At 71.8% G+C, this 112,488-nt stretch carries 113 protein-coding genes and 2 tRNA genes (1 of these 115 only partly in view); 68 read left to right on the forward strand and 47 right to left on the reverse strand.

Annotated features, from left to right (window positions below; genetic code table 11):
- The 3 genes from ACGFIE_RS10460 to ACGFIE_RS10470 form a co-directional block, all read right to left on the reverse strand.
- Positions 1–113, reverse strand: a 113-nt coding sequence (locus ACGFIE_RS10460; protein ID WP_393294597.1) for a helix-turn-helix domain-containing protein, incomplete at its 3' end; no start/stop codon positions are given.
- Between the two features lie 337 nt (positions 114–450).
- Positions 451–726: a hypothetical protein gene (locus ACGFIE_RS10465; RefSeq protein ID WP_393293225.1), complete on the reverse strand. Its 276-nt coding sequence runs from the start codon at positions 724–726 to the stop codon at positions 451–453.
- A gap of 10 nt (positions 727–736) precedes the next feature.
- Entirely contained in the window at positions 737–1,561 is an 825-nt protein-coding gene (locus tag ACGFIE_RS10470; protein WP_393294599.1) for an SDR family NAD(P)-dependent oxidoreductase, read from the reverse strand.
- Positions 1,562–1,686: 125 nt separating this feature from the next.
- Between ACGFIE_RS10470 and ACGFIE_RS10475 the strand changes: the two genes are divergently transcribed.
- A complete protein-coding gene (locus tag ACGFIE_RS10475) occupies positions 1,687–2,643 on the forward strand; it encodes an HpcH/HpaI aldolase/citrate lyase family protein (protein ID WP_393293228.1) in 957 nt (318 codons plus the stop codon).
- 76 nt (positions 2,644–2,719) lie between these two features.
- On the opposite strand, the gene ACGFIE_RS10480 is transcribed toward ACGFIE_RS10475, so the two are convergent.
- Entirely contained in the window at positions 2,720–3,211 is a 492-nt protein-coding gene (locus ACGFIE_RS10480; protein WP_393293230.1) for a DUF4190 domain-containing protein, read from the reverse strand.
- 186 nt (positions 3,212–3,397) lie between these two features.
- On the opposite strand from ACGFIE_RS10480, the gene ACGFIE_RS10485 reads away from it, so the two are divergent.
- The gene (locus ACGFIE_RS10485) at positions 3,398–4,237 is read left to right on the forward strand and encodes an SDR family NAD(P)-dependent oxidoreductase (RefSeq protein WP_393294601.1); all 840 of its coding nucleotides are present in this window, start codon (positions 3,398–3,400) and stop codon (positions 4,235–4,237) included.
- A 13-nt stretch (positions 4,238–4,250) separates the two neighbouring features.
- Here the strand turns inward: ACGFIE_RS10485 and ACGFIE_RS10490 are convergent, their stop codons facing one another.
- Complete coding sequence (locus tag ACGFIE_RS10490) at positions 4,251–4,787, reverse strand: DUF4190 domain-containing protein (protein ID WP_393293232.1); 537 nt, start codon at positions 4,785–4,787, stop codon at positions 4,251–4,253.
- 176 nt (positions 4,788–4,963) lie between these two features.
- On the opposite strand from ACGFIE_RS10490, the gene ACGFIE_RS10495 reads away from it, so the two are divergent.
- On the forward strand, positions 4,964–6,160 hold the full coding sequence (locus ACGFIE_RS10495) for an acyl-CoA dehydrogenase family protein (RefSeq protein WP_393293235.1): 1,197 nt from the start codon (positions 4,964–4,966) through the stop codon (positions 6,158–6,160).
- 24 nt (positions 6,161–6,184) lie between these two features.
- Here the strand turns inward: ACGFIE_RS10495 and ACGFIE_RS10500 are convergent, their stop codons facing one another.
- Positions 6,185–6,592, reverse strand: coding sequence for a CoA-binding protein (locus ACGFIE_RS10500; protein WP_393293237.1), 408 nt, complete (start codon positions 6,590–6,592; stop codon positions 6,185–6,187).
- 26 nt (positions 6,593–6,618) lie between these two features.
- Positions 6,619–8,685, reverse strand: a complete 2,067-nt coding sequence (locus ACGFIE_RS10505; protein ID WP_393293239.1) for an intein-containing Rv2578c family radical SAM protein — start codon at positions 8,683–8,685, stop codon at positions 6,619–6,621.
- A 92-nt stretch (positions 8,686–8,777) separates the two neighbouring features.
- Between ACGFIE_RS10505 and ACGFIE_RS10510 the strand changes: the two genes are divergently transcribed.
- Positions 8,778–9,197, forward strand: a complete 420-nt coding sequence (locus ACGFIE_RS10510; protein ID WP_393293241.1) for a thiol-disulfide oxidoreductase DCC family protein — start codon at positions 8,778–8,780, stop codon at positions 9,195–9,197.
- Here the strand turns inward: ACGFIE_RS10510 and ACGFIE_RS10515 are convergent.
- The 3 genes from ACGFIE_RS10515 to trxA form a co-directional block, all read right to left on the reverse strand.
- Positions 9,161–10,117: an HTTM domain-containing protein gene (locus ACGFIE_RS10515; protein WP_393293244.1), complete on the reverse strand. Its 957-nt coding sequence runs from the start codon at positions 10,115–10,117 to the stop codon at positions 9,161–9,163. The genes ACGFIE_RS10510 and ACGFIE_RS10515 overlap by 37 nt on opposite strands.
- The gene (locus tag ACGFIE_RS10520; RefSeq protein WP_393293246.1) at positions 10,114–10,554 is read right to left on the reverse strand and encodes a hypothetical protein; all 441 of its coding nucleotides are present in this window, start codon (positions 10,552–10,554) and stop codon (positions 10,114–10,116) included. The genes ACGFIE_RS10515 and ACGFIE_RS10520 overlap by 4 nt, the downstream gene beginning before the upstream one ends.
- Before the next feature lie 155 nt (positions 10,555–10,709).
- Positions 10,710–11,072 carry a thioredoxin gene (trxA, locus tag ACGFIE_RS10525; RefSeq protein WP_030329190.1) on the reverse strand — a complete coding sequence of 121 codons (363 nt, stop codon included), beginning with the start codon at positions 11,070–11,072 and terminating at the stop codon, positions 10,710–10,712.
- Between the two features lie 547 nt (positions 11,073–11,619).
- Here trxA and ACGFIE_RS10530 point away from each other — a divergent pair.
- The 11 genes from ACGFIE_RS10530 to ACGFIE_RS10580 all read left to right on the forward strand — a co-directional run bounded on the left by ACGFIE_RS10530 (position 11,620) and on the right by ACGFIE_RS10580 (position 20,195).
- Positions 11,620–12,135, forward strand: a complete 516-nt coding sequence (locus ACGFIE_RS10530) for a MaoC family dehydratase (protein WP_393293249.1) — start codon at positions 11,620–11,622, stop codon at positions 12,133–12,135.
- A gap of 162 nt (positions 12,136–12,297) precedes the next feature.
- Complete coding sequence (locus ACGFIE_RS10535) at positions 12,298–12,822, forward strand: hypothetical protein (RefSeq protein WP_393293251.1); 525 nt, start codon at positions 12,298–12,300, stop codon at positions 12,820–12,822.
- Between the two features lie 53 nt (positions 12,823–12,875).
- The gene (locus ACGFIE_RS10540; RefSeq protein WP_393294603.1) at positions 12,876–13,499 is read left to right on the forward strand and encodes a TrmH family RNA methyltransferase; all 624 of its coding nucleotides are present in this window, start codon (positions 12,876–12,878) and stop codon (positions 13,497–13,499) included.
- A gap of 81 nt (positions 13,500–13,580) precedes the next feature.
- Entirely contained in the window at positions 13,581–14,258 is a 678-nt protein-coding gene (locus ACGFIE_RS10545) for a DUF6758 family protein (protein WP_393293253.1), read from the forward strand.
- 115 nt (positions 14,259–14,373) lie between these two features.
- Positions 14,374–14,532: a hypothetical protein gene (locus ACGFIE_RS10550; RefSeq protein WP_007455302.1), complete on the forward strand. Its 159-nt coding sequence runs from the start codon at positions 14,374–14,376 to the stop codon at positions 14,530–14,532.
- Positions 14,533–14,538: 6 nt separating this feature from the next.
- Complete coding sequence (locus tag ACGFIE_RS10555; RefSeq protein ID WP_363685179.1) at positions 14,539–15,414, forward strand: PH domain-containing protein; 876 nt, start codon at positions 14,539–14,541, stop codon at positions 15,412–15,414.
- 103 nt (positions 15,415–15,517) lie between these two features.
- Positions 15,518–16,357 carry a SigE family RNA polymerase sigma factor gene (locus ACGFIE_RS10560; RefSeq protein ID WP_393293255.1) on the forward strand — a complete coding sequence of 280 codons (840 nt, stop codon included), beginning with the start codon at positions 15,518–15,520 and terminating at the stop codon, positions 16,355–16,357.
- On the forward strand, positions 16,354–17,616 hold the full coding sequence (locus ACGFIE_RS10565; RefSeq protein WP_393293257.1) for a hypothetical protein: 1,263 nt from the start codon (positions 16,354–16,356) through the stop codon (positions 17,614–17,616). Before ACGFIE_RS10560 ends, ACGFIE_RS10565 begins: the two co-directional genes overlap by 4 nt.
- 85 nt (positions 17,617–17,701) lie before the next feature.
- Positions 17,702–18,574, forward strand: a complete 873-nt coding sequence (locus ACGFIE_RS10570; RefSeq protein ID WP_393293259.1) for a PHP domain-containing protein — start codon at positions 17,702–17,704, stop codon at positions 18,572–18,574.
- 41 nt (positions 18,575–18,615) lie between these two features.
- A complete protein-coding gene (locus ACGFIE_RS10575) occupies positions 18,616–19,230 on the forward strand; it encodes a MarC family protein (protein WP_266248663.1) in 615 nt (204 codons plus the stop codon).
- A gap of 14 nt (positions 19,231–19,244) precedes the next feature.
- Positions 19,245–20,195 (forward strand): RecB family exonuclease, encoded by a 951-nt coding sequence (locus tag ACGFIE_RS10580; RefSeq protein WP_393293262.1) that lies wholly within the window; start codon positions 19,245–19,247, stop codon positions 20,193–20,195.
- A 117-nt stretch (positions 20,196–20,312) separates the two neighbouring features.
- Here ACGFIE_RS10580 and ACGFIE_RS10585 read toward each other — a convergent pair whose 3' ends face one another.
- Together ACGFIE_RS10585 and ACGFIE_RS10590 are read right to left on the reverse strand one after the other, a co-directional pair.
- Positions 20,313–21,176, reverse strand: coding sequence for an oxygenase MpaB family protein (locus ACGFIE_RS10585; protein ID WP_393293264.1), 864 nt, complete (start codon positions 21,174–21,176; stop codon positions 20,313–20,315).
- Between the two features lie 47 nt (positions 21,177–21,223).
- Positions 21,224–21,652: a Fur family transcriptional regulator gene (locus tag ACGFIE_RS10590; protein WP_393293267.1), complete on the reverse strand. Its 429-nt coding sequence runs from the start codon at positions 21,650–21,652 to the stop codon at positions 21,224–21,226.
- A 204-nt stretch (positions 21,653–21,856) separates the two neighbouring features.
- Here ACGFIE_RS10590 and ACGFIE_RS10595 point away from each other — a divergent pair, with 204 nt between their 5' ends.
- Complete coding sequence (locus ACGFIE_RS10595) at positions 21,857–22,339, forward strand: DUF2231 domain-containing protein (protein ID WP_393294605.1); 483 nt, start codon at positions 21,857–21,859, stop codon at positions 22,337–22,339.
- A 110-nt stretch (positions 22,340–22,449) separates the two neighbouring features.
- Here the strand turns inward: ACGFIE_RS10595 and ACGFIE_RS10600 are convergent, their stop codons facing one another.
- Positions 22,450–22,779, reverse strand: coding sequence for a hypothetical protein (locus ACGFIE_RS10600; protein WP_393293269.1), 330 nt, complete (start codon positions 22,777–22,779; stop codon positions 22,450–22,452).
- A 105-nt stretch (positions 22,780–22,884) separates the two neighbouring features.
- Between ACGFIE_RS10600 and ACGFIE_RS10605 the strand changes: the two genes are divergently transcribed.
- Positions 22,885–23,067 (forward strand): hypothetical protein, encoded by a 183-nt coding sequence (locus ACGFIE_RS10605; RefSeq protein ID WP_363685195.1) that lies wholly within the window; start codon positions 22,885–22,887, stop codon positions 23,065–23,067.
- A 1,063-nt stretch (positions 23,068–24,130) separates the two neighbouring features.
- Here ACGFIE_RS10605 and ACGFIE_RS10610 read toward each other — a convergent pair.
- Together ACGFIE_RS10610 and ACGFIE_RS10615 are read right to left on the reverse strand one after the other, a co-directional pair.
- Entirely contained in the window at positions 24,131–24,535 is a 405-nt protein-coding gene (locus tag ACGFIE_RS10610) for an FmdB family zinc ribbon protein (protein ID WP_393293271.1), read from the reverse strand.
- 63 nt (positions 24,536–24,598) lie between these two features.
- A complete protein-coding gene (locus ACGFIE_RS10615) occupies positions 24,599–25,276 on the reverse strand; it encodes a 5-formyltetrahydrofolate cyclo-ligase (RefSeq protein ID WP_393293273.1) in 678 nt (225 codons plus the stop codon).
- 85 nt (positions 25,277–25,361) lie between these two features.
- Between ACGFIE_RS10615 and ACGFIE_RS10620 the strand changes: the two genes are divergently transcribed.
- From ACGFIE_RS10620 to ACGFIE_RS10645, 6 genes are all read left to right on the forward strand, one after another.
- Positions 25,362–27,728, forward strand: a complete 2,367-nt coding sequence (locus tag ACGFIE_RS10620; RefSeq protein ID WP_393293275.1) for a diguanylate cyclase — start codon at positions 25,362–25,364, stop codon at positions 27,726–27,728.
- A gap of 9 nt (positions 27,729–27,737) precedes the next feature.
- A complete protein-coding gene (locus ACGFIE_RS10625; protein WP_393293277.1) occupies positions 27,738–28,700 on the forward strand; it encodes a UTP--glucose-1-phosphate uridylyltransferase in 963 nt (320 codons plus the stop codon).
- Positions 28,697–30,010 (forward strand): gephyrin-like molybdotransferase Glp, encoded by a 1,314-nt coding sequence (gene glp / locus ACGFIE_RS10630; RefSeq protein WP_266248677.1) that lies wholly within the window; start codon positions 28,697–28,699, stop codon positions 30,008–30,010. Before ACGFIE_RS10625 ends, glp begins: the two co-directional genes overlap by 4 nt.
- Before the next feature lie 79 nt (positions 30,011–30,089).
- The gene (locus ACGFIE_RS10635; protein WP_363685205.1) at positions 30,090–30,740 is read left to right on the forward strand and encodes a GNAT family protein; all 651 of its coding nucleotides are present in this window, start codon (positions 30,090–30,092) and stop codon (positions 30,738–30,740) included.
- A 178-nt stretch (positions 30,741–30,918) separates the two neighbouring features.
- Entirely contained in the window at positions 30,919–31,698 is a 780-nt protein-coding gene (locus tag ACGFIE_RS10640) for a hypothetical protein (RefSeq protein WP_393293280.1), read from the forward strand.
- Positions 31,699–31,993: 295 nt separating this feature from the next.
- Positions 31,994–32,067 (forward strand) — tRNA-Ala (locus ACGFIE_RS10645).
- Positions 32,068–32,152: 85 nt separating this feature from the next.
- Here ACGFIE_RS10645 and ACGFIE_RS10650 read toward each other — a convergent pair.
- From ACGFIE_RS10650 to ACGFIE_RS10660, 3 genes are all read right to left on the reverse strand, one after another.
- Positions 32,153–32,851, reverse strand: a complete 699-nt coding sequence (locus ACGFIE_RS10650; RefSeq protein WP_393293283.1) for a hypothetical protein — start codon at positions 32,849–32,851, stop codon at positions 32,153–32,155.
- A gap of 135 nt (positions 32,852–32,986) precedes the next feature.
- The gene (locus ACGFIE_RS10655; protein ID WP_393293285.1) at positions 32,987–33,898 is read right to left on the reverse strand and encodes a hypothetical protein; all 912 of its coding nucleotides are present in this window, start codon (positions 33,896–33,898) and stop codon (positions 32,987–32,989) included.
- Between the two features lie 140 nt (positions 33,899–34,038).
- Positions 34,039–34,695, reverse strand: coding sequence for a 4'-phosphopantetheinyl transferase (locus ACGFIE_RS10660; protein WP_393293288.1), 657 nt, complete (start codon positions 34,693–34,695; stop codon positions 34,039–34,041).
- Positions 34,696–34,880: 185 nt separating this feature from the next.
- Between ACGFIE_RS10660 and ACGFIE_RS10665 the strand changes: the two genes are divergently transcribed.
- On the forward strand, positions 34,881–35,150 hold the full coding sequence (locus ACGFIE_RS10665; protein WP_007455349.1) for a hypothetical protein: 270 nt from the start codon (positions 34,881–34,883) through the stop codon (positions 35,148–35,150).
- Positions 35,151–35,202: 52 nt separating this feature from the next.
- Here ACGFIE_RS10665 and ACGFIE_RS10670 read toward each other — a convergent pair whose 3' ends face one another.
- The 4 genes from ACGFIE_RS10670 to ACGFIE_RS10685 all read right to left on the reverse strand — a co-directional run bounded on the left by ACGFIE_RS10670 (position 35,203) and on the right by ACGFIE_RS10685 (position 39,667).
- Positions 35,203–35,985 (reverse strand): peptidase, encoded by a 783-nt coding sequence (locus tag ACGFIE_RS10670; protein WP_393293291.1) that lies wholly within the window; start codon positions 35,983–35,985, stop codon positions 35,203–35,205.
- Positions 35,985–37,280 carry a VWA domain-containing protein gene (locus tag ACGFIE_RS10675; protein ID WP_393293293.1) on the reverse strand — a complete coding sequence of 432 codons (1,296 nt, stop codon included), beginning with the start codon at positions 37,278–37,280 and terminating at the stop codon, positions 35,985–35,987. Before ACGFIE_RS10675 ends, ACGFIE_RS10670 begins: the two co-directional genes overlap by 1 nt.
- Before the next feature lie 88 nt (positions 37,281–37,368).
- Positions 37,369–37,734: an MmcQ/YjbR family DNA-binding protein gene (locus ACGFIE_RS10680; RefSeq protein WP_393293295.1), complete on the reverse strand. Its 366-nt coding sequence runs from the start codon at positions 37,732–37,734 to the stop codon at positions 37,369–37,371.
- A 379-nt stretch (positions 37,735–38,113) separates the two neighbouring features.
- Complete coding sequence (locus ACGFIE_RS10685) at positions 38,114–39,667, reverse strand: dolichyl-phosphate-mannose--protein mannosyltransferase (protein ID WP_393294607.1); 1,554 nt, start codon at positions 39,665–39,667, stop codon at positions 38,114–38,116.
- 255 nt (positions 39,668–39,922) lie between these two features.
- On the opposite strand from ACGFIE_RS10685, the gene rsmI reads away from it, so the two are divergent.
- Positions 39,923–40,762 carry a 16S rRNA (cytidine(1402)-2'-O)-methyltransferase gene (rsmI, locus tag ACGFIE_RS10690; RefSeq protein WP_393293297.1) on the forward strand — a complete coding sequence of 280 codons (840 nt, stop codon included), beginning with the start codon at positions 39,923–39,925 and terminating at the stop codon, positions 40,760–40,762.
- 12 nt (positions 40,763–40,774) lie between these two features.
- Here rsmI and ACGFIE_RS10695 read toward each other — a convergent pair whose 3' ends face one another.
- Entirely contained in the window at positions 40,775–41,776 is a 1,002-nt protein-coding gene (locus ACGFIE_RS10695) for a hypothetical protein (protein WP_393293299.1), read from the reverse strand.
- A gap of 149 nt (positions 41,777–41,925) precedes the next feature.
- Here ACGFIE_RS10695 and metG point away from each other — a divergent pair, with 149 nt between their 5' ends.
- Positions 41,926–43,728 (forward strand): methionine--tRNA ligase, encoded by a 1,803-nt coding sequence (gene metG, locus ACGFIE_RS10700; protein ID WP_363685257.1) that lies wholly within the window; start codon positions 41,926–41,928, stop codon positions 43,726–43,728.
- Between the two features lie 45 nt (positions 43,729–43,773).
- Here the strand turns inward: metG and ACGFIE_RS10705 are convergent, their stop codons facing one another.
- The gene (locus ACGFIE_RS10705; RefSeq protein WP_393293300.1) at positions 43,774–45,012 is read right to left on the reverse strand and encodes a hypothetical protein; all 1,239 of its coding nucleotides are present in this window, start codon (positions 45,010–45,012) and stop codon (positions 43,774–43,776) included.
- A gap of 75 nt (positions 45,013–45,087) precedes the next feature.
- Here ACGFIE_RS10705 and ACGFIE_RS10710 point away from each other — a divergent pair, with 75 nt between their 5' ends.
- The 7 genes from ACGFIE_RS10710 to ACGFIE_RS10740 all read left to right on the forward strand — a co-directional run bounded on the left by ACGFIE_RS10710 (position 45,088) and on the right by ACGFIE_RS10740 (position 51,630).
- On the forward strand, positions 45,088–45,987 hold the full coding sequence (locus ACGFIE_RS10710) for a TatD family hydrolase (protein WP_393293302.1): 900 nt from the start codon (positions 45,088–45,090) through the stop codon (positions 45,985–45,987).
- 46 nt (positions 45,988–46,033) lie between these two features.
- Complete coding sequence (gene rsmA, locus ACGFIE_RS10715) at positions 46,034–46,903, forward strand: 16S rRNA (adenine(1518)-N(6)/adenine(1519)-N(6))-dimethyltransferase RsmA (RefSeq protein WP_393293304.1); 870 nt, start codon at positions 46,034–46,036, stop codon at positions 46,901–46,903.
- A gap of 32 nt (positions 46,904–46,935) precedes the next feature.
- Entirely contained in the window at positions 46,936–47,520 is a 585-nt protein-coding gene (locus tag ACGFIE_RS10720; protein WP_393293306.1) for a Uma2 family endonuclease, read from the forward strand.
- Positions 47,517–48,467: a 4-(cytidine 5'-diphospho)-2-C-methyl-D-erythritol kinase gene (locus tag ACGFIE_RS10725; protein ID WP_393293308.1), complete on the forward strand. Its 951-nt coding sequence runs from the start codon at positions 47,517–47,519 to the stop codon at positions 48,465–48,467. The genes ACGFIE_RS10720 and ACGFIE_RS10725 overlap by 4 nt, the downstream gene beginning before the upstream one ends.
- A 122-nt stretch (positions 48,468–48,589) precedes the next feature.
- Positions 48,590–50,395 (forward strand): ABC-F family ATP-binding cassette domain-containing protein, encoded by a 1,806-nt coding sequence (locus ACGFIE_RS10730; protein ID WP_393293310.1) that lies wholly within the window; start codon positions 48,590–48,592, stop codon positions 50,393–50,395.
- A 95-nt stretch (positions 50,396–50,490) separates the two neighbouring features.
- A complete protein-coding gene (locus ACGFIE_RS10735) occupies positions 50,491–50,946 on the forward strand; it encodes a DUF4383 domain-containing protein (protein WP_393293312.1) in 456 nt (151 codons plus the stop codon).
- Positions 50,947–51,153: 207 nt separating this feature from the next.
- Complete coding sequence (locus ACGFIE_RS10740; RefSeq protein WP_393293314.1) at positions 51,154–51,630, forward strand: DUF4383 domain-containing protein; 477 nt, start codon at positions 51,154–51,156, stop codon at positions 51,628–51,630.
- 6 nt (positions 51,631–51,636) lie between these two features.
- Here ACGFIE_RS10740 and ACGFIE_RS10745 read toward each other — a convergent pair whose 3' ends face one another.
- Positions 51,637–52,320, reverse strand: a complete 684-nt coding sequence (locus ACGFIE_RS10745; RefSeq protein ID WP_393294609.1) for a TetR family transcriptional regulator — start codon at positions 52,318–52,320, stop codon at positions 51,637–51,639.
- Positions 52,321–52,543: 223 nt separating this feature from the next.
- Positions 52,544–53,509, reverse strand: coding sequence for an acyl-CoA desaturase (locus ACGFIE_RS10750; protein ID WP_393293316.1), 966 nt, complete (start codon positions 53,507–53,509; stop codon positions 52,544–52,546).
- A 361-nt stretch (positions 53,510–53,870) separates the two neighbouring features.
- On the opposite strand from ACGFIE_RS10750, the gene ACGFIE_RS10755 reads away from it, so the two are divergent.
- From ACGFIE_RS10755 to ACGFIE_RS10800, 10 genes are all read left to right on the forward strand, one after another.
- Positions 53,871–53,942 (forward strand) — tRNA-Gln (locus tag ACGFIE_RS10755).
- Between the two features lie 110 nt (positions 53,943–54,052).
- Positions 54,053–55,585 (forward strand): bifunctional UDP-N-acetylglucosamine diphosphorylase/glucosamine-1-phosphate N-acetyltransferase GlmU, encoded by a 1,533-nt coding sequence (gene glmU / locus ACGFIE_RS10760; protein ID WP_393293318.1) that lies wholly within the window; start codon positions 54,053–54,055, stop codon positions 55,583–55,585.
- A gap of 57 nt (positions 55,586–55,642) precedes the next feature.
- Positions 55,643–56,623, forward strand: coding sequence for a ribose-phosphate diphosphokinase (locus ACGFIE_RS10765; RefSeq protein WP_007455396.1), 981 nt, complete (start codon positions 55,643–55,645; stop codon positions 56,621–56,623).
- Between the two features lie 332 nt (positions 56,624–56,955).
- Positions 56,956–57,645: a 50S ribosomal protein L25/general stress protein Ctc gene (locus ACGFIE_RS10770; RefSeq protein WP_393293320.1), complete on the forward strand. Its 690-nt coding sequence runs from the start codon at positions 56,956–56,958 to the stop codon at positions 57,643–57,645.
- A 95-nt stretch (positions 57,646–57,740) separates the two neighbouring features.
- Positions 57,741–58,331 carry an aminoacyl-tRNA hydrolase gene (gene pth, locus ACGFIE_RS10775; RefSeq protein WP_393293322.1) on the forward strand — a complete coding sequence of 197 codons (591 nt, stop codon included), beginning with the start codon at positions 57,741–57,743 and terminating at the stop codon, positions 58,329–58,331.
- 136 nt (positions 58,332–58,467) lie between these two features.
- Positions 58,468–59,298, forward strand: coding sequence for an inositol monophosphatase family protein (locus ACGFIE_RS10780; RefSeq protein WP_363678302.1), 831 nt, complete (start codon positions 58,468–58,470; stop codon positions 59,296–59,298).
- A 65-nt stretch (positions 59,299–59,363) separates the two neighbouring features.
- Positions 59,364–60,275 carry a sulfate adenylyltransferase subunit CysD gene (gene cysD, locus ACGFIE_RS10785; protein WP_363678304.1) on the forward strand — a complete coding sequence of 304 codons (912 nt, stop codon included), beginning with the start codon at positions 59,364–59,366 and terminating at the stop codon, positions 60,273–60,275.
- On the forward strand, positions 60,275–61,591 hold the full coding sequence (locus ACGFIE_RS10790) for a sulfate adenylyltransferase subunit 1 (protein WP_393293326.1): 1,317 nt from the start codon (positions 60,275–60,277) through the stop codon (positions 61,589–61,591). The genes cysD and ACGFIE_RS10790 overlap by 1 nt, the downstream gene beginning before the upstream one ends.
- Positions 61,592–61,698: 107 nt before the next feature.
- Positions 61,699–62,205: a MarR family winged helix-turn-helix transcriptional regulator gene (locus ACGFIE_RS10795; RefSeq protein ID WP_393293328.1), complete on the forward strand. Its 507-nt coding sequence runs from the start codon at positions 61,699–61,701 to the stop codon at positions 62,203–62,205.
- Positions 62,206–62,403: 198 nt separating this feature from the next.
- Positions 62,404–63,345, forward strand: coding sequence for an NADP-dependent oxidoreductase (locus tag ACGFIE_RS10800; protein ID WP_393293330.1), 942 nt, complete (start codon positions 62,404–62,406; stop codon positions 63,343–63,345).
- A gap of 205 nt (positions 63,346–63,550) precedes the next feature.
- On the opposite strand, the gene galK is transcribed toward ACGFIE_RS10800, so the two are convergent.
- Together galK and galE are read right to left on the reverse strand one after the other, a co-directional pair.
- Complete coding sequence (galK, locus tag ACGFIE_RS10805) at positions 63,551–64,720, reverse strand: galactokinase (protein WP_393293332.1); 1,170 nt, start codon at positions 64,718–64,720, stop codon at positions 63,551–63,553.
- Between the two features lie 55 nt (positions 64,721–64,775).
- Positions 64,776–65,705 (reverse strand): UDP-glucose 4-epimerase GalE, encoded by a 930-nt coding sequence (gene galE, locus ACGFIE_RS10810; protein WP_393294610.1) that lies wholly within the window; start codon positions 65,703–65,705, stop codon positions 64,776–64,778.
- 244 nt (positions 65,706–65,949) lie between these two features.
- Between galE and ACGFIE_RS10815 the strand changes: the two genes are divergently transcribed.
- From ACGFIE_RS10815 to ACGFIE_RS10840, 6 genes are all read left to right on the forward strand, one after another.
- Positions 65,950–66,990: a hemolysin family protein gene (locus tag ACGFIE_RS10815; RefSeq protein WP_393293334.1), complete on the forward strand. Its 1,041-nt coding sequence runs from the start codon at positions 65,950–65,952 to the stop codon at positions 66,988–66,990.
- A 33-nt stretch (positions 66,991–67,023) separates the two neighbouring features.
- Positions 67,024–68,049, forward strand: a complete 1,026-nt coding sequence (gene trpS, locus ACGFIE_RS10820) for a tryptophan--tRNA ligase (RefSeq protein WP_393293336.1) — start codon at positions 67,024–67,026, stop codon at positions 68,047–68,049.
- A gap of 25 nt (positions 68,050–68,074) precedes the next feature.
- Positions 68,075–68,644 carry a 2'-5' RNA ligase family protein gene (locus tag ACGFIE_RS10825; RefSeq protein WP_363678316.1) on the forward strand — a complete coding sequence of 190 codons (570 nt, stop codon included), beginning with the start codon at positions 68,075–68,077 and terminating at the stop codon, positions 68,642–68,644.
- Positions 68,645–68,723: 79 nt separating this feature from the next.
- Complete coding sequence (locus ACGFIE_RS10830; protein ID WP_393293339.1) at positions 68,724–69,647, forward strand: YhjD/YihY/BrkB family envelope integrity protein; 924 nt, start codon at positions 68,724–68,726, stop codon at positions 69,645–69,647.
- Positions 69,647–70,033 (forward strand): GntR family transcriptional regulator, encoded by a 387-nt coding sequence (locus ACGFIE_RS10835; protein WP_363678320.1) that lies wholly within the window; start codon positions 69,647–69,649, stop codon positions 70,031–70,033. The genes ACGFIE_RS10830 and ACGFIE_RS10835 overlap by 1 nt, the downstream gene beginning before the upstream one ends.
- A gap of 81 nt (positions 70,034–70,114) precedes the next feature.
- Entirely contained in the window at positions 70,115–70,552 is a 438-nt protein-coding gene (locus ACGFIE_RS10840; RefSeq protein ID WP_393293342.1) for a hypothetical protein, read from the forward strand.
- Positions 70,553–70,694: 142 nt separating this feature from the next.
- Here ACGFIE_RS10840 and ACGFIE_RS10845 read toward each other — a convergent pair whose 3' ends face one another.
- Together ACGFIE_RS10845 and ACGFIE_RS10850 are read right to left on the reverse strand one after the other, a co-directional pair.
- Complete coding sequence (locus tag ACGFIE_RS10845; RefSeq protein ID WP_393293345.1) at positions 70,695–72,329, reverse strand: glycoside hydrolase family 13 protein; 1,635 nt, start codon at positions 72,327–72,329, stop codon at positions 70,695–70,697.
- 73 nt (positions 72,330–72,402) lie between these two features.
- Positions 72,403–73,449, reverse strand: coding sequence for a LacI family DNA-binding transcriptional regulator (locus tag ACGFIE_RS10850; RefSeq protein WP_363678326.1), 1,047 nt, complete (start codon positions 73,447–73,449; stop codon positions 72,403–72,405).
- A gap of 197 nt (positions 73,450–73,646) precedes the next feature.
- Here ACGFIE_RS10850 and ACGFIE_RS10855 point away from each other — a divergent pair, with 197 nt between their 5' ends.
- The 8 genes from ACGFIE_RS10855 (at position 73,647) to ACGFIE_RS10890 (ending at position 83,696) form a co-directional block, all read left to right on the forward strand.
- Positions 73,647–74,894 (forward strand): extracellular solute-binding protein, encoded by a 1,248-nt coding sequence (locus tag ACGFIE_RS10855; protein ID WP_393293348.1) that lies wholly within the window; start codon positions 73,647–73,649, stop codon positions 74,892–74,894.
- Positions 74,894–76,522 carry an ABC transporter permease subunit gene (locus ACGFIE_RS10860; RefSeq protein WP_393293350.1) on the forward strand — a complete coding sequence of 543 codons (1,629 nt, stop codon included), beginning with the start codon at positions 74,894–74,896 and terminating at the stop codon, positions 76,520–76,522. Before ACGFIE_RS10855 ends, ACGFIE_RS10860 begins: the two co-directional genes overlap by 1 nt.
- A 107-nt stretch (positions 76,523–76,629) precedes the next feature.
- Complete coding sequence (locus ACGFIE_RS10865; RefSeq protein ID WP_363679524.1) at positions 76,630–77,445, forward strand: ABC transporter permease subunit; 816 nt, start codon at positions 76,630–76,632, stop codon at positions 77,443–77,445.
- A gap of 71 nt (positions 77,446–77,516) precedes the next feature.
- Positions 77,517–77,864 carry a hypothetical protein gene (locus tag ACGFIE_RS10870; RefSeq protein ID WP_363678334.1) on the forward strand — a complete coding sequence of 116 codons (348 nt, stop codon included), beginning with the start codon at positions 77,517–77,519 and terminating at the stop codon, positions 77,862–77,864.
- 278 nt (positions 77,865–78,142) lie between these two features.
- Positions 78,143–79,213, forward strand: coding sequence for a BMP family ABC transporter substrate-binding protein (locus ACGFIE_RS10875; RefSeq protein ID WP_363679526.1), 1,071 nt, complete (start codon positions 78,143–78,145; stop codon positions 79,211–79,213).
- 92 nt (positions 79,214–79,305) lie between these two features.
- Complete coding sequence (locus ACGFIE_RS10880; protein WP_363678336.1) at positions 79,306–81,060, forward strand: ABC transporter ATP-binding protein; 1,755 nt, start codon at positions 79,306–79,308, stop codon at positions 81,058–81,060.
- Positions 81,057–82,412, forward strand: coding sequence for an ABC transporter permease (locus ACGFIE_RS10885; protein WP_393293353.1), 1,356 nt, complete (start codon positions 81,057–81,059; stop codon positions 82,410–82,412). Before ACGFIE_RS10880 ends, ACGFIE_RS10885 begins: the two co-directional genes overlap by 4 nt.
- Before the next feature lie 3 nt (positions 82,413–82,415).
- Entirely contained in the window at positions 82,416–83,696 is a 1,281-nt protein-coding gene (locus ACGFIE_RS10890) for an ABC transporter permease (RefSeq protein ID WP_363678340.1), read from the forward strand.
- 190 nt (positions 83,697–83,886) lie between these two features.
- On the opposite strand, the gene ACGFIE_RS10895 is transcribed toward ACGFIE_RS10890, so the two are convergent.
- Positions 83,887–84,081, reverse strand: coding sequence for a DUF397 domain-containing protein (locus ACGFIE_RS10895; protein WP_393294613.1), 195 nt, complete (start codon positions 84,079–84,081; stop codon positions 83,887–83,889).
- Positions 84,078–84,887, reverse strand: a complete 810-nt coding sequence (locus ACGFIE_RS10900; RefSeq protein WP_393293355.1) for a helix-turn-helix transcriptional regulator — start codon at positions 84,885–84,887, stop codon at positions 84,078–84,080. Before ACGFIE_RS10900 ends, ACGFIE_RS10895 begins: the two co-directional genes overlap by 4 nt.
- A gap of 217 nt (positions 84,888–85,104) precedes the next feature.
- Here ACGFIE_RS10900 and ACGFIE_RS10905 point away from each other — a divergent pair, with 217 nt between their 5' ends.
- The 4 genes from ACGFIE_RS10905 (at position 85,105) to ACGFIE_RS10920 (ending at position 88,521) form a co-directional block, all read left to right on the forward strand.
- Complete coding sequence (locus ACGFIE_RS10905; protein WP_393293358.1) at positions 85,105–85,440, forward strand: hypothetical protein; 336 nt, start codon at positions 85,105–85,107, stop codon at positions 85,438–85,440.
- Between the two features lie 170 nt (positions 85,441–85,610).
- The gene (locus ACGFIE_RS10910; RefSeq protein WP_363678342.1) at positions 85,611–86,315 is read left to right on the forward strand and encodes a cytidine deaminase; all 705 of its coding nucleotides are present in this window, start codon (positions 85,611–85,613) and stop codon (positions 86,313–86,315) included.
- 133 nt (positions 86,316–86,448) lie between these two features.
- Positions 86,449–87,729 carry a thymidine phosphorylase gene (locus tag ACGFIE_RS10915; RefSeq protein WP_393293360.1) on the forward strand — a complete coding sequence of 427 codons (1,281 nt, stop codon included), beginning with the start codon at positions 86,449–86,451 and terminating at the stop codon, positions 87,727–87,729.
- Between the two features lie 111 nt (positions 87,730–87,840).
- The gene (locus tag ACGFIE_RS10920) at positions 87,841–88,521 is read left to right on the forward strand and encodes a DUF4272 domain-containing protein (protein WP_393293363.1); all 681 of its coding nucleotides are present in this window, start codon (positions 87,841–87,843) and stop codon (positions 88,519–88,521) included.
- 3 nt (positions 88,522–88,524) lie between these two features.
- Here ACGFIE_RS10920 and ACGFIE_RS10925 read toward each other — a convergent pair whose 3' ends face one another.
- Together ACGFIE_RS10925 and ACGFIE_RS10930 are read right to left on the reverse strand one after the other, a co-directional pair.
- Positions 88,525–89,373, reverse strand: coding sequence for a putative RNA methyltransferase (locus tag ACGFIE_RS10925; protein ID WP_393293365.1), 849 nt, complete (start codon positions 89,371–89,373; stop codon positions 88,525–88,527).
- A 1-nt stretch (position 89,374) separates the two neighbouring features.
- On the reverse strand, positions 89,375–89,872 hold the full coding sequence (locus ACGFIE_RS10930; protein ID WP_393293367.1) for a MarR family winged helix-turn-helix transcriptional regulator: 498 nt from the start codon (positions 89,870–89,872) through the stop codon (positions 89,375–89,377).
- Positions 89,873–89,929: 57 nt separating this feature from the next.
- Here ACGFIE_RS10930 and ACGFIE_RS10935 point away from each other — a divergent pair, with 57 nt between their 5' ends.
- Together ACGFIE_RS10935 and ACGFIE_RS10940 are read left to right on the forward strand one after the other, a co-directional pair.
- Positions 89,930–90,397 (forward strand): PPOX class F420-dependent oxidoreductase, encoded by a 468-nt coding sequence (locus ACGFIE_RS10935; protein ID WP_393293368.1) that lies wholly within the window; start codon positions 89,930–89,932, stop codon positions 90,395–90,397.
- A 52-nt stretch (positions 90,398–90,449) separates the two neighbouring features.
- Positions 90,450–91,523, forward strand: coding sequence for an adenosine deaminase (locus ACGFIE_RS10940; protein ID WP_363678350.1), 1,074 nt, complete (start codon positions 90,450–90,452; stop codon positions 91,521–91,523).
- A gap of 2 nt (positions 91,524–91,525) precedes the next feature.
- Here the strand turns inward: ACGFIE_RS10940 and ACGFIE_RS10945 are convergent, their stop codons facing one another.
- Positions 91,526–91,819 carry a hypothetical protein gene (locus ACGFIE_RS10945; RefSeq protein ID WP_363678352.1) on the reverse strand — a complete coding sequence of 98 codons (294 nt, stop codon included), beginning with the start codon at positions 91,817–91,819 and terminating at the stop codon, positions 91,526–91,528.
- Positions 91,820–92,321: 502 nt separating this feature from the next.
- Here ACGFIE_RS10945 and ACGFIE_RS10950 point away from each other — a divergent pair.
- The 4 genes from ACGFIE_RS10950 to ACGFIE_RS10965 all read left to right on the forward strand — a co-directional run bounded on the left by ACGFIE_RS10950 (position 92,322) and on the right by ACGFIE_RS10965 (position 97,477).
- On the forward strand, positions 92,322–96,008 hold the full coding sequence (locus tag ACGFIE_RS10950) for a nitrate- and nitrite sensing domain-containing protein (protein ID WP_393293371.1): 3,687 nt from the start codon (positions 92,322–92,324) through the stop codon (positions 96,006–96,008).
- Entirely contained in the window at positions 96,005–96,409 is a 405-nt protein-coding gene (locus tag ACGFIE_RS10955) for a roadblock/LC7 domain-containing protein (RefSeq protein ID WP_007455462.1), read from the forward strand. The genes ACGFIE_RS10950 and ACGFIE_RS10955 overlap by 4 nt, the downstream gene beginning before the upstream one ends.
- Positions 96,410–96,507: 98 nt before the next feature.
- A complete protein-coding gene (locus ACGFIE_RS10960; protein ID WP_354817333.1) occupies positions 96,508–96,882 on the forward strand; it encodes a DUF742 domain-containing protein in 375 nt (124 codons plus the stop codon).
- A 1-nt stretch (position 96,883) separates the two neighbouring features.
- Entirely contained in the window at positions 96,884–97,477 is a 594-nt protein-coding gene (locus ACGFIE_RS10965) for an ATP/GTP-binding protein (RefSeq protein WP_357206878.1), read from the forward strand.
- 249 nt (positions 97,478–97,726) lie between these two features.
- Here the strand turns inward: ACGFIE_RS10965 and ACGFIE_RS10970 are convergent, their stop codons facing one another.
- Together ACGFIE_RS10970 and ACGFIE_RS10975 are read right to left on the reverse strand one after the other, a co-directional pair.
- A complete protein-coding gene (locus ACGFIE_RS10970; protein WP_393294615.1) occupies positions 97,727–100,183 on the reverse strand; it encodes a transposase in 2,457 nt (818 codons plus the stop codon).
- A 39-nt stretch (positions 100,184–100,222) separates the two neighbouring features.
- On the reverse strand, positions 100,223–101,191 hold the full coding sequence (locus tag ACGFIE_RS10975) for a DNA primase (protein ID WP_393293374.1): 969 nt from the start codon (positions 101,189–101,191) through the stop codon (positions 100,223–100,225).
- A gap of 160 nt (positions 101,192–101,351) precedes the next feature.
- Here ACGFIE_RS10975 and ACGFIE_RS10980 point away from each other — a divergent pair, with 160 nt between their 5' ends.
- Positions 101,352–101,693: a helix-turn-helix transcriptional regulator gene (locus tag ACGFIE_RS10980; protein WP_363678359.1), complete on the forward strand. Its 342-nt coding sequence runs from the start codon at positions 101,352–101,354 to the stop codon at positions 101,691–101,693.
- 28 nt (positions 101,694–101,721) lie between these two features.
- On the opposite strand, the gene ACGFIE_RS10985 is transcribed toward ACGFIE_RS10980, so the two are convergent.
- The 10 genes from ACGFIE_RS10985 to deoC form a co-directional block, all read right to left on the reverse strand.
- Positions 101,722–102,396: a permease prefix domain 1-containing protein gene (locus ACGFIE_RS10985; RefSeq protein WP_393293376.1), complete on the reverse strand. Its 675-nt coding sequence runs from the start codon at positions 102,394–102,396 to the stop codon at positions 101,722–101,724.
- Between the two features lie 68 nt (positions 102,397–102,464).
- A complete protein-coding gene (gene cydC / locus ACGFIE_RS10990; protein ID WP_393293379.1) occupies positions 102,465–104,261 on the reverse strand; it encodes a thiol reductant ABC exporter subunit CydC in 1,797 nt (598 codons plus the stop codon).
- The gene (gene cydD, locus ACGFIE_RS10995; protein WP_393293381.1) at positions 104,258–105,934 is read right to left on the reverse strand and encodes a thiol reductant ABC exporter subunit CydD; all 1,677 of its coding nucleotides are present in this window, start codon (positions 105,932–105,934) and stop codon (positions 104,258–104,260) included. Before cydD ends, cydC begins: the two co-directional genes overlap by 4 nt.
- Positions 105,931–106,938 (reverse strand): cytochrome d ubiquinol oxidase subunit II, encoded by a 1,008-nt coding sequence (locus tag ACGFIE_RS11000; RefSeq protein WP_393293382.1) that lies wholly within the window; start codon positions 106,936–106,938, stop codon positions 105,931–105,933. Before ACGFIE_RS11000 ends, cydD begins: the two co-directional genes overlap by 4 nt.
- A gap of 20 nt (positions 106,939–106,958) precedes the next feature.
- On the reverse strand, positions 106,959–108,206 hold the full coding sequence (locus ACGFIE_RS11005) for a cytochrome ubiquinol oxidase subunit I (RefSeq protein ID WP_393293384.1): 1,248 nt from the start codon (positions 108,204–108,206) through the stop codon (positions 106,959–106,961).
- A gap of 285 nt (positions 108,207–108,491) precedes the next feature.
- Positions 108,492–109,397, reverse strand: coding sequence for a M56 family metallopeptidase (locus tag ACGFIE_RS11010; protein ID WP_363678369.1), 906 nt, complete (start codon positions 109,395–109,397; stop codon positions 108,492–108,494).
- 10 nt (positions 109,398–109,407) lie between these two features.
- On the reverse strand, positions 109,408–109,872 hold the full coding sequence (locus ACGFIE_RS11015; protein WP_363678371.1) for a BlaI/MecI/CopY family transcriptional regulator: 465 nt from the start codon (positions 109,870–109,872) through the stop codon (positions 109,408–109,410).
- 271 nt (positions 109,873–110,143) lie between these two features.
- Entirely contained in the window at positions 110,144–110,968 is an 825-nt protein-coding gene (locus ACGFIE_RS11020) for an aldehyde dehydrogenase family protein (protein ID WP_363678373.1), read from the reverse strand.
- On the reverse strand, positions 110,961–112,391 hold the full coding sequence (locus ACGFIE_RS11025) for an aldehyde dehydrogenase family protein (protein WP_393293388.1): 1,431 nt from the start codon (positions 112,389–112,391) through the stop codon (positions 110,961–110,963). The genes ACGFIE_RS11020 and ACGFIE_RS11025 overlap by 8 nt, the downstream gene beginning before the upstream one ends.
- A 6-nt stretch (positions 112,392–112,397) precedes the next feature.
- Positions 112,398–112,488, reverse strand: partial view of a deoxyribose-phosphate aldolase gene (gene deoC, locus ACGFIE_RS11030; protein WP_393293391.1) — the end only. The gene runs 869 nt beyond the window's last position; only the last 91 of its 960 coding nucleotides appear in the window; the start codon falls outside the window, past its right edge; its stop codon occupies positions 112,398–112,400.

The raw sequence follows: 112,488 nt of genomic DNA on the forward strand, positions 1-112,488 counted from the left end.
GAGATCGTCGACACCGACCGCTCCAACCTGCCCGCGATCGACCGCAACGACTCACCCGCAGCCCGACCCAACCCGATCTGTTCCCGCTCCAGCGGGCTCAACCTCGACGCCATAACCACCCCAACGAAGAAAACGGAAGGGTGTTGCAACCACCGGTTGAGCCCGCCCAGCTAACGGAAACTGTCCAAGATTGCGAGAAATCCGCTGGCGGCCAGGGGGTTGTAGTGCCCGGCAGAGCCGCGAAAGGGTCGTTATCGGGCGCGCAGGTCGTCGCCGGCGCCAGCGCTCTCGCTGCGGCCACCGCGCCCAGCGCGCCGCGTCCGCGCCCAGCGCGCCGCGTCCGCGCCCAGCGGGGCGCGTCCGTGCGTCGCGCCCAGCGCGTCGCGTTCGTGCGCCGCGTTCGTGCGTTGCGCAACTGCCCGCGCCCGGCGTCGGCGGATCGGCCGGCGGTCAGACCTTTCGGACCTCGATCACCCGGGTGTTCGGGGCTGCCTCGCCGAGGGCGGCGCGCAGGGTGACTCGCTCCGGGTCGACGAGGAACGACTCGTAGCCGGTCCGGTCGTCGAAGGTGATCACGTGTACCTCGGCTTGCCCGTCGGTGCCGCGCAGCCGTCGTTCCAGACGGCCGCCGTGGCGGCCCAGCAGGGCCAGCACGGTGTCCTCGTAGCGCTGCCCGGCGGCCTCGGCCCCGGCCGGATAGTCGACGACGGCGACAAGAGTCAGCATGGCGGCCACGCTATCCATCGACGCCGACGGCCGCGGCGCTGGCTTCCCAGAGCCGGGCCGCGAGCCGCGGGTCGGCGGCCTTGCGGTACGGCCGACGCGGCCGGCGGTTGTAGTAGTACGCCCCGCCGATGAGCCGGGCCGGATCCTGGTTGGCCAGCCAGACCAGCGTCTCGGCGGCTCTCTCCGGGCTGCGGAACGGCAGCACCCGCATGCCGAAGGCGACAAGCCTGCTGTCGTTGGCGAACCGCGTCCGCACCACTCCCGGGTGAAAGCTGTACGCGGGGATGCCCGGCCAGCGGCGGGCCGCCTCGGCGGTGAACAGGATGTTCGCCTGTTTGCTGCTGCCGTACGCGCCCATCGGGCGGTAACCGCGCAGCGGCTTGTTGAGGTCGTCCGGGTCGAGTGCTCCGAAGCGGTGCGCGCCCGAGGCGGTCACCACGATCCGGCCCACCCGGTCGGCGAGCAGGTTGGTCAGCAGGAATGGGGCCAGGTGGTTGGCCTGGATCGACAGTTCGAAGCCGTCGACGGTGGTGAGCGGTTGGAGCGCGATGGCCCCCGCGTTGTTGGCCAGCACGTCGATCCGGTCGTACGCGTCGCGTAGCCGCTCGGCGAGCCGACGTACGTCGTCGAGGACCGCGAAGTCGGCCCGGAACAGCTCGGGACGTGTGCCGGAGGTCTCCCGTACCCGTTCCGCCGCGGCCTGGAGGCGGGCCGGGTCCCGTCCGACCAGCACCACCTGGTCACCACGGCACGCGAAGTTCACCGCGGCGGCCAGCCCGATGCCGGAGCTGGCCCCGGTCACCACCACGAGTCGACGCTCAGTGAGATCTTCCACAGGTCCATTCACCCCGGTCATGGCGCGAGGTTACCGTGACGTCACCACACCCTTTGGGATCGTTAAGTTTTCCTCGGAGTCAGGTGGCGTCGGCGTGCCCGCCGGCCGCTGGAAGGAGCACATCCATGGCCGCAGTCGGTCGTCCCCGGCGGTCCTGCCTCGCCGTGCCGGGTTCCAGCGTCAAGATGCTCGGCAAGGCGCAGGGCCTCCCCGCCGACCAGGTCTTCCTCGATCTGGAGGACGCCGTCGCCCCGCTGGCCAAGCCGGACGCGCGCAAGAACATCGTGGCCGCCCTCAACGACGGTGACTGGGCGGGCAAGACCCGGGTGGTCCGGGTCAACGACCTGACGACCCCGTGGACCTACCGGGACGTCATCGAGGTGGTCGAGGGCGCCGGGGCGAACCTCGACTGCATCATGCTGCCGAAGGTGCAGACCGCCGCCCAGGTGCAGTGGCTGGACCTGACGCTCACCCAGATCGAGAAGACGCTGGGTCTCGAGGTCGGCCGGATCGGCGTCGAGGCCCAGATCGAGAACGCCGCCGGTCTGGTCAACGTGGACGCGATCGCGGCCGCCTCGCCCCGGGTGGAGACCATCATCTTCGGCCCGGCCGACTTCATGGCGTCGATCAACATGAGGTCGCTGGTGGTCGGCGGCCTGATCCCGGACTACCCGGGCGACCCGTACCACTACATCCTGATGCGGATCCTGATGGCGGCCCGGATGCACGACAAGCAGGCGATCGACGGCCCGTTCCTGCAGATCCGGGATGTGGACGCGTTCCGCGAGGTGGCGAAGCGTTCGGCGGCGCTGGGCTTCGACGGCAAGTGGGTGCTGCATCCGGGCCAGATCGACGCCGCCAACGAGGTCTACCAGCCGGCCCAGGCCGACTACGACCACGCCGAGCTGATCCTCGACGCGTACGAGCACTACACCTCGGAGGCCGGCGGCAAGCTCGGCGCGGTGATGCTCGGCGACGAAATGATCGATGAAGCGTCCCGCAAGATGGCGTTGGTGATCGCCGCCAAGGGCCGCGCCGCCGGGATGAGCCGTACCTCGTCGTTCACCCCGCCGGCCCAGTGACCGGCCACGCCGGGACGGCCGCCGCCGGCCGTCGACCCGGCACACCAGCCGGCGGTACGCGGACCCGCCTGCCGGGTCAGCTGCCGCTGTCGTTGCCTGTCGTGACCGCGAAGACGAACGCGGCGACGTAGAACGCGATCCCCAGCACCATCAGCGCGGTGACGATCCAGCCGACGATGATGCCGGCCTTCGCCATTCCCTCGCCGCCCTCGCCGCTGGCCCGGATCTGCTTCTGCGCCACGTGACCGAGGATCGCCCCGATCGGCCCGGTGATGCCGCAGGTGGTCAGGCCGGCCAGCGCCAGCACGAGCGCCGCGATCGCGAGCCCGTTGGTCTTCGGCGGCGGCGGGTAGCCGTAACCGAGCTGCGGCGGGTAGCCGGGCGGCGCGTACGCCCCCGGCGGGAACTGCCCACCCGCGTACGGGTCGGCCGGCGCGTACGGGTTTCCGGGGCCGGGCTGGGTCGGTACCGGATGGCCGGCCACCAGGGTCGGGTCCGGCGGCGCGCTCGACGGCTGAGCCGACCAGGTGGGGTCGGTCCAGCCGCCGGGGGGTGGGGGATTGGTCATGCGAACTCTCCGTCGGCTCGGGTGCGCCGTCAGAGTAGCCAGGGGTGGCCAAACCCGATGCCCCCGCTCCCGGGTGCCGCGTTGCCCGGGCCGTTCGTAACGGGCAGGATCCCTGGCATGGCAATAGACGCGCGCGCCGCGGACCGTTCCGGCAGCCGACCCCGACGGGACGTGAGCCGCCCGGGTGTGGGCCGCCGCGGTCGAGCGGCCACAGCGGCCGGCGCGACCGGCCCCGACGACGAGCCGGTCGCACTCACCGACCCGGTGACCATGCGGCTCGACGGTCGGGTCGCCCTGGTGACCGGGGCCGGCAGCGCGGACGGCATCGGGTACGCGACCGCCCGGCGGCTCGCCGACCTGGGGGCGCGTGTGGCAATCGTCAGCACCACCCGGCGCATCCATGAGCGGGCGGGTGAGCTGGGGGTGACCGGGTTCGTCGCGGACCTGACCGACGAGTCCGAGGTCGGCGCGCTGGCCGACGCGGTCGCCGAGCAGTTGGGCGACGTCGAGGTGCTTGTCAACAACGCCGGTCTGGCGAGCCGGGCCAGCCAGGGGGTGCTGCGTCCCGTCGCTCAGCTGACCTACGACGAGTGGCGTGGCGAGATCGACCGCAACCTGTCCACCGCGTTCCTGTGCAGTCGCGCGTTCATCGGCGGCATGGCCGAGCGGGGCTGGGGGCGGATCGTCAACCTCGCGGCCACCGCCGGGCCGGTCAACGCCCTGCCCACCGAGGCCGCGTACGCCGCCGCCAAGGCCGGGGTCGTCGGGCTGACCCGCGCGCTGGCCATGGAGATGATCGCCGACGGGGTGACAGTGAACGCGGTGGCGCCCGGCACCATCTACACGGCGGCGTCCACGATGGCCGAGATCAAGCAGGGTCTGGGCACGCCTGTCGGTCGACCGGGCACTCCGGACGAGGTCGCGGCGGCCATCAGTTTCCTCTGCTCGCCGGCCGCCTCGTACATCACCGGTCAGATGCTTGTGGTGGACGGCGGCAACAGCGTCCGGGAGGCGCGCTTCCGCTGATCGGCCGGGCGGGTCAGTAGCCGCCGCTGTCGCCGTTGTTGCTGAAAATGACGAGCGCCAGCCAGCCGCAGCAGGCCAGCAGGGTCAGCGCGGTGAAGGCGTACCCGAGGATCAGCCCCCAGGTGGCGAGCTGGTCGCCGTCCTCGCCGCTGGTGCGGATCTGTCGCTTGGCCAGGTGGCCGAGGACGGCGCCGGCCGGGGGAAACACGAAGGCGAACACCAGCGACAGGATCGCCAGCACGTTGGTGCCCCGGCCGGGACCGGACGGCGGCGGGCCGTACTGGCCGTAGGGGCCCTGCGGTGGGTACGGCGGCTGCTGCCCCCAGTGCGCCGGCTGATGCGGCCTCTGCTGCTCGTACGGCGACGGCTCGTCCGCAGGGGGCCCGTACGGGGAGCGTTCCGGCGGCCCGAACGACGACTGGTCCGGCGGCGGCGGGTACGGCGACTGCCCGGCCGGCGGTGGCGCGTACGGCGACTGGTCTCGGGGTGGCTCGTAGGGTGACGGTGGCGGCTCGTCACCCGGGGGGCCCGACGGTGGCGGGTGGCTCACTGCTGTCCTCCTCCTGCCGGTGCCGGAAAAGTCCTTCTTGCCGGACGCTACCCGCAGCGGTGAACCTTTTCACAGCTGTTGTGGGGACTGGTCACCTTGGCCGTGGCGGCCGGGAGGCCGATACTGACCGAGCGTTCAGTTACCCATGAGTAGTGCGCGGATCTCCGGAGGCTGAGATGGCCCGACTCGCCCAGACGCCCGGCCTGACCGATGTGCAGCTGTCGATCCTGGAGACCGTCCGGGAGTTCGCCGACAAGGAGATCATCCCGCACGCCCAGCGGCTGGAGCACGCCGACGAGTACCCCACCGACATCCTCGACGGGATGCGCGAGATGGGGCTGTTCGGCCTCACCATCGACGAGGAGTACGGCGGGCTCGGCGAGTCGCTCCTCACGTACGCCCTCGTCGTGGAGCAGCTGTCCCGAGGCTGGATGTCGATCTCCGGCATCGTCAACACCCACTTCATCGTGGCGTACCTGATCTCCCAGCACGGCTCCGCCGAGCAGAAGGCCCGGCTGCTGCCGAAGATGGCCACCGGCGAGGTGCGCGGAGCGTTCTCCATGTCCGAGCCGGAGACCGGCTCCGACGTCTCGGCGATCAAGTCCCGGGCCGTCCGTGACGGCGACAGCTACGTGCTCAACGGGCAGAAGATGTGGCTGACCAACGGGGCGTACTCCTCGGTGGTGGCCACCCTGGTCAAGACCGACACCGGCGCCGAGTCGGTGTACGGCAACATGAGCACCTTCCTGCTGGAGAAGGAGCCGGGCTTCGGCGAGACCGCGCCCGGCCTCACCATCCCCGGCAAGATCGAAAAGATGGGCTACAAGGGCGTCGAGACCACCGAGATGGTGCTCGACGGGGTGACCGTGCCCGACTCGGCCATCCTCGGCGGCGCCGACAGGGTGGGCCGCGGCTTCTACCAGATGATGGACGGCATCGAGGTGGGCCGCGTCAACGTGGCCGCCCGCGCCTGCGGCATCTCCATCCGCGCCTTCGAGCTGGCCGTCACGTACGCCCAGCAGCGCAAGACCTTCGGGCAGCCCCTCGCCAAGCACCAGGCGATCGCCTTCAAGCTCGCCGAGATGGGCACGAAGATCGAGGCCGCGCACGCCCTCATGGTCAACGCCGCCCGCCTCAAGGACGCCGGCCAGCGCAACGATGTCGAGGCGGGGATGGCCAAGCTGCTCGCCTCCGAGTACTGCGCCGAGGTCGTCCAGGAGGCGTTCCGCATCCACGGCGGCTACGGCTACTCCAAGGAGTACGAGATCGAGCGGCTGATGCGCGAGGCCCCGTTCCTGCTCATCGGGGAGGGCACCTCGGAGATCCAGAAGACAATCATCTCTCGCGGCCTGCTCAAGGAGTACAAGCTCTGACCTTCACCTCCCGCGGACCGGTGGTCAGGACAGTCGGGTCAGGCCGGCGGCGGCGCGCTCGACGATGAGGCAGCGGTCCTCGACATAATCCATCCCGGCCGCCTCGGCGATCCGTCGCGCCTCGGCCGAGACGATGCCCAGTTGCAGCCAGACGGCCGGGGCGCCGATCGCCGCCGCGTCCCGGACCACCTGCACGGCGTCGGCCGCCGGCCGGAACACGTCCACCAGATCCACCGGATGCGGGATGTCGGCAAGTGTCGGGTACGCCCGCTCGCCGAAGAGTTCGTCGACAGTCGGGTTGACCGGGATGATCCGCCAGCCGTACTGCTGCATCTGCAACGGCACACCGTGCGCGGCCTTGCGCGGGTCGCGCGACGCGCCCACGACGGCGATGACTGCGGAGTCGGCGAGGATCTGCTGAGCGGTACGCACCCGCCGACTGTAACGCCGCCGTTCGCTCAGAGCAGGGTCAGCTGCTCGGCGGCCGGCGGTGGGGGCGGCTCGGGCAGTCGACGGTTGTCACCCAGCTCGCCCCGGTGCAGGCCGTGCCGGCGGGCGGCGATCCGCACCCGCGCGGTCAGCTCCCGCTGGTACGCCTGCGGCGCGTACGCACCGGCCCGGTAGAGCTCGCGGTAACGGGGCACGAGGTGCGGATGGTCCCGAGCGAGCCACTGCGCGTACCACTCCCGCGCGCCGGGGCGCAGGTGCAGCGCCAGTGGAGTCACGCTTGTCGCCCCGGCGGCCGCGATCGCCGAGACGGTGGCGTCGATCGACTCGTCGCCGTCGCTCAGACCGGGCAGGATCGGTGCCATCAGCACCCCGACCTCGAACCCGGCGTCGGCGAGTCGGCGGACCGCGTCCAGGCGGCGGCTCGGATGCGGCGTGCCCGGCTCGACGCCACGCCAGAGCTGCTCGTCGACGAAGCCCACCGAGTAGGAGATGCCGACCCTGGTCACCTCGGCGGCCTGACGCAGCAGCGGCAGGTCCCGCAGGATCAGCGTGCCCTTGGTCAGGATCGAGAACGGGTTGGCGAAGTCGCGCAGCGCCGCGATGATCTGCGGCATCAGCCGGTAACGCCCCTCGGCTCGCTGGTAGCAGTCCACGTTGGTGCCCATCGCCACGTGCGCGCCGCGCCAGCGCGGCGCGGCCAACTCCCGCCGCACCAGCTCACCCGCGTTGACCTTGACGATCACCTGCCGGTCGAAATCCGCGCCGGCATCGAGATCGAGGTAGGTGTGCGTGTTACGGGCAAAGCAGTTGTGGCTCACCACTCCGTTGGCGATGAAGTCGCCGGTGCCGGTGGTGATGTCCCACAGGGGTAGCTCCAGCCCGAGCGATTGGATGCCCACCACCTTGAGTGCGCTCTGATTCTTCAGTGCGGCGCCCTCGATCGACCGCTTGCGGGTGATGGCCGGGTCGGTCAGGTGAAAGAACCGGAGCCGGGCTGCCAGGCCGCCGGTCACCCTGACGGTCCGCACACGGTTAGGTAGGCCGGGATCTTCTTGTACGCAGGCGAACCCGAAGTGCCGTAGCGCTGCCGTCGTCTGGTCGAGGATGGCGTCGTCGCTGTTGCTGATGCGCAGGATGCCTTTGCTGCAACTGCCCTCCGCGTCGAAGATGCCGGCCAGGAAGCCGAGTCGCCACTCGTCGCTGGGGCTGACCGGCCATTGGATCAGTTCGGTGATCCTCTCAATGTCCCGCCCTTTGGAGGTGCGGATGGCAGACACGGCTCGGCGACTGGCGCTCGCCGGAGAGAAGGAGAAGCGCGTGGTTTCGATGCCTTCCTGGGCAAGATATCGCTCACTCCGACTCAATGCCTCGTCGTCGATCAGCGCCAGACGAAACCGGTGCACGACCCCATAGGCGTACGAGAAGGTGCCCAGATGCGCGTCCCCGCGGATCATGCCGCAGAGGTAACCCCGCCGGTAGTCGGGTGACTCCTTGGGCCCGGTCGCGAACCCGCCCGTACCGATCAGGCGGTTGTTGGTGGTCAGGTAGGGGCGTTGGCCAACGCCCTGCATGGCCCCGGTGACGTACTTCCAGCCACGATCCGAAAGGAACCGGTGGTCCCCACTGGTGACGAGCGTGGTGCCGTCCGCAAGTGCGACTCGGTACGCAGGCTTCACGGTGGACCACTTGTCGAGCACCGTGGTGACGACGTAGCGCCGGTAGGCGCCGCGTCGTTCCGTTCCGTAGATCCGGTCGCCCGGCTCCAATTCGCTGATCGGTTTGGTGCGACCGTCAGCCATCAGGATCGGGGTGTCTGCACCCAGGCAGTACACACATGCATGGGAGCAGCCGCGATACGGGTTGATGGTCCACTCGAACGGGACGCGGGACTGGCCGGGCACCCGGTTGAGGATGGACTTGGCCTGCACCTCGTAGAAGGTCATCCCGGCGAACTCGGGGGTGTCGAAGGTGCGTACGACGGCGCCGGGCAGCGCCAGCGGCAGGGGTGGCGTCGCTGGCGCTGCCCGCTCGGGGTCTCCCTCAGCCGGGGGAGCGGTGAGGTTGTCCCAGCGCATGACCATTATTCGAACACGTGTACGAGGTGAGCGCAAGTGACGCGCCGGACACCGGAGCGCGGTGGGCGGTCGGGCGGGGGAGGATGGACACCATGGAGAGGTCGACCTTCGTCTACGACGGGGACTGCGCGTTCTGCACGAGCTGCGCGGAGTTCATCGAGCGCCGCATTCCCACCGCCGCGCGGGTGGTGCCCTGGCAGTTCGCCGATCTGGACGCGCTCGGCCTGACGACCGCGCAGTGCGAGGAGGCCGTCCAGTGGGTCGGCGCGGACGGCTCGCGCGCCGCCGGGCCGGACGCCATCGCGAAGCTGCTCGGGGCGAGTGGTCCGCTCTGGCGGGTCGCCGGGGCGGGGCTGCGGTTTCCGCCGGCGCGCGCTCTGGCCTGGCCCGTTTACCGCTGGGTGGCGCGCAACCGACACCGCCTTCCCGGTGGAACGGCGGCGTGCTCCCTGCCGCAGGAGGCCCGGGAGCGGCTCTACGGCCCGGCCGGCCGCCCGAGCGCCGGGGCCTGATCGTCGAGCTGTGCCCGGCCCGCGCCGGCACCTGCCCGATCCTGATCAGGCGGCGGCGCCGCGGTGTCGACGTCCGCCGAGGTTGCTCCTGAGGTGTCACGGCCGGCGAGCCGGCGGGCCCAGACCAGCGGGCGGACCCGCTCCAGCGGCAGGAAGCTCGTCATCGCGGCGAGGTGCGGCGCGAACGAGATCGTGATGGTCGCGATTGTCACCACGTGGAACGAGTAGAAGAAGCCGACCATGGCCAGTCGCCAGCGAGCCGGCAGCAGGAACACCACGGGGCTGAACAGTTCGAAGGCCACGATGCCGAACTGGGCCACGATCAGCAGGTACGGCACCTGGGCGATCAGGTCCGCCAGGTCGGTGCCGCGTCGGATGATGGCACGCGCCAGCACCGAGCCGGTCAGCCAGTCCGGGCCGCCGAAGCGCAGCTTGGCCCAGGCCGCCAGGAAGTACGTGCAGATCACCGCGATCTGGGTGACCCGCAGTGCCCAGCCACCGGCCTCGGTGCGGGTGGTGTCGCCGTGGCGTGCCCGGCCGGCGGTGGGCAGCACGGCCAGTGCGACGAGCAGCCCGAACCGGTCGTGGTCGACCTTTCCGTAGCTCATCGCGATGATCATCCACTCGAGATAGAGCGCGCAGACCGTCCAGCCGAGCAGCCGGGGCGCCCGGCCGGTCGCGGCGAGCAGGGCGAGCAGCAGCAGCGCCCAGAAGATCACCGCCACGGCCGTCGGGGTCGGCGTCGGCAGTGGGAGCAGCCGGCCGATCAGCAGAGGCTGGTACAGCTCGCCGGGCACGCTGGCCCTGGTGCGTACCCAGGGGGTGAAGACCACCAGGTCGGCGGCGACGAAGAGGTAGATCAGGGTGCGGAAGGCGGCGATCCGCCCACGCGGCACCGGCTCGGTCAGCCAACCGATCATCGGGCCACCTGCCAGCGGACCACTGTCTCGTCGGTGTGCTTTCCGGTGGGTCGGCCGGCGCGAATGCCGTGCCAGCGGATGACGATGCGGACCTCGACAAGCGCCGGGGCGTCCGGGTGGCGTTCGGCGTACGCGTCGGCGACCTCGGTGAGCAGCGTCGGGTCGGCGGCGTACCGGGTCTGCTGGCCCTCGATCTCGGCGCGGCGGATGCCTGTGGCGTTCTGGTCGAGGTCGACCACGGCACCGGTGCTGTTCACCCCCTCCACGCGCGTGTCCGGGGCGGGTGCGTTCGGCGGGTTGGAGGTGGCGTACATCCGGAACGGGCCGAACGGGAAGTCGTCGTCGCTGCCCCAGAAGGTGCCGAGCAGCAGCAGGACGAGGCCGAGTGCGGTCGCGCCGAGTCGGGTCGTACGCCCGCGGGTGGTCAGGGTCTCCATCGGGTGGTGACGATACGGGATGTACCGGCCGCGCCGGGTCCCACCGACGGCCAGTTCCGCCTGCCCAGGTCGGTGATCACGCGCGGGGGTCCCGGGTACGACGAAGGGCCGGACCCGAACCGGGCCCGGCCCTCGCGCGCCGTCGCTGGGACGGCTCAGTGGTTGTGCTCGGCCAGCTGCTTGCGGACGTCGTCCATGTCCAGCGCCTCGACCTGCTCGATCAGGTTCTCCAGCGCGGACTCGGGAAGCGCGCCCGGCTGGGCGAAGACGATGACGCCGTCGCGGATCGCCATGATCGTCGGGATCGACCGGATGTCGAACTTCGCGCCCAGCTCCTGCTGGGCCTCGGTGTCGACCTTGCCGAAGACGATGTTCTGGTGCTTCTCCGAGGAGCGCTCGTAGACCGGGGCGAACCGCTTGCACGGACCACACCAGTCGGCCCAGAAATCGACCAGGACGATGCCGTCGTTGCCGGTCACCTCGTCGAAGTTCGCCGAGGTCAGCTCAACGGTTGCCATTGCACTCTCCGATCACCGCGGTTTGTCTGCGTCCCGTAGAACCAGGGCTGACCGTATCGAATTCCCGGGTCGTCCAGCGCGAAACGTGCGCCGGGCTGCCCGAGGCCCTCGGTGGTCATCGAACTGTGTCAGTTCACAACGTCCTGCGGATCGCAAGTGCATGACGCACTTGCGTGACCTGCGGTGATGGGAGCGGTTCCAGGGAGATCCACCCAGTTGAGCGCTACGAATCGGTAACTTGAGCCCTGACGAGGCGGTATCCGGCCTGCGGAGATCGCTGATCAACCCACTCATCGTCACGGAGAGTATTGTTACAAAAAGATAAATGTGAGCTCGATCTCTGTTGAACCGGCGCCGCCGTAGGGCAGAATTCCTCACATCAGAGCGTGGGCGGCGGGTGCCGGGGAGGGCCCCGCCGCTCATTGCGTCTCCCCTCGGGTGAGTGACCGGTGTGACATTTCCGCCGGGGCCGCGCCCCGACCGTCGCCTTAACCATCGGTAAGGCATGCTGTGCCGAACTTCATCGCCGCCCGTCGAAGGGACCAGGATGCAGTTCGGCCGCTACTACGAGGAGTTCGAGGTCGGCGCGGTCTACCGGCACTGGCCGGGCAAGACCGTCACCGAGTACGACGACCACCTCTTCTGCCTGCTCACCATGAACCACCACCCGCTGCACCTGGACGCGCACTACGCCGCGACGGCCAGCCAGTTCAAGCGCAACGTCGTGGTCGGCAACTACATCTACTCCCTGCTGCTCGGCATGTCGGTGCCCGACGTCAGCGGCAAGGCCATCGCCAACCTGGAGGTCGAGTCGCTGCGGCACGTGGCGCCCACCTTCCACGGCGACACGATCTACGGCGAGACGACGGTGCTGGACAAGCGCGAGTCCGGCTCCAAGCCCGACCGGGGCGTGGTCTCGGTGGAAACCCGCGGCTACAACCAGGAGGGCACCATGGTCTGCGTCTTCCGCCGCAAGGTCATGGTCCCCAAACAGGAGTACGCGGCAGGCGCCGTCGCCGAGGGAGTGGACCCGGAGCGGCCCAGCTTCCCCGACCCTCGCTGAGGCTCCCCGGTCCGCGCTGACGGTCCCGACGCGCGCCGAGGTGGCCCGGTCCGCGCTGAGCGACCCGACCTCGCTGACCAGGCACCGCCGCCCGCCACAGGGCTTCCCCTTCCCCGCAGCAGGTTCTGCGGGGGGAGGGGGTCGGTCACCCTTTCGGGGCTTATGCTGGCGCCGGAGGTTCCGATGAGCCACTCCGTCGCTGGAGAGCCGCCCTCTGCCGGCCGCCGCGCCGCACCGTTGACCACCGCCGTCTACTCCGCCGCCGAGTGGGACCTGCTCACCAGCCTGCCCGCTCGGGTGCTCGTGGCCGCCTCCGCGCCCGGTGCCGGCCGCCCGGAACGGGGTGTGCTGGCGGGCCTGGCCGGCCTGGACGCGGTGGCCGCCGGCCGGGGGTTCGACAGCGATCTGGTCCGTGCCGTCGTCGCCGCGATCTACGCCCGCCACGACGGTGCCCCGGCACCCGCCGAGCGGCTCACCGACCTGGTGGACCTCCTCGTCGCGTGCCGGGCGGCGGTTCGGGTCCTGCATCAGCGCGCCGACCCCGCCGACTCGGCCGCGTACCGCCAGTGGGTGCAGTCGGTCGCGGCCCGCGTCTGCCGGGCGGTGCCCGGCCCCGGCGGACGCCCGGCCAGCCCCGCCGACCGGCGTTTCCTGGACCGGCTTGGTGACGCGCTCGGCCTGGGCTGAGGTCGGCGGGCCGCCGCAGCGGACGCCGCGACGGTCCGTACCCTCTGATGACCGTGACCGACGAGCAGCTTGAGGTGGGTGTGGGCCCCTGGCCGGGGGACCCGCCCGAGGACCCGCGCTACGACCCGCAGTTGCTCGCCGAGGGGGACCGGCGCAACGTGGTCGACCGCTACCGCTACTGGCGGCACGAGGCGATCGTCGCCGACCTGGACCGGCACCGGCACGGCTTCCACGTCGCCATCGAGAACTGGCAGCACGACTTCAACATCGGCACGGTGGTACGCAACGCCAACGCCTTCAACGCCGCCGAGGTGCACATCGTCGGACGGCGACGGTGGAACCGGCGCGGCGCGATGGTGACCGACCGCTACCAGCACGTCCGTCACCACGAGACGATCGAGGAGTTCGTCGACTGGGCGGCGGGGCGGCGGCTGCCCGTGCTCGGCATCGACAACCTGCCCGGCTCCCGCCCGCTGGAGACCGGCACCCTGCCGAGGGACTGCGTGCTGCTCTTCGGCCAGGAGGGGCCCGGCCTCTCCGAGCCCGCCCGCGCCGCCTGCACTCAGCTCTATTCGATCGCCCAGTACGGCTCGACCCGGTCCATCAACGCGGGTGTGGCCAGCGGCATCGCCATGCACGCGTGGATCCGTACCCACGCCGGCCCGCCGCCGGACTGACCCTCGCCCCATCGGCCGAATCGGACTTTCCGGCTTGACGTGTCGGCGTTGCGGGGTGACGGTGGAGTTGTGAGTGTCGCGGTGAGTTGTCCGAGATGCGGGGGCCCGGTACGGGCGCCGGATCTGATGCACGCCGAGTCGAGGTGCCTGCGCTGCGGTCCGGTGCCGCCGTTGCACGTGCCCGAACACATCGGAGCGGAGATCATCGCGAGCGTGGTGGAGCGGATCACCGCGGCCGAGGGTCCACCGGGGACGCCGCTGTGGTGCCCCTGGCCGCTACCGCCCGGTTGGACCCTCACCGGCGTGGCGTACGCCGGTGACGAGCGCACGGGGGTGCGGGCGACGGCAGTGGCCTGCGCGGGGCCGGCGCCGCTCGACGACGGGCCGGCGGATCTGGTCTTCGTGGCCGAGGAGCCGGGCGTCGGTCTGGGCACCCGACTCGCCGGTCTGGCCGGCCCCGACCCCGGACCGGAACTCGTCGACGCGCTGACCGACCCCGGTCCGGGGCACCCCGAGCACGTGGGGCAGGCCAGAATCCGGGTCGGCGGGCACCCGACTCCACTGTGGTTGGTTAATTCTCCGACGGATCGAAGCGCGTACGCCGGCGAGGCTCGGGGAATGTGGCTACATGCGATAGCCTGGCCGGCGAGCGCGGGTCATCTCCTCGCGGAAGAGGTCGTGTTGCACGACCTGACCGAGTGGACTCCGCCCGAGCTCGTGTACGGCGCACCGTCCCCGTACCTGTCCGGGAGGGCTTGACAACCTTCCGGTTTGACGGAGAACGGACGCAGATCTTCACTGTACGACACCACACTGATACTCTGGGTGCCGCTGCGGTAATGGGACCCGGCGCCGCGCGAGAGGATGGCCCGCCATGGTCAAGAAGGTCCTCACCTGGGCCGGAATCGCATTCTTGATCTTCTTCGTCGCCTATCGGCCAAACTCTGCGGCTGATGTGTTCAAGTCTCTGGGCGGCGGGATCATGGACATCGCCCAGGGGTTCGGCGACTTCTTCACAAGCCTCGTCGCCTAACCGGCGATGGGCAGCCCCTCCGGTCCACCCTTCGACCCGGACGATCCTGACCGGGAACGTCGCGAGCGCGACACCGAGCCGATCCCGCGGATCGGGCCGGATGACGGCCCGGGCTACGGAGCCGGCCCCGGCCTGTCCGACGGGCCGTCCCTTTCGGACGACGTCGGCTACGGCGACGGGCCCGGCTATGCCGGCGAAGGGCGGTCCGGCCGGGGCTGGATCCGTGATCCCGAGGCCGCCTACCAGCCACCGCAGATCTCCGAGGACGAGCTGGCCGGGCTTCGCGCCGACGCGACGGGGGCGACTCCCCGGCGGGTGCTTCCGCTGGAGGACGAGCCCAGCTCGCTTGTCGCCCGCTACCTCTTCCCCACCGAGCGCTACCGGGGCGAGTGGAAGCGGCACTGGATCCACCTCACCAACCCGCTCCTGATCGGCGTCGCGGCGACGTTCGTGCTCGGCTACCTGTCCGGCTTCCTCGCCGGTAACAACGTGGGGGCGCTGACGACCATCGCGGTGCTGCTCTGGTTCGCCGTCATGGGCTGGGTGGCCTGGAAGGTCGCCGACTGGTGGTATGACCGGTTCATCCTGACCAACAAACGGGTCATGGTGGTCAACGGCATCGTCACCCGCAAGGTGGCCATGATGCCGCTGGTCCGGGTCACCGACATGAAGTACGAGCAGACCCCGACCGGCCGCGCGCTCAACTACGGCACCTTCGTCCTGGAGTCCGCCGGCCAGGAGCAGGCGCTGCGCGAGGTCAAGAATCTGCCCAACCCGAACGAGCTCTACCTGCGAGTCGTGGAAGAGATGTACGAGCCGCAGGCGGTCGAGGCACGGTTGGGCAAGGAGGCCGACGAGGCCAAGGCCGACGACGGGGCGTGAAAGTTTTCGTCCGAACATCGGAGCAAGTGCACACCTTTCGTCATGGACCGGAACGCCTCTGACGTGGCACTCTGCCAGGACGGTATGGGTGCGGAGGTGTGCGGTGGCGAGCAGGGACCCGTTGGAGGAGGAGTTTCGCGAGTTCGTCGCGGCTCGCTCCGCCGCCCTGCTCCGAACCGCCTATCTCCTCGCCGGCGACTGGGCGACGGCCGAGGATCTGCTCCAGACGGCGCTGACCAAGACCTACCTCGCCTGGAAGCGGCTCGGTGGGATCGAGGCGGTCGAGCCGTACGCCAGGCGTGTGATGGTCAACACTTCGACGAGTTGGTGGCGTCGGCGCTGGCACGGTGAGCGCCCCACCGAGGTGCTACCCGAACGACCCGGCGTCGACGAGATCGAGCAGCAGCTCGACCGCGACCTGCTGTGGCGGCACCTCAGGGAGCTGCCCAGCAGGCAGCGGGCGGTGCTCGTCCTGCGCTATTACGAGGACATGTCGGAAGCGCAGACGGCCGCGCTGCTGGACATCTCGCCGGGGACGGTGAAGAGCCAGGCCTTCCGGGCGCTGGCCACGCTGCGTCGACGAATGGGCACCGCCACCCCGGACCTGGTCGACGCCCCCGGCGCGAATCGGGGCACCGACACCGCCCTCTCGGGTCGGGCCCGTGACGCCGCCTCCTCGGGTCGGCCCCGTGACGCCGCTCTCTCCGGCCGGGGTCGCGACGCTGCCGGAGTCGGCCGGGGCGCCGACGCTGCCCGACCCGGCTCTGCCGGGAGGGTTCCGGGGGGTCGTTCCGCGGCGACGCCGCGTCCGGCGGCCGCTCGGGCCGAGCCGGGAGCGGTCGCACCCGGCCCATCCGCGCCCCGTCCGATCGCACCTGCGGTCGAGCTGCCTACCGCTCCGGCGGCCGTGCCCGTCGGCACCGGCGCCGGAGACCAGCAGTGAGCGCATTCCCGCGGCAGCCCGACAACCTGCCGGACGGTCCGGAGCGTCCTAACCAGGTGCGACGTGACCAGCTGGAAGGTGCGGTGCGGGAGACTCTCTCGCACCAGGTTGCCGTCCCCCGTCCACTGACCGCCGACCCGGCCGGTCAGGCCATCCGCCGGGCCAACCGGATCCGGCGCCGGCGGGCCGGTGTCGCTGTCGCGCTCGGAATGGTCACCACCGTGCTGATCGGCGTCGGCATGACGCAGCTCTCCGACGAGACCGGCCGGGAGGGCTCGCCCACCGTCGTGATCGGTGATCCGGACCTGTCGGTCCGGCCGCTCCTCTCCGCCACCGTTGCCCCACCCCCGCCGTCGCCCGGAACGCCTGCCGGCCTGCTCCTCGACGGCACCCTGATCAACCCCGACGGCAAGCGGTTGGCGCTGCCCAGCGTCGGCCCCGCCGAACGCGCCCACAGCCTGCCCAGCGGCGCCGGTCTGCTGGTGGTCGGTGCTCGGACCACCGCCGGCCGTTCTCTCTGGGTGGCGCAGGACGACGGCGTGGTGCAGGTGCTGCTGGCCGGTGCGGGTCAGATCGTGCTCGCGCCCGACGCCAGCCAGGTCGCCTGGCGGGACGGCAAGGACCTCCTCGTGGCGGGAGTGGTCGGTACCCAGCTCATCGGCACGGTGCGTACTCCGGTCCCGGACGGCGCGGAACCCGTCCGATTCGTCGGGAACAGCGTGCTGATCCGGCTCGACCGGAACGGGCCGGCCCACGCCCTGTGGCGGCCCGGCGCGGGGGAGCTGGTCCCGGTGTTCGAGCGGGGCACCCTGAACGTCTACGGTGCGCTGCCCGACGGGCGGCTGATCGGTCAGGTGTCCGCGAGCGGGTCCGCCGGGACCTGCCTGGCGGCACTCGACCCGAAGCGGGCTCTGAAACCGGTACGCACCGCCTGCGGCACACAGTTGAGCCTGGACGGCGCGGGCGGCGTGTCCGACGACGGGCGATGGCTCCTGGTGAACGGAAAGGTCGGCGCGAGCGACCGCGCTCTCCTGGTCGACCTGCAGCGGCTCGGGACGACGCTGAACGCCGTGCCGGCCGGCCCGACGCTGAGTGGCGCTGTCGCCTGGACGACCGGAACGGACGTCTCCTACGTCGACAGCTCAGGCAAGCTGGTTCAGGTCGACATCGAACGTGTGCGTGCCGGGCAACCGGCCGAGCCGGTGCCCGTCGCCGGCCTTCAGCCCGGTGACCGGCCGGTCCTGGTCACCGGCCCCTGAGGCCCGCAGCTCTTCCAGGGGTCGTCCCTGCGACTGGCCGGCACCTACACGAGCCAGCTTCGGATCTGCTCGGTAGCGTCGGGAGGTGACCTCGCGTACCGGCCCCGCGCCGCGGATCGACCTGCACGCTCACTCGACCGCCAGCGACGGCACGCTGAGCCCGGCCGAACTGGTCCGCGCCGGCGCCGATGCGGGTCTGGACGTGCTGGCCATCACCGACCACGACACCACCGCCGGTTGGGCGCCGGCCGTGCGGGCGCTGCCGCCCGGTCTGCGCCTGGTCCGGGGCGCCGAGCTGTCCTGCCACTGGTCCGGCCCGCAGCCGGCGGTGCCACTGCACCTGCTGGCGTACCTGTTCGACCCGGACCACCCGGAGCTGGTCGCCGAGCTGGCCCGGGTGCGGGCCGCCCGCGAGGAGCGCGGCGAGCGGATCGTGGCGCTGCTGCGCGCCGACGGCATCGACGTGAGCTGGCCGGACATCCTCTCCGGGGCAGGCGGCGGCACGGTGGGTCGCCCGCACATCGCGCAGGCGCTGATCCGTGCCGGACTGGTCGCCGACACCCGTGAGGCGTTCGGCCCGGACTGGCTGGGTGAGCGGTACCGGCTGCCGAAGGAGGACATCGACGTCTTCCGCGCGGTCCGGCTGGTCCGGGCTGCCGGGGGCGTACCGGTCTTCGCCCATCCGCGCGCCACTCGACGCGGCCGGGTGGTGCCCGACGAGCTGATCGCCGAGCTGGCCGCCGCCGGGCTGGCCGGCCTGGAGGCCGACCACGAGGACCACAGCCCGACCGAGCAGGCGCACGTACGCGCGCTCGCCGCCGAGCTGGGCCTGCTGGTCACCGGCTCCTCGGACTTCCACGGAACCCACAAGAGCGTCCGGCTCGGCGCGTTCACCACAGGCGTCGAGGCATACGAGCGGATCGTCGCCGCCGGGGTGACCGAGGTCGCTTCGGGCTGATCCGCGTATTTCGCCCACCGGGGCGCGACTAGGTTGATCACGTGGATCTGAAGCTGTTCGGCGAGGTTTTCGTGACCCTGCTGGTGATCACCGACCCGCCGGGCATGATGCCGATCTTCCTGGCGCTGACCGGGCCGCTACCCGCCCGGGACCGCAACCGAGCGGCCTGGCAGGCCGTCGCGCTGGCCCTCGGCGTAATCGTGATCTTCGCGGTGGCCGGGCAGACCCTGCTCGACTACCTGCACGTGGACCTGCCCGCGTTGCAGGCCGCCGGTGGGCTGCTGCTCGTCCTCGTCGCACTGGAACTGCTGACCGGCAAGGCCGACGATCCCAGCCAGCAGGTCACCTCGAACATCGCGCTGGTGCCGCTGGGCACCCCGTTGCTGGCCGGCCCGGGTGCCATCGTGGCGACCATGCTCTTCGTCCAGCAGGCCGACGGGCTGGGCGACTTCACCGCCATCGCCGTGGCCATCCTCGCCGTCATGGTCGCGGTCTGGATCGTGCTGCGCTTCTCCGGCGGCATCGTGAAGATCCTCCGCCCCGGCGGCATCGAGGTGTTGACCCGGATCGCCGGCCTGCTTCTGGCCGCGATCGCCGTCCAGCTCATCGCCGACGCGGTGGCGGCCTTCGTCACGCAGTACGTGAACATGGCCTGACCGGCACACCGGAAATGTCGGCGGGGGATGGCAGGATCGCAGGCGTGCGACGAGCCTCTTCAGCCGGACGATCCGCCGCGGGCGGTCGGGCCCCTCAGCAGCGCCCCGGTGCCGCCGAGCAGCTCGGCTTCGAGGGAATGCCGGAACGGTTGTTCGTCTGCACCCCGAGCAAGCTCGGCGCGTACGCGGACTGTCCGCGCCGCTACCGCTACTCCTACGTCGACCGACCGGCACCGCCGAAGGGCCCGCCGTGGGCGCACAACTCGCTCGGCGCCAGCGTGCACACCGCCCTGAAGAACTGGTATGCGCTGCCCGCCGACCGCCGCCGCCCCGAGGCGCTGGCCACCCTGCTCAAGGGCACCTGGGTCCGTGAGGGCTACCGCGACGACGAGCAGGAGCGGGCCGCCTATCGGCGAGCGCTGGGCTGGCTGGAGGCGTACGTCGAGACGTTGGAGCCGGAGGCCGACCCGCTCGGTGTCGAGCGTGTGGTGGCGGTCAAGACCGCCGTGCTGGCCTTCAACGGCCGCGCCGACCGCATCGACTCGCGGCCCGGGCCGGAGGGCCCGGAGCTGGTCATCGTCGACTACAAGACGGGCCGCACCGGACTGGACACCGACGACGCCCGGGGCTCGCAGGCGCTGGCGCTCTACGCGTACGCGGCCGAGCGGGTGTTCCGCCGACCGTGCCGCCGGGTGGAGCTGCACCACCTGCCGACCGGCACGGTCGCCGGCCATGACCACACAGTCGAGTCGCTGGCCCGCCAGTTGACCCGAGCCGAGGACACGGCCCGCGACATCATGGCCGCCGAGCGGGCGGTCGCCGACGGCGGCGACGCCGACGAGGCGTTCCCCGTGTCGCCCGGCCCGCGCTGCGGTTGGTGCGACTACCGGCGGCACTGCCCGACCGGGGCACAGACACCTGGCAAGGAGCCGTGGGCGGCCGTGGACCGGTCCGTCGAGGGCTGACGCGGCCCGCCCGCACAGGTCCTCGCGGCGGGTCTGGCCGCACCGGTCCTCGCGGCGGGCCTGCCCGCACCTGCCCCGGGCGCCGGCCCGCATCTGATCCCGGTCGGGCGGGATCGGTCAGCCGGCCAGTGGGGTCGCGGCGTGCCGTTCGGCCCGCTCCTTGGCCGCCTGCAGCAGCGGCCCCTCGAAGTAGCGGCGCGGCACCGCCCCGAGCGCCAGGCGCAGGGCACGCAGGGTGAGGTCAGCCGACAACTCGGTGGTGGGCAGCCCCAACCCGCCGTACATCCGCCGGGCCCACGGGGGCAGCAGCGCGAGCGCGGTGCCGGCGATCCCCAGGTACGCCCAGCGCGGCGGGCCGAGGGTGAGGCCCAGCCGGGCCGGCAGGCTGAGCTTCCATGGCAGCGGTGGAGCGGTGAGGAAGAGCGCCGTCTCGGCGGCCTCCCGGGTCATCCGCAGCTCCGGCCGTACGGCACGGTAGTACGCCTCCACCTCGGCAGCGGTGCCCGGCACCGTGGCCGGGTCCAGCCCGACGAGGGCGGCCGAACGGCGCTGCTCGGTGTAGTAGCCGTCCACCTCGTCGTCGCTGAGCGGCAGACCCGCCCGCCGGGCCGTGCTGAGGAACGATTCCACCTCGGTGACGTGCACCCAGCGCAGTAGGGCCGGATCGTCGATCCGGAACTCCTCGCCAGTGCCGGGATCGGTGGCGCGCAGCCGCGCGTGCAGGCGACGCAGTCGCGCCCCCGCCTGCTCCGCCTCGGCCGTCGTGCCGTAGACGGTGGTAGCCACGTAGGTGGCGGTTCGGACCAGTCGTCCCCACGCGTCGGTGCGGTAGTTGCTGTTCTGCGCGACCCCGGCCATGGCTCGGGGATGCAACGCCTGGAGGTAGAGCGAGCGCAGGCCGGCGACGATCAGGATCGGCTCCTCGTGCACCTTCCACGTGACCGAACCCGGACCGAAGAGGCCGAGGTCATCGGAGTCCACCGACCAAGCGTGCCACGGCGCGCTGGTCGGCGCCGGTGTGGACCGGTTCAGCTGTCGGCGGCGCGGCGCGACTGGCAGCTCGGGCAGAGACCCCAGAAGGTCACCTCTGCCTCGTCCACCTCGAAGCCCTGCGCGACGCCCGGCTCCAGGCAAGGAGCATTGCCTATCGCGCAGTCGACGTCGGCGATCTCGCCGCAGCCCCGGCAGACCACGTGGTGGTGGTTGTCCCCGGCGCGCGCCTCGTAGCGGGCGGGACTGCCGGCCGGCTCGATCCGACGGGACAACCCGGCTCGGCTCAACGCTCCCAGCACGTCGTAGACCGCCTGGGTGGAGACCGAGTCGAGGCGTTCCCGGACCCGCCGGGTGACCTCGTCGACCTCCAGATGACCACCCTCGGCGAGCACGTCGAGCACCGCGAGGCGGGGCCGGGTGACGCGTAGGCCCCTCGACCGCAACAGCTCCTCGCCAAGTGACATGCGCCAATGACAGCACGTACGACCAGCAGCGACAACCGTCGTCCGCCCCGGGTGGCAACGGACACAGCCCGCAGGACCGGCGCGCGGGGTAGCGCCGTGCTGAACCTGATCGCCGCCGGGCGCGTGTCTTTCGGGCGAGAGCTCGGGGATGATCGGCGGTCCGTACGCTGCGGTCCCCGCACCGTGATCCACCTGGAGGTGTCGATGTTCGAGGAGATCCTGGGCCTACCGGTGCACGTCCTCGTGGTCCACGCGGTGGTCGTCTTCGTCCCGCTGCTGGCGGTGCTGGCGATCGGATACGTGGGGTTGCCGCGCTGGCGGCACCGACTGGACTGGGCGCTGGGCATCCTCGCCGTCGTCGCCCCGGTGACCGCGTTCGTGGCCGTCCAATCCGGTGAGGCCTTCACCGACGCCCTGGTCGCCCGCGGCTACCAGGGCCAGATTCTCGATCAGATCTTCGAGCACTCCCGCTACGGCGACATCCTGTTCCGGATCGTCGTGCCCCTGGGGATCGTTGCCGTCGCGCTGCTCGTGGCGACCAGCGGGCACCCTCGGGTGCCGCGGCTGCCCGCGCTGGTGACGCCTGTGCTCGCGGTGGCGGTCGTCGCGCTGGCCCTCGCCGCCCTGATCTACGTCTACCTGACCGGTCACTCCGGCGCAGAGGCCGTCTGGGGCACCACCCTCTGACCGGCGGACACCCGTCGACGCCGCTCGTTGGGTGCCGCTCGTTGGGTGCCGGTCGTTGGGCGCTGCGCGTTGGGCGCCGCTCGTTCAGCGCCGCTCAGAAGGTGAGGCGCTCAGAAGATGATGCGCGAGCAGAGCAGACAGACCAGAGCCACCAGCACCACGGCGGCTGCGGCGCCGAAGCCGTAGGTGACCCGCTGGGACCGCTGCTCGGCGGCATCCAGCCCGGCCACGTCCTGTGGTGGAAGCTGTCGGGGAGGAGCCGGCTCCAGGTGCACCGGGGGACGCCAGCCGGCCGGGGGCGGGACGCTCGGGGGCGGGCCCACATAGCCGCTCGTGGGTGCGGTGGCGGGTGCGGGTTCGTCCGCCGTGGCGCCGTCGCCGGTCCCGGGCCGGCGCCAGTAGTCGTCGTCCGGGGAGCTGCCGCCGCTGGGGGTCGTCACGCCGTCCGACGCTACCAATGAAGCCGGCGGTCCGGTCGCTTCTGAGCCGTGTGCCAACGGTCGGCGAGCGGCCCGCCGCTGTGGCCTGCGCTAGTCTTGCCGCTCGTGAGCACCGAGGACCCCGGCACGCAGGGCGCGCGCGGCGATGATGACCGCACCGTCGACCTGAGCGACGACTTCGTGGTGCTGCCCGAGCAGACCTCGGACGACACCGACCACGGCTGGGGCGAGCCGAGCAGCAGCAACGACGACTGGCTCCTCGCCCAACGCCCCCCACACTGGGACTGACCCCGACACCGCACCCCCGGAGCGGACCACCGTCGGCACGGCAGGTCGGACTGACGGCCCGACCGCGTCTTCTGGGCGGGTCACCGTCGGCGGCTGGGCTGGGGCTCGGTCCGCGTCTCCGGGATGGATCATCGACGGCGACGGCGACGGCGACGGCGACGGCGGCGGCGGCAGCGACGGCAGCGACAGCGACAGCGACGGCAGCGACGGCAGCGACAGCGACAGCGACGGCGAAAGCGACTGCGACGGCAGCAGCGACGGCGGCAGCAGCGACGGCGAAAGCGACTGCGACGGCGTCGGCGGCAGCGACGGTGGCAGCGGCAGCGTCGGCGGCAGTTGGGACGGGGCCCGGTCCGTGTCTTCGGGGTGGATCACCGACGGCGTCGGAGGCCGGAGGGACGCCCCGAGCGCGCCGCTGGTGGCCGGGCAGCCGGTCGGAGTGTGCGTGCCCGTCGGGGCGTGCAGGATCGCGGCGGCCAGGCAGAGCAGCGCGGCGATCAGGCCGGCCCGCAGCAGGCTGCGGCCACCGGGCAGGACCGGCCGGCGCAGCGGGCGTAACGCTTGTGCGGAATCCAGCTTGCGGGTGATCATCTGCCGCCTCCGTCCCGGATGCCGTCGTGGTGACACCCGTAGAGCGGCACGGTAGGCCGGCAACAGCGCGCAGTGTGGATCATTCGTCGCCGCCTGTGGACAACCGGCCGGCCTGTGGATAACGCCCACCGGCCGGCCGGACCTGCTACAGGAGAGCGGGCTCGCCGCGGCAATCGAGGAGGCCCCGCTTCTCGATCAACTCGGCTTTCTGGAAACCGGGCGATCAACATGGCGCGGTTAGGCCGACTTCCTGGAACCCGAGTGGATCAAGGCCGGGCAGCGCAGGGCAGCGCCGCAAGGCCGGGCAGCGCAGGGCAGCGCCGCAAGGCCGGGCAGCGCCGGGCAGCGCCGCAAGGCCGGGCAGCGCCGGGCAGCGCCGCAAGGCCGGGCAGCGCCGGGCAGCGCCGCAAGGCCAGGCTGACAGCGCCGCCCGGGCGGGCGGCGCTGTTGCTGCGGACCGGGAAGGCTGTGGTCAGGACGCGGAGCTGGCCGCCGGCGCCTTGCCGCCGCCCGATCCACCGGACGACGATCCACCGGACGACGACCCGGACGAGGACGACCCGGACGACGACCCACCGGACGACGAGGACGAAGACGACGAGGACGAAGACGACGACCCGGAATCCCCACCCGAGGACGAGGACGACGAGGACGACTCGGACTTGGCCGGCTTGCCACCGGCGGTCGTCTCAGAACCGGACGCGCGGGAGTCGGTGCGGTAGAAGCCCGAGCCCTTGAAGACGATGCCGACCGAGTTGAAGACCTTGCGCAGCCGCCCCTCACACGCCGGGCACTCGGTCAGCGGCTCGTCCGAGAAGGACTGCACCGCCTCGAGCTGGTGACCGCACGCGGTGCAGGCGTACTGGTACGTAGGCACGTTCTCCTCCGGTATCTGGGCTCGGCCAGTTGGCACTCGACGTATTCGAGTGCCAATGGTGCGTCATTCGCCCCGGGTTCGTCCAGCGGACGTGTGGGGCGCGACACCGTGCGCCGTACCCGGGCCGTTGTCAAGCGTACGCATCCCGTCGGCGGGGGTGACGACCGCGCGGACCGGACGGTCGTGCGGTTCCGCCGGCAGCGCCTCGACCAGCTCGCCGTCGTGCAACGGCACCACGGTCAGGGTCACGCCGGGCACCCGCGCCAGCGCCCGGTCGTACGAGCCGCCGCCGCGGCCCAGCCGTCGTCCGCGAAGGTCCACGGCGAGCGCCGGCACGACCACCAGCTCCGCCCCGGTGACCGCGGCCACGCCGAGGCGGGGGCCGATCGGCTCCCGGATGCCCCGGCCGGCCGCCGCCAGAGCGTCCGGTCCGGAGTACGCCGCCCAGTCCAGGTCCAGATCGGGGCGGAGCACCGGCAGCAGCAACTCGGCGTCGGGCGGCAGCGCCGACCGCAGCACCTCCGGCAGGTCGGCACCGCCCGGCTCGGAGCCGACCGGGACGTACGCCGTCATCAGGCGCGGGCGCAGCCGGCGTACCAGGGCGACCAGCTCGGCCTGGACGCGCCCGGCGGCCTCGGCCCGCGCCGTGGGGGGCAGGGCCCGGCGGCGGGCGAGTAGGTCGACGCGGGTGTTCCGCTTCGTCACTCGTATCACTTCCGCTTCATCAGAAAATTCCGGCACGCAACACTCCTGACGCAACGCCACTCCCACGGTTGCTCTGTGTCAGCATCGCAAGCAACGGAGGCGGAACTTCCGGGGGGACCGAGTGACGCTACGCGGGCGGTTGACTGCAGCCTTCCTCGTGGTGGTGCTCGGCCCGGTCCTGCTCGGGGCGTTCTTCGTCGCGTCCACCGTCACGGCCGTCGACCGCAGCCGGTCCACCGAGCGCCTCGCGGTGGCAGCGTCCACGGTGCGTACCTCGGTCGACGCGCTCTGCCAGCAGCTGCGCGCCGCCGCCGACGCGGTCGCCCTCACCGGTGACCCGGCCGTCGCCGCCGGCCAGCTCGTCGGCCGTGGGCTGGCCGCGGCGGTGCTGGTCACCGACGTGAACGGGCGCGTGACGTACGCCTCGCCCGACGCTCCGCCGACCCCCTGGCGGGACTGCTCCGAGCCGGCCACCGCTTCGTCGGGCCCGGTCCGGGCGCTGGCCGCCCGGGTCGACCGCCGCGACCCGACCGGCGCTCCCATGGGCACGGTGGCCGCGGCGCACCTGGTCGACCCGGCCTTCGTGGCCCGGCTGGCGGCGGTGACCGGGGTCGCGGTCACCCTGCTCGACGACGGCGCGAGCGCCGCCCGGTTCACCCACACCACCGAGTCCCGCGAGGTACGCGACGCGGTGCTGGCCGCCGCCGGCGGCACCAGCGACGAGCGGGTCACCGAGACCCCCAAGGGCCGGTACGTGCGGCGGATCGGACCGTCGGCGGGCCAGCCGCTGCCGCTGGTGTTGTCGGTGCCGAGCGAGCGGCCGCCCATGCTGCACGTCACGCTGGCCGGCGTGGTCGTACTGGCCGGGCTGCTCGCCGTGTTCACCGCCTGGCGTCTGGCGCGGGTGACCACCCGGCCCCTGGCGGAGCTGGCCGGTGCGGTCGACCGGGTGGCGCACGGCGACCTGACCGCCCGGGTGCCGGTGCGCAGCCACGACGAGCTGGGTCGGCTGGCCGCCGCCTTCAACCGGATGACCCGCGAGACGGGGTCGTACGTCGCGGCGCTGACCAGCAGCCGCGACCAGCTCCGCGGGCACCTCGCGGTGCTCGGCGACACCCTGGCCAGCACCCACGACCTGCAACGCATCCTGCGGGTGATCCTGCACAGCGCCATCGCCGCCACCGGGGCGCGGGCCGGCGCGGTGTTGCTGGTGGAGGCCGGTGGGGTGCTCGTCGCGCAGTGCGGCGAGGGGTTGGACGGGCGCTGGCCGGCGGGGGACCCGGACGGGTCGCAGGGCCTACGGGTGCCCGTGGGCGTCGGCGTCGTCGGCGCGGTGGCCGCGACCGGCGAGCCGCAGCGAGGCCGGATGGAACCGAGCGACGTCCCGACCGGCGAGCCGCGCTGCCGCACCTACGTCGCGGTTCCCTTCGCCACCCCGGGCAGCGCGACCACCCCGGGCGGCGCGACCAGCCTCGGCGGCGCGACCACGACCGTCCCGGGCGGTGAGAGGAGTCTCGACGAGTCCGGCGCTCCGGCGGCGGCGCTCGGCGTGCTGGCCCTCTACGACCGGGTGGGCGCGGACGAGTTCGACGACGACGACCTGGACACCCTGCGCACCTTCGCCGGGCACGCGGCGGTGGCGGTGGAGAACGTCCGGGTGCACGAGGAGGCGCAGCGGCTCTCCCTCACCGATCCTCTCACCGGGCTGTGGAACTACCGCTACCTGCGCGAGTCGATCCGGCGCGAGGTGGAGCGGGCCAGCCGGTTCGGGCGGATGCTCAGCGTCCTCGCCCTCGACCTGGACCGCTTCAAGGACGTCAACGACACCTACGGACACGCGGCGGGGGACACCGTGCTGGCCGAGTTCGCCCGGCGGGTACGCGGCGAGATCCGCGAGGTCGACCTGGCCTTCCGGCAGGGCGGTGAGGAGTTCGTGCTGCTCCTACCGGAGACCGATGCCCGGGGAGCGGCGATAGTCGCCGAGCGGCTGGGCGCGGCGGTGCGCGAGACACCCATCGCCGTCGAGGCGTACGCGGGGCCGATCGTGGTCACCGTGTCGGTGGGCATCGCCGTCTACCCGGACCACGGGAGCACCGGACGGGAGGTGCTGGAAGCCGCCGACGACGCCCTCTACGCGGCCAAGGCGGCCGGCCGGGACACCTACCGCGTGGCGGAGGCCCGCCCCGACGTGCCGACGCGGGAGATACCGGTGCCCGCCGGCGCCGTCAGCCCACCCGACGGGCTGCCGCGTGCCGGCCGACCCGTGCAGGTCCCGCGGGAGCCGGGCGGCCACGCCCGGTCGGAGTCGGCTGCGGGCGTACCGGAATCGAACCGGTCGGGGCCCGCGCACGCCCGGCCGGATCCGGCCGACGAGCCGGCGGCCACCGCCGCGGACGCCGCGCGGGCCGGCCCCGACGGCGCCCGGCCGGGGCCGGGCGGCGGCGCGTCTTCTGGGCCACACCCGCCGCGGCAGAGCCGTGGCCGATAGTCTCGCGGCATGTCGGAGCACTCAGCGAACCCCTCATCGACGGTCGCCGCAACCGGCCGTCCCCCGGCGGTCAAGGCCGTCATCCCGGCCGCCGGACTGGCCACCCGCTTCCTGCCGGCCACCAAGGCGGTCCCGAAGGAACTGTTGCCGGTGGTGGACCGGCCGGTGTTGCAGTACATCGTCGAGGAGGCCACCCAGGCCGGCATCGGCGACGTGTTGCTGATCACCGGTCGGGGTAAGACGTCGATGGTGGACCACTTCGATCGACGCCCCGACCTGGAGACCAGGCTGGAGGAGAAGGGCGACGCCGAGCGGTTGGCCGCCGTGCGCCGGCCCAGTGAGCTGGCCGAGATCTACACCGTCCGGCAGCCGGAGCAGCTCGGGCTGGGCCACGCCATCGGCTACGCCGAGTCGCACGTCGGCGACCAGCCCTTCGCGGTGCTGCTCGGCGACGAGTTCGTCAAGCCGTCCGAGCCGCTGCTGCCGGCGATGCTGGAGCTGCAGGCCCGCACCGGCGGTGTGGTGCTCGCCTTCTTCGAGGTCGACCCGTCCGAGACCAAGCGGTACGGAATCGCCTCCGTCGAACCCGCCGAGGCGGAGCTGACCGACATCGGTGAGGTCGTCAGGGTGACCGGGATGGTGGAGAAGCCGCAGCCCGAGGACGCCCCGAGCAACCTCGCGGTGCTCGGCCGGTACGTGCTGCCGGGCAAGATCTTCGACGCGATCCGGCGGACCAAGCCGGGCAGTGGCGGCGAGATCCAGCTGACCGACGCGATGGAGCTGCTGCGCACCGAGGGCACTCCGGTGCACGCGATCGTCTACCGCGGCACCCGTTACGACACCGGCATGCCGCTGGGCTACCTCCAGACGGTGGTGCAGATCGCCGCCGAGCGCGAGGACCTGGGCAGCGAGTTCCGCGCCTGGCTGGCCGACTTCGTCAAGGCCGACGCGGCAGGCGGATCTGGTACATGACCGCGACGGCCGACGCCGAGGCGGCCGCGAACGAGTTGACGCCGCTCGCCGACTACCTGGGCAGCGTGCTGCGCAGGTTACGAGCGCTGCCGCCACTCGACCTCGACCTCACCCAGGCGCACGGCAACGTCCTCGCCGAGGACGTCGTCGCGCCGCACTCCTTCCCGGCCTTCGACCAGGCGGCCGTGGACGGGTACGCGGCCCGCTGGGAGGACATTTCCGGAGGGGGTCGGGGCCCGAGCTACGTCCCGGCCCCCTCCGGCACGCCCGGCGGGCGGACCATCCGGCTCAACGTGGTCGGCGACCTCGGCGCGGCGAGCTGGCGGCCGGTGCGCCTCACCCCGGGCTCGTGCTTCTCGGTGGCCGCCGGGGCGCCGCTGCCGGTCGCCGCGGACGTCGTGGTCCCGGTGGAGTGGACCGACCAGGGCATGGCCGCCGTCGAGATCTTCCGCACCCCCAAACGGGGGTACGGGGTACGCCGCGCCGGCGAGGAGCTGCCGGCCGGCACCCTGCTCGCCCGCGCCGGCACGTACGTGTCCCCGGCGCTTGTCGCGGTCTTCGCCGCCACCGGTATCGGGCACGTGGTGGTCCGGCCCAGCCCTCGCGTGGTCATCGTGGCCACCGGCGACGAGTTGGTCGACGTGGGCCGGGGCAGCCAGCCCGGCCAGGTGGTGGACGCGAACTCGCACGCGTTGACCGCCGCCGCGGCGGAGGTGGGCGCACTGGCGTACCGGGTCGGAATCTGTGACGACGACCCGGAAGGGTTGCGCGGGCTGCTGGAGGACCAGACCCTGCGCGCCGACCTGATCATCACCACCGGGGGGACCGGCACCGGTCCCGGTGACATGGTGCGCCGGATCCTGTCCCGCCGTGAGGGCGGCCGGGCCGGGCCGGTCACCTTCACCGACGTGGCGCTCTATCCCGGCACCGCGCTCGGGTTCGGCACGGTCGGCGCCGAGGAGGTCCCGGTGGTCTGCCTGCCCGGCGACCCGGGCGCGGCGCTGATCGGCTTCGAGGTGCTGGCCCGACCGGCAATCCAACTGCTCGCCGGCGCCGAGCCGGTGTTCCGGCCCAGCGTCCGGGCGCACCTGCTGGAGACCGTGTCGTCCCCCGGCGGGCTGCGTGAGTTCCGGCCCGCGCACGTCGCGGAGCGGCGCGGCGGCGGTTACACAGTGCAGCCGCTGCGCGGTGGCCCGTTCACCCTCTCCGGCCTCGCCGAGGCGAACGGGCTGCTGGTGCTCGGTGAGCGCGTCACCACCGCTGCCGCCGGCTCCACCGTGGACGTCCTGCTGCTCGACCGGCGCCGGTGAGTGGGCCCGTCTGCTCTCCCGCGGTACGCGTGGTGGGTCCACTTGCGCAGGAACCGGTCCCGCGCGGGAGACTGTGCGGGTGAGCCTCTTCGGACCCGAGCGGGCCCCCGGCTGGCCGGTGGTGCTGGTGGACGGCCCGGTGCTGCTGCGGCCGTACCGGCGCTCCGACGCGGCGGCGTGGTCGGAGGTGCGGCGGGCCAACCGGGCCTGGCTGGCACCGTGGGAGTCGTCGCTGCCGGGCAGTTGGGACGAGCTGAACTCGCCTGCCGCGTTCCGCTGGGTACACCGTGACCAGCGGCGTTCGGCCCGCGAGGGCGAGGGGATGCCGTTCGCGGTCTGCCTGCGGGAGGCCGACCGGGACCGGTTGGTCGGGCACCTGAACGTCGGCAGCATCGTGCGCCGCGCTTTCTGCTCCGGCTACGTGGGCTACTGGGTCGACGCCCGGGTCGCCGGGCAGGGCGTGATCCCGACGGCGCTCGCGCTCGCCGTGGACCACGCGTTCGGCCCTGGTGGACTGCACCGGGTGGAGGTCAACATCCGGCCGGAGAACCGACCGTCGCGGCGGGTGGTGGAGAAACTGGGCTTCCGCGAGGAGTCGTACCACGTGCGCTACATGCACATCGACGGCGCCTGGCGGGACCACATCGGATACGCGATGACGAGCGAAGAGGTCGCCGCCGAGGGCGGTCTGCTGGCCCGCTGGCACCGGGTACGCGCCGCCGCGCGGTAGCGGCGTCCCACGCACGGGATCGGCGCGGCGCGGTGGCATCACGGTCGGTGCGCCGTAACCTCAAGTAACTGCAAGCTGCGGCAAGCGCTCACCGTCCGGACGATCTACGTGCTCAGGCACGATCGGTGGAAGATCCTGCGGTCGGGGAGCGTTTGCTCCGAATTCGGTGACGGGAGGGGTGAGGGTGCCGACCTCGGTGCTCCTCGCCGTCCTCGCCGCCGCCGGCCTGCTCGCCCTGGCCCCGGCGCTGGTTCGCCGGTACGACGCCACCGAGCGGCTGGTGGCGGAGCGGGCGCAGTCGACGGCGCGGGTGCTCCACCGCCGTCGACGGCGCCGCACTGTGCCAGGACGGCAGCCCGTCCACCCGCCGCGTTCCCTCGTAGTCACCCTGAGTGAAGATGCGACTACAGGGAAGTTGGCCGCTCCGGTCTCCGCGCCCCCGGCGAACCGCCGCTCCGGCCGCCTGCGCGCCGTACCGCCGGCCCCGAAGCGATCCCGCCGTCGTCCGCCGCGCAGGCAGCACACCCCGGCCGTGTACCGGCGACGCCGGGTGCTTGCCGCGCTGCTGCTGCTCAACGTCGTCGAACTGATCGGCGTGCTGTTCGTCAGCCCCGGCTTCTGGATCGGCTTCTCGGTAACCTTCCTGCTGCTCGCCCTGTACGTCGTACACCTGCGCGGGCGTGCCCTCGCCGGCCGCCGCCGGCGCCGCGCCCGGGCCCGGGAGGCGGCGTGGCTGGCCGCCCGCCAGGCCGAGGTCCGTCGGGAACAGGCCCGTCGCGCTGCGGCCCGCCGGGAGGCGCAGCGCCGCCTGGCGGCCCAACGCGAGGGGGTACGCCGAGCGGCCATGGGCCTCGACCGCCCCGGAGATCTGCCGGCGGCGGTCAACGGCGGCTCGGTCTCGTACCGTCGCTCCGGAGGGCTGCGCGGCCGCCCCTACGAGGCCGGCCGGGGCGCCTGACCCGTCGGCCCGCCGTGCTCGTCGGCCGGGCTTGATCGTCGGCCGGCGTGTTCGACGGCCCGGCGTGTTCGACGGCCCGGCTTGATCGACGGCCCGGCTTGATCGACTCGGCTTCCTGGAAATGGCGGTGTCGGGGCGTCCGGGATGCCCCGGTTTCCTGGAAGTCGAGTCGATCTTCGTGCTGGTGCCGGCGGCGTACCGGGGGCGGATTCGCGGTGGAGGCCAGCGACCTGTTAGCCTTGCTGCCGGCCCGCCCGGTGTAAGCCGGGTGGGACCGAAGCCGGTTCGCCGGTGGGGGGCTGTGGCGCAGACTGGTAGCGCACCTCGTTCGCATCGAGGGGGTCAGGGGTTCAAATCCCCTCAGCTCCACCCCAGGTCAAAGGCCGTTTCCGCGAGTCGGAGACGGCCTTTCCGATCTTGAAGGCAAGCGCGGCGACGCGGATGTGCACCGGCCCTAGGCGAACCGCTCGGTCGTTACGGCGATCAGCCCGTGCTGCCGCAGCAGGTTCGTCAGATCGGTAAGCGTCGGGCGCACCGCCTCGGCGGTGCCGGTTCTCAGCAGGACCGTCACGTCGAGGCCCCAGCCGAGGGTGTGGCCGACTCGTCGCAGGTTCCAGGTGAACTGGTCGCCGTCTCGGTCCCGGTGGCCACCGGCGGCGGATCCGGCCGTGCCGTCGTCAGTCGTCCGCCAGGTCGTTCGGAGGGCCGCGACCTGATCCGCGCGGAGGTCCTTGGCGAAGAGGACGCGGTAGACGCGTCGTTCGTGGAAGCCCTCCGGAGGCTGCGTGGGACCGAGCCGCAGTGGCGGGGCGGTCGCGATCGGTTGATGATCACGGAAGTACGTCCGCAGGACCGCCTCTGAGGGCAGCTCCCCACCCCCGAGGCGGCGGTAGGCGCTCGCCGCGTCGACCCGTGCGGTGGGAACGACCCGGGCGAGTACGTCCGGGTCGGTCCGCAGGCCGCGACTCAGCGAGGCGGCACTGCACCAACCGGCGCCCGGCGTCCAGCCCGCGCTGTGCAGGCCCGTCGTGGTGAAGTCGGCGTGCCGGGTGAACTCCTCGACGAGGATGCCTTCCACCGCAGGACTACCAGGCGCGGGCAGGACCAGGTGGTAATCCAGCGAAGGCTCGGAGGGCGGCCGGTCGGTGCTCACCAGCCCCATCCTCCGGCCACCGTATGCCCCGGGCAAGAGGGGGCGCCCCGGCCAACGCCAGGCCGACGTGGGCGGCACCAGCCCGGTCAAGGTGCGAGGAGACCTGGGCGTCGTGGTGGCCGGCCCGACAGCACGTCACGGCTTCCAGGAGCCGGCGGTCGCGAACTCGTGCTGGTACTCCAGGACGCCCGAGGTGTCGTGCACGTCGAACACGACGCTGCCGGTCCGCTTGGTGCCCACGGTCAGGTCGTTGGCGGCCGGCATCGGTTTGCCGCAGCCGGACAGGATTCCGGCTATCGCATTGGTCTCGGTGCCGTCGGCGGCGACCCACTGGAAGTAGAACGGGTTCGCCGAGCCGGTGCCCTTGGTGACCGTCACCGTCACGTCGGCGATCACGTACATGCCCTCGTCGGGTTTGAGGCCGTACGACGTGCAGGGCTTGGTGGCGGTGCTGAACTTCGTCACAGTGATCTCGACCGTGCCGCCGTTGTCGTCGATGACGAGGGTTTCCCCGGCGGACATGTTCCGGGTGTCGCTGTCGGCGGACGCGCGGGGCGACGGCGCGGCGGTGGCCGGCGGCTGCCCGACACCACGGGTCACCGCCGGAGTGGGCAGCGCCTCGGGCACCTCGTCCGCGACGTGGTTCGTGCCGATGACCACCGCCACGATGCCGCCCGCGCAGCAGAGCAGGGTGAGCACGGCCGCGGTCACCGCGATGGCCACCACTGTCCTGTTGGAGTTCTTCGTCGGCACGGGCGGCGGCGTCTTGAACGGGTAGCCCGGGCCGCCGGGTGGCGGATAGGCGCCAGCGGCGACCTGCGGGTACGCGCCACCGGCCTGCGGGTACGCGCCGCCCGAGAACGGCGGCTGCGGCGGGTTCGCCGCTGCCGACCACGGGTTGGGTGGCACCGGCGCCTGCGGAACCGTCGGGTCGGCGGCGGACTGCTGCGGCTGCGGTGGCGCTGGGAACGGCTGCGTCGGCGGCTCCGGGCTCGGCTGCTGAGGGTCCTGCGGCTCGGCGGGGGGCTGGGGGTGGGGGTGGGTCACCGTACTCCTTGACGCCTCGTACGTGTGGTCAGGAACCCGCCGACGCTACCGTGCGTCGCCGAACGGCCGGTCGCCGCGCCGGCTCGTGTCCCACTGCCCGTGCGGTGGCCGCGCACCGCCCAGCATGGACGGTGCGGGGGTCAGCGCAGGGTGAGGACGGCGGCGGTGCGGACCAGGCCGTCGGAGACCACGAACCGGCCGGTGATCGTGCTCGGGGGATCGGTGACCTCGGCCGCGTCCACCCGCTCCGGTGCGATCCGGGCCGCGAACGTGCCGGCGTCCGGGTCCAGCGTGAGGTGGGCGTCGTGGAAGTCCAGCCAGCTCCCCACGACCGGGTGCCAGACCTTGTAGACGGTCTCCTTGGCGCTGAACAGCACGACGGGCCAGAAGATGCCGGAGGGTAACCGCGCGCAGCTCTCCTCCTCCTCGGGCAGCATTACGAGTCGGCGTACCCCCGCGTTGATCTCGCGGTGCCGTTCGGCGTCCATGCCTACCGATCGCAGGTCGGTGGTGCGTGCCGCGGCGGCGGCGCAGTAGTCGGTGGTGTGGGTGATGGCGCCGACCACCCCGGCGGGCCAGATGGGCGCGCGGTCGGCGGCGGCCGGCACGGCCACCGCCGGCAGGCCGAGGTCGGCCATCGCCCGACGGGCGCAGACCCGGCCGGCGGTGAAGTCCCGGCGACGGGTTTGCACCGCCCGTTCGCCGAGACACGCCTGTTCGGCGGCGAGGAGTTCGCCGGTCCAGTCGTGGGTCCCGGCGACGGCCACGGCGACCGTCGGCGGCAGGAGGTCACGCACGTCCGCCGCCTACCGTCGGGTAGTGCGGAGGCATTCGCCCGACAGTCAGATTTCCGACTCCCACGACGGGAGAAGGTACCGCAAAGATGTAACACCGGAGGCACGTGTCGCGCTCTCCAGGATGGCTCCGGGGGGACCACCATCGATAGCTGGCCAGTCCCGTGGACATCTGGAGAGGACCTGCGATGAGCGATGGCGCCGAACGGCCGAGGGGTCGGGCCGACGACCACGCACCGACGACCCCGGGCTGGAGCTGCGGCTCCTGCGGCGACGAGTGGCCGTGCGCGACGAAACGCACCCGGCTGCTGGCGGAGTACGGGGGTGACCGGGCGATGCTCAGCGTCTACCTGGGCTCGTGTCTCGCCGCCGCTGCCGAGGACCTGCGAGCGGCCCCGGTGATGTCGCTCCAGGACCGGTTCATCGGCTGGCTGCCCCGCGGCGCGCGACGCCGCTGAGCCCACCGTGGCCCCGCCCGACGTGGGCGGGGCCACCGGGTGCCGGACGGGCTCAGGCCCGGCGGGGCCGCCGGGTCAGCGCGAAGCCGACCACCCCGGCCACCGCGGCGAGCACGCCGCCGATGCCGGTCCAGATCCACCGCGAGCCGAGATCCGGCAGCCAGTCCGCCGGCGAGTCGCCCTCGTCGTCGGCCTCCGGGTCGGGCGTCGGTACGGCGTTGAGCACCGTCCCCGCCTTGGTGTTCGGCACCAGTGGCGCGGCCAGCGCGCCGTCGTCGGCCGAGGTGCCCCGGTCCGCGAGGACGCCGACCAGCAGGTCCACGTCGACGGGCGCGCCCAGATCCGGCTCGGGCAGGTCGGTGACGGAGAGCCGGACGACGTACGTGCCGGGCAGCGGGTCGGCAGACCACGGCTCCGCCCAGGGGCGTACCTCGCGCAGTGTGCAGCCCAGTGCCACGGTCGACGCCTTGCCGTCCACCGTCGGGGTCTGCGCCCCGGCGGTGCACGCCTGCCGTCGTCGCAGCCCGTCGAAAACGTCGACGGTCCAGGTGGAGGCGCCGCTGCGTGCCTTCGGGAAGCTGACGGTGGCGCTGATCTCGTGCACCTGGCCGGCGGTCGCCGGGAACGACCAGTAGAGGTGGTCGCCGATCGAGGCGTCCACCCGCACCGGTTGGCCGGCCGTGATCGGGGTGGCGGTGAGGAACGAGGTGCCGGCCCGGGTCACCGGCGTGGCGCCCGGAGACGGGGTGGGGGCGGCCACGGCAGCCCCGGGCAGCAGCGCGGCCCCACCGGCGGCGAGCAGCGCCGCCAGCGACCGGAACAGTGCGGTACGCATCAGTTCTCCCTCCAGGTGGCGACCCACCAGCGGGTGAGCAGGCCGGCGATCAGGCCGGTGAGCAGGCCGGCCACGGTGAGCAGGGCGAGCAGCACCCAGCCCCGGCCGAGGTCGGGCCCGTCCGGGGTCCCGGCGGCGGCGACCACGTCGATGGTCAGCTCCACAGGCATGCCGGGCGTCGCCGCGGTGCCCGGGCGTGCGGCGAACGAGTTGCTCACCACCAGGCAGACGGTGGTGGGCTCGACGACGGGCGTCGAGGTCTCGGCTGTCGCGTTCTCGTCGTCGGCGGTGTTCTCGTCGTCGGCGGTGGCCGACCAGCGCAGACCGGCGGAGAGCACGTCGGCCCGACCGCTGCCGGCGTCCGCGCCACGGACCAGTTCCCGGCCGTCCGCGGCGGTGGCCCGCAGCAGCACCCCGTAGTCCCGGTTCACCGGCCGGTCCAGCGCCATGCTCACCGACGCGCGCAGCTCCTGCCCGGGGCGGACGGGCACGCGGTAGTAGCGGTGCTCGGAGAACGCCTCCCGGTCGGCGTACACGCCGGGGGCGAGCAGGGGCGCGGAGTCGCAGGCGTTCGCGCCGCCGACGACGGTCGGGGCCCGGGTGTGGGTGTCACCGGCCCGCTCGACGAGCTGTTTGATCCGGCCGGTCAGCTCGTCGGCGCTCTGCGCGGCGGTGTAGGTGCCTCCGGTGGCCCCGGCGATGCAGAGCAGTTGGCGACGTACCTTCTCGTCGGGCGCGAGACCGAGCGTGTCGACGACCAGGCTGGTGCCCTGCGCGGCGAGCTCCCGGGCCACCTGGCACGGATCCGGGGGCGCGCAGGTGTCCTCCCCGTCGGTGATCAGCACGATCCGCCGGGTGGTGGCGCCGGTGCCCAGGTCCTGCGCGGCGGAGCGGAGCGCGAGCCCGACCGGCGTGAACCCGGTCGGTCGGAGCGTCGCGACCGCCGCCTTGGCCCGTGTGCGGTCGACCGGCCCGACCGGCACGATCTGCTGGGTGTCCTGGCAGCCGACCTTCTTGTCCTTGCCCTTGTAGGTCGCGCCGAGCACCCGGATGCCGAGCTGGGTCTCCTCCGGCAGCGCGTCCACCACGTCGTTGAACGCCTGCTGGGCCACCGAGATCCGGCTGCGCCCGTCGATGTCGGCGGCCCGCATCGAACCGCTGACGTCGAGCACCAGCTCGACCCGTGGCGGCTCGGCCGCCTGCTCCTCGTCGGCCGCCGCCGGGGCCGGCCCGGTCAGCGCGGTGGTCGCCAGCAGTCCGAGGAGGACGGCCGCCGATCGTCTGAAGTTGATCACGGCCGGCAGTGTAGTGAAATCCACTTTGGATGATCATTGGGGTGGTTGGTCGTCCCGGGATGGCCAGGGACGCGCGGAGCCGGCCGGGTCAGGCGGGGGCGTCGAGCAGTGCTACCAGCCGCTTCGGCGCGATCTCCCGATACGCGTCCCGGCACAACTCGTCGATCTCGGCCCAGTCGACGTCGCCGTCGAGCCGTACGCCGAGCCACCCCCGGCCACCGACGTAGGGCGGGCGGAAGAAGCGGGCCGGGTCGGCGGCGGTCAGCTCCGCCTGGGCGCCGGTCGGCGCGGCGCACCACAGGTGGGCGAAGTCGTTCTGGTGGTGCCCGTCGGCGTGCAGGGTCACGAACACGCTCTTGTCCCGGACGAACCAGGTCGGTGACCCGTGGCTGGGGCGCTCGGTCACCTCGGGCAGCGCGAGGCAGATCGCCCGGACCCGTTTCAGCAGCTCCACGGCACCCCGCCTCCCGTCACGATCGCGACGCGACCACAGCGAGCCTAGTGCGTCGGGGCGCGTGGCCGGCAGTCCTCTCGGCGGCCCTTCGTGGTGTTGAGCCGGCCAATTCGGGGCGCTGGGTCCACGCCAGGTCACCCTCGGTCAACTGCCTGATGGCAAGTATCGGCCCGGCCGATATCCGTCGGAAATCTGACCCAAGTTGACCCGTTGTGCCGGTGGTGCGCGGTGGTTAAGCTCTTCATGCGCGCCCCAATCGCCCGCTTCCCCCGTGGCAGGCGATCGGGGCGCGCGTCTTTGTGTAAGAGGTCGGGCCCGCACGCGAGACGCGTGCGGGCCCGATTTCCGTCGCGCTGTGCGGCGCGTCGCCTGCCGGTGCTTATATCCAGCGACCGTCGAGCCACATTCGGGACAACCAGTCCGAGTACGGGATCAGCCGGCCCACGAAGATCGGATAGAAGTACGCGAAGCACAGTGCCACCAGCAGCACGTACGCCCCGGCCGCCACGCTGCCCACCAGCCGGCGCTCGTAGCCCGCGTCGCCGGGCACCAGGGCCGCCGTCTCACCCACGTCACCCCCGGCCGGGGCGATCAGCGCGCCGAGCACGTACACCACGGCCAGCACCAGGAACGGCAGGGCCGGCGCGACGTAGAACGAGAACATCGTCCGACCGTCGAGGGCGAACCAGAACCAGGGCAGCAGCCCGGCGGCCACGGTGAGCAGGATCGCGCCGGCCCGCCAGTCCCGCCGGGCCAGGCCCAGCCACACCAGCGCCACCAGGGCGGGCAGGAACGACCACCAGAGCAGCGGGGTGCCGAGCAGCAGGATCTCCGACGCGCAGGTCGGTGCGCCGCAGGCGCCGTCGCCGGACCAGTGGAACGCCACCGGCCGCCCGAGCAGCAGCCACTGCCACGGCCAGGACTGGTACTTGTGTGGATCGTCGAGCTGGGCGTGGAAACCGTACGCCGCGCGGTGGTACTCGAAGAGGTTGATCAGCGGGCCGATCACCGGGGTGTCGCTGAGGGAGCCGGTCGGGTAGGCCGCCGACGACGCCAGCCGGTAGTAGCCGTCGTCGCTGAGCAACCACCCGGACCAGGTGGCGAGGTAGGTGCCGACCATCAGCACGCCGGCCAGCACCACCCAGGGCACCTCGTCGAGGAGGGTGTCCCGCCAGGGCCTGCGGACGCCCGCCGAGCGGCGGACCCCGACCTCCCAGAGGACCACGAACAGGGCGAACACCGGCACGAAGTAGAGCGCGCTCCACTTGACCGCGCAGGCGCAGCCGATCAGCACTCCCGCGGCGAGGCGCCACCACGGCCACGTGCGCCAGCCGGTCGGCGGTCGGCCCGCGCGCCCCGGCAGGCTCGGGTCGAGCCCGTCGTCCAGAGCGCGCGCCCAGCGTCGACGTCGGGAGTCCCGGTCGAGCACCAGCGCGCCGAAGGCGGCCAGCACGAAGAACAGCAGGAAGATGTCGAGCAGCGCCGCGCGCGACAGCACCAGGTGGAAGCCGTCCAGGGCGAGCAGCAGCCCGGCCGCGCAGCCGAGCACCGTCGAGCGGAACAGCCGCCGGCCGATGCGGACCAGCAGCAGAACCGACAGCGTGCCGATCACGGCCGCCGAGAACCGCCAGCCGAACTCCGGCGCGGTGGTGAACAGGTGCCCGCCGACGGAGACCTTCGACTCCGCGTCCTGATAGCCGAAGGCCCACTCGCCCACGCCGATCAGCCACTTGCCCAGCGGGGGGTGCACCACGTACGACGGGACGTTGTCCTTGTAGTTCCACTCGACGCCCCGGCTGATCAGCCCGTACGCGTCCTTGGCGTAGTACGTCTCGTCGAAGATCTTGCCCTTGGGGCTGGACAGGCCCACGAAGCGCAGGATCGCCGCGATCGCCACCACCACGCCGGTGGCGAGCCACGAGAACGGGTCCATCCGGGCGTCGACGGTGGCGAACCGGCGGCGGACACCTGCGGACACCCCCCCGCCGTCGGCACGTGGTGCCGCCGGGTCCTGGCCAGGGCTGGGCTCGCCGGTCACCTCGACCGTGTCAGCCGGGTCGGCGCTCGGGCTCTGCGCTGTCGACGCACTCGTCACCCGGCGATCGTAGGCTGCCAGGGTGTCGTGTGGCGCCCGTCGTCCCTGATACCGGTATTCGCTGTCGATGAAGGAGACGATTTCGTGGGTGAAATGTCCGAAGCTGGGCGCCTGATCCTGCTCGGTGCCCCGCTCGGCAACCCCGCCGACGCCTCGGCCCGGTTCCGGGAAGTGCTGGCCAGCGCCGACGTGGTGGCCGCCGAGGACACCCGCCGCCTCACCCGCCTGGCCCGCGACCTCGACATCACCGTCGGAGGCCGGATCGTCTCCTACTTCGAGGGCAACGAGGAACGGCGTACACCCGAACTGGTCGAGGTCATCCTCGGCGGGTACGCGGTGGCGCTGGTGACCGACGGCGGCATGCCGAGCGTCTCCGACCCGGGCTACCGGCTGGTCCGGGCCGCGCTGGACGTCGGGGCGCCGGTCACCGTCGCGCCCGGTCCCAGCGCGGTGACCACCGCCCTCGCCGTCTCCGGCCTGCCCTGCGACCGGTTCTGCTTCGAGGGGTTCCTGCCCCGCAGCGGAAGTGCCCGCCGGTCCCGGCTGCGCGCTCTCGCCGCAGAGGAGCGCACCCTCGTCTTCTTCGAGGCGCCGCACCGGATCGGCGCGGCGCTCGCCGACCTGGCCGAGACGTTCGGGGCGGACCGGCCGGCCGCGCTCTGCCGGGAACTCACCAAGACCTACGAGGAGGTGCTGCGCCGCCCCCTCGGCGAGCTGGCCCGGTGGGCCGCCGAGGGCGATCCGCGCGGGGAGATCACCCTGGTGGTGGCCGGCTCACCGGCGACCGCCCCGGAACGCCCCGACGACGACGCCCTGCGCGCGGCCGTCGCCGAGCGGGAGGCCGCCGGCAGGTCCCGCCGGGACGCCATCACCGACGTCGCCACCGAATACTCGCTGCGCCGCCGCGAGGTCTACACGATCGTGCACAGCTGACAGCCGCCGCAGTCACCAGGCGGCGGCGAGGAAGCCGAGGGTGATCAGCGCCGGTCCGGCGAGCGCCGCGGCCACCGCCCAGCGGCGGTGTCGCCGGCCGGGCAGACGTGCCGACCCGGTCCACCGGACGATGCCGGCGGTGCAGCCGAGCACCGCCAGCAGGCCGGGCAGCCAGCGCAGGTGCCGGCCGGCGCCGGTGTCGGCGTACGCGGTTCCGCCGTCCGGGCCGGTCATCCGTGCGTGCAGCGCCGTGCCCGGGGCGTCGCCCCCGGTGGGTACGCCGCTGACGCGTACCCCGTGGGCCAGGAACCGCCCGTCGTCGGCAGTGAAGATGCCCCGGCACCGCTGGGTGAGACCGCCGCCGGTGCAGTGGTCGATCACCACGGTGCCGTCGCGCGCGTGCCCGACCGCGAGCCAGAACGGGCCGGCGCTGACCCAGGCGAAGAAGGCCGCGACCAGGCTCAGCAGCACCAACGCGGTCAGCCCGGGCAGCGGGTCCGGCAGCGCTGTCGTCCGCGACGCCGCCCGGCGGTCCCGCGCCGGGGCGCGACGCTTGGGGGCGACGTCCACCTGGACGGGGGTGCCGTCCCAGTGCACCTCCTCGATCGGCGCCCAGAACGCGGCCGCGTCGTCCGGTGGCCGGTCCCCGTCGACCCGGTGGGCATCCTGCAGACGGCTCTGCTGGCGTACCGGCACCCGGCGTGGCACCGCGTCCACCGGCGCCCCGGTGGTCGGCTCCACCTCGACGGGGGCCGGCGCGTTCGGCGTGGGCCGGGCCGGGGTCGCGGTGACCTCCGGTGCCCCGTCCCTTCGCGGCACGGCCGCCCGCCCGGACGGCGTGGGCCGCTGGTGGGCCGGCCGATCGGGTGCGGCGGCGGGGACCAGTCGGGGGTGCGGCGCGACCCCGGCACCCCGGGGCGCGCCGGACGCCGGGCCTGACTCGTCGCCGCCCGTCGGCCCGGTGGAACGCTCGTCGTGGTCCCGGGCCGCTCCTCTGCCAGTCACGACGTTCATTGCACACCGGTAGCGCGGGCTGATCGGGCAGGTGAACCGCGTGTCGACGACAAATCGGACCAATGGGCGGGGTGGTCGGTCCGGTCCGGCGGCCCGGCACCCCCCATTGGTTCGCGGATGCCCCGGGCGGGTCACTAGGCTTGCTGCTCATGAGTCACGTTCTCGCGGCAGTGGCCTGGCCGTACGCCAACGGCCCCCGCCACATCGGCCACGTCTCCGGTTTCGGCGTACCCTCCGACGTCTTCGCCCGGTACATGCGGATGGCCGGCCACGACGTGCTCATGGTCTCCGGCACCGACGAGCACGGCACCCCGATCCAGGTGCAGGCCGACGCCGACGGGGTGACCCCGCGCGAACTGGCCGACAGGTACAACAGGGTGATCGTCGAGGACCTGCACGGCCTCGGGCTCTCCTACGACCTGTTCACCCGCACCACCACCCGCAACCACTACGCGGTGGTGCAGGAGTTGTTCGAGGGGATGTACCGCAACGGCTACATCGTGCCGAAGACCACCATGGGCGCTATCTCGCCGTCCACCGGGCGCACCCTGCCCGACAGGTACATCGAGGGCACCTGCCCGATCTGCGGGTACGACAGCGCGCGCGGCGACCAGTGCGACAACTGCGGCAACCAGCTCGACCCGATCGACCTGATCGACCCGAAGTCGCGGATCAACGGGGAAACCCCGAAGTTCGTCGAGACCGAGCACTTCTTCCTGGACCTGCCCGCCCTGGCCGACGTGCTCCGCCAGTGGCTGGACACCCGGGAGGGGTGGCGGCCCAACGTGCTGCGGTTCTCCCGCAACCTGCTCGACGACCTCCAGCCCCGGGCGATCACGCGGGACCTGGAGTGGGGCGTGCCGATCCCGCTGGACGGCTGGCGGGACCGCCCCGACAAGCGGATCTACGTCTGGTTCGACGCGGTGATCGGCTACCTGTCCGCCTCCATCGAGTGGGCCCGCCGCTCCGGCGACCCCGAGGCGTGGCGCAGGTGGTGGTCCGCCGACGGGGAGGGCAAGGACGCCCGGTCGTACTACTTCATGGGCAAGGACAACATCGTCTTCCACTCGGTGATCTGGCCGGCGCTGCTCTCCGGATACTCCGGCGAGGGCTCCCGCGACGGCGAGCCGGGCGAGCTGGGCCAGCTCAACCTGCCCACCGAGGTGGTCTCCAGCGAATACCTGACCATGGAGGGGCGCAAGTTCTCCTCGTCCCGCAAGGTGGTCATCTACGTCCGCGACTTCCTGGAGCGCTACGACGCCGACGCGCTGCGCTACTTCATCGCCGCCGCCGGCCCGGAGAGCAACGACACCGACTTCACCTGGGCCGAGTTCCTGCGCCGCAACAACGACGAGCTGGTCGCCGGCTGGGGAAACCTGGTCAACAGGTGCGTCTCGATGGCCGCGAAGAACTTCGGGTCGATCCCGTCGATCGACCCGGCCGGGCTCACCGAAGCCGACGAGGCGCTGCTGGCGGTGGCCCGCGCGGGGTTCGACACGGTCGGCGACCTGATCGGCCGGCACCGGCAGAAGCAGGCCATCGGTGAGGCCATGAAGGTGGTCGCCGAGGCCAACAAGTACCTGTCCGAGCAGGCGCCGTGGAAGCTCAAGGACGAGGCCGACAAGCCCCGCATGGGCACCATCCTGCACGTCGCCCTCCAGGTGATCAGCGACGCCAACACGCTGCTCACCCCGTTCCTGCCGCACTCCGCGCAGCAGGTGCACGAACTGCTCGGCCGCACCGGCGTGCACGCGCCGATGCCTGTCATCGAGCAGGTCGACGACCTGGACGGCGGGCCGTCCTACCCGGTGCTGACCGGGGACTACACGGTGGGCGCGCGCTGGGAGTCGGTGCCGCTGGAGGCCGGCACGCCGCTGGCCGCGCCGAAGCCGGTGTTCCGCAAGCTCGACCCGTCGATCGTCGACGAGGAGCTGGCCCGACTGGCCGACTGAGCGTACGACGTCCCCGGCGGCAGGGCAGCCGGCCGCCGGGGGGCGTCACAACGCGTACCGGGTGTCCATGACCTGGTCGTTGCTCACCTCGGTGCCCGGCGCCCACGTCTCGTAGACACCCCGGTCGTGGCACTGCGCGCCGGTGGTGATCACCGCGTCCGGGTCCGGGTGGCGCAGCCGCAACCTCAGCCAGCCGGCCTCCTCCCGCAGCACCAGGCACGACACGCCCCGCCACTGCGCGAACCGGACCCGGCGGGCCACCGCGTCCACCGGATAGCGGGCCGCCCGGGTCTTCGCCAGCACCCGGAACCCGCCGGGCAGGTCGGCCACGGCCTCGTACTCCGTGTCGCCGTAGAGGCCCACAAGTTGGGTGGAGCGCGGGGCGTCGCCGGTCGGCACGTACTCCTGGTCGGGGGAGAGGCCCGGCACCGCGGCGAGCAGATGCCGCCACTGCGGCCCCACCATCCGCAGCCACGCGCGCTGCTCGGCCTGGTAGCTGTAGAGCACCACCTCCACCCCCTCGGCGGTGTAGGCGAGCAGGGTCGCGTTCGCCGGCATCGGCAGGTCGGCGAAGTCCCGGGTGATGAACTCCGGGACGAGTTGACCGTTGCTCGGCACGAAACCGGTGCCCAGCACCGGAGGGCCCAGCCGGTCCCGGGACGACAGCGCCGTCAGACCCCGGTGCGCCTCGCCCACCGGCACGTCGTAGTCGCCCGGGTCGGCGGCCCGCCAACGCAGCGCGTACGCCACGTCCGAGCCGTCCCGCCCGACGTCGCCGTCGGTGCGCAGCACCGTGGTCGCCGACGGCGTACGCAGGTGCGCCACGTCGTGCTCCCGGTAGCAGAAGCCGTGCGGCAGCCAGCCCCGCACGTACCCGGCGAGCTGCCGGGCGGAGAGGACCTTCACCATCCGGGTGCCGCGCCGGACCACCGCCGAGGCGCGCACCGCGGCCAACACCGGGTCACCCGCCGCGGACGGCTGCTGGCTGAGCTGGTGTACGTGCGACCAGCCGCGCTCCCGGTGCGCCGGCATCATCAGCGGTGTCTCCGGCTCCTCCGCCGGCTCGGCGGCACCGTGCACCACGCTCACCTCGGTGACGTGCACGAACCGACGCCACGGCAGGGCGCTGCCCGGGCGCGGCGCCCGCTCGAAGCCGGCCACCTCCTCGGCGCTGAACAGCTCGTACGCGGCGCCCCGGGCGATCTCCTCGGCCGGGTACACGCCGCCGCCGAACGCCACGCGAAGCCCGGTCCGTTCACTGGCGGGACTGCTGAGCTCGCTCACCGGGCGACGGTAGAGTCGCGCGGCGTAGTCGAGGTGAACGCCGGGTGGCGGGCGGATGGACGGCCCCGGTGTGTGATGCTGTCGCTGATGAGCGAGCCGACTGAAACCCGCCGCGAGCGTGCCGCCCGGCGGGCCGGAGAGTTCCCGCCCGCCCCCGAGCCGCTGCCCCGGCCGGTGCTGGACAGCCACACCCACCTGGACATCACCGTCAGCGAGGCCGGCGTACCCGGTGGCGGGCCGTCCGACGACCCGATCGCCACGGCGATCACGGTGGCCACCAGGGTCGGCGTGGACCGGCTGGTCCAGGTGGGCGTGGACGTGGCCTCCTCGCGGTGGGGCGCGGACATCGCCGACCGCTATCCCGCCGTGCTGGCCACCGTGGCGCTGCACCCCAACGAGGCGCCCCGGCTGGCCGACCTCGACGAGGCACTGCGGGAGATCGAGTCCCTCGCCGCCCGCGACCGGGTCCGGGGGATCGGCGAGACCGGCATGGACTTCTTCCGGACCGGCGACGAGGGGCGGGCCGCACAGGAGGCGAGTTTCCGGGCGCACATCGCCATCGCCAAGCGGTACGGCAAGGCGCTTGTCATCCACGACCGGGACGCGCACGCCGACGTGCTGCGGATCCTCGACGACGAGGGCGCACCGGACACGGTGGTGCTGCACTGCTTCTCCGGCGACGCCGAGTTCGCCCGCGAGTGCGTGCGCCGGGGCTACCTGCTCAGCTTCGCCGGCACCGTCACCTTCGGCAGCGCCACCGCCCTGCGCGAGGCCGCCGCGCTCACCCCGCTGGGCCAGATCCTGGTGGAGACCGACGCCCCCTACCTCACGCCGACGCCGCACCGTGGCCGGCCGAACGCCTCGTACCTGATCCCGCTGACCGTCCGCGCGCTCGCCGCGACCACCGGCAGCGACCTGGACGAGTTGTGCGCGGCCATCTCCGCCGCCGGCGACCGGGCTTTCGGGCCATGGTGAGCCCGGGCCGGCGGCCGGTCCCGGCCACGTCGCTACGCTGCCAGGCATGACCGGTCTCCTCGGCCCGGCGGAGATCCGGGAGCTGGCCGCCCGGCTGGGCGTCGCGCCCACCAAGAAGCTCGGCCAAAACTTCGTGCACGACCCGAACACCGTGCGCCGGATCATCACCGCCGCCGGGCTGACCCCCGACGACGTGGCCCTGGAGGTCGGCCCCGGGCTCGGCTCACTCACCCTCGGACTGCTGCCGGTCGCCGGCCACGTGCACGCCGTGGAGATCGACCCGACCCTGGCCGGCGCGCTCCCGGAGACCGTCGCCCGGCACGCCGGGGCGGACGCCGGCCGGCTCACCGTGCACCGCGCCGACGCGCTGCGCGTCCGCGCCGCCGAACTGGGCGAGCCCGCACCGACCGCCCTTGTCGCGAACCTGCCGTACAACGTCGCCGTACCTGTGGTGCTGCACCTCCTCGCCGAGCTGCCCAGCCTGCGACACGGCCTGGTGATGGTGCAGAAGGAGGTCGCCGACCGGCTCGTCGCCGGTCCCGGCTCCAAGGTGTACGGCATTCCGTCGGTCAAGCTCGCCTGGTACGCCCACGCCCGGGGCGCCGGCAAGGTGCCGCCGAACGTGTTCTGGCCGGTGCCGAACGTCGACTCCGGTCTGGTCGCCTTCACCTGCCACGAACCGCCCCGCGCCGACGTACCCCGGGAAAGGGTCTTCGCCGTGGTGGACGCGGCGTTCGCGCAGCGCCGCAAGACCCTGCGCGCCGCGCTGGCCGGCTGGGCCGGCGGCCCGGACCGGGCGGCCGCCGCGCTGATTGCCGCGGGCGTCGACCCCGGCGCCCGTGGTGAGTCGCTGACCGTCGAGCAGTTCGCCGCCATCGCCGCGTCGGCCCCGGCCGGTACGCGTACCGCGAAGTAGGCTGACGCCGTGCCCGCCGAGGAGGTGTACGAGTGACCGCGCAGCCGATGGAGCCCGCCGCCCACGGGATGTGGGGCCCGGATCCCGTCCGGCAGCGACTGGCCAACCACACCATCGAGGACGTGCTGGCCCTGCCCGACGACGCCCCCCGCGTCGAGCTACGTGACGGAGTCCTCGTCGTGGTCCCTTCCCCCACCTATGACCACCAGAACATCAGCAGCTTGCTCTGGATGTGGCTGCGACAGCACGCGCCGCTGGATCTGTCGCCCGCTACCGCCGTCGGAGTGGCGCTCAACCACCGCAACACCCTTGAACCGGACGTGGTGCTACTACGCCGGCCTCTTGTCGGTACAAGCCACTACTTCGACGCTGAGCAGGTCATGCTGGCCGTCGAGGTCGTCTCGCCCGGCACCCGACGGCGGGACCGGTTGGAGAAGCCGGCGGACTACGCCGATGCCGGGATTCCGCACTACTGGCGGATCGAGCAGAATCCGGTGCACGTGTACGCGTACGACCTGGTCGACGGCCGGTACGAGCTGGCCGCCGACTCTGCCGAGGAGCTGATCGTGGCCAAGCCGTTCGACATCCGCCTGCGCGTACGGGACATCACCCCGTGACCGAGGCCTGGCGACCGGACGACGAGGACGAGCGACGCGGGGCCCTCGGGCCGGTGAAGGTCCGGGTGCCCGCCAAGGTCAACCTGCACCTCGGGGTGGGCCCGCTGCGCCGCGACGGCTACCACGAGCTGAACACCGTCTACCACGCCATCTCGATCTACGACGAGCTGACCGCCCGGCGGGGCGACACGCTGGCGTTGACCATGGAGGGCGAGGGCACCGGCGAACTGGCGCTTGACGACTCCAACCTGGTGATCCGCGCCGCACACGCGCTGGCTGGTTACGCGGGGGTGCTGCCGCACGCCCGCCTGCACCTGCGCAAGCAGATCCCGCTGGCCGGTGGGCTGGCCGGCGGCAGCGCCGACGCGGCCGCCGCGCTGGTGGCCTGTGACGCGCTGTGGGGCACCGGGTTGTCCCGCGACGAGCTGGCCGGGATCGCCGCCGACCTGGGCTCCGACGTGCCGTTCCTGATCTACGGCGGCACCGCGCTGGGCACCGGCCGGGGCGAGGCGGTCAGCCCCGTGCTGGCCCGAGCCACCTCCTGGCACTGGGTCGTGGCGATCGCCGACGGCGGCCTGTCCACCCCCGCCGCGTACCGCGAACTGGACCGGCTGCGCGACTCCGGTGCCGCCGGCACCCCGCTGGGCAGCACCGACGCGCTGCTGGGCGCGCTGCGTCAACGTGACCCCCGCGTCCTCGCCCGTACGCTCGGCAACGATCTTCAGGACGCCGCGCTGGCGATGCGGCCCGCGCTTGCCGACACCCTGAAGGCCGGCGAGGCCGCCGGCGCGCTCACCGGCATCGTCTCCGGCTCCGGGCCGACCTGCGTCTTCCTCGCCGCCGACGCGGCCGACGCCGAGCGGATCGCCGCCGAGCTGACCAACGCCGGGGTGTGCCGGGAGGCCCGGGTCGCGCACGGCCCGGTCGCCGGCGCCCGCGTCGGCTGACGACTCGTTTCCACCGGCCCGCGGGCGCGCGGCGCGGGCGTCCGGAGTGTCCGCGTACCCTTGACGCAGGCGTCCCGAGGTGCCCGCCGGCACCCGGACGCCTTGATCTTGAAGGGTGGAACGTGGCCAACATCGTCAATCTGGACCGGGTGTCCAAGGGGTACGGCGCCGCCGGGCGGCTGCTCACGGACGTCTCGCTCGGCCTGGACGACGCCGACCGGATCGGTGTGGTCGGCCTCAACGGCGCCGGCAAGTCCACCCTGCTGCGCCTGCTCACCAAGCAGGAGGAGCCCGACGACGGCCGGGTCACCCACCGCCGCGACCTGCGCGTGCTCTGGCTACCGCAGCAGCTCACCCTCGCCCCGGACGCCACGGTCCGGGACGTCGTGCTCGGCACCGCCTGGCTCGGTGAGGGCATGGGCGCCGAGCACGAGTGGGCCGGCGACGCCGGTGTGCGCAACATCCTCGACGGCCTCGGCATGCCGCACCTCGGCCTCGACCAGCCGGTCGGCCCGATGTCCGGTGGCGAACGGCGGCGGGTGGCACTCGCCGCGCTGCTCGTCCGCGACTCGGACCTGCTGATCCTCGACGAGCCCACCAACCACCTCGACGTCGGCGGTGTCGACTGGCTGGCCCGGCACCTGGTCGGCCGCAAGGGCGCCCTCGTCGTGGTCACCCACGACAGGTGGTTCCTGGACGCGGTCTGCACCACCACCTGGGAGGTCGCCGACCAGACCGTCCGCGCGTACGAGGGCGGCTTCGCCGCCTGGACCCTCGCCCGCGCCGAGCGCGAACGCGTCGCCGCCGCCACCGAGGCCCGCCGGCAGAACCTGCTCCGCAAGGAGATCGCCTGGCTGCGGCGCGGCCCGCCCGCCCGCACCTCCAAGCCTCAGTTCCGCATCGACGCCGCGAACGCGCTGATCGCCGACGTGCCGCCGGCGCGCGACACCATGTCCCTGCAGCGGATGGCGGTTTCGCGCCTGGGCAAGCAGGTGTACGAGCTGGAGAACGTCGAGCTGCACGCCGGCCCGAAGGAGATCCTGCGCGACGCCACCTGGCTGGTCGGCCCCGGCGACCGGATCGCCATCCTCGGCGCCAACGGCGCCGGCAAGACCACCCTGCTGCGGATGCTCGCGGGCATCACCCGTCCGGACGGCGGCCGCCTCGGCACCGGTTCCACGGTGCGACCGGCGTTCCTCTCCCAGGAGCTGGCCGAGCTGCCCGGGCACCTGCGGGTGCTGGAGGCCGTGGAGGAGGTCGCCCGCCGGGTCCAGCTCGGCGACCGGGAGGTTTCCGCGTCGCAGCTCGCCGAGGTCTTCGGGTTCGACGACCGCCGGCTCTGGACCCCGGTCAGCGACCTGTCCGGAGGCGAGCGTCGCCGGTTGCAGATGCTGCGGCTGCTCGCCGGCGAGCCTAACGTGCTGCTCTTCGACGAGCCCACCAACGACCTGGACACCGACACCCTCGCCTCGCTTGAGGACCTGCTCGATTCGTGGCCCGGCACGATCATCGTGGCCAGCCACGACCGCTACCTCATCGAACGCGTCACCGACACGGCGTACGGGATGTTCGGCGACGGTCGGCTCGTGCACCTGCCCGGTGGCGTCGACGAGTACCTCGCGCGGACCGCCGAGCGAGCCGGCACTCCCCGGGCGGGTGTCACCTCGACCTCTGCGCCCGCTTCTCCGTCGGGAGGCGGCATGTCCGCCGCCGAGGTGCGCCAGGCGCGCAAGGAGCTGACCCGGCTGGAACGGCAGCTCGGCAAGCTCGACCAGCGCGAGGTCACCCTGCTCGACCAGCTCGCCGCCGACGCCACCGACTACGCCCGCGTCGCCGAGCTGGACACCCAGCTCAAGGACCTGCGCGCCGAGCGGGAACGGATCGAGGAGACCTGGATGACCCTCGCCGAGGACCTGCCCGAGAGCTGAGCGGGCCGGGCACGCCGGCGCGGGGGCCGTGTGCGGCGTCACACCGACACATGCGGGACAATCGTCGGCGACACCTCACCCTTGGAGACCCAGACATGGCCCACACCCCCATCAACCACCCCGCGCGGCCGATCTACCGGGCGATCGGCGGGCTGACCGGTCTGTACCTGGTGGTCTTCGGCGTGCTCGGCATCATCGCGGGCGCCGGCGACGAGATCCTCGCCCAGGACGACACCCGCGTCCTCGGTCAGGGCACCAACCTCGGCTTCTCGCTGCTCTGCGTGCTGCTCGGGCTCGTCGTGCTGGTCGGCACCGCGCTCGGCCGCAACATCGACGTGGCGATCAACCAGTGGCTGGCGTACGCCCTGATGGTGGTCGGCCTGGCCGGTCTGGCCTTCATCCGGACCGACGCCAACTTCTTCAACTTCAGCATCTTCACCGTGATCGTCGTGATGACTGCCGCCCTGGTGCTGCTCATGGCGGGCATGTACGGCAAGGTCGGCACGGAGGATGAGGCTGAGGCGTTCCAGAAGGCTCGTCTGGTTCTCTGAGTCTCTTGCGGTTTGGGGTTTTCGCCGGAGCCCGAGCTGCTCCGGGCGGTCAGGCTTGATCCCTGCGCAGCTCGGGCTCCGGCGAAAACCTGACCTGGTCCAGCCTTTGGCGGACCCTTTCGGCTTTGGGGTTCTTCGGACAGTTGGCTCTGGCCTGGGCGACAATCCTCCTGAAACGGTCTAACTCAGGTGGATGGGGTCAGGGGTATGCCGCACTTTCCGGTGAACCATCCGGCACGGCCGCTCTACCGGGTCCTCTCCGGCCTGATCGGCGTCTACATCCTGGTCTTCGGCGTCTGGGGTGTCGCCGAGACGATCGGCGACCCGCTCTTCGACCGGGGCAGCCACTGGGCTCTGGGGCTCCGCACCAACCTGGCCTTCTCACTCGCCTCGGTGGTCTTCGGAGCCGTCCTGATCTTCGGAGCGTCCCGGCGCAGCAACCTCGGCCACTACATGAACCTCACCGCCGGGGTGGTGTTCCTGGTGACCAGCATCCTCATGATGTCCGTGCTGCAGACCGACGCGAACTTTCTCAACTTCTCGATGTCGACGGTGATCGTGTCGATGCTGTTCGGCCTGATCCTGCTCGGCACCGGCCTCTACGACAAGGTCGGCCCGTCGGAGCACGCCGAGGCGGAGCTGGAACGCCGCAAACACCCGGTGGCCGACGCGCACCGCGGCTGACCGAGGTCAGCGGCGTCGTGCGGTGATCAAGGTGGGCTTCGCCTCCAGGTGCGACAACCCGTTCCACGCCATGTTGACCAGGTGCGCCGCCACCGTCTCCTTGCGCGGCTTGCGCACCTCCAACCACCAGCGGCCGGTCAACGCGACCATGCCCACCAACGCCTGCGAGTAGAGCTCGGCCAGCTTCGGGTCGTACCCGCGGCTCTTGAACTCCGCGCCCAGGATGTGCTCGACCTGGTGGGCCACGTCGTTCATCACGCTGCTGAAGGTGGCCGTCCCGGACAACAGCGGCGACTCGCGGACCAGCACCCGGAACCCGCTGGTCTCCTCCTCGATGTAGCCCAGCAGGGCCATCGCCGCCTGCTCCAGCAACTCGCGCGGATGCCCCGCCGTCAGCGCCGTGGTGATCCGGTCCAGCAGGGCCCGGACCTCCCGGTCGACCACTACCGCGTACAACCCTTCCTTGCCGCCGAAGTGCTCGTACACCACCGGCTTGGAGACCTTGGCGCGGGCCGCCACCTCCTCGATGGAGGTGGCGTCGAAACCGCGCTCGGCGAACAGTTGCCGGCCGGTCGCGATCAACTGCTCCCGGCGCTGGGCCGCCGACATGCGTACCCGGGAGGTGGGCTTGGGTTTCGCCGCCGCAGCCGGCACTGGGCGCCGGCCGGCATCGTCGCTGGCCTCGGGCATGTCGCCGCCTCGCTGGCGCTCGGTCACGCCCTGCCGTGGGATGGTGCCTCCGCTGTGCCCGTTCACGTTGTCGCCTCACTGGCGGGTGGCCTGACCACCCTGCCGCGCCGTCCGACCGTACCCGGATCGGGCCCGGCCCCCCGTCCGCCGAGCCGCCCGGTCCCCCCGCTGCGTTCGGTCATCGGGCCATCCTGCCAGGCGACACCCGGCGGCACTGCCCGGTTTATCGGGATGCGACAGGCTTCACGAGCTTGGCCGCGAGACGCTCGGGCTTCGGCCAGCGCACCTGCGACGCGGCGCCCGTCTTCTCGAACAACCAGATCACCCGGGCGGAGATGTCCACCTGACCACGCAGCACACCGTGTCGGGCGCTGGTCGGGTCGGCGTGGTGCAGGTTGTGCCAGCTCTCACCGAACGACAGGATGGCAAGCGGCCAGAAGTTCGACGCCCGGTCGCCCTGGCGCATCGCGAACGGGCGCTCGCCGTACACGTGGCAGACCGAATTGATCGCCCAGGTGACGTGGTGCAGGAGGCCGATCCGGACCAGTCCGGCCCAGAAGAACGCGGTGAGCGCGCCCTGCCAGGACCAGGTCACCAGGCCCCCGATCAGCGCCGGGCCGAGCAGCGAGACGGCCACCAGCACGGGGAACAGTCGGTCGACCCGGCTGATGTCGCGGTCGGCGATCAGATCCGGTGCGAACCGCTCCCGGTTGGACAGTTCGCGACGGAACAGCCAGCCCACGTGTGCGTGGAACAGGCCCCGCGTCAGTGCCCAGAAGCTGGTGCCGAAACGCCACGGCGAGTGGGGGTCACCCTCCAGGTCGGAGAACGCGTGGTGCCGGCGGTGGTCGGCCACCCACTGGATGATCTCGCCCTGCACCGCCAGGGAGCCCGCGACCGCAAGCGTCACCCGCAGCCACCGCTTGGCCTTGAACGAGCCGTGCGTGAAGTAGCGGTGAAAGCCCACAGTGATGCCGAGCCCGGAGACCACGTACCAGACCAGACCGATGATCACGTCGCTCCAGCCCAGCCAGCCGCCCCAGGCCATCGGCACGGCGACCAGCAGAGCGACGAAGGGGATCACGACGAAGGCCCACAGGGCGGCCAGGATCCCGGAGGACTGGCTGCCGTCGGTGAGCGGTTTCGGGCCGGGGCCAGCGGTGGGGGGTTCGAGCATGGTGGTGGACATGGCACCTCGCAGAGGGGGGAAACGATCACGAACCTACGCCTACGTCACCGTAACTTACGGCCGAGTAGAGCGCACGGGGAAGTTTCGAAAAGCTGTCGTACGCAGGTACTAAATCCCTGGTCAGGGCCGATCTTCCGGTCGCTGAGGCGTGCCGGGTCCACACCGCGGAATGGGTCCGGGTCCCTCGAATCCAGGGCTCGTCGCGACCTCCCGCGAAGGGCTCGACCGCCGCCTCGGTCGTGGGCGGCGAGGGAGGATCGCGAGGATCATGAAGGGCGTGAGTGCTGGCGTCGCCCCGGTCGGGCGTTAAGGTGTAGCGGCAGGATGTTCGTCGGGGAGCGACGGCGTCCTGACGTTGCGATCGGCCGTGGTGTAATTGGCAACACCCGGGTCTTTGGTACCCGTATTTCAGGTTCGAACCCTGGCGGCCGAGCTGCCCCCTAAAGTCCGTTTTGGGTTTCACTGGGGGTAACAGGGAGCGGTGCCGGACCCCGTGGTTAGCATGGCCGCGAGAGTGTCCGCCGTCCCGACGGGAGCCATGTCGTGCCCCAGCCCCACCTTCGTACCGTCGTCGTACTCGCCGCCGGTGAGGGCAAGCGGATGAAGTCGACACTGCCCAAGGTGTTGCACCCCCTGCTCGGCCGTACCCTGCTCGGTCACGTGCTGAGCGCCGCCGCGCCGCTGAGCGCCGACCGCACCGTCGTCGTGGTGGGGCACGGCGCCGACCAGGTCCGGGCGCACCTGGCCGAGATCGCCCCCGACGCCACGCCCGTGCTCCAGGCCGAGCAGCTCGGCACCGGGCACGCCGTCCGGATCGCGCTGGACGCCGTGCCGGAGGGCGCCGGCACGGTCGTGGTGATCAACGGAGACGTGCCGTTGCTGCGCCCGGAGACGGTGGGCGCGCTGGTGACCGCGCACGAGGAGGCCGCCGCGGCGGCCACCGTGCTGGCCGCCGAGGTGCCGGACCCGACCGGGCTCGGGCGGATCGTCCGGGACGCCGACGGCCGGCTGGAGCAGATCGTCGAGGAGCGCGACGCCGACGCCACGCAGCGCGCGATCCGGGAGATCAACGCCGGCATCTACGCGTTCGACGCGGTGCGGCTGCGCGACGCGCTGGGCAAGCTCTCCACCGACAACGACCAGGGCGAGGAGTACCTGACCGACGTGTTCGGCCTGCTCCGTTCCGCGGGCGAGCCGGTCGCGGTGCACGTGGCCGTCGACCACGTCGAGACGCTGGGCTGCAACGACCGCGTGGAGTTGGCGTCGCTGCGTCGGCTGCTGCGCGACCGGGTCAACGAGGCGTGGATGCGTACCGGGGTGAGCCTGCTCGACCCGGCGACCACCTGGATCGACGTGACAGTGGCGCTCGACCGCGACGCGGTGGTCGACCAGAACACCCAGCTGCGCGGCGCCACGGTGGTCGGCGCGGGTGCGCTTGTCGGGCCGGACGTCACGCTTGTCGACACGATCGTCGGTCCGGCCGCGTCGGTGGTGCGCAGCCACGCGGTCGGCGCCGAGGTGGGCGCGGGCGCCAGCGTGGGGCCGTACGCGTACCTGCGGCCCGCGGCACGGCTCGCCGACAAGGCGAAGGTCGGCACGTTCGTCGAGGTCAAGAACTCCGAGATCGGCGCCGGCTCCAAGGTGCCGCACCTCACGTACGTGGGTGACGCGACGATCGGCGAGCAGACCAACATCGGCGCCGCGTCGGTCTTCGTCAACTACGACGGGGTCAACAAGCACCGCACGGTGATCGGCAGTCACGCCCGGACGGGGGCGGACAACATGTTCGTCGCGCCGGTCGAGGTGGGTGACGGCGCGTACACGGCGGCCGGTTCGGTGATCGTGGACGACGTGCCGGCGGGCGCGATGGGTGTCGCCCGGGCGCGGCAGCGCAACATCGAGGGCTGGGTGGTGAAGCGGCGGGCCGGTACGGCGGCGGCCGAGGCCGCGCAGCGTGCCGGCGACGCGAAGGGTGCGTCGGAGGTGGCCGGCACCGCAAGTGACAGTGAGGCAATGCACGGGCGGGCCGAGACGGTGGGCGGTGCGTCCGGCGCGGGAGATACTGCAACCGAATAGTCCCCGACCCACCACCACCGGGCCGGGTACCGCCGACAAACGGGAGCAGACGGGCCCATGGGCAGCATCGTCGCCGAAAACCGCAAGAGCCTGATGCTCTTCTCCGGACGGGGTTTCCCGGAGTTGGCCAAGGAGATCGGCGAGGTGCTCGGCGTGGCACCGACGCCGGCCGACGCGTACGAGTTCGCCAACGGCGAGATCTTCGTACGGTTCAAGGACTCGGTGCGTGGTTCGGACGCCTTCGTGGTGCAGTCCGTGACGCACGGGGTGAACACCTGGGTCATGGAGACCCTGATCATGGTGGACGCGTTGAAGCGGGGGTCGGCGAAGCGGATCACCGTCGTGCTGCCGTTCTACCCGTACGCGCGGCAGGACAAGAAGCACCGGGGTCGGGAGCCGATCTCGGCCCGGCTGGTGGCGGATCTGCTGAAGACCGCCGGTGCGAACCGGATCCTCACTGTCGACCTGCACACCGCGCAGATCCAGGGCTTCTTCGACGGGCCGGTGGACCACCTCTTCGCGATGGACATCCTGGCGGAGTACGTGGAGCACCGGTACGCCGGCCGGCCGATGACAGTGGTGGCGCCGGATTCGGGCCGGGTGCGGGTGGCCGAGCGGTGGACCGACAGGTTGGGTGGCTGCCCGCTGGCGTTCATCCACAAGACCCGCGACCCGATGAAGCCGAACCAGGTGGTGGCGAACCGGGTTGTCGGTGAGGTGGAGGGTCGCGTCTGCCTGATCGTCGACGACATGATCGACACCGGTGGCACGATCGCCAAGGCGGCGGACATCCTCAAGGAGTCGGGCGCGGCGGAGATCGTGGTGGCGTCCACCCACGCGCTCCTGTCGGACCCGGCGACCGAGCGGTTGAAGAACAGCCCGATCAGCGAGGTCGTGGTGACCAACACGCTGCCGTTGCCGCCGGAGAAGCAGCTGGACAAGCTGACCGTGTTGTCGATCGCGCCGCTTCTGGCGCGGGCGATCCGGGAGGTCTTCGACGACGGTTCGGTGACCACCCTGTTCGGTGGCCTGAGCTGAGGGCGCGGCCCATTTCGTCATTCGACGCGCCGATGGGCGCAGAGCTGGCAGTCTGGTGGGAAACGGGGCTGGCGCGCTGGTGGGAACGCCATCGGCGCGCCGGTCTGGAGCCGTGACCGGGGACTGCCGACAAACCGGGAAACAGCTCGGGTAGACTGGTGCGGTTGCCACGGCGAGGGTGCCCGGCGGGCCGCTGAAGAGCGCCGCACGGAGGCACCGTCATCGACGCGGTGCTCCGGGCAGTCGTTCATGACGCATGAGCCCCAGCGAGCCCCTCGCCCCAGCACCGCAAGACGACAAGCCGCCGTAGCGAAAGCATCAGGAGTTTCCCCGTGTCCGAGGTAAAGATCAGCGCCGAGCCCCGCACCGAGTTCGGCAAGGGTGGTGCCCGTCGTACCCGCCGGGCCGGCAAGGTGCCCGCCGTGCTGTACGGCCACGGCGAGAAGCCCAAGCACATCGCGCTGCCGTCGCGGGAGTTCGCCGCCGCGATCCGCAAGGGTGGTGCCAACCAGCTGTTCGCGATCGACATCACCGACGGCACCCAGGTGCTGGCGCTGCCGAAGGCGATCCAGCGTGACCCGATCCGGGACACCTTCGAGCACGTGGACCTCATCCTGGTGCGCCGGGGCGAGCAGGTCACCGTCGAGGTGCCGGTCCACCTGACCGGTGAGGCCGCGCGGGACACCCTGATCGTGCACGACCACGACACCCTCTCGGTGACCGCCGACGCCACCAAGGTGCCGGACCACCTCGAGGCGTCGATCGAGGGCCTGGAGGCGGGCTCCTCGGTGACCGCCGGCGACGTCGAGCTGCCGAGCGGTGTCGAGCTGGCCGTCGACCCGACGCTGCCGGTCGCCGCGGTGACCGCCGCGCCGACCGCCGAGCAGCTTGAGGCGACGCTGCCCGAGGTCGAGGAGGCCACCGAGGAGGCCGAGGCCGAGACCGGCGAGGTCACCGAGGGCTCCGAGGGCGCGGACACCACCGAGGGTGGCGAGAGCGCCGAGGCGCGTACCGAGGCCTGATCGGTTCGTATTCGTGCGGCAGGCGTCCCCGAGTTTCGGGGGCGCCTGCCGGCGTATCGGGAGTCGGTCGAATCGACGGCGGGAAGGGACGGGTCGTGACGGACGAGGCGGGGCCGTGGCTGGTGGTCGGCCTGGGCAACCCCGGTCGGGAGTACGCCGGCAACCGGCACAACGTCGGGTTCATGGTGGCTGATCTGCTGGCGGGGCGGGTGGGCGCACGGTTCGGTAGGCACAAGCGGGCGGTGGCCGAGGTCGCGGAGGGGCGGCTGGGGTTCGGCGGCCCGAAGCTGGTGCTGGTCAAGCCACTGACGTACATGAACCTGTCCGGTGGGCCGGTCGCGGCGCTGTCGCAGTTCTACAAGGTGCCGCCGGCGCAGGTGGTCGCGGTGCACGACGAGTTGGACATCGGCTTCGGTCAGGTGCGGGTCAAGTGTGGCGGCGGCGAGGGCGGGCACAACGGCCTGCGTTCGATGTCCAAGTCGTTGGGCACCAAGGACTACGTTCGGGTGCGGTTCGGTGTGGGTCGCCCACCGGGTCGGCAGGACCCGGCGGATTACGTGCTGTCGGATTTCAGCGCGGCGGAGCGCAAAGAGCTGGATTTCCTGGTGGACCGGGCTGCCGATGTGGTGGAGTCGGTGATCGTCAAGGGCGTGGAGCCGACCCAGAACCTCTACCACGGCAGCTAGGGCCTGGCGGGGCGTACCGGATCGGAAACGGTTGGCCGGTAGTCTGCGCCTTTCGGCGTGCCGTGACCGGCGACGCGGGTCGCGGCCGATCGGTGCGTGCGGGCACGGGCCGCGGCGAGGCGACGGGAGCGGGCAGATGGGCAGTCCTCCGATGATCGACGGGGCGTTCGCCAGATGGTTGGCCTCCCGGGCCGGTCAGGCGCTGCTCGACCTTCGTACGGAGTTGGGTTTCGCGGACACGGGGGCGCTGAAGTCGGCCGGGGACAAGGTGTCGCACGACCTGATCCGTACGGAGTTGGCGCGGTGGCGGCCGGGGGACGCGGTGCTCTCCGAGGAGGACGAGGGCTCCCGGTTGGCCTGGGCGGCCGAGGTGAACGCCGGCGCGGTGTCCCGGTTGACGGCGGACCGCGTGTGGATCATCGATCCGTTGGACGGCACCCGGGAGTTCTCCGAGGAGGGCCGCTCGGACTGGGCGGTGCACATCGCGCTCTGGGCGCGGAGCGCGCCGAGTCCGCACGGGCTGGTCGCGGGAGCGGTGGGGCTGCCGGCGCAGCACCGGGTGCTGGGCACCGACTATCCGCCGGCGTACCCGCCGATGACTGTGGAGGCGGCGACGGCCGGTGAGCGGAAGATCCGTCTGGCGGCCAGCCGGAGTCGCCCGCCGGTGTTCCTCACCGACCTGGCCGAGGATGTCGGCGCGCACCTGGTGCCGATGGGTTCGGCCGGTGCGAAGATCGCCGCGGTGGTGACCGGCGAGGTGGATGCGTACATCCATGCGGGTGGGCAGTACGAGTGGGACTCGGCGGCCCCGGTCGCTGTGGCGACGGCCACCGGACTACACGCTTCCCGGATCGACGGTTCTGCGCTTCGATACAACGAGGCGGATCCGCGCCTGCCGGACCTGCTGGTCTGTCGCAAGGATCTCGCCAACCGGTTGCTTGCAGCGCTGCAGAGGCATTCCGGGTAGCCTGAGCACGCTTCTTGACATGTCCGACCGGAAAGGTCTGGAAATCGGATGAGCGAGCGAGTGTCATGACCTCCCCCGCGGCCTACCGGGTCTCCCACCTGGACGCCCTCGAAGCCGAGAGCATCTTCGTGATGCGCGAGGTTGTCGCCGAGATGGAACGCCCGGTGCTGCTCTTCTCCGGCGGCAAGGACTCGATCGTCATGCTGCGGTTGGCGCAGAAGGCGTTCGCTCCGGCCAACATCCCCTTTCCGGTGATGCACGTCGACACCGGTCACAACTTCCCCGAGGTGCTCGAATACCGCGACCAGCGGGTTGCCGAGCTGGGGTTGCAGCTGGTGGTGGCGAGCGTGCCGGAGGCCCTGGCCAAAGGGCTGGTTCGCGAGTCCGGTGACGGGATGCGCAACCGGATCCAGACGCCGGTGCTGCTGGACGCGGTGGAGAAGCACCGCTTCGACGCGCTGTTCGGTGGCGCCCGCCGCGACGAGGAGAAGGCGCGGGCCAAGGAGCGGGTGTTCAGCTTCCGCGACGAGTTCGGCCAGTGGGATCCGAAGAACCAGCGCCCGGAGCTGTGGTCGCTCTACAACGGCCGGCACCACCCGGGTGAGTCGATCCGGGTCTTCCCGCTGTCCAACTGGACCGAGCTGGACGTGTGGCACTACATCGCCCGCGAGCGCATTCCACTGCCGTCGATCTACTACGCGCACGAGCGCGAGGTGATCGAGCGCGACGGGATGGTCTACGCGGTCAACGAGTTCTTCCGTCCCCGCGCGGGTGAGGAACGGTTCAAGGCGCAGGTGCGCTACCGCACCGTCGGCGACGCCTCCTGCACCGCGGCGGTCCGCTCGGACGCGGACACCGTGGAGAAGGTCATCGAGGAGGTGGCGGCCACGCGGATCACCGAGCGGGGCGCGACCCGTGGTGACGACCGGGTCAGCGAGGCCGCCATGGAGGACCGCAAGCGTGAGGGGTACTTCTGATGACCACCGAGATCGTGGCCTCGGCCGCCGCCGGCACCGAGGCCACCGGTGAGGCGCGGCCCATGGACCTGCTGCGGTTCGCCACCGCCGGCAGCGTTGACGACGGCAAGTCGACCCTGATCGGTCGGCTGCTCTACGACACCAAGTCGCTCTTCACCGACCAGTTGGCGGCGGTGGAGGCGGTCAGCGCGGCCCGTGGCGACGAGTACACCAACCTGGCGCTGCTCACCGACGGTCTGCGCGCCGAGCGGGAGCAGGGCATCACCATCGACGTGGCGTACCGGTACTTCGCCACGCCCCGGCGCAAGTTCATCATCGCGGACACTCCCGGGCACATCCAGTACACCCGCAACATGGTCACCGGCGCCTCCACGGCCGACCTGGCGCTGATCCTGGTGGACGCGCGCAAGGGCCTGGTGGAGCAGTCCCGCCGGCACGCGTTCCTCTGCTCGCTGCTGCGGGTGCCGCACCTCGTCCTGTGTGTCAACAAGATGGACCTGGTCGACTGGTCGCAGGAGGTCTACGAGCGGATCGCCGACGAGTTCACCGCGTTCGCCGCGAAGCTCGACGTTCCGGACCTGACCGTGGTGCCGATCTCCGCGCTGCGCGGCGACAACATCGTGTCCCGCTCGGAGAACATGCCGTGGTACGAGGGTCCGTCGCTGCTGCACCACCTGGAGCGGGTGCACATTGCCAGCGACCGCAACCTGGTCGACGTCCGGTTCCCGGTGCAGTACGTGATCCGCCCCCAGTCCACGACTGTCACCGACTACCGCGGCTACGCCGGTCAGGTCGCCTCCGGCGTGCTCAAGCCGGGCGACGAGGTGATGGTGCTGCCGTCCGGCTTCACCAGCCGGATCGCCGCCGTGGAGACCGCCGACGGGCCGGTCGCGGAGGCGTTCCCGCCGATGTCGGTGACGGTACGGCTGGCCGACGAGATCGACATTTCTCGGGGTGACCTGATCTGCCGGCCGAACAACGCGCCCGCTGTCGCGCAGGACATCGAGGCGATGGTCTGCTGGATGGACGAGACCCAGCCGCTGCGGGTCGGCGCCCGGTACGCCATCAAGCACACCACCCGGTCGGCTCGGGCGATCGTGCGCGGCCTGCACTACCGGCTGGACATCAACTCGCTGCACCGCGACGAGTCGGCCGACGAGCTGCGGCTCAACGAGATCGGCCGGGTACGTCTGCGCACCACGGTGCCGCTGCTCGCGGACGAGTACCGGCGCAACCGCACGACAGGCGGCTTCGTCATCATCGACGAGACTACCAACCGCACGGTGGGCGCTGCCATGATCGTCGAAACCGCCTGACCGCGCGCCGCCCCGAGCCGTCCGGCCGGGACCGGCAGCGCGCCGGTCCTCGGCTCGAACGCGCTTCCTGCGGATAACTTCGAATTCAAAGCAGGTACGATCGCGGGATGAGTGAGGCGGCACCACGCCTGAGCGCGGAGCAACTTGGCGCGTACTTTGCTCTGGTGGAGGTCGGCAGCCTTCTTCAGTACGCGGTGGACGAGCACCTGCGCGTCGACGGTGACCTCAGCTATGTGCAGTTCCAACTCCTCGCCCGGCTTGTCGACGCGCCTGGGGGCAGGCTGCGGATGACCGACCTGGCCGACGGTGTCGTGTACAGCCGCAGCGGGCTGACCTACCAGGCAGGCTTGCTGGAGAAGCGTGGCCTGATCACCCGTTCGCCGTCGCCGGACGACGAGCGCAGCGTCATGGTGGCGGTCACCGACGTCGGTCGCGACCTGATCGCCCAGGTGCTCCCCGGGCATGTCGACCGCGTCCGGGACCTGTTGTTCGAACCCCTGACCGGCGACGACGTCGCCGCCCTCAACTCAGTCCTGGGCCGGGTCCGCGACCACATGCGCGCCGCTCCGCCCCGCTCCGCCAGGCCTCGCGGCAGGCGTAACCAGACCGACTGAGGCGTGAGCCGAGTCTGAGGCTCCGGTCCATGGTCTGTCACCCCGTTGACGACGGGGGCAGTTCCGCCGAACGGCGGCAACCCTGACTGAGACGGCTGTCACCCCCTGCGTCACCCTTGCTTCGAATTCGAAGCGTGCTAGCGTTCGCATGTGCTTCGAAATCGAAGCACAACGGATTTCAGAAGGGCGAGGCTCGTCATGAAGGCAGTGCGTTTCCACGAGTACGGCACCCCCGAGGTCCTGCGCTACGAAGACGTGGAGCAGCCGGCCCCCGGCGTCGGCGAGGTCCGGATCCGGGTGGCGGCGACGTCGTTCAACCCGGTCGAGGGCAACATCCGCGCCGGTGTCATGCAGGGCTCCATTCCGATCCGGCTGCCGCACACCCCCGGCATCGACATCGCGGGCACTGTCGACGCGCTCGGCCAGGACGTCACCGGCTTCGACATCGGTGACCGGGTGATCGGCGCCCTGCCGCTGACCAGCACCGGCGCGGCCGCCGAGTACGTGATCGCCCCGGCCCCGATCCTGGCGGCAGCCCCCACGAGCGTCCCGCTTGTGGACGTCGCCGGACTACCGGTGGTCGGGCTCACCGCGTGGCAGGCGCTGTTCGACCACGCGAAGCTGACCACCGGTCAGCGGGTGCTGATCAACGGCGCGGGTGGCGTCGTCGGCGGCTACGCGGTGCAGCTGGCCAAGAACGCCGGCGCGTACGTGATCGCCACGACCGGCCCGCGCAGCTCCGAGCAGGCCCGGACGGCCGGCGCCGACGAGATCCACGGCCCCGGGATCCCGGAGCTGTCCGAGCCGGTAGACGTCGTGCTCAACTTCGCCCCGATCGCCCCGGAGCAGATGGCCGCCCTGGCCTCCGTGATCCGGGACGGCGGCGTGCTTGTCAACACCACAGTGTGGATGCCCGCCGCGTCCGACGAGGCCCGCGGCGTACGGGGCATCAATCTCTTCTTCCGTCCCGACGGCGAACAGCTCGCCGGGCTGGTGGCCCTGCTTGACGCCGGCAAGCTGCGCCTCGGCGCGACCCGGCGGGTGCCGCTTGCCGAACTGGCGCAGGTGCACGTCGAGGTTGCCACCGCCCCGATCAACGGCAAGGTCGTCCTCGTCGCCTCCAGCACCACCCTCGACTAGACGAGCAAGTCCGGTGTGGCTGCCCGCCGTGTCGATGTGCTGTTGAGCGGTATGCCCACCGGCCGCGCCACCGCTCCAGGCAGGGTCAGGAACTACTCGTCTGGAGGAAGACCCCCGGCCGAGAGGTCAGCGGTGATCAAGAGGTTCGCGTCAGTCCGGGCCCGGATTCTGACGCGAACCTCTTGATCACCGCGGGAGGGTGGGGTTAGGAGAGGCGGGTTGCGCCGGGGGCTGGGAGGACCGGAACCGTGGTGGGGGCGGTGAAGCCTCGTTCGGCGTACGCGGCCGTGACGGCTGCCGCCACCGCCTCGACGCGATCGGTCTCGACCAGGGCCAGGACGCAGCCGCCGAACCCACCGCCGGTCATCCGGGCACCCAGCGCGCCGGCCGACAGCGCCGCCTCGACGGCCGTATCGATCTCCGGCACGGTGATCTCGAAGTCGTCGCGCATGGAGACGTGCGAGGCGGTGAGCAGCGGGCCGATGTCCCGGACCCGGCCGGCGCGCAGCAGCGCCACCGTGTCCAGCACACGCTGGTCCTCGGTGACCACGTGCCGGACCCGTCGTCGGGTCTCCTCGTCGTCGAGACGGGCCAACGCGCTGTCGAGCTGGTCGACTGTGACGTCGCGCAGCGCGGCCACACCGAGCGCCTTGGCGCCCGCCTCGCAGGATCGGCGGCGGGCGGCGTACTCCCCGTCGGCGTGCCGGTGCGGTGCGCGGCTGTCGATGACCAGCACGGCCAGCCCGGCCGCGTCCAGGTCGAACGGGATCTGCTCGACGGACTCGTCGCGACAGTCGAGGAAGAGGGCGTACCCGGCGCGGCAGCGGATCACCGCGGACTGGTCCATGATGCCGGTCGGCGCACCCACGTAGACGTTCTCCGCCCGCTGCGCCAGCCGCGGCTGGCGCTCGGGGGTCAGGTCCAGCCCACCGAGGTCGAGCAGGGCGGCGAGCACTGCCGACTCCAGCGCCGCCGACGACGAGAGCCCGGAGCCCAGCGGCACGTCGGAGGCGATCGCCAGCCGGGCGCCGGGCACCGCGTGGCCGGCTTCGCGCAGCGCCCAGACCACCCCGGCCACGTACGCGCCCCAGCCGGTCACCCGGCCGGGTTCGGCCACGTCGTCCGCGCCGAAGGTGATCGTCTCGTCGGAGAGCTCGGACCAGACCGTCCAGCGCTCGTCGTCCTGCCGGTCGGCGGCGACGACGGTACGCATCGGCAGCGCGAACGGCAGCACGAACCCGTCGTTGTAGTCGGTGTGTTCACCGATCAGGTTGACCCGACCGGGTGCGGCCCAGCTGCCGGTGGCCTGACCGCCGTACTGGTCGGTGAAGCCGGCGGCGGCCCGCTCGGCGACGTCACCGCTCGGCGCGCTCATGATGTCTCCCTTGTTCGCGACTGCGGGGCTCGCGAGCCCGGCTCACTCCTCGCGCTCACGCCTGCTCCAGGACGTGCGTGCGGTAGAACGCCCAGGCGTCGCCGACCATGTCGTGCAGGGTGGGCTTCTGCGGCACCCAACCCAACTCGTCGCGGGCCAGCGCGGAGGAGGCGACCAGCTCGGCGGGGTCGCCCTCGCGGCGCGGCGCCACCTCGACGGGCAGCTGGTGCCCGGTGACCTCGCGGACCACGTCGACCACCTGTCGGTTGGTGAAGCCGTTGCCGTTGCCGAGGTTGTAGATGCGGTGCTGGCCCCCGGTGGCGGCGTCCAGCGCCAGCAGGTGGGCGCGGGCCAGGTCGGCGACGTGGATGTAGTCGCGCACGCAGGTGCCGTCCACAGTGGGGTAGTCGTCGCCGAAGAGTTGGAGCTTCTCCCGCCGGCCGGCGGCGACCTCCAGGGCGATCGGGATGAGGTGCGTCTCCGGGTCGTGCCGCTCACCGAGCGCGACGTCCTCGGCGAGGTGCGCGCCGGCGACGTTGAAGTAGCGCAGTGAGACGGCGGCCAGCCCGTGCGCGATGGCCTCGGAGGTGAGCGCCAGGTCGACGGCGAGCTTGGTGGCGCCGTACGTGTTGGTGGGTGCCTTGACCGCGGTCTCCGTGATCGGCAACTCGGTGGGGTTGCCATAGACGGCGGCGGTGGAGGAGAAGACCATCCGGGGCACCCCGGCGGCGCGCACGGCGTTGATCAGGGCGAGCGAACCGACCGTGTTGGTCTGCCAGTACAGCTCCGGCTTCACCATCGACTCGCCGGCGGCGATGAGGGCGGCGAAGTGCAGCACCCCGTCGAAGCCGGCGTCGGGGGTGAGCACCTGGGCGGCGTCGTGGATGGACGCCTCGACGTGGGTCGCGTCCGGAGCGAGCGCCTCGCGGTGACCGGTGCGCAGGTCGTCCAGGACGACCACCTGGTGGCCCGCGTCGAGCAGCATCCGGGTCACCACGCTGCCGATGAACCCGGCGCCTCCGGTGACGAGCAGTTTCACGTCGTTGCCTCCTGCCTGGCCCGCCGGGACGTGGCCCTTGGTGATCACCCTACGGCGGCGGATGGGACCGGAGCCGATCACGCCGCCAACCCATTCCATCATAATCTCTCATGTTTAAACAGAGCCGCACATCCCCTCGACTCCGCGCGATTCCCGGTACGGCGGGCGCCCGGTGTCTACCATCTCTGTCATGCGGGAAGCGGCCCGTTCCGGGCTCCGGCGACGCGTGCGGGGGAGGCCCCGCCGCGATCCCGGCCCGCTCGCCCGAGCCGTCGCCCGGGTGCTGGTCCGTACCGCCGACGGCGCCAGCCGCCTCGTCACCGACCTGCTCGGGGCCGGTCCGGCGGCCGGCCGAGAACGCATCTCCGAGGCCGAGCTACGGGATCTGGTCGCGGTGAACACCGTGCTCGATCCGGACGAGCGGCGGATCATCGACGAGGTGTTGGTGGCCGGGGCGAGTCTCGTGCGCGAGGTGATGATGCCCCGGACCGAGGTGGTCTTCCTGCCGGCCCGGCTGACCATCGCGGAGGCCGCCCGGCTGGTGCGGGCCGAGACGCACAGCCGCTACCCGGTGACCGACGGCACCCACGACGACGTGGTCGGGTTCGTGCACCTGCGGGACGTGCTGCTGCGTCCGGACTCCGACCCGTGTGGCACCGTCGGCGAGCTGACCCGCGAGGTGAAGCAGGTGCCCGGCAGCAAACGGGTCCTGGCCGCGCTTACCGAGATGCGCAGGGAGGGCCACCACCTGGCGGTGGTGATCGACGAGTACGGCGGGACCGCCGGGATCGTCACCCTGGAGGATCTGATCGAGGAACTCGTCGGGGAGATCCACGACGGGTACGACGCGCCCCCCGACCCGGCGCACGCCGGCCTGCCCGCGGTGGTCGACGGTCGCCTCAACCTCGCCGACTTCGCCGAGCGGACCGGCGTGACGCTGCCCGTCGGGCCGTACGAGACGGTCGGGGGGTACGTGATGGCCGTGCTGGGCCGGCTGCCACTGCCCGGGGACGAGGTGCCGGTACCCGCCGAACCGCCCGACGACGGCGGCCCCGATCCGGCGGACCCGGCGGACGGTTGGCTGCTTCGCGTGCTGGCCCTGGACGGCCGTCGGGTCGCCCGGCTCGCCGTGTCGGCGCTCCGCGTGCCGGAGCAGCGGCGCGCGGGCGTGCCACGCGAGGTCAGCGCCCCGACACCGGCCGGCGGTGGCCGACGCGCCGGCCCGTCATGACGGCCCGGCCCCCTTGCTGACAGAATTATCGCCATGCCCGACGTTTCCGAGCGACCCCGCGTCTTCTCCGGCATCCAGCCGACGGCCGACTCGTTCCACCTCGGCAACTACCTGGGAGCCGTGCGGCACTGGGTGGCCCTGCAGGACACCCACGACGCGTTCTACTGCGTGGTGGACCTGCACGCCATCACCGCGGGTCACGATCCGGCGCTGCTGCGCCAGCGGACCAGGGTCGCGGCCGCCCAGCTCTACGCGGTCGGTCTCGACCCGGAGCGCAGCACCCTCTTCGTCCAGTCGCAGGTGCCCGAGCATCCGCAGCTGGCCTGGGTGCTCGGCTGCATCACCGGCTTCGGCGAGGCGAGCCGGATGACCCAGTTCAAGGACAAGTCGCAGAAGCAGGGCAACGAGCGGGCCAGCGTCGGACTCTTCACCTACCCGGTCCTGCAGGCCGCCGACATCCTGCTCTACCAGGCCAACGCGGTGCCGGTCGGCGAGGACCAGCGCCAACACCTGGAGCTCTCCCGCGACCTGGCCCAGCGGTTCAACTCGCTGTTCGGCGCGACGTTCACGGTGCCCGCGCCGCACATCGTCAAGGACACCGCGAAGATCACCGACCTGCAGGATCCGACGGCCAAGATGTCCAAGTCGTCGTCCTCGCCCGCCGGCATCATCGACCTACTGGACGATCCCGCCCGGTCGGCGAAGAAGATCCGCTCCGCGGTGACCGACACCGGCCGGGAGATCGTCTTCGACGCCGAGACCAAGCCGGGCGTGTCCAACCTGCTGACCATCTACTCGGCGCTCAGCGGGCGGGGCATCGACGACCTGGTGGCGGCGTTCGCCGGCCGCGGCTACGGCGACCTGAAGAAGGAGTTGGCCGAGGTGGTGACGGAGTTCGTCCGCCCGATCCAGGAGCGCACGCGCACCTACCTCGACGACCCGGCCCAGCTGGACAAGCTGCTCGCCGCCGGCGCGGAGAAGGCCCGGTCGGTGGCCGGCGCGACCCTGCGGTCCGCGTACGAGCGGGTCGGCTTCTTCCCGCCGGTGCGCGGCGAATAGCGCTGCGGGACAGGTGGGCGGGTCGGTGGCCGACGTGGCGGCGCGCAGCGTGGATCGCAGTGACGGGGTGCCGCCGTCCGGCGACACCGTCCAGATCGGCATCGCGGTGGACATCCCGGAGCCGTGGGGGGCCCAGCTCACCCGGCGACGGGTCGAGGCGGGCGATCCGCTCGCGGTGCCGGCGCACGTGACGCTGCTCGGCCCGACCGAGATCCCGACCGCCGTCCTGCCGGGCGTCGAGCGGCACCTCGCCGCCGTGGCCGCCGCGCATCTGCCGTTCACGCTGCACCTGCGGGGCACCGGCACGTTCCGGCCGGTGACGCAGGTGGTGTTCGTCGCGGTGGCCGCCGGGATCAGCGAATGCGAACTGCTTGCCGCCGCCATCGCGGCCGCGCCGGGCCTGCACCGCCAGACCCGCTTCCCGTACCATCCGCACGTCACCGTGGCGCAGGACGTCGCTCCGGAGGCGTTGGACAGGGTGTACGAGGATCTGGCCGACTTCTCCGCGATGTTCGAGGTCGACGGGTTCACCCTCTTCTCGCACAGCGGGCAGACCCGGTGGCAACCCCGCCGGGACTTCCGCCTCGGCGACTGACGGTCGGCGACCCGCCGGGCGGCGAGCACTCCTGCACCGGTTGCCACGGTGGCGGTGAAAGATCGGCGAGGATGATCGCGTGAACGTGATCGGCCGGATCGAGGCGGGTATCGACCGCTGGGTGAGTGCCGCGCGCCGCCGGTCGAACCTGTTCGACCACGTCTGGCGTGCCGGGGCGCTCTACGCCGAGGTGTTGGCCGGACGGCTCGCCGCCGCGATCGCCTACTACGGCTTCTTCGCCGTCTTCGCGCTGGCTCTGGTCGCGTACTCCATCTTCGGCGCGATCCTGGAGGACAACGACGAGGTCTCCGCGGCGGCGGCCGGGTTCCTGAAGGAGAACCTGCCGTTCCTGGACGCGCAGCAGATCGCCAACTCCAGCGGCACGGTCGGCGTGGTCGGCCTGGTCATCCTGGTCTTCACCGGGATCGGCTGGGTGGAGGCGATCCGCTCCTCTCAGCGGCTCATGTACGCGCTCAACCAGCAGCCCGGCAACCTCGTGGTTCGGCGACTTGTCGACCTGGGCGTGATGATCGGCGTCTTCGTGCTGCTCGGCCTGTCGGTGGCGGCGGTGGACGCGTTGGAGTCGCTGCTGCGCTTCCTGCTGCGCAGCACCGGGTCGGTAGGCCTGACCACTGTCAGCGCGGTGCTCAGCGTGCTTGTCAACGCGGTGCTCGCCACCGCGCTGCTGCTCGCGGTGCCCCGGCTGCGGATGAGCCGGTCCCGACTGCGCCCGGTGGTGCTGCTGGTGGCGGTCGGCATCACGTTGCTCAACACGGTCGGGCGCTACTACGTGGTGCGTACCGAGCGCAATCCGGCGTACACGGTGGTGGCCGGCGCGGTCGGTCTGCTGCTCTACCTCTACCTGCTGAACCAACTGGTGCTGTTCGGGGCGGCGCTGCTCGCGACCAGTACGAGCGGGCGTGTGGTGGATCTGGCGGAGGGCGCCCCGCCGGTCGATGTCGACGAGGACACCGATCCCGGCGCGCCGGGCGGTGCGGGCTGATGGCTGAGGTGCCGGACGTGCTGATAACTGTCGATGCGGACTCGCCGGTGCCCCCGTACGAGCAGGTGCGGTTGCAGCTCGCCGAGTTGATCGGCGACGGCCGGTTGCCGGTGGGCAGCCGCCTGCCCACCGTCCGCCAGCTCGCCGCCGACCTGCGGCTGGCCGCGAACACCGTGGCGCGGGCGTACCGGGAGCTGGAAGGGGCGGGGCTGCTGGAAACCCGGGGGCGCAACGGCACGTTCGTGGCGCCTGGTCGCGACGACGCCGTCGACCGTCTGCACCGGGCGGCGGCGGGCTACGCGGCCGAGGCGGCTCGGCTCGGCGTCCCGCCGGCCACCGCGCTCGCCCTGGTCCGGGCCGCTCTGGACGCCGCCCGACCCGGCTGACCGGTTCCTGATCGACCGCCGGACGGGCGGTAACTGAACAGAACGGCACCGATGTTCGCGTTCGCGGACCATGATGAGCCGGTGGGCGCACTCATGACACTGGACCTGCCGGCCGACTCGCCGATGCTCGGCCTGCCGTGGATCATCACCTTCGGGCCGTTGGGCGACCTCGACGAGTGGGAGCCGGTGGTCTGCGGGCCGTACGAGCGACCGCACGCGTTGGCGTTGGCCGAGGCGGTGGTGGCCGAGGAGCAGTTGATGGCAGTGGTCGAGCCGCTGCTGCCGGCGCTGTCGGCGGACGAGATCCGCAGCGAGATCGCCGCCGCGCAGGTGGCCGCCGAGGACGAGGCCCGTCAGGTCGAGGGGGCCGACCTGTACGGCGACTTCGAGGACGTGATCGACGAGGAGTTGGACGCCGCGGCGGACGAGGCGGGCCACGGCGAACCCGTCGAGCCGCCGAACGAGGCAGAGGTCCGCGAAGGCTTCACCCGGATCGCGGCCCTGCTCACCGCGAAGTGACACGTACACGAACACCGGCGCCGCGCGGAGCGGACTCCGCGTGACGCCGGTGCACCTCACCCCCCACCACAAGGGGCCGGTAGCCCAGTCGCCCGCTGGCGCGGGGCACGGCGGACGACCAGGTCGAGAACGGCTTACCCGCTCAGCGCCGTTCCAACCAGGCGGCCGCGTCGACGGGCAGCAGATGGCCGGCCCCCTGCCGGGTGAGCGTCGCGCTGGCGACGATCGGCTCGCCGTACCCGTCGATCTCCACCGGCGCTCCGCTGAGGTTGACCACGCAGGTCAGCACGGTTGCGCCGGCGGTACGGGAGAAGGCCAGCACGCCCGGTCCACTCTCCAGCCAGCTGACCGGGCCGGCGCCGAGAGCCAACGCCGGGTGTTCGTGACGGATGCGCAGGGCGGCTCGGTACAGCTCCAGCGTCGAGCCGGGAGTGCCGGCCTGCGCGGCGACCGACAGGGCACGCCAGGTCGCCGGGGCGGGTAGCCAGCTCAGCTCGCTGCTGGCCGGCCCGAAGCCGTACGGCGCCAGCTCACCGCTCCACGGGATGGGCACCCGGCAGCCGTCGCGGCTCTCGCCGGTCCGTAGGAACGCCGGGTCCTGGCGCAGCTCGTCGGGGAGGTCGAGGACCTCGGGCAGTCCCAACTCCTCGCCCTGGTAGAGGTAGGCGCAGCCGGGAAGGGCGAGCATGAGCAGGCTGGCGGCGCGGGCGCGGCGCAGCCCTTCCGGGCCGTCGCCGTAACGGGTGACGTGTCGCTGCTTGTCGTGGTTGGACAGCACCCAGGTGGTGGGCGCGCCGACCACGGTCGCCTCGGCCAGCGCGGTGTCGATCACCTTGCGGAACGAGTCGGCGCACCAGGTGGCGTCGAGGAAGTCGAAGCTGAACGCCTGGTGCAGCTCGTCCGGGCCGATGTAGCGGGCGAGGCGCTGCGGGGTCTCGGCCCACGCCTCGGCGACCGCCATCCGAGCACCCGGGTAGCTGTCCAGGATGGGCCGCCACGCGCGGTAGATCTCGTGTACCTCGTCCTGGTCGAAGTAGGGCAGGCGGGCCTTGCCGAGCAGGTCGACCTGGCGCTGCCCGGTCGTCATCGTGCTGAAGCCGACGTCCGGCAGCCCTTCGGCCTTGATCATGCCGTGGGCCACGTCGACGCGGAAGCCGTCCACGCCCCGGTCCAGCCAGAACCGCAGGACGTCTTCGAACTCCGTGCGGACCTGCGGGTTGCGCCAGTTGAGGTCCGGCTGGGCCGGGTCGAACAGGTGCAGGTACCACTGGCCGTCGGGGATCCGGGTCCAGGCCGGGCCGCCGAAGATGCTCTCCCAGTCGTTGGGGGGCAGCTCGCCGTGCGCGCCCCGGCCGTCGGCGAAGAGGTAGCGGGAGCGTTCGGGCGATCCGGGACCGGCGGTGAGGGCGTCGGTGAACCAGCGGTGCGCGCTGGAGGTGTGGTTGGGGACCAGGTCGACGATGATCCGCAGGCCGAGGGCATGCGCGTCGGTGATCATCGCGTCGAAGTCGGTGAGGGTGCCGAACAGGGGGTCGACGTCGCGGTAGTCGGCGACGTCGTATCCGCCGTCGACCATCGGGGAGGTGTAGAACGGGGTCAGCCAGAGCGCGTCCACGCCGAGGTCCCGCAGGTACGGCAGACGCTCCCGGATGCCGGCGAGATCCCCGATGCCGTCACCGTCGCTGTCGGCGAAGCTGCGCACGTAGACCTGGTAGACGACCGCCGAGCGCCACCAGTCGTCGTCGGTGCGGGGCGGGGTGGTGGCGCTGACGGTCATCGGTGGTGTTTCCCCGTCTGTCTCGTGCTCGGGCGCGGCTGTCTGAGCAATATGCCGCCCACCCCTGCAAGAGTCAAGCAGATCTTGCGTAAGGAAACCGCACGGCGGCGGGGGCCACCGCGGTGGAACCCCGCGCGACCAGCTCGGGGCGGAACAGGTACTCCGAGTGCGGGGCGCCATGCCCGTTGATCTCGTCCACCAGGGCCCGGACCGCGGCCACCGCCATCGCGGTGACCGGCTGCCGCACGGTGGTCAGCGGCGGGTCGGTGAAGGCCATGAGCGGTGAGTCGTCGTAGCCGACCACGGAGACGTCGCCGGGAACGGTCAGACCGCGGTGCCGGGCCGCCCGCACCGCGCCGAGCGCCATCAGGTCGGAGCCGCAGACCAGGCCGGTGACGCCCCGGTCGAGCAGCCGACCGGCCGCCGCCTCGCCACCCTCCACACCGAACAGCGTCAGCTCGGCCAGCGGGCCGAGGTCGGCCTCGGCGACGCCGGCGAGTCGGGTCATCGCCGCCCGCCAGCCGGCCACCTTTCGCTGCACCGGCACGAACCGGTCCGGACCGGTGATCAGGCCGATCCGTCGGTGCCCGAGCGCGACGAGGTGAGCCACGGCCAGGTCGGCGGCCTCCCGGTCGTCGCAGGAGACGAAGGGGGCGCCGATGCCGGGGACGTACCCGTTGATCATCACGACCGGCAACGGTCGGGCGATGAGCGCCCGGTAGCGGTCGTGGTTGGCGGCGGTGTCGGCGTGCAGGCCGGAGACGAAGACGATCCCGGAGACCTGCCTGTCGAGCAGCATCTCCACGTATTCGTCCTCGGTCACGCCCCCGGCGGTCTGGGTGCAGAGCACCGGGGTGAACCCGCTCTGCGCCAGCGTCGACTCGATGACCTGCGCGAACGCGGGGAAGATCGGGTTGTCCAACTCGGGCACCACCAGGCCGACCAGGCCGGCGCTGCGCTTTCGCAGCCGGGCCGGCCGCTCGTAGCCGAGGACGTCGAGGGCGGTGAGGACGGCCTGTCGGGTCTCCGGGGCCACGCCGGGGCGGTCGTTGAGCACCCGCGACACCGTGGCCTCGCTGACTTCGGCCTGCTGGGCGATGTCGGACAGTCGAGCGCGCATGGCGGCACTTTAGCCCACCGGCAAGTTCTTGCGGGGCGCTCTGCAAGCCCTTCCATTATCTGCAACGTCTTGCTAACGTCCCCGCAACATACGCGAGCAGCGCGCAGTATCGCTGCGTCGATTGGCAAAAAATTTCAGCTTTCCCACTGGCGGACCGTCCTTCCCCCGGCGGATCCGCCATGACGACAGGAGTACCGATGCGCATCCGTACCGCGGGTGTGGTCGCCGTCTTCGCCCTGGCGCTCGCCGCCTCCGGCTGTGGTGGCGACAGCGACGAGCCGGCCGCGAAGGAGTCCCCCAAGGCCGCCGGCGGCAAGCTGGTGATCTGGGCGGACGACAAGCGCACCGCCGCCCTCAAGCCGTTCGCCGAGAAGTTCGGCCAGGAGAACGGCGTCACCGTCGAGGTCCAGGCCGTCAGCAAGGAGCTGCAGACCAACTTCGTCACCGCCTCGCAGCAGGGCAGTGGCCCCGACGTGGTGGTCGGCGCGCACGACTGGATCGGCAACCTGGTGCAGAACGGGGCCATCGACCCCGTGCAGCTCGCCGCCGAGCAGAAGAACGCGTTCAACGCGACGGCCATCAAGGCTGTCACCTTCAACGGCCAGCTCTACGGGGTGCCGTACGCGCAGGAGAACCTGGCGCTGATCCGCAACACCGAGCTGGCCCCCGAAGCGCCGAAGACCATTGAGGACCTGGTCGCCACGGGTAAGCAGCTCAAGGCGTCGAAGAAGGTCACCGAGACGCTCTGCCTCCAGGTCGGCCAGAACGGCGACGCGTACCACATCTATCCGCTCTACACCTCGGCCGGCGGTTACCTCTTCGGCGCCGGGGCCAACGGTGACTACGACCCGAAGGACCTGGGCGTGGGCAAGCCCGCGTCGATCGAGGCGTTCAAGAAGATCGGCGCGCTGGGCGAGAAGGGCGAGGGCGTGCTCAAGCGCTCCATCGCGGACACCAACTCGATCGCCACCTTCACCGGCAAGAAGTGCGCGTACCTGGTCTCCGGGCCGTGGGCGGTCGCCGACGTCAAGAAGGCCAACATCACGTACGACATCTCCGCGATCCCCGGCTTCGCCGGCGGCAAGGAGGCCCAGCCGTTCGTGGGTGTGCAGGCGTTCTACGTAGCCGCCAAGGGCAAGAACAAGGCGCTTGCCCAGGAGTTCGTCGCCAACTACACGACCACCCCGGACCTGGCCGTCGCGCTCTACAACGCCGAGCCCCGGCCGCCGGCGCTTACCGCCGCGCTCGACCAGGTCAAGGGCAGCGACCCGGACCTGGCCAAGTTCCAGGAGGCCGGCAAGAACGGCCAGGTGCTCCCGGCGATCCCGGCGATGGCCGCCATCTGGGACCCGTTCGGCAAGGCCGAGGCCGCCGTCATCGGCGGGGCCGACCCGACCAGCACCATCACCGCCGCCGGTAAGACCATCTCCGGCCAGATCAAGTAATGAGTACGCCGCTGTCCGGCCCGGGATCTGCCACGCAGGCCCCGGGCCGGGGGCCCGTCGGCTCCCGCTCCCCGCGTTCGCGTGACCACGCGCCGATCACCCTGACCGGCCTCGCCGGCAAGGTGCTCCTGCTCGGCCTGACCGCCGGCATCGCCCTCTGGGCGGCATTCCCGCTCGTCGACGGGGAGATGTGGGCCGGCCTGGCCCTGCTGGCGGCGACCACCGCCGGGCTGTTCTACCTCTACCTCACCCGGCGGCACATCCCGGCCAAGTACCTGGTCCCGGGAACCCTGTTCCTCATCGCCTTCCAGGTCTTCCCGGTGCTCTACACGGCGAGCACCGCCTTCACCAACTTCGGTGACGGGCACCGGGGCGGCAAGGACGAGGCGATCGTCGCGATCCAGACCTCGTCGGTCACCCAGGTGCCCGGCTCCGCCCAGTACGCCCTGTCGATCGCCACCAAGGGCGACCCGGCCACCGCCCCACTGGTCTTCCTCATCACCGACCCCACCAGCGGGGCGGTCTCCGCCGGTGACGCGGGCGGGCTGCGCCAACTCGACGCCGACGACGTCACGGTCAGCGCGGGCGGCAAGGTTACCGCCGCCGACGGCTACACCGTGCTGAACGTCGGCCAGGCCAGCGCCCGCAGCAAGGAGATCACCGACCTGGTCGTCCCGACCGCCGGTGGCGCGCTGCGGTCCAGCGGCCTGTCCCGGGCGTACGAGGGCAGGGCGGTGCGGGCATACGACGCCGACTGCGACTGCGTCCGGGACACCGCCACCGGGCAGACCTGGACCGCCGACGGAGAGGTGGGCGCCTTCGTCGCCGCCGACGGCGAGCGGCTGGCCCAGGGCTGGAAGGTGAACGTCGGGCTGCGCAACTTCACCCGCGTGCTCACCGACCAGAACATCTCCGGCCCGTTCCTGAGCACCCTGATCTGGAACTTCGCATTCGCCATCGGCTCCACCGGCGGCACGTTCCTGCTCGGCATGCTCATCGCGCTCGTGCTGCACTCGCCCCGGATGCGCGGCGCCAACCTCTACCGGGTGCTGCTGGTCCTGCCGTACGCCATGCCGTCGTTCGCGATGCTGCTGGCCTGGCGGGACATGTTCAACGCCGACTTCGGGCTGATCAACAACCTGTTCGGCTGGGACGTGGACTGGTTCGGCCAGCCGTGGACGGCCCGCTTCGCGGTCATCCTCGTCCAGCTGTGGCTCGGCTACCCGTACATGTTCCTGGTGGCCACCGGCGCGTTGCAGGCCATCCCGCGCGAGCTGACCGAGGCCACCTCTGTCGACGGGGCCTCGCCCTGGCAGTCCTTCCGCGCGGTCACCCTGCCGCTGCTGCTGATCGCGCTGTCCCCGCTGCTGATCTCGTCGTTCGCGTTCAACTTCAACAACTTCAACGCGATCTACCTGACCACCGAGGGTGCGCCCTTCCCGGCCGACAACCCGACCAACGGCGCCACCGACCTGCTCATCACGTACACCTACCGGCTGGCCTTCGGCGGGCAGGGCGCGCAGCTCGGCTTCGCCGCAGCGATCTCGCTGTTCATCTTCGCCATCGTCGCCGTCGTCTCGGCGGTCAGCTTCCGGCGGACCCGCAAGCAGGAGGAGGTGTACTCGTGACCACCCTCACCGCGCGTACCGGCGACACGGCCGGCCGACCTGCCCCGAACCGGACCACCGGTGGTCGACGGCGCAACCGCTGGTTCGCCCAGGTCGGCTGGCGGCACCTGGTCGCCGTGCTCGCCGTGCTGTTCAGCCTCTTCCCGATCGTGTTCGTGGTGTCCGCCGCGCTCAACCCGCTGGGCACGCTCTCCACAAGCGAGCTGGTGCCCACCGACGGGGTGTCGCTCGGCAACGTCACCGGACTGTTCGAGCGGACCGCCTTCGAACGGTGGTTCCTCAACTCGCTGTTGATCGCCGGGGTGGCCTCGTTCGCGTCGGTGTTCCTCTCGGCGCTGGCCGCGTACGCCTTCTCCCGGATGCGCTTCCGGGGGCGGCGGGTGGGCCTGCTGTCGCTGCTGCTGATCCAGATGTTCCCGCAGTTCCTGGCGATCGTGGCGATCTACCTGATCTTCGGAACGATCACCGACCTGTGGCCGTCGATAGGCTTCAACACCCCGTGGGGGTTGCTGCTGCTCTACCTGGGTGGCGCGCTCGGCGTGAACACCTGGCTGATGAAGGGCTTCTTCGACACCCTGCCCCGGGAGCTGGACGAGTCGGCGACCGTGGACGGGGCGTCGCACGCCCAGGTCTTCTTCCGGATCATGCTGCCGCTGGTGGCGCCGATCCTGGCGGTGGCCGGGCTGCTGGCGTTCATCGGCACCATCAACGAGTTCCTGATGGCCAACGTGTTCCTCACCAGCAGCGACTCGAAGACCCTCGCGGTCGGCATGTACGGCCTGTTGCAGGGCAACGAGCGCAACAACAACTTCGGCATCTTCGCGGCCGGCACCCTGCTCACCGCGATCCCGACCGTGCTGGTCTTCCAGCTCCTGCAGCGCTACATCGTCTCCGGCCTGACCGCCGGAGCGGTCAAGGGATGACCAGCGGGTGCGACGCGCCGACCCGTCGACCCCCTACTACGAACTGTCGTTGATGGGGGAGGATGGGCGGCGTGGAAGCACTGCGACTCATCCTCCTCTATGTCCATCTGATCGGCTTCGCCCTGCTGCTCGGCGGCTCGATCGCTCAGTACGTCAGCGGCAGGCTGCGGATCAATTCCGCCATGCTCTGGGGCGCCGTGATCCAGTTGCTGACCGGGCTCGGCCTCTCCGCCCCGCTGCGCGGTGGCGGTGACGACGAGCCGAACCCGGCGAAACTTGTGACGAAGTTGGTGATCGCGCTGCTGATCTTCGTCATGGTCTTCTTCTCCCGGAAGCGGGACGTGGTCAACCGCGGCCACTTCCTCGCGATCGTCGGCCTGACCCTGGTCAACGCGGCGGTGGCGGTCTTTTGGCGGTAGCGTCCGAGGAGGGGGTCGACCCCCGGAAACCGGACGTTGGCGACGCCTGGGCGCTCGGTTAGCAGCACGAAGAGTGATGTGCCCCACGCAAGGGTTACACCCGGGTAACAGGCGCTCAACAGTCGTGCACGATTGTCGGCCGGTGGGTGGGCGCGGGCGTACGCTCCCGTCCGTAACGTGGGACAGCCGGCGGCACACCCGCAGGTCGGCTGATGGGCTGCCACCGCACAAGGCGCGGTGTGCAATGGGAAGGAGACGTCTTGCGCTCGGTGCGTGGGATGCGGATCGCTTCGATCTTCGCGGTGGGTGGGCTCGTGCTGAGCGCCGCCGCCGCTTGTGGCGAGGCCCCCGATGATGACAAGAACGCCGGCAGCGGCGCCAAGAAATACAGCGCCTGCATGGTGACCGACGTTGGCGGCATCGACGACAAGTCGTTCAACGCCTCGGCCTGGAAGGGCCTGCAGGAGGCCAAGGCCGCCAACGACAATATCGACATCAAGTACGTGGCGTCGAAGGCCGAGGCGGACTACGAGCCGAACCTGACGCAGTTCGTCAACCAGAAGTGCGACTTCATCCTTGCCGTCGGTGGCCTGATGTCCACCGCGACCTCGAAGATCGCCAAGGCCAACCCGAACCAGCAGTTCGGCATCGTCGACTCCAACCCGGGTGACGCCAACGTCTACCCGATGCAGTTCGACACCGCCCAGGCCGCGTTCCAGGCCGGCTACCTGGCCGCCGGGATGACCAAGAGCGGCAAGGTGGGCACGTACGGCGCGATTCCGATCCCGCCGGTGACCATCTTCATGGACGGGTTCGTCGACGGCGTCGCGTACTTCAACAAGACCAAGAACAAGAACGTCCAGGCGCTCGGCTGGAACAAGGAGACCCAGAAGGGCTCCTTCACCAACGACTTCGCCAAGCAGGACGAGGGCAAGAAGGTCTCCGACACGCTGGTCGCCCAGGGTGCGGACATCGTCATGCCGGTCGCCGGCGGCTCCGGCCTCGGCACCACCGCCGCGGCCAAGGCCTCCGGTGGCAAGTACAGCACCATCTGGGTGGACGTCGACGGCTGCGAGAGCACGCCGGACTGCGCCGCGATCCTGACCACCGTGGTCAAGAACATCCCGGACGCCGTCAAGGAGGCCGTGCTCAAGGCCGCCGGTGGCGAGAAGCTCCAGGCCAAGCCCGGCTTCGTCGGCACCCTGGCCAACAACGGCGTCTCCATCGCCCCGTACCACGACTTCGACAGCAAGGTTCCGGCCGAGCTGAAGACCGAGGTCGACAAGATCAAGGCGGACATCGCCGCCGGCACCATCACCGTCACCTCGAAGGCCCAGCCGACCAAGTGACAACCGGCCGGCTCCTCCGGTGAGATCATCGCAGGGGCGGCGGGGGACAGGTACGACCGATCCGGCCGCTCCGGCTCGCGGGTGACCCACCCGTGGGGCCGGAGCGGCCGATCGCGCGCCACGGTGACCGGCCCGGTCCGGCCCGGTCGACCGGCAGCTACGCTGCACCATCGCTCGCACTCCAGGAGGTTGCGCTGAGACTCGAACTGCGCGGCATCACCAAGCGGTTCGGTGATCTGGTCGCCAACGACCACATCGACCTGACGGTGGAGCCTGGAGAGATTCACGCCCTGCTCGGCGAGAACGGCGCGGGCAAGTCGACACTGATGAACGTGCTCTACGGGCTCTACCAGCCCGACGAGGGCGAGATCCTGGTCGACGGCACGCCGCTGAAGCTGAAGGGCCCGTCCGATGCCATCGGGGCCGGGATCGGCATGGTGCACCAGCACTTCATGCTGGTGCCGGTCTTCACCGTGGCCGAGAACATCATGCTCGGCGCCGAGCAGGTCCGGGGCGGGATCGCCGGCTTCCTGGACCGGCGGCGGGCCCGGCGCGAGGTCACCGAGGTGTCCGAGCGCTACAACCTGCGTGTCGACCCGGACGCGGTGATCGAGGACCTTCCGGTAGGCATCCAGCAGCGTGTCGAGATCGTCAAGGCCCTCACCCGCGACGTCGACCTGCTCATCCTGGACGAGCCGACCGCGGTGCTCACCCCGCAGGAGACCGAGGAACTGCTGACGGTCATGCGGTCGCTGAAGGCCGCCGGCAAGTCGATCGTGTTCATCACCCACAAGCTCGGCGAGGTCAAGGCGATCGCCGACCGGATCACCGTCATCCGGCGCGGAAAGACCGTCGGCACGGCCTCGCCGGAGGCCAGCCGGGACGAGCTGGCCGCCCTGATGGTCGGCCGCAACGTCCGGCTCGACGTGGACAAGGCGCCGGCCACCCCGGGCGAGCCGGTGCTGGAGGTCGCGGGACTGGTCGTCGACGACGACCGGCAGATCCGCGCCGTCGACGGGCTGGACCTGACCGTGCGCGCGGGCGAGGTGCTCGGCGTGGCGGGTGTGCAGGGCAACGGTCAGACGGAACTGATCGAGGCGATCATGGGCCTGCGCCCGGTGCTCGCCGGCACGGTCAGCCTGAGCGGCGACCGGATCGACGGCTGGACGACGAAGAAGGTGCTCCGCGCCGGCGTCGGCTACGTCCCCGAGGACCGCAGCGTGGACGGCCTCGTCAAGGAGTTCAGCGTCGCCGAGAACCTGGTGCTGGACATCTACGACCGGGCGCCGTTCGGAGCCGGGCTCGCCCTCAAGCCGGACGCGATCGCGGCGTCGGCCAGGGAGCGGATCGAGCAGTTCGACGTCCGCACCTCCTCGGCCGACGCGGCCGTGGGCACCCTGTCCGGCGGCAACCAGCAGAAGGTGATCGTGGCTCGGGAGCTGTCCCGGCCGCTGAAGCTCTTCATCGCCGCCCAGCCGACCCGCGGTGTGGACGTCGGGTCGATCGAGTTCATCCACAGCCAGATCATTCACGAGCGGGACATCGGCACCGCCGTCATGGTGGTCTCCAGCGAACTCGACGAGGTGGTCGGGCTGGCCGACCGGATCGCGGTGATGTACCGCGGACGGATCATCGGCATCGTCGGCCCGGACACCCCGCGCGAGGAGATCGGTCTGCTGATGGCCGGCATCGACCCGGACACGGCCGCCGGGGCCGACGCGACCCCCGCCGCCGACGAGCCCGGCGCGGAGGCCGGAGCCGGCGCGACCCCCGCTGCCGGCGAACCCGGCGTGGACGACGGGAGCCGGGCGAGCGACGCAGGCTCCGCGAGCGAGGACGAGGCATGAGCGACAGCAATCCGCAGTCGGGTTCCCCGGACAAGGAGCCGGCAAGCGAGGCGCAGGCGGCGCAGAACGCGCTCGGCAACACCGAGCGGGCCGGCACGACCACCGTGCCGAAGGCCCCCGAGTCGCAGCCGAAGCCTTCCCTGGGCCGGCTCTTCCTGGACAATCTCTGGGCGGCCAATACGTTCACGGTGACCCTGCTGTCGCTGGTGCTTGCGGTCGTCGTCGGCGCGGTACTGATGATCATTTCTGATCCGGACGTACTGCACACCTACTCGTACATCACCGCCCGACCGTCGGACGCCTTCACCGCCAGCTGGACGCTTGTGAGCGAGGCGTACGCCAACCTGTTCAAGGGCTCGGTCTTCGACCCGCAGGCCTTCAGCGGCTGGGTGAACGGGGCCAACGGCTGGCAGGCGGTGCTCGCGCCCATCTCCGAGACGCTGACGTACACCGCGCCGCTCGCCTTCACTGGCCTGGCGGTGGCACTGGCCTTCCGCGGCGGCCTGTTCAACATCGGCGCCCAGGGTCAGGCCACCGTCGGCGTGATCCTGGCCGCGCTCGCCGGCTTCCTGCTCCCGCTGCCCCCCGGCCTGCACCTGCTGGTCGCGGTGCTGGCCGGCGCGTTGGGCGGGGCGGTCTGGGGCTTCATCCCGGGCATCCTCAAGGCGCGTACCGGCGCCCACGAGGTGATCATCACGATCATGCTCAACTACATCGCCACGTACTTCCTCACGTGGTTGATCGTGCAGAAGGGGGTGCAGGACCCGGGCCGCCCCGACGCGATCAGCAAGTCGGTGGACTCCTCTGCAGAACTGCCCCGCCTGCTCGGCGACAACCTGCGGGTGCACGCCGGCATCCTGCTCGCGGTGTTGGCCACGTGGGCGGTTGCCTGGCTGCTGAACCGGTCCACGCTTGGCTTCGAGCTGCGCGCGGTCGGGGCCAACCCGGACGCTGCCCGCACGGCAGGCATCAGCGTCACCCGGACGTTCGTCCTGATCATGGTGTTCTCCGGGATCCTGTCCGGCCTCGGCGGCTCGAACATGGTTCTCGGCTCCACCGCCAGCGCGCTCACTCCGCTGGTGGTCGCGCAGATCGGCTTCGACGGCATCCTGGTGGCGCTGGTCGGCAGGTTGAAGCCGTGGGGCGTACTGCTGGCGGCGCTGCTCTTCGGCGCTCTCCAGGCTGGCGGCAACCGGATGCAGTCGTATTCGGGCATCTCGCTGGAGCTGGTCACCGTGCTCCAAGCGCTGATCGTCATCTTCATCGCCGCGCCCGCCCTGGTGAAGGCGATCTTCCAGCTCCGGGCGGCGCGTGCCGCCCGGTTGCAGACGAGCCTGGCGAAGGGCTGGTAACGCATGTCCACCATGGCTGTCCCCGACGTCGCGGTCGCCGCCGTCGACGAGGGGTTCTGGACCCGTGGCCGCAAGGTCGGGCTCGTACTGCTGGTGCTCGGTCTGCTGTCGGCGGTGCTCTTCGGCGCGCTCGCCACGGACCAGCAGGCCCGGTTCACGCTGAGCGAGAACGCCGCCGGTGCCGCGCTGGAGATCAACGGCACGATCGGCGCGATCCTGTTCGGCATCATCGCGGTCGCCGCCGGCGCGGCGCTACTGGCCGGGGTGCCGAAGCGCTGGTTCCTTCCCGTGCTCGGCGTCGGGCTGGTCGGCTTCGTGCTGTCCTTCCTCTGCTGGCAGGTCTCCGCGGCGCCGACGGGCCAGAACTTCATGCCGCTGGTCAACATCGTGCGGGGCACGTTCATCCTGGCGCTGCCGCTCATCTTCGGCGCGCTCGCGGGGGTGCTCTGCGAGCGTTCCGGCGTGGTCAACGTGGCCATCGAGGGGCAGCTGCTGATGGGCGCTTTCAGCGGCGCGCTGTTCGGGAGCCTCTCGGGCAACGTCTGGGTGGGCCTCGTCGCGGCGGCCCTCGGCGGCGCTTTCATCTCGCTGCTGCTGGCGATCTTCTCGATCCGCTACCTGGTCGACCAGACGGTCATGGGAATCGTGCTGAACCTGCTCGCGGTCGGCGTCACCGGCTTCCTCTACGAGCGGCTGATGCAGACCGACGCGGAGAAGTACAACAGCGCTCCGCGGTTCAGCAACTGGGAGATTCCGCTACTCAAGGACATCCCGGTGCTGGGGCCGGCACTGTTCCGCAGCAACATCTTCCTCTACCTGGGCCTGCTGCTGGTGCTGGTGATCCACATCGGGCTCTTCCGCACCCGGTGGGGTCTGCGCACCAGGTCGGTCGGCGAACACCCGATCGCCGCCGACACGCTCGGCGTCAAGGTGCTGCGGGTGCGTTACCGCAACGTCCTGCTGGCGGGCGTGGTCGCGGGCATCGGCGGCGCGTCCTACACCCTGGCGCTCTACTCGTTCACCAAGAACATGATCGGCGGCAAGGGCTTCATCGCGCTGGCCGCGCTGATCTTCGGCCGGTGGAACCCGACCGGAGCGCTGCTCGCCGCGCTCTTCTTCGGCTTCGCCGACCAGCTCGCCACCTACCTGGGCGCGATCAACAGCTCGATCCCCAGTCAGTTCCTGGCCATGCTGCCCTACCTGGCGACGATCCTCGCGGTCGCCGGCCTGGTCGGCCGGGTCCGCGCACCGGCCGCCGACGGCAAGCCGTACATCAAGGGCTGACCCCGCAGCCATGCCCGGCGGGACTCACCGCCGGGCATGGCGCGGCAGGTCGCCGTCCGCGCCCAACCAAGACCCTCGCCGGGGTACGGCTGAAGGCCTGCACAGCGGCCGCTCCGGTCGTCCGGCGCGGAGGACGAGTACGAAGAAGGCCCTTCAGCATTTCGCTGAAGGGCCCCTGCACTCTGGCTCGTCAGCCGAGCGGGCCGATCTGCCTGGCCAGGTTGACGAACGATCGCCACGTCTGCGGGTTGAAGCTGAGGGTGCCACCGTCACGGTCCTTCGTGTCCCGCACCAGTACGACGCCGGGCAGGTTGTCGGCGACCTCCACGCATGACCCGCCGTTGGATCCGGAGCGAGTCGAGGTGTGCCACCGGGCACCGGTCATGTCCATGTCTGCGCCACTTCCTTGATCAATTCGAGTGACTGCCTACGGGAGAGAGCTTCACCTCTGATCGTCTCCCACGTTCCGTGGAGGGTAGCAAGGTCATCGGCGCCGTTGACTATCTGTGCTCGCGCCTGATGGTCGAGATGGGCGATCACCGAACCGTCGGCCTGGGTGGCCAGGATGAATCCGCCCTGCAAGCCAGGGTAGAGGCCGGCATCCTCCGTCACCACGAGTATTTGCACGTGGGGCAGCTCGCCCATCTTCGCCAGGTGGGCCAGTTGTTCGGGCATGACATCGGGCCGACCAACTACTGGCCTTCGCAGTACCATTACGTCGATCACTGCGACGAACTGGACCAGGCGCTCGCTGGCGATGATCGCTTGGCGTCCGAGGCGAGAAGCGACACGCTGCTCGATCTGGTCGGTGCTGAGTAGGTTGTGTGCCAACGTCGCTCGTGCGTACGCCTCGGTCTGGAGCAGGCCGGGTACCCAGGCCGGCTCGTACCACCGCAGCAGAGTGGCCTCTTGCTCCCACTCGATCCACTCGCGCAGCCACTCGGGATCGACCTTGGACAGCTCCCTGAGCATGCGTGTGAAGCGGCCACCCTTGCGGTCCTGGCAGAGTGGATCATGCGCACGATCCACGGCCAGGGCGTATTCACTCGTGGGTGGCCGCCCGCCAGTCTCGACGGAGCTGACGTGGGATGCCGAGTAGCCGATTGTCCTGCCGAAGTCTTCCTGGCTCAGCGCGAGCTGAGTGCGCAGTAGACGCAGCTCCGACACCACGTAGTCGATCACGCTGCTCATGGCCCCTCATTCCTGCTCAATACCGTCGTCGCACTACCCGGCTGCTCTCACTGAGCGTGTCCGACCAACTCGATCAGCGTGAGCACGTATCGAAGGTAGTCCGGTCGTAACCAGACTGTGAAGGCGCGGTAGTGCGGCCGCTGGATTGCTTTGGGTAACCGATCGCCGGCTACTCGCCGACCACCAAGAACCTGAACCCCAGTCAGGAGATGAAGCGATGGGCCTCAGCGCTCAGGCACCGCCCCCCCTCGCTGGCCCCAAGCCCGACCGTCCGAGGGAGTACGGCGAGCGGCCCTCGCACACTCCGCTGCGCCCGATGTGGTTCTGCCGAGCGGACGGCCAGCGCTGGCCCTGCGCCGAGGCCCGGCTGCGACTCAAGGCCGAGTTCGACGACAACATGCAGGGCCTGACCATTTACCTGGCGGGCATGTATTACGAGGCGAGTCGCGACCTCTACCACCTGAACCCCCACGAGGGTCCCAGCCCGCGCGAGTTGTTCGACCGCTTCGTGGCCTGGGGCCCATATCGCAGGCCAATCGTCGATGATCGGTGAAGCCCTTCCCTTCCAGCCTCGATCACGTGATGAAAAATAGGTCCCCGGGGCTGCTCCTGACCTACTTCTCATCACGTGATCACCGTGCACCCTTCCGGGCCCTTGGCAACCGGGGCCGGGGAGACGGCCCTGCTCGCTTCTGACCTGGGCTACTTCGGCAGAATGGCGGCATGACCGACATTGACTGGGCGCGCTTGCGGGCCGCCGCCACCGAGGCGATGCGGAACGCGTACGCGCCGTACTCGACGTTCCCGGTCGGCGCGGCCGCGCTTGTCGACGACGGACGCGTGGTGGTCGGCTGCAACGTGGAGAACGCCGCCTACGGGGTGACGCTCTGCGCCGAGTGCGGAGTGGTGTCCAGCCTGCACGCCACCGGTGGCGGTCGCCTCGTCGCGCTCTCCTGCGTCGACGCCACAGGTGAGCCGCTGATGCCGTGCGGCCGGTGCCGGCAGTTGCTCTGGGAGAACGGCGGCCCGGAGTGCCTGATCGAGACGAAGACCCGCCCGCTGCGCATGGCGGAGCTGCTGCCACACGCCTTCGGTGTGGAGGACCTGGAGGCGGTGACCGGCGAGACGCCGTTGCCTGTGGTCCCGGAGCGGCTGGCCGCGTGGCGTGGCCGGGGCACGGTCTTCGTGCATCCGGACATGTCGGCGGGGCAGCAGGTCTGGACGGCGTACTGGGAGCGGTCGGCCGGGGACGACGCGGGCGCCGAGACCGGTGTGCTGGAGGAGGCCCCGAGCTGGAACGACCCGGCCGAGGCGATCACCTGGGGCCTGGCCCGCACACCGCGTGTGGTGGTGGTCGACGCGACCGGCACGATCTTCTGGGCTGGCGAGGGGGAGCCGCCATTGGAGATCCCGGTTCGTTGGGGTTGAGGTTGGGGGCGGGGGCCGACCGTGCCCGGCTCCGGGCGGTCAGGCTTGATCCCTCCGCCGGGCACGGTCGGCCCCATCCCGCGGCGCGTGCGGTCCGTGGGTCGGGATCTGCAATCGACTAGGAAGATCTTTAATGAGCGGGTTTGCTGCTGTTGACGTTATTCGGGTCAAGCGGGACGGGGGTGTGCTGTCCGACGCGCAGATCGACTGGGTGATGGACGCGTACACCCGGGGGGTCGTCGCCGACGAGCAGATGTCGGCGCTGGCCATGGCGATCCTGCTCAACGGCATGACCGGGCCGGAGATCGCCCGGTGGACCGCCGCGATGATCGCCAGCGGGGAGCGGCTGGACCTCTCGGCGGTACGCCGCCCGACCGTCGACAAGCACTCCACCGGCGGTGTCGGCGACAAGATCACCCTGCCGCTCACGCCGCTGGTGGCCGCGTGCGGCGCCGCCGTTCCGCAGCTCAGCGGGCGCGGTCTCGGGCACACCGGCGGCACGCTGGACAAGCTGGAGTCCATCCCGGGTTGGCGGGCCGCGCTGCGCAACGACGAGTTCATCGCCCAGCTCGGTGACGTCGGCGCGGTGATCTGCGCGGCAGGCGCCGGCCTCGCCCCCGCCGACCGCAAGCTGTACGCGTTGCGCGACGTGACAGGCACCGTGGAGGCGATCCCGCTGATCGCAAGCTCGATCATGAGCAAGAAGATCGCCGAGGGCACCGGCGCGCTGGTCCTCGACGTCAAGGTCGGCTCGGGCGCGTTCATGAAGTCCGTCGACCAGGCCCGCGAGCTGGCCCGCACGATGGTCGAGCTGGGCGGCGCGCACGGCGTGCGGACGGTCGCCCTGCTCACCGACATGTCCACCCCGCTCGGCCTGGCCATCGGCAACGCGGTCGAGGTGAGCGAGTCGGTCGAGGTGCTGGCCGGGGGCGGGCCGGCCGACGTGGTGGAGCTGACGCTCGCCCTGGCCCGGGAGATGCTCGACGCCGCCGGCCTGCCGGACGCCGACCCCGAGGCGGCCCTGCGCGACGGCCGGGCGATGGACTCCTGGCGGGCGATGATCCGCGCGCAGGGCGGCGACACGGACGCGCAGATGCCCACCGCGCCGGAGGTGGAGGTGGTCCGCGCCGAGCAGGACGGGTACGTCGCGGCCGTCGACGCGTACGCCATGGGGGTTGCCGCCTGGCGGCTCGGCGCGGGTCGGGCCCGCAAGGAGGACCCGGTGAGCGCGCCGGCCGGGGTGGTGTTGCACAAGCGGCCGGGCGATCCGGTGCGGGCCGGTGACGCCCTCTACGAGCTGCGCGCCGAGGACCCGTCGCGGATTCCGGCTGCCCTGGCGGAGGCAAGTCGCGCGGTGCACATTGCACCGACCGCGCCAACCGCGACGCCGCTGGTCATCGAGCGGATCGGCTGACCGGGGCGGGGGTCGGGGCGGCGTGGTGCTCATCACCTTGGAGCGCTATTCTCGCAGGCCAAGGGGGAACCGCCGGCCTTGAGCCGTCGCGAGCAGACAGGAAGTTGCCCCGTGACCGTACCTGCCCCCGACCCGCGCGAGGTGCGCGAGGCGAGCCTGGACGAGCTGTCCCGGCTCGGGCTTCCGCTGCCACCGGCCCAGTTCCCGCTCGTGTGGGAGCCGGGTGACGCGATCGAGCTGCGCCCCCGGGCGGAGATCGAGGCGCGGATCGCCGTGCTGCACCTCATCCTGGCCCGGTGCTTCGGGATGCCCCCGCAGGCGGCGATGAGCTGGCTGCTCGGCTCGCACCTGGTCGAGATGGTCACCCCGCCGGAGTGGCAGTTCGTGATGGGCGGCAAGGGCGACCACCGGTCGTTCGTGCTGCACCACGACGCGCTCTTCGCGCTGGCCTGGGTGCTGGGGCTGAGCAAACAGCTCGATCCCACCCTGGCGGTGGACGAGCGGCTGGTCGAGCGGCTGCCGCACATCGCCGAGGGGGAGACCTTTCCGCGCTGGCAGTCCCGGATCCTCGCCGCGCCGCAGCACCCGGCCGACGCGGCGGCCCTGCTCGATCTGCACTACTGCCTGGACTGGGCCTACCTGGAGACCGAGCGCGGCGGCCGGCGGGCGCCGGGCCTGGTCGACGCGAACGCGATCGGGCAGCGGCGGTGGGCGCTGGAGTGGGCGGTGATCCTGCGCGGGCCGTACCACGACGAGCCGCCGGGCTGGGAAGAGGTCGACCTGTCCACCTGAGCCTCAGCGCGGTCGGTAGGCGTCCAGCTGGACCGCCACGCGCACCCGGATCGGCTCGGGCAGCGCGGCCAGCCGTTCGGCGAGGGCGCTCGGGTCGGTGTGCCAGGCACTCGGGCCCATCCCGACCAGCGTGGCGACCTCCGGCCGGGTCAGGGCCAGCTCCGCGCGGTGCACGGTCGAGCCGACAGGCGTGAAGTGCCCGCCGAAGCTGGCGGCCACCCGGTCGGCCTTGTCCGGGTCCACCCGCAGCAGGTCGAGGGCGTCCACCAGTTCGGTGAGATGGTCGGCGGCGGGCGTCACCACGAGCAGCGTGCCCGCCGGGTCGAGCACCCGGTGGAACTCCGCGCCGTTGCGCGGGGCGAAGACGTTCAGCAGCACTGCGGTCGAGGCGTCCGCGAGGGGCAGTCGCTGCCAGGTGTCGGCGAGCGCGGCGGCGGCCCGAGGATGGGCGCGGGCCGCGCGGCGCAGCGCCGGCTTGGACACGTCCAGGGCCAGACCCACGGCGTCCGGCAGTGCCGCCAGCACCGCGCCGAGGTAGCGGCCGGTGCCGGCGCCGGCATCCACCACCAGGGGGTACGCGTCAAAGCCCGCCACCGCCTGCGCCGCGGCCTCGGCCAGTGCGTCCGAGATGACGTCGTAGTGCCCGGCGGCGAGGAAGTCCGCCCGGGCGGCCACCATCTCGGCGGTGTCACCGACGTGCGGGGCTCGACCGGTGAGCAGGTTGACGTAGCCCTGGCGGGCGACGTCGAAGCTGTGCCGGCGCGGGCAGCGCAGCGCCCTCGTGTCGGTGGCCTGCCCCAGTGGGTCACCGCAGACCGGGCAGCGCAGCCGGTCGAGGATGCGGGCATCCACGTCAGGCCTCCGCTGCGGGCTGCGGCCGGGACGCCCGGAGGCCCGGATCGGCGAGGTGCTCGACCACCCGGTGGGTGAGCGCGCCGAGGGCGTCGACCTCTGACGGAGTGAGCAGGTCGATCAGGTGCCGTCGGACGGCGGCCACGTGACCGGGGGCGGCGGACTCGATGGCCCGCCGGCCCGCCGGGGTGAGCACGACGATCGAGCCGCGGGCATCGTCGGCGCACTCCTCGCGGGTCACCAGGCCGCGCTGCTGCATCCGGCTCAGGTGGTGGGAGAGGCGGCTACGTGACCACAGCATCCTGTCCGCCAGCTCGCTGAGGCGCAGACGCCCCCGGGGTGTCTCGGACAGGTCGGACAGCACGTCGTAGTCCGGCTCGGAGAGGCCGGCGTCCTGGGTCAGCTCCCGGGCCAGCTCCAGGTCGAGCAGTCGACGCATCCGGCGGTAGCCGCGCCAGGCGCGCTCCTCCCGTTCGTCCAACCACCGGGCCGCGTCCATACGTCGAGTCTAGTGCTTTCGTTGACATGTCATCGATCTGCCTCTAGTTTCGATGACATGTCAACAATCCTCCCGGACGATCCGGACAGCCGCCGCCTCGCGGGTGCCGCCGTGAGTGACCGACTGTGGGAGCTGTTCGGTAAGCGGGGGCGCGGGGTGCTCGTCACCCTGCGTCGGGACGGGCGGCCCCAGCTGTCCAACCTCGACTACCTGGCCGAGCCGGGGCTGATCCGCTGCTCCACAACCGGTGACCGGGCGAAGGTGCGCAACCTGCGCCGAGATCCCCGGGCCAGCTTTCACGTGACCACGCCCGACGGCGGCGCGTACGCGGTCGTGGAGGGAACCGTGACGCTCACCGACCCGGCCGTGGCCACCACCGACGACACGGTCGAGGAACTCGTCGAGGTCTACCGCCGGATTCGCGGTGACCACCCGGACTGGGCGGACTACCGCGCCGCCATGGTTGCCGACGGGCGGCTCGTGATCCGCCTCGACGTGCACAGGGTGTACGGCTGGCGGCCGTGACTCCCGGCCGGTCCCGTACCGGTCGGCCCAGGCCGCTGACTAGGGTCTGAGCATGGTCGCAACTATCCGGTACGAGGACATCGTCAAGGTCCCGAAGGCGCTGCTGCACGACCACCTCGACGGCGGGCTGCGGCCGGCGACGATCGTCGAGCTGGCCGCCGAGGTGGGCCACGAACTGCCCACCACCGACCCGGAGGCGCTCGGACGCTGGTTCGTCGAAGCCGCCGACTCCGGGTCGCTGGAGCGGTACCTGGAGACGTTCGCGCACACCGTGGCGGTCATGCAGACTCCGCCGGCGCTGCGCCGGGTGGCGCGCGAGTGCGCGCTGGACCTGGCCGCCGACGGAGTGGTCTACGCCGAGGTGCGTTTCGCTCCCGAGCAGCACCTGGAACGGGACCTGAGCCTCGACGAGGTGGTCGAGGCCGTGCTGGCCGGGTTCGCCGAGGGCACCGCCCAGGCAGTCGAGGCCGGCCTGACCATCCGGGTGGGCACCCTGCTCACCGCCATGCGGCACGCGGCGCGCTCGCAGGAGATCGCCGAGCTGGCCGTGCGGCACCGCGACGCCGGGGTGGTCGGCTTCGACATCGCAGGCGCGGAGGCGGGCTTCCCGCCCACCCGTCACCTGGACGCCTTCGAATACCTCCAGCGGGAGAACTTCCACTTCACCATCCACGCCGGTGAGGCGTTCGGTCTGCCGTCGATCTGGCAGGCGATCCAGTGGTGTGGCGCGGACCGGCTCGGCCACGGCGTACGCATCGTTGACGACATCGCCCCCGACGGCGCGCTCGGCCGACTGGCCGCGTACGTGCGGGACAAGCGGATCCCGCTGGAGCTGTGCCCCTCGTCGAACGTGCAGACCGGCGCGGTGGCCTCGATCGCCGACCATCCGATCGGGCTCCTGCGCGACCTGCGGTTCCGGGCCACCGTCAACACCGACAACCGGCTGATGAGCGGCACCTCCATGTCCCGGGAGATGTCGCTGCTGGTGGAGACGTTCGGCTACGGCTGGCGCGAGTTGCAGTGGTTCACCATCAACGCGATGAAGAGCGCCTTCATCCCGTTCGACGAGCGACTGCGGATCATCGACGAGGTGATCAAGCCGGCGTACGCGAAGTTGCTGGCCTGAGGTCAGCCGTGCGGGTGGCCGGCGAGCAGGCCGGCCACCCGGCGCAGCACCTCGCGGGCTCGGGCGGCCTCGGCGCCCAGCCCGGTCTGCCGGCGCAGCACCGCCGGCTCCGCCCGCAGCAGGGCCACGCCACGCCGGACCAGCACCCGGGGGGCCTTGCGCTGCTCGGCCAGGTCGCGGGCCAGCCGGCGCAGGAAGGTCGCCCCGCGCGGGCGGCGCAGCGCGTACGCCCCCGCGAGCAGGCCACGGCTGCGGCACTCCTCGACGATCTCGGCGGCGAAAATCCCTTCGGCCACGAAAAGTGGCGATCCGTCGACATCAAATGGCCGGGTGGCCACCCGTCGATCCGCGCCGATCGCATAAACCGGCACATCGGCACGGCCCTCGCGGGCAAGTCGAGCAATCGTTTCGACGGCGGTCAGAGCGTCCCAGGACAGCGGCGACTCCCAATCGACCTGGCCGTTTCGTCGCGGCAACGTAGGGTCATCGCCGTCTTTGTAGAAGTCGTCCAAACACAGCACCGGCAAGCCGGTTTGCTGCGCTATGTACGACTTTCCGGAGCCTGAGGGGCCGGCGAGCAGGACAACGCGGTGGGGATGTTCCATTACCTTCAGTTACTCCGGCCAGACGGACTGCTATCAAATCGCATCAACATCTCATCACACTCCGAGCCGGTGACAACCTGGGCTTTCTTCTTGTCGACCGGCGTGATGGAATCTCGGGGGTCCGACCCGCCGGGTCGGTCGCTGGGCGTTGCCCGGGGCAACGCGTTCAAGCTGTAATCGCGAGGGCGGTGACGTGAGCAAACGGCCAAAGACGGCGGGCTCCTTCCTGTCGCGGCTGCGCCGGCCGGCCAGCCGGCTCCGGGACATGCCGATCTGGTCCAAGCTCGGTCTCATCATGATCGTGCCGACCATCGCCACGGTCGTCGTGGGCACCAGTGGTCTCGTCGACCACCTGGAGACGCTCAACAATGCCAACCGAGCCGGCGACCTGGCCAACCTGTCGAGCTACTCGGGCGACCTGGTCGACACGCTGCAGGACGAGCGGACCACCGCCGTACTGCTGCTGCAGGCGACCGGGACGCAGCCGAAGGCGCAGTACCAGGAGGCCTACAACCGGGTGAACTCCCGGGTGGACCAGGAGACGGGCCCCTACCGGCAGCAGCGCAGCGACGTCGAGGACCTGCCGGGCAGCCTCGAGACCCTGCTCGACAGCATCGACCAGAACCTGCAGGAGCTGCCGGGCGTCCGCAGTCAGGTGTTCAACGGCAAGCTCAAGCTCGCCGAGGCCATCCAGGCGTACGAGGGTCTCATCAACGACCTGCTCGCCATCCGTGACTCGGCCACCCAGCTCGCCGGCAACAACGACCTGAGCGACCGGATGCGCGCCGCCGCGGCGGTCGCCCGCGAGAAGGAGTTCCTCGCCGTCCGTCGAGTCGTCGTCCACCGCGCGCTCGGCGTGCAGGGCGGCAAGCGGCTGACCCCGGCGCTGCGCACCGACTACATCGCCAGCGGCACCGGCCAGCAGCAGGCGCTGCAGAGCTTCAAGGCCGTCGCCAGCCCGGACGAGGCGAAGTTCCACGACCAGACGGTCGCCGGCGGTGACCGCCGCGAGGCGCAGAACTACACCGGCTGGATCGACGGCAACACCACCGGCGACATGCGTAACGCCCCGTTCGGCCCCGACCAGTGGGACGCGGCCATGACGGCCAACGCCAAGCTGATCCGCGCCGTGGAGACGAAGCTCGACGGCGACGTGGTCGCCGAGGCCGACAACCTACGCTCGGACGTCCAGCGCCAGGTTTTCCTGGAGACCGGCCTGCTGCTCAGCATGCTGCTGCTGGCCATCCTCTTCGCGTACCTGGTCGCCCGCTCGATGGCCCGCTCCCTGCGTGAACTGCGCCAGGGTGCCCTCTCCATCGCCCAGTACGGGCTGCCGCAGGCGGTCGCCCGACTCCGTGACCCGCAGGTCGTCGGGCAGCTCTCGCCCGTGCAGTTGGCCAACCAGATCGCCGAGCCGTTGCCGGTCCGCAGCAAGGACGAGTTCGGCCAGGTGACCGAGGCGTTCAACGCCGTCCACCTGGAAGCCGTCCGGACGGCCGCCGAGCAGGCTGCCCTGCGTGCCTCCGTCGCGACCATGTTCGTCAACCTGGCCCGCCGTTCGCAGATCCTGGTCGACCGCCTCATCGGGCACCTCGACCGGTTGGAGCGCGGCGAGGAGGACCCGGACCGGCTGGCCGAGCTGTTCCAGCTCGACCACCTGGCCACCCGGATGCGCCGCAACGACGAGAACCTGCTCGTCCTCGCGGGCGCCGACTCCACCCGCGTGCAGCGCGAGCCGGCCGCGCTCATCGACGTGCTGCGCGCCGCGCAGTCCGAGGTCGAGCACTACACCCGCATCGAGTTCGGGGTCATCGACAGGGACATCGAGGTCGCCGCGCACGCGGTCAACGACCTGGTGCACCTCGTCGCCGAGCTGTTCGACAACGCCACCGCGTTCTCCCCTCCGGACTCGCAGGTCATGGTCGAGGCCCGCCGGGTCGGTGACCGCGCCTCGCTCTACGTGGAGGACCGCGGCATCGGCATCAGCCGCGAGCAGCTGCACGAGCTGAACGACAAGCTCGCGACGCCGCCGCAGGTGGACGTGGCCGTCTCCCGGATGATGGGCCTGGTCGTGGTCGCCCGCCTGGCGTCGCGGCACGGCGTCCGTGTCGAGCTGCGCCCCGGCGCGGACCGCGGCACGGTCGCCGACGTGACCCTGCCCACCTCGGTGCTGGTGCCCCGGGCGCTCTCCGGCCGGGTGCAGCAGCCGCCGGCCCTGCCCGCGGCCAGCCCGCAGCACGGTGGTCCCGCGCCGGTTCTCGGCGCGCTGCCCGCGCTGGGCAACGGCCCCCGCCCCGGCGAGTCCGGCAACCAGGTCACCCTGGGCGGCCGGCCGTTCGACCCGGCGTCGCGCAACGGCGCCGGCACGCCGGCCAACACCGGTGCGTACCGTTCGATGCCCGCCTGGTCGGACCTGACCGGCGCGAGCGCCAGCAACGGAGTCAACGGCGGCGACGGGTTCACGCCTCGAACGGCAAACGGCCAGTCCATCGACCCGCTGCCGCAGCGCCGGGCCGGCGACGAGCCGACGACCACCGGCCAGCAGCCGACCATCCCCCGGCAGTTGCCCAGCAGCCCGGAGGCGCACCCGTATTCCGCGCCGCCGGTCTCGGCGCAGCCGTACTCCGGTGCGCCGGTCTCCGCCTCGCCGGCGTCCGGCCAGCCGTACTCCGGCCAGCCGTACTCCGGCCAGCCGTACTCGGGTGCACCGTACGGCGGTCCGCCGGTGTCCGCCGCTCCGGCGTCCGGTCAGCCGTACGGCGGTCCGCCGGTGTCCGCGTCGCCGGTCTCGGCCTCCCCGGCGTCCGGTCAGCCGTACTCGGCGCCGCCGGCGTCCGGTCAGCCGTACTCGGCGCCGCCGGCGTCCGGCCAGTCGTTCAGCGGCTTCACGCCCCGGTCCGCCCCGCCCGCCCCGGCGCCCAGCGCCCCGGCACCGCCGGCCTGGCCGCCGGTGCCCGGCGGCGAGCGGGACACGCAGACCCCGCCGGTGCCCGAGCGGCTCGCCGCCGCCCTGGACATGACGACGGAGCTGCCCCGGATACCGCGCCCCGGCGACCAGCCGAGCACCGCGGCCCAGCCGCCGGCGCCCCAGGCTCCGCAGGCCCGAGCCCCGCAGGCCCAGGCCCCGCAGGCCCGAGCCCCGCAGGCCCAGGCGTCGCCGCCGCCGGCGCAGACCCGCCCGGCACCGCAGCAGCCGCAGGCCCAGAACCGCCAGCGGTACGCGGACGAGACCATGGAGCTGCCGATCTTCCGGGAGCTCGAGTCCGCCTGGTTCCGTACCCGCCGTCCGGGTTCGGACGAGGCCGCAGCCGCCGACAAGCCGGCGGCGAACGGCGGTGGGGGTGACGCGACGCAGCAGTTCGCGACGGTCGAGGCCACCGGTCGGGCAGTCCACAAGACATCACCCGGGACGACAGGTAACACGCCGATGGCAGACACTCCGACGGCCGGAGGAGCGCCGCGGGACAACGGGTCGACAGCGAACGGGGGCACAACCCCTGGCCTCGCCGAGAGCCTGCCGAACCGCCGGCCCCAATCGCAGACCAACGGCTGGCAGACCGCCGCCGACGACGGCTGGCGTGCCGCCTCCGCAGCGGCCACCGCCGTGCCGGTGAACGAGACCACCACGACCGGTCTGCCGAAGCGCAAGCCGATGGCGCAGCTGGTGCCGGGGGCGGTGGAGAAGCCCGCCACCTCGGTCCAGCGGCGGTCCCCGGAGGCGGTCCGTGGCCTGCTCTCCGCCTACCACCGGGGCGTGCAGCGAGGGCGTAGCACCTCGGACAACCCGACCAGCCCGGAGGCGACTCCGGGAGGGCAGCAATCCTCGCAGTCTGGCTCAGGCTCAGCGGCCGGGAGCGGGCAGAAGGAGCAAGAAGGATGACAACTACGCAGGATCTTGGTTGGCTGCTGGCCAACTTCGCCGACCGGGTGCCCGGTGTCGCACATGCGGTCGCCGTCTCGGCGGACGGCCTGCTCCTCGCGTCGTCACGGGATCTGCCGCGGGACCGGGCCGACCAGCTCGCCGCGATCGCGTCCGGTCTGGTCAGCCTGACCCAGGGGGCAGCCCGCTGCTTCGAGGGAGGCGCGGTGCTTCAGACCGTCGTGGAGATGGACAATGGCTTCCTGTTCCTGATGTCCATCTCGGACGGTTCGTCCTTCGCCGTGCTGGCGGCCCGCAGCTCCGACGTCGGGCAGGTTGGTTACGAGATGGCGCTCCTGGTCGACCGGGTGGGCGACGCCCTGACCCCGCAGCCGCGTGCGGCCGCGGGCATGCTGGGCTGACGCCTCGCCGATCGTGCGGTCGGCGCAACTGAAACGACAAGAACGACGAGTTCCACCGGTGGGAGCCGGTACGGGGTGCGAAGGAGGTGAGCGGCGACATGGCCGATCGTGACGAACCGACCGGAGCGTTGGTCCGTCCATACGCCGTGACCCGTGGTCGAACCCGTCCCCGGCTCGACATCGCCTTGGAGGCGCTCGTCGAGACGACGGTGCGCGGTCGGGCCGCTGCCAATGGCAACGGCGGCGGCCGCGAACACCAGTACATCGCCGCACTGTGTGACGGACGCGTGCAATCGCTCGCCGAGATCGCGGCGCGGATGCAGCTACCGCTCGGTGTGGCCCGGGTGCTCATCGCCGACATGGCGACGGACGGCCTGGTCGCGGTCCACGAGCCGACCATCCTGGACGACTCCGACGACGCGGTGGGCACTGAACTGCTGGAGAGGGTGCTGAGTGGACTTCGCAGGCTCTGACATGTCGCACCGCCCACCGAACCCGAGTGGGCGCGTGACGTCGGCGAAGATCGTTATCGCCGGTGGATTCGGCGTCGGTAAGACGACGCTGGTCGGCTCGGTCTCGGAGATCACGCCGCTGACCACCGAGGCCATCATGACCTCCGCTGGCGTGGGCGTCTACGACACCCGGCAGGTGCCGGGCAAGACGACGACCACGGTGGCCATGGACTTCGGCCGGATCTCGATCGACCGTGACCTGATCCTGTACCTGTTCGGTACGCCGGGTCAGACCCGATTCTGGTTCATGTGGGACGAACTGGTGCGGGGCGCGATCGGCGCGGTCGTGCTGGTGGACACCCGCCGGCTGGCCGACTGCTTCGCGGCGATCGACTTCTTCGAGCACCGGCGGCTGCCGTACCTGGTGGCCATCAACTGCTTCGACGGAATGCAGTACCACGACCCGCAGGACGTCCGGGACGCCTTGGCGATCTCGAGCGACGTGCCGGTGGTGGCCTGCGACGCCCGTAACCGGGAGTCGACGAAGCACGTGCTGATCTCGCTTGTCGAGTACGTGCTCACCATGCGCCGTACGCGCGCCGTCGCCCCGGCCTGATCGGGACGCTCTCGCGCCCGGTGGTGGCTCTGGCCGCCACCGGGCGCTGAATGCTGTCCGACACACGCCCTGGAGATCTTGGAAGGAATCGGCCCCTCCGAGGGCGGGTTCCTTCCAGGAACTCTTGCGTTGGTGCCGGACCGGTGGCCGGTACACGCGCCGTGCCCGTTCTGCTGGCTCCTGAACGCACGTCCGCCCCCAGCCGGTGTACGGCTGAGGGCGGAAGGAACGCGTACGTGAGAGCGACGCTCAGGACTGGTAGCCGGCGGAGCGGTACTCGTACTCCCGGTCGTCGTCGCGGTCCCCGTGGTCGCGGCTGAAGTCCCAGCCACCGGCGGCCTCCCGACCCGGCCGGCCGCCCACCGCGAACCCGCCGATCTCCTGCCCGCGACGCCAGCCGCGGAAGTAGCCGGTGGTGTTCTCCGCGAGGCTCGCCGCGTCACGCACTATGCGCAACGGGCGCTCCTCGCGCAGCGGGGAACCAGGAACCAGGTTGGCCTGGGGGACGCGCTTCGGCAGCCCGGCGTTGGTCTCGGCGCCCACCGCGGGACGGGCTGCCTGCTCGGCTGCCTGCCACCCGGTGTCGGCAGTGGTCGACCAGTCCAGGTCGGACTCTTCCTCGGTGTGCCCGACGAACCACGCCGACTTGGCCTGCGCGAAGATCAGCAGATCACCGTCGCCCTCGTCGGCCACCGGCGGCGGCCGGTGCTCCATCGGCGGCGGACGGTGCTCCATCGGCGGCGGACGGTGCTCCATCGGGGGTGGACGGTGCTCGACCGGAGGAGGCGGTCGGTGCTCGGCGGTCCGCTCGACGCGGGGCGCCTGACGGTTGTTGCGAGCGGCCTGCTCCCGGTCGACGAGTCGCAGCGGCGGCGTGTCCAGGCGGGGATCGCCAGCGGGCGGGTTGAGGCCTTCCCGCAGTGCCCGGTCCGCCAGCGGCGGCGGCTCGACCAGCCGCAGCATGGGCGGCTCCTGGGGCAGGTCGTCGGCCAGCCAGGGCGGCGTGACCCGACCGTCGGCCCGGCCCGGATCCGTCGGGGCGTCGACGCGGCCGCCGCCGTACGGGTAGGCGACCGGGTTGTTCGGCGAGCTGTCGGCCGGGTCCTCCGGGTTGTTGACCAGGGGCCAGTTCGCCCGGGAGCCCGGGGGCGCCGACTCCTGGCCCGGCCGGGGAGTGGGCACCGGGATGCTGAGGTCGGTGGCGCTGAACCCGCCGGTGGGCGGCTCCTCGACCGACCGCTGCACGTGGCTCTGCCGCTCGCCGTTGGTCTTCGGGCGGGGCGGAATGACCGTACGCTGCCGTTCGGCCCGCGCGTGGTTGATCGCGGCCGTGGTCAGGGTCGGCCGGAACGGCTCGCCCGCCTCGGCCGGCGGCACGGCGCCGCGCTGCGCCGGCGCGATGGGGGTGATCCCCGGAGGCGGGGGCGGCGGCGACGAGACCGGTCGGTTGGTCGGGCCGTCGATCCGGCTCGGGGTCGGTTCGGCACGCCCGGGCGGTGCGGACACCGGCGGGCCGGCGACCGCTGCCGGTGCGATCGGCGCGGGCGCGACCGGCGGTGGGGTGACCGGAGCGGGGGCGACCGGTGGCGGCCCGAGCGGACGCGGCGAGGCCAGCGGGGCGCTGCCCGGTGCCGGCTCGGGCCGGCTGCGTCGGCCGGTGACGGGCGTGGGCTCGGCGGTGACCGGGGTCGGTCGGAGCGACCGCAGGCCGGCGCTGGTGCCGGCGAGGCCGGTCAGGTCGCTCACCGATTCGCCACGACGGGCGGCGGCCCGGCGGCCGGGAGCCGGGGCGGGGTTGCTGACCCGCGCGCCGAGCGCGCTGACCAGGGCCTCGCAGCCGGCGTCGCAGGCCCGGACGGAGGCGACGGCCTGCCGGACGGTCTCGGCCACGGCGGAGGTGAGCGCCCGGTTGACGGCGGCGCGGCGCGGCGTCTCCGAGATGGCGACCCGCAGCGCGGTGACCGCCTCGTTGATCTCTGCGGCGTCGGCGACCCCGTCCGCCGCGAGATGCGCGGCGATGGCGTCCGCGGCGACGGACACCTCGCGACCACGGGCGATGGTGCCGCCGAGCATGCCCGGCTCCGGCAGCGCGTCCAGCACGGCCAGCGACACCGGCCCCGCCGGGTCCGGATAGGCACGAAGCGCCGCCGGGTAGAGCTCCCGCAGCACCTCGCGCAGCGCCACCGCGGCGGAGTGCCGGCCGCTGGCCAGGGCGGCGTGTGCGGCGAGCACCTGCTTGTAGCCGGCGAGGTCCCGGGGAGCCGGCAGCGTGACGGCGGAGAGCGCACCGGCCTGCAACGCGCGGGCCAGACCGACGGCCCGGCGCTCGGCCGGGGGCGACTGCATCTCCTCCAGCGAGTCGTCGTCGGCGAACCGCTCGGCGAAGTCGTCCACGGAGTCGTCGTCGGCGATCGCCAGAGGCCGACCCGCCGCGCTCAGCAGCGAGGTGACCGTGTGGTCGTCGCTGTCGGCGGCGATGGCCGCACCGCTCGGCCCGCCTGAGCGTTCCACGAGCAGCGCGACGAGCTGGGCGTAGCCAGCCGCGTCGTCGCCGATCTCGCAGACATGCAGCAGACGGCCTGCGTCGTCGACCACAGCGGACGTCAGCGTCGAACCGGCCGAGGCCGGTCGGTCAGCCGGATCCGCCGAGGCCAGACCGCAGTACACGCGCACGAGCGCCACGGCGTCGTCCTCCTCCCGGGACAGGTCTTCCTACTGCCAGCAACTGATGCTCCCCGGTACGGGTCAGTCGCGCCAGTCCACCACCGCAGAGATCTTGCCGACAATGGTGCGCCAACCCAAACTCGCGGTCTGTGCCCCGATCTTCTTCAGCCGACGCCGGCCCATGAAAGCGCCGATCCCACCGTTGGCGGTGGCCCGCAGCGCCTCGTCCAGGTCGTCGAGGCTGGAGCCGGCGGAGAGCATGTCCAGAACCGCAGGCAGGCGCAACGCGTACGAGAGGTCGCGGGCGGCCTCGCCGGCCTCGATCAGCAGGGTCGAATCCCAGCTGTCGTGACCGCCGCGCAGGTTCTCCACGACGAGGTCGAGTTCGTAGGTGTCCTCGTCGAGCGGCGCGATGTCGGCCGGCTCCACCCGTTCGGACAATTCATTCCAGCTGTCCAGTTGGGACAGATCGTTGGGCGCGCCGGAGCGGATGAAACTGACAAGCGACTCAGGGGTCTTGAACAGCAGCAGCTTGCCCCGGTGGCTGAGGAAGACCGGCACCTCCTCGTCGTCCGCCTCGTCGGTGACGTCCTCGGCCTCGGCCTCGTCGTCGGCGGTCGCGTCGGCGTCCGTGGCGCCGTCGCGGCGACGGCGCGACGGCTCGTCCTCGTCGCTGTCGGCGAACTCCTCGGCCAGCTCCTCGTCGAGGATGACGACCGTCTCGTCGTCCTCCTCCTCGATCACCTGCCGGCGGGCGAGGAACGGGTCGTCCTGGTCGCGCTCGGTCACGTCGGTCGGGGTCAGCGACCCGGCCGGCCGGTACGCCCGCAGGGTGAAACCGGTGCCGGCGGGCAGGGCGATCTCCACCGGGTCGATCCGCAGCTCGTCCCAGAGCGACCGGTCGACCGACGCGCCTGTGGTGTCGTCGGCCTCGTCGGCCTCGTCTGGCTCGGCCGAACCTGTGGTGTCGTCGAGCTCGGGCTCGTCGGCGTCGGGCCGTTGGGGCGACTGGCGGGCCACGCTGACCTCCGTGTGCTTCGGGTTGCCCACCCGCCGGCGTCTCCGACCGGCGAGTGACTCTGGGCACATACCCTAGTCGGCGGTTCGGGAAGCCCGGAGCCCGCACCCCGGTGACCGGCCGGGCAACGTCTCGGGCCTGCGCGTGCGTGATGGTGGCGAACCGGGCGTTTGACAAGTAGCGTAGCTACACATGAAGGCCCAGGCGCTGCACGGCCACCTCGACGCCCTTCTGCTCGCCGTTCTCGAACAGGGCGCCCAGCACGGCTACGCCATCATCGAATCCCTGCGGGAGCGCAGTGACGGCGGTCTCGACCTGCCCACCGGCACGATCTATCCGGCGCTGCGCAGGCTGGAGCGCGCCGGTCACGTGGCGAGCACCTGGAGCACTGTCAACGGTCGGGAGCGACGGACGTACCAGCTCACCGACTCCGGCCGGCGGGCGCTGGCCGGCGAGCGCGCCGGATGGCAGGAGTTCCGTGTGACGGTCGGCCGGTTCCTCGACCCCGGCAGCCCACCCGTCACCCCCGCCTGAGCCGCCAGCGACCCACCCCAGGGGCCGGTCAGCGGGCGGTGGCTCGCAGCCAGACGCGCGCGGCGCGGGTCAGCGAGAAGTACGCCCCACCCACCACCACCATGCCGACGATCATCGGCGGCCACGTCAGCGCCGCGTCCCACATGTCGACCGACCAGGTGAAGAGAGCCCCGCCGGCCACGATGCCGAGGGCCAGTGTCCCGGTCAGGGCGGTGCCCACCGCACGCTGCACCGTCGCCAGGGCCGGTCGCGGTGATCGAGCGCTCGCCCAGACCACCAGCAGGCCGGTCACGGCCAGCAGCAGCTCGCCGAACCAGATCCAGTCGACCGAGGCGGACAGCAGCCGGTAGAGCGCCGGCGGCTGCGGGCCCGCGCTCCAGCTCGACCCGCGCCAGGTCAGGTCGCCGGCAGCCACCAGGACCCCGGCCACGGCCAGCATCCGCAGGGACAGGCCGCGCAGGGCGGCCACCGCCAGCTCCGCCTGCCAGGAGGGCAGCAACTGCGCCGGTGAGCCGAACTCGGCCACCGCCCGGCGCTGCGCCTCCGTGGGTGGCACACCACTCTCGCGGTACGCGTCGACGGCGTCCAGCAGATCGTGCCGCGCCTCGGTGAGCAGGTCGGACTTCAGCCGCGCCGGCCCCTGCAACCGGGACTCCAGCTCGCGCAGGTGCTCCTCGACCAGGAAGCCCTCAGCATGCCGCATGACACCAGACTGCCACGGAGGCGAGGGCACCCACGTCGGGGAGAACCCTGGTCCGTCCCCGAAGCGGGTCAGGGAGCGAGGGCCAGGTACCCGCGTTCGGCCGCCACCTGCAGCGACCACTGGTCCCGGTACCAGCCGGGGGTGGTGACCAGCTCGGCGTGCCGGCCGCGCTGGACCACCCGACCGCCGTCGAGGACGACGATCTCGTCCAGGCCGGCCAGTCCGCTGAGCCGGTGACTGATCAGCAGTACCGAGTGCCCGGCGGGGGTGGCCGCGAGGGCGGAGGCGAGCACCGCGTCGGCGGCGGCCGGGTCCAGCCCTTCGGTCGGCTCGTCGAGGACCAGCACCGGTGGCGCGGCGAGCAGGGCGCGGGCGAGCGCGAGTCGTTGCCGCTGGCCGCCGGAGAGCTGGCCGCCCTCCTCGCCGACCAGTGTGTCCCAGCCGGCCGGCTGGGCGCCCAGCCAGTCCCGCAGGCCGGCTGCCGTCATCGCCCCGGTCAGCTCGTCCTCGCTGGCCCCGGCCCGCCCGAGCAGCAGGTTCTCCCGGACGGTGGCATGGAAGACGTACGCCTCGGCGAGCAGCCCGCCGACGCTGCGGGGCAGCTCCTCCTCCGCGTACGAGGACAGGTCGCGGTCGGCAAGCGTGACGTGGCCGGAGGTCTGTCGGACCGCCCCGGTCAGTACGGCCGCCAGGGTGCTCTTGCCGGCGCCGCTCGGCCCGACGACGGCGATGCGCCGGCCGGCGGGCAGGTCCAGGCTCACCCGGTCCAGTGCGGGTGCGGCACCGGCCCGGTAGCGCACGCTCACCTCGACGAAGCGCAGGTCGTGCGGGTCGGCCGGGTCGGTCACCGGGGGCGTGGGCGTGGGCGGGGGAGTGGGAGCGTCGGCGTCGAGGAGGGCGGCCACCCGGGCCAGGCCGGGCCGCAGCTGGGTCCACTGCCGTGCGGCCGAGACCAGTGCCAGCGCCACCTCCACGGCGGCCAGGGTGCCGACGGCCAGCACCCCGACCAGGACGCCCGGCACGTCGGAGGCCAGCGCGACAAGCACCACGGCGGCGGCGGTCAGCCCGGCGACCAACACTCCGGCCGCGTCCACGGCGAAGCCGGTGGCCGCCAGCCGGCGTTCGAGTCGGGCCAGTCGACTGGCGCGCTGCTCGGCGGCGCGCAGCGCGGCATCTGTCGCCCCGAACGCGGCGAGGTCGGCGGCGCCGTGGGTGAGGTCGACGGCGTCGGTGGCCAGCGCGCCGCGCAGTGGGGCCACCTCGGCCGCGCTGCGCCGGGTGACCACCGTGGCCAGGGTGGGCAGCGCCACCGCGGCGACCACCAGCCCGAGGGCGAGCACACCGGCCGCCGGTGGCGAGATCAACGCCGCTCCGGCCACCGCGAGCACCCCGACCAGGGCCGCCGCCGAGGCGGGCACCAGCACCCGCAGCAGCAGATCCTGGACCGCCTCGACGTCGGAGACCAGCCGGCTCAGGACGTCCCCCGAGCGGTGTTGTGCGTCGCGGCGGGCCGTGAGGGTGGCGAAGACCCGGGCCCGCACGTCGGTGATCATCCGGAGGACCGCGTCGTGCCCGGCGAGCCGCTCGGTGTAGCGGAACACGCCCCGGCTGATCGCCAGCGCCCGAACGGCGACGATCGCCACGGTGAGCCGGTCCAGCGGAGGCTGCCCGGCGGCGCTCATCAGCAGCCATGTCGCGGTGGCCATCAGGGCGAGCCCGGCGAACTCGGTGGCGGCGGCGAGCAGCCCGGCGCCGACGAGCCGACCCAGGTACGGGCGGGCCAGCCGCAGCACCGCGCGCTCGACGGCGGCCCTCCCTGCCGCTGTCACGCCGGCCGCCGCCTGCGGCCCGTGGTCCGTGGTCAAGGGGCTGCCTTCCCGGTCGGTTCGGGCGTCAGCTCGGTGACCCGGCCGTCCTCGATGCGCAGGACCCGGTCGGCGTCGGCCAGCAGCGCCGGCCGGTGCGCCACCAGCAGCGCCGTCCGCCCGGCGACCAGCCGGCGGGTGGCGTCGAGCACCACCGCCTCGGCGGCCGTGTCGAGCCGCGCCGTGGGCTCGTCGAGCAGCACCACGGGGGCGTCGCGCAGGAACGCCCGGGCCAGTGCGACGCGCTGCCGCTGGCCGCTGGACAGGCCGTGCCCACGCTCGCCGAGCAGCGTGGTCAGCCCGTCGGGCAGGCCGGCCACCACGTCGTCCAGGGCCGCGTCGCGGACCGCGGCGGCGAGCGCCTCGGGCGGGGTGTCCGGTGCGCCGAGCCGGATGTTGTCGGCGAGCGAGGCGGCGAAGAGGTGAGCGCGCTGCGGCACCCAGGCGAGCTGCCGACGCCAGGCGTCCGGGTCGGCGGTGGCGAGGTCGACGCCGTCCACGGTGATCCGGCCGCTGGTCGGGGTCACGAAGCCGAGCAGCAGACCGAGCAGAGTGCTCTTGCCGGCGCCGCTGGGCCCGATGACGGCGATCCGCTCGCCGGGTCGGACGGTCACTGTCACGTCGCGCAGCGCGGTGGTCCGCTCGTACGCCACTGTCACAGCCTCGAACCGGATCTCACCGCGACCGTCCGGGATGGCCGCGCCCTCGGCGGCGCGCTGGGTGGCGGGCGCGGCCGAGACGGTGAGCGCCTCGTCCAGCGCGGTGAGCCCCTCCATGCTGGCGTGAAAGCGGCTGCCCGCGGCCCGCAACGGCAAATACGCCTCGGGGGTGAGCAGCAGCACCAGCAGCGCGGTGTGCAGCGCCAGTCCGCCGCCGAGCAGCCGGATGCCGACCGGCACCGCGACCAGAGCCACCGAAAGGGTGGCGACCAGCTCCAGCACCAGCGCGGAGAGGAACGCGATTCGCAGCGTCTTCATGGTGGCGACCCGGTGCCCGTCGGCCATCCGGCGGACCACCTCGGTCTGCGCCCGCGCCCGGCCGAACGCCCGCAGGGTGGGCAGCCCGGCGACCATGTCCAGGAAGTGCCCGCCCAGCAGGGAGAGCCGACGCCACTGCCGCTCGGTGGCGGCCTGTGCCTGCCAGCCGAGCAACGCGCCGAAGACCGGGATCAGCGGCAGCGTCAACGCGATGATCAGCGCGGAGCTCCAGTCGGCGACGACGATGCGGGCCAGCACGGCCAGCGGCACCGTCACGCTGAGCACCAGCTGCGGCAGGTACCCGGTGAAGTAGGCGTCCAGCGCGTCGAGCCCGCGCCCGGCCAGGGTGGCCAGCTCGCCGGCCCGCTGCCCCGCAACCCAGCCCGGCCCGTGCCGGCCCACCGCGCCGAGCAGGTCGGCCCGCAGCGTGGCCTTGACCGTGGCGGCGACCCGCGCCGAGACCGTGCCCTGTGCCCAGACCAGCGCCGACCGGGCGGCGACCGCGACCACGAAACCCGCAAGCGCCGCCCGGTTCAGCCGCCCGTCGAAGGCGGTGGCGAGCACCGCCGCCAGCGCGGTGGCCTGCGCGACGATCAACGCGGCGGCGAGCACGCCGAGGAGCGCGAGCACGGCAAGATCGCGCCGGGCCGCGGGGACCCGACGCAGCAGACGCGGGTCGAAGGGACGGCGGTTCACCAGTACACCGGTGCCCTGCCGTCGGTCCGTCCCCGGAAAACCCACCAGCACATCGCCTGGAAGCCTAGTAGGGCCGGCAGCAGCGGCAGCGCCACCCAGCCAAGCAGCCGCAGCGTCGGCGCGCTGGCGGCCGCGTCGGCCACCGTCAGCGAGGCGCCCGGGTCGGTCGTGGACACCAGCACGTAGGGCCAGAGGGCCGCGCCGACAAGCGCCACCGGCAGCGCCAGGGCCGTGCCGGTGGCGATCAGGGCCCACCCCGGCCGCCGCCGCGCCAGCGCCGCGCGGGCCGCCAGCAGCGCCGCCACCAGCAACACCGGCAGGAGTACGCCCACCGCCGGTCGCTGCACGGCGTCGCGTACCCGGGAGGAGAGCAGGCCCACGACGGTGGCGATGGCGACCGCGCAGAGCGCCACCGGCACCAGCCGGCGGGCCGTGCGACAGGCCACGGCGGCGGCGTCGGCCGGCAGTCGCAGCGTGAGGAAGGTCGCACCGTGCACCGCGACCAGGGCGACCATGGTCAGCCCGACGATCGCCGCGAACGGGGTGGCCAGGTGCGACACCCCGGCGACGTGCCCGTCGGCCTGACGGGGCACGCCCTGCAACAGCGCGGCCAGCACCGCGCCCCAGCCGAGCGCGGCGAGCGCGCTGCCGACCACGATGACCCGGTCCCAGCGGGCGCGGACCCGCTCCTCGGTCGGCCGGCTGCGCAGTTGCACCCCGGCGGTGACCAGGATGACGCCGACAAGCGCGCCGGCGACCGCCGGGTAGCAGCCGGCGAGCAGTTCGCCCTCCAGCACCGGGAAGGCGCCGAACAGGATGCCGACGGCGGCGACCAGCCAGACCTCGTTGCCGAGGAAGAACGGGCCGAGGGCGGTGAGCGCGGCCCGTCGCCCGGCCGGGGAGCCGCCCCGGGCGAGCAGCAACCCGACGCCGTAGTCGTAGCCGGCGAGCACGAGGTAGCTCGCGAAGAAGAGACCGAGCAGGGCGTACCAGGCGAGGTCCACGGTGAGTCTCCTTCAGTCGCTCAGGCGAGGACGGGTTCGGGGTGGGCCGGTTCGTCGGCCGGTGGGCGGCCGAGAGCCGGGTCGACCGCGCCGCGTCCCGCGTGCCGGGCCAGCAGCACCCAGTTGGTGACGGCGAGGGTGCCCAGCAGCAGGCTGAAGCCGATCAGCGAGGCGAGCATCACCGGCGCGCCGACGGGGGAGACCGCCTGGTCGGTGGGGAGCAGCCCGTACGCCACCCAGGGTTGGCGGCCCACCTCCCGGGCGATCCAGCCGAGGATCACCGCGACGAACGGCAACGGCACGCCGAGCAGGACGAGCCAGAGCGGGAAGCGCAGCCGGATGATCCAGTCCCGGAAGAGCAGGGGCAGCAGCAGCCAGACGCAGCCGAGGGTGAAGCCGATGAGGATCATGAAGCCCAGCCCGACGCTGGAAAGGACCGGCGGGGTGTAGTCGCCGGGGCCGAACCGGGTGGTCCACTCGGCGATCAGCGCCTGCGCCTCCGGGCTGTCCCCGCCGAACTTGGTCGGCTGTACCGAGCCGACCGGGCCGAACTGGGCAAAGCCGAAACCCTGCACCATCGTGATCGCCAACGCCGCCGTGACCAGGCCGATCCGTAGTGACGTGCGGAAGAGCGCGAAGTCGGGCGTACGCCGGATCAGGTGCCAGGCGCTGACGGCGGCCATCAGCATCCCGCCGACCAGCAGCCCGGCCGAGACCACGTGCCCGAAGGCCATGCCGAGGCTGGGGTTGGTGAGCAGCGCGCCGAAGTCGGTGAGGTGGGCGATCCCGTCGCGGACCTCGTACCCGACCGGGTGTTGCAGCCAGGAGTTCGCCACCATGATCCAGAAGGCCGAGGCGTACGCGGTGAGCGCCACTCCCCACAGCAGTGCGAGGTGAACGCCCTTGCGGAGCCGGTGCCAACCGAAGATCCACATTCCGAGGAACGTGGACTCCAGGAAGAACGCCACGAGCGTCTCGATCGCCAGCGGAGCGCCGAAGACGTTGCCGACGTAGCGCGACAGGCCGCTCCAGTTCAGCCCGAACTGGAACTCCATCACGATGCCCGTGGCGATGCCGAGCACGTAGTTGATCACGTAGAGCTGGCCCCAGAACCGGGTCAGCCGCTCCCACTTCGGGTTGCCGGTGAGCACCCAGGCGGTCTGCATCCCGACCAGCAGGGTGACCAGCCCGAGCGTGACGACCACGAACAGGAAGTGGATCGACGTGGTGGTGGCGAACTGCAGGCGGGCGAGGAGCAGCGTGTCCATGGCCGGCTCTCCCTAGATGTTGTCTCCCTTGTCGTAGCAACACTACACGTAGCTTGCCTACATAAGAAGACGACTACTACGTCTCGTCGTAGATAGTAGTACGACGAGGCGTAGTAGATGTGCGGTCGGGAGGGTGTGGCGACGCATCTCCAGCCGGGGACGCCCGGGACTCGAGAATCAGCGGACCCCGCCGGCGATACCATGCCGTCGCCTCCCGGGCAGCGGTGTGGCCCGGGCGCAGGTCCGTGGCGGGCGCGAGTGTGCGGCGCGGGGTGGGGCCGGGGGTCAGCTCAGGAAGAGGGTGACCGGGAGGGCGACCAGGGTGGCGGCCACCGCGAGGGCCGTCGCGCCGAGGGCACGGGGCGGCCGGTCGGCCACGAGCAGGCGCTGGACGCGTACGTCCAGGTCGCGGTCGCCCAGGCCCAGCGCGCCGGCCGGAGTGACCCGGTGTCCGGCGGCGGCGAAGCGGCGTAGCGCACCCGCCAGCGGGGCCTCGGCGTGCAGCTCGCGCGCCTTGTCGTCGGCGCGCATCTCGACCAGCAGGGCCACTCGCTCGTGCGCGTCACGGACCCAGCCGAACCACGGCAGCGCCCGGCAGAGCGCGGTGAACGGTAGCAGCACCAGGTCGTGTCGTTCGTGGGCGTGCGCGCGCTCGTGGGAGAGCACGGCGGCCAGCTCGGCGCGGTCCAGCAGACTCAGGGTGCCGGCGCTGACCACCACCTGCGGCTTCACCCCCGGCAGGCAGTACGCGGCGGCGCTCGGATGGTCCAGGACGAGCGCCCCCGGCGCGGCCGGGTCGTCCCGGGCCACAAGGGTGAGCAGGTCCCGGTGCCGGCGCTGGGCGCGGATGGTGCCGTGGATGCTGCGGATGGTGGTGGTGACGAGCACCGCGCCGATGCCGAAGCCCACCCCGACGCCGGCGAGGTGGAAGGCGGTCACACCGATCGGCAGGGTGCCGTGGAAGAGGTCGGTGGTCAGGGCGAGCAGTGCGCTGCCGGTCGGCAGGTCGTACGTGCTCAGCCCGAGGGCCATCGGCAGGCCCATCGCGGAGAGGCCCAACGCCAACCCGACGGCCTGCCAGCAGACGATCGCCACCCGCGGGCTGCGCCACGTCCAGGTCGAGCGGGCCAGCACCTGCGCGGTCAGATAGCAGGCCAGCATGGTGGCGGCGAAGTGCACGGCGTAGGCCATGGCGCGCGCCCTACCGCTCCGCTGCCTCGCCGGCCGGCCGCCGGCCCACCGGCCGATCCACCCGGTCGGTCAGGGCGTCGGCCCCGCCCGTGGCGGTGTCGCCGGAACTCAGCCCGGCCTCGCTGCCCAGGGCCGCCCGCAGCACCTCGGCCTCGGTGCCGGTCACCGAGCGGGCGAAGCGCACCAGCGCGGCGTCGCGGCTGCCGCCCAGGTCGAGGGCGTCGAGCATGAGCTGGGCGATGTGCGCCTCGCGGCTGGCTGCCGGCCGGTACCGCCAGGCGCGACCCTCCCGCTCCCGCTGCACCATCCCCTTGCCGGCGAGCCGGTCGAGAACGGTCATCACCGTCGTGTACGCCAGCTCGCGGCCGTCGAGCGCGTCGGCCACCTCGCGCACGGTCACACCGTCAGACGTGCCCGGGACCACGTCCCACAGCACGTCCATCACCGCACGCTCAAGATCGCCCAACCGAGTCACAAACCAATCCTACCCCCGGTAGTAGACCCCCCCACCCGCGGCAGCGGTGATCATGAGGTTGACCGGGTCGAGCGAGATCAAACACCCCGCCAACCCCATGATCACCAACCAGGGGCAACCCAGCCCGAGGCAGAACCCGCAAGCTGACCCACCCGACGGACCCGGCCCACGTCAGGTTTTCCGGGGGGAGCCCGCCCACGCAGGGATCAAGCCTGACCGCCCGGAGTGGGCGGGCTCCCCCCGGAAAACCAAACAGGCCGAGGACAGACGATCACACCCCCTTGGGATGCCACACCGTCTTCGTCTCCAGCAGCGTGGTCATCCGAGCCAGACCCGGGTCGGTGGTCCAGTCGTGGTCGGCCGGGGCCGGGCGGAGCACCCGCTTGAGGTTCTCCGCGGCCTTGACCTCAAGGTCGGTGGCGAGCGAGTCGTCGGTCACACCGGTCAGGTCGATCGCGTTGACGTCCATGTGCGCCGCCAGCGCCGGCGCGGTCTCGGTGATCGCGCCGGTGAGGATGTTGACCACCCCGCCGGGCAGGTCGGAGGTGGCCAGCACCTCGGCAAGCGTCACCGCGGCCAGCGGCTCCGACGGCGAGGCCGCCACCACCACCGTGTTGCCGGTGACGATCGCCGGGGCGATCACGCTGACCAGGCCGAGCAGCGCCGGTCGTTCCGGGGCGACCACGGCCACCACGCCTGTCGGCTCGGGCGCCGAGATGTTGAAGTACGGGCCGGCGACCGGGTTGGCGCCGCCGTACACCTGGGCGAGCTTGTCGGCCCAGCCGGCGTACCAGACCCAGCGGTCCACCGCGGCGTCCACCTCGTCGCCGGGGATGCCCAGGGCGACGAACTGCTCGCGGCGGCCCTCCAGCATCTCGGCGGCCCGGTAGAGGATCTGACCCCTGTTGTACGCGGTCGCGCCGGCCCAGCCCTTGACGGCGGCGCGGGCGGCGACCACCGCGTCCCGGGCGTCCTTGCGGGAGGCCAGTGACACATTCGAGGACTGCACGAGATACGACCGTCCCGACTCGCTGCGCGGGAACTTCCCGCCGATGAAGAGCTTGTACGTCTTGCGTACGGCGACCCGCTCAGACATTGAGGTACCCCTCCAGCCCGTGCCGGCCGCCCTCGCGACCGTAGCCCGACTCCTTGTAGCCGCCGAACGGCGAGGTGGGGTCGAACTTGTTGAACGTGTTGGCCCAGACGACGCCGGCGCGCAGCCGGTCGGCCATCCACAGAATGCGCGAGCCCTTGTCGGTCCAGATGCCGGCCGACAGCCCGTACGGCGTGTTGTTGGCCTTCTCCACGGCCTCGGCCGGTGTGCGGAAGGTGAGCACCGACAGCACCGGCCCGAAGATCTCCTCGCGGGCGATGCGGTGTGCCTGGGTGACGCCCGTGAAGAGGGTGGGCGCGAACCAGAAGCCACGGTCGGGCAGCTCGCACGGCGGCGACCACCGCTCGGCGCCCTCGGCGGAGCCGGCGTCGGACAGCTCGCGGATCCGTTCCAACTGGGCGGCGGAGTTGATCGCGCCGACGTCGGTGTTCTTGTCCAGTGGGTCGCCGACCCGCAGTTGGGCCATCCGCCGCTTCAGCGACTCCAACACCCGGTCGGCCACGTTCTCCTGGACCAGGAGGCGGGAGCCGGCGCAGCAGACGTGCCCCTGGTTGAAGAAGATGCCGTTGACGATGCCCTCGACGGCCTGGTCGATGGGCGCGTCGTCGAAGACGATGTTGGCGGCCTTGCCGCCCAGCTCCAGGGTCAGCTTCTTGCGGGTGCCGGCGATCGACCGGGCGATGGCCCGGCCGACCTCGGTGGAGCCGGTGAAGGCGACCTTGTCCACGCCGGGGTGCTCGACAAGCGCGCGGCCGGTGTCGCCGGCGCCGGTGAGGATGTTGACCACACCGGCCGGCAGGTCGGCCTGCTGGCAGATCTCGGCGAACAGCAGCGCCGTCAGCGGCGTGGTCTCGGCGGGCTTGAGCACCACCGTGTTGCCCGCCGCCAGCGCCGGGGCGATCTTCCACGCCAGCATGAGCAGCGGGAAGTTCCACGGGATGACCTGCGCGGCCACGCCGATCGGCTGCGGGTTCGGGCCGAAGCCGGCATGGCCCAGCTTGTCGGCCCAGCCCGCGTAGTAGAAGAAGTGCGCGGCGACGAGCGGCAGGTCGACGTCGCGGGACTCCCGGATCGGCTTGCCGTTGTCCAGCGACTCCAGGACGGCCAGTTCGCGGGAGCGTTCCTGGATGAGCCGCGCGATGCGGTACAGGTACTTCGCCCGGTCGCGGCCCGGCATCGGACCCCAGACCTTGTCGTACGCCTTCCGGGCGGCACGGACCGCCCGCTCCACGTCCTGGGCGCCGGCCTCGGCGACCTCGGCGAGCACCTCCTCGGAGGCGGGGTTGATCGACTTGAAGCTGCCACCGTCGGTCGGATCGACGAACGCGCCGTCGATGAACAGCCCGTACGAGGGTTTGAGGTCCACCACCGAGCGGGACTCGGGGGCGGGGGCGTATTCGAACATCGGCTATCAGTCCAGGGTGAAGTAGTCGGGACCGGCGTAGACGCCGGTCGTCAGCTTGGTGCGCTGCATCAGCAGGTCGTTGAGCAGGCTGGACGCG

It is taken from the genome of Micromonospora sp. NPDC049275 (assembly GCF_043197115.1).
GTDB lineage: Bacteria > Actinomycetota > Actinomycetes > Mycobacteriales > Micromonosporaceae > Micromonospora.

Bases quoted from the DNA above. Each gene is read 5' to 3' on its own strand.
- ACGFIE_RS10875 (WP_363679526.1), top strand. From the start codon at position 78,143: ATGCGGATCGCTTCGATCTTCGCGGTGGGTGGGCTCGTGCTGAGCGCC.
- ACGFIE_RS10885 (WP_393293353.1), top strand. From the start codon at position 81,057: ATGAGCGACAGCAATCCGCAGTCGGGTTCCCCGGACAAGGAGCCGGCA.
- ACGFIE_RS10935 (WP_393293368.1), top strand. From the start codon at position 89,930: ATGTCAACAATCCTCCCGGACGATCCGGACAGCCGCCGCCTCGCGGGT.
- ACGFIE_RS10790 (WP_393293326.1), top strand. From the start codon at position 60,275: ATGACCACCGAGATCGTGGCCTCGGCCGCCGCCGGCACCGAGGCCACC.
- ACGFIE_RS10835 (WP_363678320.1), top strand. From the start codon at position 69,647: ATGGCTGAGGTGCCGGACGTGCTGATAACTGTCGATGCGGACTCGCCG.
- ACGFIE_RS10965 (WP_357206878.1), top strand. From the start codon at position 96,884: ATGTCGCACCGCCCACCGAACCCGAGTGGGCGCGTGACGTCGGCGAAG.
- ACGFIE_RS10550 (WP_007455302.1), top strand. From the start codon at position 14,374: ATGGTCAAGAAGGTCCTCACCTGGGCCGGAATCGCATTCTTGATCTTC.
- ACGFIE_RS10890 (WP_363678340.1), top strand. From the start codon at position 82,416: ATGTCCACCATGGCTGTCCCCGACGTCGCGGTCGCCGCCGTCGACGAG.
- ACGFIE_RS10670 (WP_393293291.1), bottom strand. From the start codon at position 35,985: ATGCGTACCGCACTGTTCCGGTCGCTGGCGGCGCTGCTCGCCGCCGGT.
- rsmI (WP_393293297.1), top strand. From the start codon at position 39,923: ATGTCCGAAGCTGGGCGCCTGATCCTGCTCGGTGCCCCGCTCGGCAAC.
- ACGFIE_RS10910 (WP_363678342.1), top strand. From the start codon at position 85,611: ATGACCGACATTGACTGGGCGCGCTTGCGGGCCGCCGCCACCGAGGCG.
- ACGFIE_RS10765 (WP_007455396.1), top strand. From the start codon at position 55,643: ATGGGCAGCATCGTCGCCGAAAACCGCAAGAGCCTGATGCTCTTCTCC.
- ACGFIE_RS10940 (WP_363678350.1), top strand. From the start codon at position 90,450: ATGGTCGCAACTATCCGGTACGAGGACATCGTCAAGGTCCCGAAGGCG.
- ACGFIE_RS10800 (WP_393293330.1), top strand. From the start codon at position 62,404: ATGAAGGCAGTGCGTTTCCACGAGTACGGCACCCCCGAGGTCCTGCGC.
- ACGFIE_RS10695 (WP_393293299.1), bottom strand. From the start codon at position 41,776: ATGAACGTCGTGACTGGCAGAGGAGCGGCCCGGGACCACGACGAGCGT.
- ACGFIE_RS10495 (WP_393293235.1), top strand. From the start codon at position 4,964: ATGGCCCGACTCGCCCAGACGCCCGGCCTGACCGATGTGCAGCTGTCG.
- ACGFIE_RS10530 (WP_393293249.1), top strand. From the start codon at position 11,620: ATGCAGTTCGGCCGCTACTACGAGGAGTTCGAGGTCGGCGCGGTCTAC.
- trxA (WP_030329190.1), bottom strand. From the start codon at position 11,072: ATGGCAACCGTTGAGCTGACCTCGGCGAACTTCGACGAGGTGACCGGC.
- glp (WP_266248677.1), top strand. From the start codon at position 28,697: ATGACCGCGACGGCCGACGCCGAGGCGGCCGCGAACGAGTTGACGCCG.
- ACGFIE_RS10745 (WP_393294609.1), bottom strand. From the start codon at position 52,320: ATGCCCGAGGCCAGCGACGATGCCGGCCGGCGCCCAGTGCCGGCTGCG.
- ACGFIE_RS10795 (WP_393293328.1), top strand. From the start codon at position 61,699: ATGAGTGAGGCGGCACCACGCCTGAGCGCGGAGCAACTTGGCGCGTAC.
- ACGFIE_RS10905 (WP_393293358.1), top strand. From the start codon at position 85,105: ATGGGCCTCAGCGCTCAGGCACCGCCCCCCCTCGCTGGCCCCAAGCCC.
- trpS (WP_393293336.1), top strand. From the start codon at position 67,024: ATGCCCGACGTTTCCGAGCGACCCCGCGTCTTCTCCGGCATCCAGCCG.
- ACGFIE_RS10815 (WP_393293334.1), top strand. From the start codon at position 65,950: ATGCGGGAAGCGGCCCGTTCCGGGCTCCGGCGACGCGTGCGGGGGAGG.
- ACGFIE_RS10555 (WP_363685179.1), top strand. From the start codon at position 14,539: ATGGGCAGCCCCTCCGGTCCACCCTTCGACCCGGACGATCCTGACCGG.
- ACGFIE_RS10590 (WP_393293267.1), bottom strand. From the start codon at position 21,652: ATGTCACTTGGCGAGGAGCTGTTGCGGTCGAGGGGCCTACGCGTCACC.
- ACGFIE_RS10855 (WP_393293348.1), top strand. From the start codon at position 73,647: ATGCGCATCCGTACCGCGGGTGTGGTCGCCGTCTTCGCCCTGGCGCTC.
- ACGFIE_RS10475 (WP_393293228.1), top strand. From the start codon at position 1,687: ATGGCCGCAGTCGGTCGTCCCCGGCGGTCCTGCCTCGCCGTGCCGGGT.
- ACGFIE_RS10740 (WP_393293314.1), top strand. From the start codon at position 51,154: ATGCCGCACTTTCCGGTGAACCATCCGGCACGGCCGCTCTACCGGGTC.
- ACGFIE_RS10980 (WP_363678359.1), top strand. From the start codon at position 101,352: ATGAAGGCCCAGGCGCTGCACGGCCACCTCGACGCCCTTCTGCTCGCC.
- ACGFIE_RS10595 (WP_393294605.1), top strand. From the start codon at position 21,857: ATGTTCGAGGAGATCCTGGGCCTACCGGTGCACGTCCTCGTGGTCCAC.
- ACGFIE_RS10915 (WP_393293360.1), top strand. From the start codon at position 86,449: ATGAGCGGGTTTGCTGCTGTTGACGTTATTCGGGTCAAGCGGGACGGG.
- ACGFIE_RS10850 (WP_363678326.1), bottom strand. From the start codon at position 73,449: ATGCGCGCTCGACTGTCCGACATCGCCCAGCAGGCCGAAGTCAGCGAG.
- ACGFIE_RS10960 (WP_354817333.1), top strand. From the start codon at position 96,508: ATGGCCGATCGTGACGAACCGACCGGAGCGTTGGTCCGTCCATACGCC.
- galK (WP_393293332.1), bottom strand. From the start codon at position 64,720: ATGAGCGCGCCGAGCGGTGACGTCGCCGAGCGGGCCGCCGCCGGCTTC.
- ACGFIE_RS10985 (WP_393293376.1), bottom strand. From the start codon at position 102,396: ATGCGGCATGCTGAGGGCTTCCTGGTCGAGGAGCACCTGCGCGAGCTG.
- ACGFIE_RS10955 (WP_007455462.1), top strand. From the start codon at position 96,005: ATGACAACTACGCAGGATCTTGGTTGGCTGCTGGCCAACTTCGCCGAC.
- ACGFIE_RS10665 (WP_007455349.1), top strand. From the start codon at position 34,881: ATGAGCGATGGCGCCGAACGGCCGAGGGGTCGGGCCGACGACCACGCA.
- ACGFIE_RS10900 (WP_393293355.1), bottom strand. From the start codon at position 84,887: ATGAGCAGCGTGATCGACTACGTGGTGTCGGAGCTGCGTCTACTGCGC.
- ACGFIE_RS10480 (WP_393293230.1), bottom strand. From the start codon at position 3,211: ATGACCAATCCCCCACCCCCCGGCGGCTGGACCGACCCCACCTGGTCG.
- ACGFIE_RS10685 (WP_393294607.1), bottom strand. From the start codon at position 39,667: ATGGACCCGTTCTCGTGGCTCGCCACCGGCGTGGTGGTGGCGATCGCG.
- ACGFIE_RS11010 (WP_363678369.1), bottom strand. From the start codon at position 109,397: ATGGCCTACGCCGTGCACTTCGCCGCCACCATGCTGGCCTGCTATCTG.
- metG (WP_363685257.1), top strand. From the start codon at position 41,926: ATGAGTCACGTTCTCGCGGCAGTGGCCTGGCCGTACGCCAACGGCCCC.
- ACGFIE_RS11020 (WP_363678373.1), bottom strand. From the start codon at position 110,968: ATGTCTGAGCGGGTCGCCGTACGCAAGACGTACAAGCTCTTCATCGGC.
- ACGFIE_RS10860 (WP_393293350.1), top strand. From the start codon at position 74,894: ATGAGTACGCCGCTGTCCGGCCCGGGATCTGCCACGCAGGCCCCGGGC.
- cysD (WP_363678304.1), top strand. From the start codon at position 59,364: ATGACCTCCCCCGCGGCCTACCGGGTCTCCCACCTGGACGCCCTCGAA.
- ACGFIE_RS10735 (WP_393293312.1), top strand. From the start codon at position 50,491: ATGGCCCACACCCCCATCAACCACCCCGCGCGGCCGATCTACCGGGCG.
- ACGFIE_RS10625 (WP_393293277.1), top strand. From the start codon at position 27,738: ATGTCGGAGCACTCAGCGAACCCCTCATCGACGGTCGCCGCAACCGGC.
- ACGFIE_RS10845 (WP_393293345.1), bottom strand. From the start codon at position 72,329: ATGACCGTCAGCGCCACCACCCCGCCCCGCACCGACGACGACTGGTGG.
- ACGFIE_RS10580 (WP_393293262.1), top strand. From the start codon at position 19,245: ATGTCGGCGGGGGATGGCAGGATCGCAGGCGTGCGACGAGCCTCTTCA.
- ACGFIE_RS10710 (WP_393293302.1), top strand. From the start codon at position 45,088: ATGCTGTCGCTGATGAGCGAGCCGACTGAAACCCGCCGCGAGCGTGCC.
- ACGFIE_RS10895 (WP_393294613.1), bottom strand. From the start codon at position 84,081: ATGACCGGTGCCCGGTGGCACACCTCGACTCGCTCCGGATCCAACGGC.
- ACGFIE_RS11005 (WP_393293384.1), bottom strand. From the start codon at position 108,206: ATGGACACGCTGCTCCTCGCCCGCCTGCAGTTCGCCACCACCACGTCG.
- ACGFIE_RS10930 (WP_393293367.1), bottom strand. From the start codon at position 89,872: ATGGACGCGGCCCGGTGGTTGGACGAACGGGAGGAGCGCGCCTGGCGC.
- ACGFIE_RS10535 (WP_393293251.1), top strand. From the start codon at position 12,298: ATGCTGGCGCCGGAGGTTCCGATGAGCCACTCCGTCGCTGGAGAGCCG.
- ACGFIE_RS10515 (WP_393293244.1), bottom strand. From the start codon at position 10,117: ATGATCGGTTGGCTGACCGAGCCGGTGCCGCGTGGGCGGATCGCCGCC.
- ACGFIE_RS10465 (WP_393293225.1), bottom strand. From the start codon at position 726: ATGCTGACTCTTGTCGCCGTCGTCGACTATCCGGCCGGGGCCGAGGCC.
- ACGFIE_RS10510 (WP_393293241.1), top strand. From the start codon at position 8,778: ATGGAGAGGTCGACCTTCGTCTACGACGGGGACTGCGCGTTCTGCACG.
- ACGFIE_RS10520 (WP_393293246.1), bottom strand. From the start codon at position 10,554: ATGGAGACCCTGACCACCCGCGGGCGTACGACCCGACTCGGCGCGACC.
- ACGFIE_RS10750 (WP_393293316.1), bottom strand. From the start codon at position 53,509: ATGTCCACCACCATGCTCGAACCCCCCACCGCTGGCCCCGGCCCGAAA.
- ACGFIE_RS10780 (WP_363678302.1), top strand. From the start codon at position 58,468: ATGGGCAGTCCTCCGATGATCGACGGGGCGTTCGCCAGATGGTTGGCC.
- ACGFIE_RS11025 (WP_393293388.1), bottom strand. From the start codon at position 112,391: ATGTTCGAATACGCCCCCGCCCCCGAGTCCCGCTCGGTGGTGGACCTC.
- galE (WP_393294610.1), bottom strand. From the start codon at position 65,705: ATGCTGCTCGACGCGGGCCACCAGGTGGTCGTCCTGGACGACCTGCGC.
- ACGFIE_RS10505 (WP_393293239.1), bottom strand. From the start codon at position 8,685: ATGCGCTGGGACAACCTCACCGCTCCCCCGGCTGAGGGAGACCCCGAG.
- rsmA (WP_393293304.1), top strand. From the start codon at position 46,034: ATGACCGGTCTCCTCGGCCCGGCGGAGATCCGGGAGCTGGCCGCCCGG.